This window comes from Amycolatopsis sp. NPDC048633, from assembly GCF_040650695.1.
Classification (GTDB): Bacteria; Actinomycetota; Actinomycetes; order Mycobacteriales; family Pseudonocardiaceae; genus Amycolatopsis.
The window spans coordinates 169,545-263,619 of sequence record NZ_JBEZHS010000008.1 but is presented as its reverse complement, the minus strand read 5'-3'; the positions used below and the strand labels follow the sequence as shown (position 1 = coordinate 263,619).

At 71.2% G+C, this 94,075-nt stretch carries 99 protein-coding genes and 1 pseudogene (1 of these 100 running past the window's edge); 50 read left to right on the top strand and 50 right to left on the bottom strand.

The window, feature by feature from the left end; translation table 11 throughout:
- Nucleotides 1–117 precede the first annotated feature (117 nt).
- On the bottom strand, nt 118–1,035 hold the full coding sequence (locus AB0C38_RS18210) for a PfkB family carbohydrate kinase (RefSeq protein WP_360674131.1): 918 nt from the start codon (nt 1,033–1,035) through the stop codon (nt 118–120).
- A gap of 218 nt (nt 1,036–1,253) precedes the next feature.
- Between AB0C38_RS18210 and AB0C38_RS18205 the strand changes: the two genes are divergently transcribed.
- Together AB0C38_RS18205 and AB0C38_RS18200 are read left to right on the top strand one after the other, a co-directional pair.
- The gene (locus AB0C38_RS18205) at nt 1,254–2,024 is read left to right on the top strand and encodes an ANTAR domain-containing protein (protein WP_360674128.1); all 771 of its coding nucleotides are present in this window, start codon (nt 1,254–1,256) and stop codon (nt 2,022–2,024) included.
- Between the two features lie 97 nt (nt 2,025–2,121).
- A complete protein-coding gene (locus AB0C38_RS18200) occupies nt 2,122–2,517 on the top strand; it encodes an STAS domain-containing protein (protein WP_360674125.1) in 396 nt (131 codons plus the stop codon).
- 11 nt (nt 2,518–2,528) lie between these two features.
- Here the strand turns inward: AB0C38_RS18200 and AB0C38_RS18195 are convergent, their stop codons facing one another.
- Nucleotides 2,529–3,938 (bottom strand): PP2C family protein-serine/threonine phosphatase, encoded by a 1,410-nt coding sequence (locus AB0C38_RS18195; protein WP_360674122.1) that lies wholly within the window; start codon nt 3,936–3,938, stop codon nt 2,529–2,531.
- Nucleotides 3,939–3,945: 7 nt separating this feature from the next.
- Complete coding sequence (locus tag AB0C38_RS18190; RefSeq protein ID WP_360674119.1) at nt 3,946–4,677, bottom strand: GAF and ANTAR domain-containing protein; 732 nt, start codon at nt 4,675–4,677, stop codon at nt 3,946–3,948.
- Between the two features lie 109 nt (nt 4,678–4,786).
- Between AB0C38_RS18190 and AB0C38_RS18185 the strand changes: the two genes are divergently transcribed.
- On the top strand, nt 4,787–5,527 hold the full coding sequence (locus tag AB0C38_RS18185) for a GAF and ANTAR domain-containing protein (protein WP_360674116.1): 741 nt from the start codon (nt 4,787–4,789) through the stop codon (nt 5,525–5,527).
- A gap of 675 nt (nt 5,528–6,202) precedes the next feature.
- Here the strand turns inward: AB0C38_RS18185 and AB0C38_RS18180 are convergent.
- Nucleotides 6,203–6,574: a DUF742 domain-containing protein gene (locus AB0C38_RS18180; RefSeq protein WP_360674113.1), complete on the bottom strand. Its 372-nt coding sequence runs from the start codon at nt 6,572–6,574 to the stop codon at nt 6,203–6,205.
- A gap of 314 nt (nt 6,575–6,888) precedes the next feature.
- Here AB0C38_RS18180 and AB0C38_RS18175 point away from each other — a divergent pair, with 314 nt between their 5' ends.
- Nucleotides 6,889–7,326, top strand: coding sequence for a sugar ABC transporter permease (locus tag AB0C38_RS18175; RefSeq protein ID WP_360674160.1), 438 nt, complete (start codon nt 6,889–6,891; stop codon nt 7,324–7,326).
- A gap of 708 nt (nt 7,327–8,034) precedes the next feature.
- On the opposite strand, the gene AB0C38_RS18170 is transcribed toward AB0C38_RS18175, so the two are convergent.
- The 3 genes from AB0C38_RS18170 to AB0C38_RS18160 all read right to left on the bottom strand — a co-directional run bounded on the left by AB0C38_RS18170 (nt 8,035) and on the right by AB0C38_RS18160 (nt 10,346).
- The gene (locus AB0C38_RS18170; protein ID WP_360674110.1) at nt 8,035–8,214 is read right to left on the bottom strand and encodes a hypothetical protein; all 180 of its coding nucleotides are present in this window, start codon (nt 8,212–8,214) and stop codon (nt 8,035–8,037) included.
- 218 nt (nt 8,215–8,432) lie between these two features.
- The gene (locus tag AB0C38_RS18165; RefSeq protein ID WP_360674107.1) at nt 8,433–9,926 is read right to left on the bottom strand and encodes a DUF4185 domain-containing protein; all 1,494 of its coding nucleotides are present in this window, start codon (nt 9,924–9,926) and stop codon (nt 8,433–8,435) included.
- A 57-nt stretch (nt 9,927–9,983) separates the two neighbouring features.
- Nucleotides 9,984–10,346 carry a hypothetical protein gene (locus AB0C38_RS18160; protein WP_360674105.1) on the bottom strand — a complete coding sequence of 121 codons (363 nt, stop codon included), beginning with the start codon at nt 10,344–10,346 and terminating at the stop codon, nt 9,984–9,986.
- A 431-nt stretch (nt 10,347–10,777) separates the two neighbouring features.
- Here AB0C38_RS18160 and AB0C38_RS18155 point away from each other — a divergent pair, with 431 nt between their 5' ends.
- Together AB0C38_RS18155 and AB0C38_RS18150 are read left to right on the top strand one after the other, a co-directional pair.
- The gene (locus AB0C38_RS18155; RefSeq protein WP_360674102.1) at nt 10,778–13,405 is read left to right on the top strand and encodes a hypothetical protein; all 2,628 of its coding nucleotides are present in this window, start codon (nt 10,778–10,780) and stop codon (nt 13,403–13,405) included.
- 433 nt (nt 13,406–13,838) lie between these two features.
- Entirely contained in the window at nt 13,839–14,309 is a 471-nt protein-coding gene (locus tag AB0C38_RS18150) for a hypothetical protein (RefSeq protein WP_360674100.1), read from the top strand.
- Nucleotides 14,310–14,647: 338 nt separating this feature from the next.
- On the opposite strand, the gene AB0C38_RS18145 is transcribed toward AB0C38_RS18150, so the two are convergent.
- The 4 genes from AB0C38_RS18145 to AB0C38_RS18130 all read right to left on the bottom strand — a co-directional run bounded on the left by AB0C38_RS18145 (nt 14,648) and on the right by AB0C38_RS18130 (nt 20,237).
- Nucleotides 14,648–16,315 carry a helix-turn-helix domain-containing protein gene (locus AB0C38_RS18145; RefSeq protein WP_360674097.1) on the bottom strand — a complete coding sequence of 556 codons (1,668 nt, stop codon included), beginning with the start codon at nt 16,313–16,315 and terminating at the stop codon, nt 14,648–14,650.
- Nucleotides 16,316–17,392: 1,077 nt separating this feature from the next.
- Entirely contained in the window at nt 17,393–18,661 is a 1,269-nt protein-coding gene (locus AB0C38_RS18140) for a pentapeptide repeat-containing protein (RefSeq protein WP_360674094.1), read from the bottom strand.
- 147 nt (nt 18,662–18,808) lie between these two features.
- Nucleotides 18,809–19,138 carry a hypothetical protein gene (locus tag AB0C38_RS18135; RefSeq protein ID WP_360674092.1) on the bottom strand — a complete coding sequence of 110 codons (330 nt, stop codon included), beginning with the start codon at nt 19,136–19,138 and terminating at the stop codon, nt 18,809–18,811.
- A gap of 211 nt (nt 19,139–19,349) precedes the next feature.
- Complete coding sequence (locus AB0C38_RS18130) at nt 19,350–20,237, bottom strand: alpha/beta fold hydrolase (RefSeq protein ID WP_360674089.1); 888 nt, start codon at nt 20,235–20,237, stop codon at nt 19,350–19,352.
- 108 nt (nt 20,238–20,345) lie between these two features.
- Between AB0C38_RS18130 and AB0C38_RS18125 the strand changes: the two genes are divergently transcribed.
- Nucleotides 20,346–20,870, top strand: a complete 525-nt coding sequence (locus tag AB0C38_RS18125; protein ID WP_360674086.1) for a helix-turn-helix domain-containing protein — start codon at nt 20,346–20,348, stop codon at nt 20,868–20,870.
- 172 nt (nt 20,871–21,042) lie between these two features.
- Here the strand turns inward: AB0C38_RS18125 and AB0C38_RS18120 are convergent, their stop codons facing one another.
- Nucleotides 21,043–22,221 (bottom strand): acyl-CoA dehydrogenase family protein, encoded by a 1,179-nt coding sequence (locus AB0C38_RS18120; RefSeq protein WP_360674083.1) that lies wholly within the window; start codon nt 22,219–22,221, stop codon nt 21,043–21,045.
- Between the two features lie 21 nt (nt 22,222–22,242).
- The gene (locus AB0C38_RS18115) at nt 22,243–23,211 is read right to left on the bottom strand and encodes an alpha/beta fold hydrolase (protein ID WP_360674081.1); all 969 of its coding nucleotides are present in this window, start codon (nt 23,209–23,211) and stop codon (nt 22,243–22,245) included.
- Between the two features lie 179 nt (nt 23,212–23,390).
- Between AB0C38_RS18115 and AB0C38_RS18110 the strand changes: the two genes are divergently transcribed.
- Nucleotides 23,391–24,374 carry a helix-turn-helix domain-containing protein gene (locus AB0C38_RS18110; protein ID WP_360674078.1) on the top strand — a complete coding sequence of 328 codons (984 nt, stop codon included), beginning with the start codon at nt 23,391–23,393 and terminating at the stop codon, nt 24,372–24,374.
- A 55-nt stretch (nt 24,375–24,429) separates the two neighbouring features.
- Here AB0C38_RS18110 and AB0C38_RS18105 read toward each other — a convergent pair whose 3' ends face one another.
- Nucleotides 24,430–26,847 (bottom strand): FUSC family protein, encoded by a 2,418-nt coding sequence (locus AB0C38_RS18105; protein ID WP_360674075.1) that lies wholly within the window; start codon nt 26,845–26,847, stop codon nt 24,430–24,432.
- A 113-nt stretch (nt 26,848–26,960) separates the two neighbouring features.
- On the opposite strand from AB0C38_RS18105, the gene AB0C38_RS18100 reads away from it, so the two are divergent.
- The gene (locus tag AB0C38_RS18100) at nt 26,961–27,410 is read left to right on the top strand and encodes a MarR family winged helix-turn-helix transcriptional regulator (RefSeq protein WP_360674072.1); all 450 of its coding nucleotides are present in this window, start codon (nt 26,961–26,963) and stop codon (nt 27,408–27,410) included.
- A gap of 15 nt (nt 27,411–27,425) precedes the next feature.
- Here AB0C38_RS18100 and AB0C38_RS18095 read toward each other — a convergent pair whose 3' ends face one another.
- Nucleotides 27,426–28,208 carry an ABC transporter permease gene (locus AB0C38_RS18095; RefSeq protein WP_360674069.1) on the bottom strand — a complete coding sequence of 261 codons (783 nt, stop codon included), beginning with the start codon at nt 28,206–28,208 and terminating at the stop codon, nt 27,426–27,428.
- On the bottom strand, nt 28,201–29,166 hold the full coding sequence (locus tag AB0C38_RS18090; protein WP_360674066.1) for an ATP-binding cassette domain-containing protein: 966 nt from the start codon (nt 29,164–29,166) through the stop codon (nt 28,201–28,203). The genes AB0C38_RS18095 and AB0C38_RS18090 overlap by 8 nt, the downstream gene beginning before the upstream one ends.
- 102 nt (nt 29,167–29,268) lie before the next feature.
- On the opposite strand from AB0C38_RS18090, the gene AB0C38_RS18085 reads away from it, so the two are divergent.
- On the top strand, nt 29,269–30,027 hold the full coding sequence (locus AB0C38_RS18085) for a TetR/AcrR family transcriptional regulator (RefSeq protein ID WP_360674064.1): 759 nt from the start codon (nt 29,269–29,271) through the stop codon (nt 30,025–30,027).
- Between the two features lie 114 nt (nt 30,028–30,141).
- Here the strand turns inward: AB0C38_RS18085 and AB0C38_RS18080 are convergent, their stop codons facing one another.
- On the bottom strand, nt 30,142–30,363 hold the full coding sequence (locus AB0C38_RS18080) for a hypothetical protein (RefSeq protein WP_360674061.1): 222 nt from the start codon (nt 30,361–30,363) through the stop codon (nt 30,142–30,144).
- Nucleotides 30,364–30,421: 58 nt separating this feature from the next.
- Here AB0C38_RS18080 and ligD (AB0C38_RS18075) point away from each other — a divergent pair, with 58 nt between their 5' ends.
- The 7 genes from ligD (AB0C38_RS18075) to AB0C38_RS18045 all read left to right on the top strand — a co-directional run bounded on the left by ligD (AB0C38_RS18075) (nt 30,422) and on the right by AB0C38_RS18045 (nt 34,389).
- Nucleotides 30,422–31,342 carry a non-homologous end-joining DNA ligase gene (gene ligD / locus AB0C38_RS18075; RefSeq protein WP_360674058.1) on the top strand — a complete coding sequence of 307 codons (921 nt, stop codon included), beginning with the start codon at nt 30,422–30,424 and terminating at the stop codon, nt 31,340–31,342.
- Nucleotides 31,287–31,559: a hypothetical protein gene (locus AB0C38_RS18070; protein WP_360674163.1), complete on the top strand. Its 273-nt coding sequence runs from the start codon at nt 31,287–31,289 to the stop codon at nt 31,557–31,559. The genes ligD (AB0C38_RS18075) and AB0C38_RS18070 overlap by 56 nt, the downstream gene beginning before the upstream one ends.
- 29 nt (nt 31,560–31,588) lie before the next feature.
- Complete coding sequence (locus AB0C38_RS18065) at nt 31,589–31,990, top strand: STAS domain-containing protein (RefSeq protein ID WP_360674055.1); 402 nt, start codon at nt 31,589–31,591, stop codon at nt 31,988–31,990.
- Between the two features lie 56 nt (nt 31,991–32,046).
- Nucleotides 32,047–32,466 carry a DUF6292 family protein gene (locus AB0C38_RS18060; RefSeq protein ID WP_360674052.1) on the top strand — a complete coding sequence of 140 codons (420 nt, stop codon included), beginning with the start codon at nt 32,047–32,049 and terminating at the stop codon, nt 32,464–32,466.
- Between the two features lie 32 nt (nt 32,467–32,498).
- Nucleotides 32,499–33,491, top strand: coding sequence for a non-homologous end-joining DNA ligase (ligD, locus tag AB0C38_RS18055; RefSeq protein ID WP_360674049.1), 993 nt, complete (start codon nt 32,499–32,501; stop codon nt 33,489–33,491).
- Nucleotides 33,488–33,952, top strand: coding sequence for a GNAT family N-acetyltransferase (locus AB0C38_RS18050; RefSeq protein WP_360674047.1), 465 nt, complete (start codon nt 33,488–33,490; stop codon nt 33,950–33,952). The genes ligD (AB0C38_RS18055) and AB0C38_RS18050 overlap by 4 nt, the downstream gene beginning before the upstream one ends.
- A 95-nt stretch (nt 33,953–34,047) precedes the next feature.
- Complete coding sequence (locus AB0C38_RS18045) at nt 34,048–34,389, top strand: DoxX family protein (protein WP_360674045.1); 342 nt, start codon at nt 34,048–34,050, stop codon at nt 34,387–34,389.
- Here the strand turns inward: AB0C38_RS18045 and AB0C38_RS18040 are convergent.
- Nucleotides 34,347–35,201 (bottom strand): alpha/beta fold hydrolase, encoded by an 855-nt coding sequence (locus AB0C38_RS18040; RefSeq protein WP_360674042.1) that lies wholly within the window; start codon nt 35,199–35,201, stop codon nt 34,347–34,349. The two genes, AB0C38_RS18045 and AB0C38_RS18040, sit on opposite strands and share 43 nt — an antisense overlap.
- Before the next feature lie 78 nt (nt 35,202–35,279).
- On the opposite strand from AB0C38_RS18040, the gene AB0C38_RS18035 reads away from it, so the two are divergent.
- The gene (locus AB0C38_RS18035; protein WP_360674039.1) at nt 35,280–35,588 is read left to right on the top strand and encodes a hypothetical protein; all 309 of its coding nucleotides are present in this window, start codon (nt 35,280–35,282) and stop codon (nt 35,586–35,588) included.
- 3 nt (nt 35,589–35,591) lie between these two features.
- Here the strand turns inward: AB0C38_RS18035 and AB0C38_RS18030 are convergent, their stop codons facing one another.
- On the bottom strand, nt 35,592–36,614 hold the full coding sequence (locus AB0C38_RS18030) for an alpha/beta hydrolase-fold protein (RefSeq protein ID WP_360674036.1): 1,023 nt from the start codon (nt 36,612–36,614) through the stop codon (nt 35,592–35,594).
- Nucleotides 36,615–36,748: 134 nt separating this feature from the next.
- On the opposite strand from AB0C38_RS18030, the gene AB0C38_RS18025 reads away from it, so the two are divergent.
- The 3 genes from AB0C38_RS18025 to AB0C38_RS18015 are packed head-to-tail and all read left to right on the top strand — an operon-like array spanning nt 36,749 to nt 38,413.
- The gene (locus tag AB0C38_RS18025; RefSeq protein WP_360674033.1) at nt 36,749–37,429 is read left to right on the top strand and encodes a hypothetical protein; all 681 of its coding nucleotides are present in this window, start codon (nt 36,749–36,751) and stop codon (nt 37,427–37,429) included.
- A complete protein-coding gene (locus AB0C38_RS18020; RefSeq protein WP_360674030.1) occupies nt 37,429–37,974 on the top strand; it encodes a DUF6529 family protein in 546 nt (181 codons plus the stop codon). The genes AB0C38_RS18025 and AB0C38_RS18020 overlap by 1 nt, the downstream gene beginning before the upstream one ends.
- A gap of 13 nt (nt 37,975–37,987) precedes the next feature.
- The gene (locus AB0C38_RS18015) at nt 37,988–38,413 is read left to right on the top strand and encodes a Rieske (2Fe-2S) protein (protein WP_360674027.1); all 426 of its coding nucleotides are present in this window, start codon (nt 37,988–37,990) and stop codon (nt 38,411–38,413) included.
- Here the strand turns inward: AB0C38_RS18015 and AB0C38_RS18010 are convergent.
- Complete coding sequence (locus AB0C38_RS18010; protein WP_360674024.1) at nt 38,410–39,894, bottom strand: hypothetical protein; 1,485 nt, start codon at nt 39,892–39,894, stop codon at nt 38,410–38,412. The genes AB0C38_RS18015 and AB0C38_RS18010 overlap by 4 nt on opposite strands.
- Nucleotides 39,895–40,081: 187 nt before the next feature.
- On the opposite strand from AB0C38_RS18010, the gene AB0C38_RS18005 reads away from it, so the two are divergent.
- A complete protein-coding gene (locus tag AB0C38_RS18005; RefSeq protein WP_360674022.1) occupies nt 40,082–40,999 on the top strand; it encodes a DUF3800 domain-containing protein in 918 nt (305 codons plus the stop codon).
- Here the strand turns inward: AB0C38_RS18005 and AB0C38_RS18000 are convergent.
- Nucleotides 40,989–42,416, bottom strand: a complete 1,428-nt coding sequence (locus tag AB0C38_RS18000) for a serine/threonine-protein kinase (RefSeq protein WP_360674019.1) — start codon at nt 42,414–42,416, stop codon at nt 40,989–40,991. The genes AB0C38_RS18005 and AB0C38_RS18000 overlap by 11 nt on opposite strands.
- Before the next feature lie 68 nt (nt 42,417–42,484).
- Nucleotides 42,485–42,934: a CAP domain-containing protein gene (locus AB0C38_RS17995; protein WP_360674016.1), complete on the bottom strand. Its 450-nt coding sequence runs from the start codon at nt 42,932–42,934 to the stop codon at nt 42,485–42,487.
- 219 nt (nt 42,935–43,153) lie between these two features.
- On the opposite strand from AB0C38_RS17995, the gene AB0C38_RS17990 reads away from it, so the two are divergent.
- Nucleotides 43,154–44,059: an NAD-dependent protein deacetylase gene (locus AB0C38_RS17990; protein WP_360674013.1), complete on the top strand. Its 906-nt coding sequence runs from the start codon at nt 43,154–43,156 to the stop codon at nt 44,057–44,059.
- Here the strand turns inward: AB0C38_RS17990 and AB0C38_RS17985 are convergent.
- From AB0C38_RS17985 to AB0C38_RS17975, 3 genes are all read right to left on the bottom strand, one after another.
- Nucleotides 44,031–44,597, bottom strand: coding sequence for a TIGR03086 family metal-binding protein (locus tag AB0C38_RS17985; RefSeq protein WP_360674011.1), 567 nt, complete (start codon nt 44,595–44,597; stop codon nt 44,031–44,033). The genes AB0C38_RS17990 and AB0C38_RS17985 overlap by 29 nt on opposite strands.
- Before the next feature lie 161 nt (nt 44,598–44,758).
- Nucleotides 44,759–45,214, bottom strand: a complete 456-nt coding sequence (locus AB0C38_RS17980) for a group II truncated hemoglobin (protein ID WP_360674009.1) — start codon at nt 45,212–45,214, stop codon at nt 44,759–44,761.
- 40 nt (nt 45,215–45,254) lie between these two features.
- The gene (locus tag AB0C38_RS17975; RefSeq protein ID WP_360674006.1) at nt 45,255–46,187 is read right to left on the bottom strand and encodes an NAD(P)/FAD-dependent oxidoreductase; all 933 of its coding nucleotides are present in this window, start codon (nt 46,185–46,187) and stop codon (nt 45,255–45,257) included.
- Nucleotides 46,188–46,264: 77 nt separating this feature from the next.
- Between AB0C38_RS17975 and AB0C38_RS17970 the strand changes: the two genes are divergently transcribed.
- The gene (locus tag AB0C38_RS17970) at nt 46,265–46,852 is read left to right on the top strand and encodes an XRE family transcriptional regulator (RefSeq protein WP_360674003.1); all 588 of its coding nucleotides are present in this window, start codon (nt 46,265–46,267) and stop codon (nt 46,850–46,852) included.
- A 30-nt stretch (nt 46,853–46,882) separates the two neighbouring features.
- Here the strand turns inward: AB0C38_RS17970 and AB0C38_RS17965 are convergent, their stop codons facing one another.
- A complete protein-coding gene (locus AB0C38_RS17965; RefSeq protein ID WP_360674000.1) occupies nt 46,883–47,512 on the bottom strand; it encodes an LUD domain-containing protein in 630 nt (209 codons plus the stop codon).
- Between the two features lie 120 nt (nt 47,513–47,632).
- Between AB0C38_RS17965 and sigJ the strand changes: the two genes are divergently transcribed.
- The gene (gene sigJ / locus AB0C38_RS17960; protein WP_360673997.1) at nt 47,633–48,493 is read left to right on the top strand and encodes an RNA polymerase sigma factor SigJ; all 861 of its coding nucleotides are present in this window, start codon (nt 47,633–47,635) and stop codon (nt 48,491–48,493) included.
- A gap of 5 nt (nt 48,494–48,498) precedes the next feature.
- Here the strand turns inward: sigJ and AB0C38_RS17955 are convergent, their stop codons facing one another.
- Complete coding sequence (locus AB0C38_RS17955) at nt 48,499–48,993, bottom strand: N-acetyltransferase family protein (protein WP_360673994.1); 495 nt, start codon at nt 48,991–48,993, stop codon at nt 48,499–48,501.
- Nucleotides 48,994–49,011: 18 nt separating this feature from the next.
- Here AB0C38_RS17955 and AB0C38_RS17950 point away from each other — a divergent pair, with 18 nt between their 5' ends.
- Both AB0C38_RS17950 and tuf read left to right on the top strand, forming a co-directional pair.
- Nucleotides 49,012–49,584 (top strand): XRE family transcriptional regulator, encoded by a 573-nt coding sequence (locus AB0C38_RS17950; RefSeq protein ID WP_360673991.1) that lies wholly within the window; start codon nt 49,012–49,014, stop codon nt 49,582–49,584.
- A 243-nt stretch (nt 49,585–49,827) separates the two neighbouring features.
- Nucleotides 49,828–51,015, top strand: coding sequence for an elongation factor Tu (tuf, locus tag AB0C38_RS17945; protein WP_360673988.1), 1,188 nt, complete (start codon nt 49,828–49,830; stop codon nt 51,013–51,015).
- 110 nt (nt 51,016–51,125) lie between these two features.
- Here the strand turns inward: tuf and AB0C38_RS17940 are convergent, their stop codons facing one another.
- Nucleotides 51,126–51,341, bottom strand: a complete 216-nt coding sequence (locus AB0C38_RS17940) for a hypothetical protein (protein ID WP_360673985.1) — start codon at nt 51,339–51,341, stop codon at nt 51,126–51,128.
- 141 nt (nt 51,342–51,482) lie between these two features.
- On the opposite strand from AB0C38_RS17940, the gene AB0C38_RS17935 reads away from it, so the two are divergent.
- Both AB0C38_RS17935 and dmpG read left to right on the top strand, forming a co-directional pair.
- Entirely contained in the window at nt 51,483–52,382 is a 900-nt protein-coding gene (locus AB0C38_RS17935) for an acetaldehyde dehydrogenase (acetylating) (RefSeq protein WP_360673983.1), read from the top strand.
- Nucleotides 52,379–53,434, top strand: coding sequence for a 4-hydroxy-2-oxovalerate aldolase (gene dmpG / locus AB0C38_RS17930; RefSeq protein WP_360673980.1), 1,056 nt, complete (start codon nt 52,379–52,381; stop codon nt 53,432–53,434). Before AB0C38_RS17935 ends, dmpG begins: the two co-directional genes overlap by 4 nt.
- Here the strand turns inward: dmpG and pip are convergent.
- Nucleotides 53,431–54,357, bottom strand: a complete 927-nt coding sequence (gene pip, locus AB0C38_RS17925; protein WP_360673977.1) for a prolyl aminopeptidase — start codon at nt 54,355–54,357, stop codon at nt 53,431–53,433. The two genes, dmpG and pip, sit on opposite strands and share 4 nt — an antisense overlap.
- 123 nt (nt 54,358–54,480) lie before the next feature.
- On the opposite strand from pip, the gene AB0C38_RS17920 reads away from it, so the two are divergent.
- Nucleotides 54,481–55,500: a hypothetical protein gene (locus AB0C38_RS17920; protein ID WP_360673974.1), complete on the top strand. Its 1,020-nt coding sequence runs from the start codon at nt 54,481–54,483 to the stop codon at nt 55,498–55,500.
- 43 nt (nt 55,501–55,543) lie between these two features.
- Here the strand turns inward: AB0C38_RS17920 and AB0C38_RS17915 are convergent, their stop codons facing one another.
- On the bottom strand, nt 55,544–57,061 hold the full coding sequence (locus AB0C38_RS17915; RefSeq protein ID WP_360673971.1) for an FAD-dependent monooxygenase: 1,518 nt from the start codon (nt 57,059–57,061) through the stop codon (nt 55,544–55,546).
- Nucleotides 57,062–57,126: 65 nt separating this feature from the next.
- Between AB0C38_RS17915 and AB0C38_RS17910 the strand changes: the two genes are divergently transcribed.
- Nucleotides 57,127–57,759: a TetR family transcriptional regulator gene (locus AB0C38_RS17910; RefSeq protein ID WP_360673968.1), complete on the top strand. Its 633-nt coding sequence runs from the start codon at nt 57,127–57,129 to the stop codon at nt 57,757–57,759.
- Between the two features lie 26 nt (nt 57,760–57,785).
- On the opposite strand, the gene AB0C38_RS17905 is transcribed toward AB0C38_RS17910, so the two are convergent.
- On the bottom strand, nt 57,786–58,715 hold the full coding sequence (locus tag AB0C38_RS17905; RefSeq protein ID WP_360673965.1) for a DMT family transporter: 930 nt from the start codon (nt 58,713–58,715) through the stop codon (nt 57,786–57,788).
- 1,048 nt (nt 58,716–59,763) lie between these two features.
- A complete protein-coding gene (locus AB0C38_RS17900) occupies nt 59,764–60,438 on the bottom strand; it encodes a hypothetical protein (protein WP_360673962.1) in 675 nt (224 codons plus the stop codon).
- A gap of 539 nt (nt 60,439–60,977) precedes the next feature.
- Here AB0C38_RS17900 and AB0C38_RS17895 point away from each other — a divergent pair.
- On the top strand, nt 60,978–61,685 hold the full coding sequence (locus AB0C38_RS17895; RefSeq protein WP_360673960.1) for a hypothetical protein: 708 nt from the start codon (nt 60,978–60,980) through the stop codon (nt 61,683–61,685).
- 1,020 nt (nt 61,686–62,705) lie between these two features.
- On the opposite strand, the pseudogene AB0C38_RS17890 reads toward AB0C38_RS17895, so the two are convergent.
- Nucleotides 62,706–63,588: pseudogene (locus AB0C38_RS17890) on the bottom strand (LysR family transcriptional regulator ArgP).
- A gap of 66 nt (nt 63,589–63,654) precedes the next feature.
- Here AB0C38_RS17890 and AB0C38_RS17885 point away from each other — a divergent pair.
- Entirely contained in the window at nt 63,655–64,257 is a 603-nt protein-coding gene (locus tag AB0C38_RS17885; protein ID WP_360673957.1) for a LysE family transporter, read from the top strand.
- 1 nt (nt 64,258) lies between these two features.
- Here the strand turns inward: AB0C38_RS17885 and AB0C38_RS17880 are convergent, their stop codons facing one another.
- The 7 genes from AB0C38_RS17880 to AB0C38_RS17850 form a co-directional block, all read right to left on the bottom strand.
- Nucleotides 64,259–64,747, bottom strand: coding sequence for a methylated-DNA--[protein]-cysteine S-methyltransferase (locus AB0C38_RS17880; protein ID WP_360673954.1), 489 nt, complete (start codon nt 64,745–64,747; stop codon nt 64,259–64,261).
- Nucleotides 64,747–65,124, bottom strand: coding sequence for a hypothetical protein (locus AB0C38_RS17875; protein WP_360673951.1), 378 nt, complete (start codon nt 65,122–65,124; stop codon nt 64,747–64,749). Before AB0C38_RS17875 ends, AB0C38_RS17880 begins: the two co-directional genes overlap by 1 nt.
- Nucleotides 65,121–65,834 (bottom strand): 2OG-Fe(II) oxygenase, encoded by a 714-nt coding sequence (locus tag AB0C38_RS17870; RefSeq protein ID WP_360673948.1) that lies wholly within the window; start codon nt 65,832–65,834, stop codon nt 65,121–65,123. The genes AB0C38_RS17875 and AB0C38_RS17870 overlap by 4 nt, the downstream gene beginning before the upstream one ends.
- 110 nt (nt 65,835–65,944) lie before the next feature.
- Complete coding sequence (locus AB0C38_RS17865) at nt 65,945–66,538, bottom strand: methylated-DNA--[protein]-cysteine S-methyltransferase (RefSeq protein WP_360673945.1); 594 nt, start codon at nt 66,536–66,538, stop codon at nt 65,945–65,947.
- Nucleotides 66,535–67,011, bottom strand: a complete 477-nt coding sequence (locus AB0C38_RS17860; protein WP_360673942.1) for a sigma-70 family RNA polymerase sigma factor — start codon at nt 67,009–67,011, stop codon at nt 66,535–66,537. The genes AB0C38_RS17865 and AB0C38_RS17860 overlap by 4 nt, the downstream gene beginning before the upstream one ends.
- Before the next feature lie 44 nt (nt 67,012–67,055).
- Nucleotides 67,056–67,820, bottom strand: coding sequence for a putative protein N(5)-glutamine methyltransferase (locus tag AB0C38_RS17855; RefSeq protein ID WP_360673939.1), 765 nt, complete (start codon nt 67,818–67,820; stop codon nt 67,056–67,058).
- Nucleotides 67,821–67,832: 12 nt separating this feature from the next.
- A complete protein-coding gene (locus AB0C38_RS17850) occupies nt 67,833–68,339 on the bottom strand; it encodes a L,D-transpeptidase (protein ID WP_360673936.1) in 507 nt (168 codons plus the stop codon).
- A gap of 138 nt (nt 68,340–68,477) precedes the next feature.
- On the opposite strand from AB0C38_RS17850, the gene AB0C38_RS17845 reads away from it, so the two are divergent.
- The 4 genes from AB0C38_RS17845 to AB0C38_RS17830 are packed head-to-tail and all read left to right on the top strand — an operon-like array spanning nt 68,478 to nt 70,897.
- A complete protein-coding gene (locus tag AB0C38_RS17845; RefSeq protein ID WP_360673933.1) occupies nt 68,478–69,197 on the top strand; it encodes a transglycosylase SLT domain-containing protein in 720 nt (239 codons plus the stop codon).
- A gap of 1 nt (nt 69,198) precedes the next feature.
- A complete protein-coding gene (locus tag AB0C38_RS17840) occupies nt 69,199–70,227 on the top strand; it encodes a CHAP domain-containing protein (protein WP_360673930.1) in 1,029 nt (342 codons plus the stop codon).
- Entirely contained in the window at nt 70,224–70,487 is a 264-nt protein-coding gene (locus AB0C38_RS17835) for a YbaB/EbfC family DNA-binding protein (RefSeq protein WP_360673927.1), read from the top strand. The genes AB0C38_RS17840 and AB0C38_RS17835 overlap by 4 nt, the downstream gene beginning before the upstream one ends.
- An 8-nt stretch (nt 70,488–70,495) precedes the next feature.
- Nucleotides 70,496–70,897, top strand: a complete 402-nt coding sequence (locus tag AB0C38_RS17830; RefSeq protein WP_360673924.1) for a hypothetical protein — start codon at nt 70,496–70,498, stop codon at nt 70,895–70,897.
- 20 nt (nt 70,898–70,917) lie between these two features.
- Here the strand turns inward: AB0C38_RS17830 and AB0C38_RS17825 are convergent, their stop codons facing one another.
- Nucleotides 70,918–71,691, bottom strand: coding sequence for an ESX secretion-associated protein EspG (locus AB0C38_RS17825; RefSeq protein WP_360673921.1), 774 nt, complete (start codon nt 71,689–71,691; stop codon nt 70,918–70,920).
- A 48-nt stretch (nt 71,692–71,739) separates the two neighbouring features.
- On the opposite strand from AB0C38_RS17825, the gene AB0C38_RS17820 reads away from it, so the two are divergent.
- On the top strand, nt 71,740–72,519 hold the full coding sequence (locus tag AB0C38_RS17820) for a helix-turn-helix transcriptional regulator (protein WP_360673918.1): 780 nt from the start codon (nt 71,740–71,742) through the stop codon (nt 72,517–72,519).
- On the opposite strand, the gene AB0C38_RS17815 is transcribed toward AB0C38_RS17820, so the two are convergent.
- Genes AB0C38_RS17815 through AB0C38_RS17795 form a run of 5 tightly spaced genes read right to left on the bottom strand, consistent with a single transcriptional unit; the run spans nt 72,431 to nt 75,604 of the window.
- Nucleotides 72,431–73,027 carry a hypothetical protein gene (locus AB0C38_RS17815; protein ID WP_360673915.1) on the bottom strand — a complete coding sequence of 199 codons (597 nt, stop codon included), beginning with the start codon at nt 73,025–73,027 and terminating at the stop codon, nt 72,431–72,433. The genes AB0C38_RS17820 and AB0C38_RS17815 overlap by 89 nt on opposite strands.
- Nucleotides 73,024–73,716: a hypothetical protein gene (locus tag AB0C38_RS17810; RefSeq protein WP_360673913.1), complete on the bottom strand. Its 693-nt coding sequence runs from the start codon at nt 73,714–73,716 to the stop codon at nt 73,024–73,026. The genes AB0C38_RS17815 and AB0C38_RS17810 overlap by 4 nt, the downstream gene beginning before the upstream one ends.
- A complete protein-coding gene (locus tag AB0C38_RS17805) occupies nt 73,709–74,002 on the bottom strand; it encodes a type VII secretion target (protein WP_360673910.1) in 294 nt (97 codons plus the stop codon). The genes AB0C38_RS17810 and AB0C38_RS17805 overlap by 8 nt, the downstream gene beginning before the upstream one ends.
- Nucleotides 73,999–75,144, bottom strand: a complete 1,146-nt coding sequence (locus tag AB0C38_RS17800; protein ID WP_360673907.1) for a PPE domain-containing protein — start codon at nt 75,142–75,144, stop codon at nt 73,999–74,001. The genes AB0C38_RS17805 and AB0C38_RS17800 overlap by 4 nt, the downstream gene beginning before the upstream one ends.
- Complete coding sequence (locus AB0C38_RS17795) at nt 75,137–75,604, bottom strand: hypothetical protein (protein WP_360673904.1); 468 nt, start codon at nt 75,602–75,604, stop codon at nt 75,137–75,139. The genes AB0C38_RS17800 and AB0C38_RS17795 overlap by 8 nt, the downstream gene beginning before the upstream one ends.
- 125 nt (nt 75,605–75,729) lie before the next feature.
- Between AB0C38_RS17795 and AB0C38_RS17790 the strand changes: the two genes are divergently transcribed.
- The gene (locus AB0C38_RS17790; RefSeq protein WP_360673901.1) at nt 75,730–76,290 is read left to right on the top strand and encodes a copper resistance CopC family protein; all 561 of its coding nucleotides are present in this window, start codon (nt 75,730–75,732) and stop codon (nt 76,288–76,290) included.
- A 1-nt stretch (nt 76,291) separates the two neighbouring features.
- Here AB0C38_RS17790 and AB0C38_RS17785 read toward each other — a convergent pair whose 3' ends face one another.
- A complete protein-coding gene (locus AB0C38_RS17785; RefSeq protein ID WP_360673899.1) occupies nt 76,292–77,668 on the bottom strand; it encodes an APC family permease in 1,377 nt (458 codons plus the stop codon).
- 171 nt (nt 77,669–77,839) lie between these two features.
- Here AB0C38_RS17785 and AB0C38_RS17780 point away from each other — a divergent pair, with 171 nt between their 5' ends.
- The 5 genes from AB0C38_RS17780 to AB0C38_RS17760 all read left to right on the top strand — a co-directional run bounded on the left by AB0C38_RS17780 (nt 77,840) and on the right by AB0C38_RS17760 (nt 82,371).
- The gene (locus AB0C38_RS17780) at nt 77,840–78,334 is read left to right on the top strand and encodes an Lrp/AsnC family transcriptional regulator (protein WP_360673896.1); all 495 of its coding nucleotides are present in this window, start codon (nt 77,840–77,842) and stop codon (nt 78,332–78,334) included.
- Nucleotides 78,335–78,451: 117 nt separating this feature from the next.
- The gene (locus tag AB0C38_RS17775; RefSeq protein ID WP_360673893.1) at nt 78,452–79,843 is read left to right on the top strand and encodes an aspartate aminotransferase family protein; all 1,392 of its coding nucleotides are present in this window, start codon (nt 78,452–78,454) and stop codon (nt 79,841–79,843) included.
- A gap of 250 nt (nt 79,844–80,093) precedes the next feature.
- Entirely contained in the window at nt 80,094–81,302 is a 1,209-nt protein-coding gene (locus tag AB0C38_RS17770) for a cytochrome P450 (protein WP_360673890.1), read from the top strand.
- Between the two features lie 29 nt (nt 81,303–81,331).
- Nucleotides 81,332–81,721: a hypothetical protein gene (locus tag AB0C38_RS17765; protein WP_360673887.1), complete on the top strand. Its 390-nt coding sequence runs from the start codon at nt 81,332–81,334 to the stop codon at nt 81,719–81,721.
- Nucleotides 81,722–81,723: 2 nt separating this feature from the next.
- Nucleotides 81,724–82,371, top strand: coding sequence for a response regulator transcription factor (locus AB0C38_RS17760; RefSeq protein ID WP_360673885.1), 648 nt, complete (start codon nt 81,724–81,726; stop codon nt 82,369–82,371).
- Nucleotides 82,372–82,564: 193 nt separating this feature from the next.
- Here AB0C38_RS17760 and AB0C38_RS17755 read toward each other — a convergent pair whose 3' ends face one another.
- The 3 genes from AB0C38_RS17755 to AB0C38_RS17745 all read right to left on the bottom strand — a co-directional run bounded on the left by AB0C38_RS17755 (nt 82,565) and on the right by AB0C38_RS17745 (nt 86,692).
- Complete coding sequence (locus AB0C38_RS17755) at nt 82,565–83,710, bottom strand: S8 family serine peptidase (protein ID WP_360673882.1); 1,146 nt, start codon at nt 83,708–83,710, stop codon at nt 82,565–82,567.
- 14 nt (nt 83,711–83,724) lie between these two features.
- Entirely contained in the window at nt 83,725–85,854 is a 2,130-nt protein-coding gene (locus AB0C38_RS17750; RefSeq protein ID WP_360673879.1) for a hypothetical protein, read from the bottom strand.
- Between the two features lie 112 nt (nt 85,855–85,966).
- A complete protein-coding gene (locus AB0C38_RS17745) occupies nt 85,967–86,692 on the bottom strand; it encodes a FadR/GntR family transcriptional regulator (protein ID WP_360673876.1) in 726 nt (241 codons plus the stop codon).
- A gap of 142 nt (nt 86,693–86,834) precedes the next feature.
- Here AB0C38_RS17745 and AB0C38_RS17740 point away from each other — a divergent pair, with 142 nt between their 5' ends.
- The 6 genes in view from AB0C38_RS17740 to AB0C38_RS17715 are tightly spaced (at most 15 nt apart) and all read left to right on the top strand, a layout consistent with a single transcriptional unit that may run on beyond the window.
- On the top strand, nt 86,835–88,433 hold the full coding sequence (locus AB0C38_RS17740) for an ABC transporter substrate-binding protein (RefSeq protein ID WP_360673873.1): 1,599 nt from the start codon (nt 86,835–86,837) through the stop codon (nt 88,431–88,433).
- A gap of 15 nt (nt 88,434–88,448) precedes the next feature.
- A complete protein-coding gene (locus AB0C38_RS17735) occupies nt 88,449–89,408 on the top strand; it encodes an ABC transporter permease (protein WP_360673870.1) in 960 nt (319 codons plus the stop codon).
- Nucleotides 89,405–91,309: a dipeptide/oligopeptide/nickel ABC transporter permease/ATP-binding protein gene (locus AB0C38_RS17730; RefSeq protein ID WP_360673867.1), complete on the top strand. Its 1,905-nt coding sequence runs from the start codon at nt 89,405–89,407 to the stop codon at nt 91,307–91,309. Before AB0C38_RS17735 ends, AB0C38_RS17730 begins: the two co-directional genes overlap by 4 nt.
- The gene (locus AB0C38_RS17725) at nt 91,306–92,265 is read left to right on the top strand and encodes an ABC transporter ATP-binding protein (protein WP_360673864.1); all 960 of its coding nucleotides are present in this window, start codon (nt 91,306–91,308) and stop codon (nt 92,263–92,265) included. The genes AB0C38_RS17730 and AB0C38_RS17725 overlap by 4 nt, the downstream gene beginning before the upstream one ends.
- Nucleotides 92,265–93,188, top strand: coding sequence for a dihydrodipicolinate synthase family protein (locus AB0C38_RS17720; RefSeq protein WP_360673861.1), 924 nt, complete (start codon nt 92,265–92,267; stop codon nt 93,186–93,188). Before AB0C38_RS17725 ends, AB0C38_RS17720 begins: the two co-directional genes overlap by 1 nt.
- Nucleotides 93,188–94,075: the 5' portion of a beta-galactosidase gene (locus AB0C38_RS17715; protein WP_360673858.1), read on the top strand. Its footprint extends 1,071 nt past the window's final position; the window shows 888 of its 1,959 coding nt (coding positions 1–888); the start codon lies at nt 93,188–93,190; its stop codon lies off the right edge, out of view. Before AB0C38_RS17720 ends, AB0C38_RS17715 begins: the two co-directional genes overlap by 1 nt.

The window sequence follows — 94,075 nt, the reverse complement described above, 5'->3', positions numbered from 1 at the left end:
ACGATGATAACCTCCAAAAAATAAAAATAATCTTTTTTATTATGAGGTTGGCTATCGATTTCACATGTGGGGGCCGCGGAGGTCCCGAATGAGTCATTCGCGACCTCCGCGGCCCCGTCAGGCGTGGACGGCCTCGAGTGCCCGGGGCTGGAGCCGGTCGAGGTCGGCACGCGACAGGTGCGGCCGCCCGCCCGCGTGCTCGGTCGTGGCCGCGGCTGCCGCGACCGCCAGGCACGCCGCCGTCTCCAGCGGACGACGGCGGGTCAGCGCCGCGGTCAGGGCCGCCACCAGCGCGTCCCCGGCCCCGGTGGGGTCGACGACCTCGGTTTCGACGTGCGGCACGAACCACGACTCCGCCCGGCCGGCGAACAGGTTCCCCTGCCCGGCCACCTCGAGCACGACCACCGATGGCCCGCGCCGCCGCAGGTCCGCCGCGGCGCGGGCCGCGCTCGCGACGTCGTCCACCGGCTGCCCGGTGAGCAGCTCGGCCTCGCGGTCGCCGGCGCGCACGACGTCGGCGAGCGCGAGGAGCTCCGTGGCGAAAGTGCCGTCTCCGGGGACGCCGTCGAGGACGACCCGCGTGCCCGCGGTGTGCGCGAGCCGGGCCGCCAGCAACGCCGCCGGGGCGGGCTGCTGCAGCTGGACGATCAGGGATCCGGCCGCCGAGATCGGGGCGGCCGCGGCGAAGACGTCCGTCTCGGTCACCAGCGTCGCGTCCGGGACGTGCTCGAGGTAACGGCGGCGGCCCCGGTCGTCGACCACGTCGACGATGAGCGCCGTCTCGGTGTCCGGCCGGCGGACCACGTGCGTGGTGCCGATCCGGTCGGCCCGGGCGCGGGCGCGCAGCGCGTCACCGGCGGCGTCCTGCCCGACGACGCCGACCAGCGACACCGCCACGCCGAGCTGGCTCAGCGCAACGGCCTGGTGGGCGCCCTTCCCGCCGAGCAGCTCCGGCCGCTGGGTCACCGACGCTTCGGGGACCTCGACCACCAGGTCGCGGGCGATCTGCCCGACCACCACGACTTCGCTGAACATCACCGGTACCGCCGGTCCATGGGGCCTCCTCGGTCGACGAAGATCGGCTACCCCGGCCCGGACCAGGCCCAAACCGCTCGATCGGGTCGTGCGGGCTCGTGACCGGGTGATCCGCCGTTGCGCCGGACGGACGCGCCGGTTCGTCCGGCGTCCGGATGTGGATCACCGCGACATCGGGTAAATCAATAGGACGAAGACCCGGTGGAAGAGAGGTTCGGGTGACCGAGACACTGATGAACGCGGCGGACCGGTGGAGACCGCTGACGGAGTTGCTGCAGGCACTGCTGGAGCGGATCACCGGCGAGCTGCCGGGATGCCTCGGCGCGGGCCTCACGATCGGCTACGGCGGCCGGCCGTCGCGCGTGCTGGCCGCCGCGGGCGTCGCCGCCGACCTGCTGCCGGCCCAGCTGGCGCACGGGGGCCCGGTCCCCGTCGCGGCCGGCACCGGTGAGCCGGTGACGACGGACGACCTCTTCGCCGACGAACGCTGGCCCGGGCTCACCCGCGAGGCCGTGTTCGCGGGCCACCCGCGGCTCGCCGGGGTCCGCGGCGCGGCCGCCCTGCCCGGCTTCTGGGACGACAGCAGCGCGTTCGTGCTGTCCGCGATGTTCGACCGGCCGCCCGGCGCCGAGATCGTCGCGATCCTGCGCCGGTACGAGAAGCTCACCGAGATGACCCTGGTCGTCGCCGAGACCGCCACCACCGGCGACCCGGACCAGACGCTGGACCTGCTGGCCTCCCGCGCCGCCATCGAGCAGGCGAAAGGCGCGGTCATGGCGGTCCGGCGGTGTTCCCCGGACGAGGCCTGGCAGACGCTGCGCCGCGCCAGCCAGGAGTTCAACGTGAAGGTCCGCGAGCTGGCCGTCGCGCTGGTCGAGCACCTCGGGGGCCGGCACGCGCCCGAGGCCGGTGGCGTGCCGGAGATCCGGCCCGGCGCCCCGGCCCGGCACGCGGCCGAGCGGCTCTGGTCGGCGTTCACCGCGGAATAGGGCGTTTCCGTTCCGGCGGTTTGGGTATCAAGACCCCGACCTTGATCACCCCGCTGCGACGCCGGCCCCGCGCCGGCGCGGAAGGCCTGCCGAACCCGTGTCCCCTGTCACCCCGGTTCCCACCCGGTCCGCGCCGCTCACGGCGCGCCGGACGGAGTACCGCCCCGGCCTGCTGGTGCTGACCTTCGCCGGCGAGATCGACACCCTGACCCTGCCGATCCTGAAGCACGAGCTGGCGGCGTCCCCACCGGGCACGACGGTGGTGGACCTGACCCAGGTGGCGTTCCTCGGCCTGGCCGGCGCCCGCGTCCTGGCGGCGGCCGCGGAGCTCGCGGCTGCCGACGGCGGGCGGTTCGGGGTGGTGGCGAACAGCCGGACCCTGGCGCGGCTGTTCCGGATCACGGGACTGGCCGCGGTGGTCCCGATGTTCGCTTCGCTCTCGGACGCGCTGCGGGAGCTGTTGTCGGCGGGGATGCAGAACGCGGCCTGCTGAGCACGCCGTGCTCAGTGCGGTGCCCAGCGGGCGACGAGGACGCCGGCGTCCGACCGCAGCTCGCCCGTCCCGTGGCCGACGACGGCACGGGTCAGCAGCCGCGCGGTCTCCGGCGGCAGCGTCCCGTCCGCGAGGTAGCCGGCCACCCGCTCCCGCCCGAACGGCGTCCCGGACCGGTCGGCCGTCTCGGCCAGGCCGTGCGAGTACAGCGCGAGCACGTCACCGGGCCGCAGCCGCACCTCCTCGGCGTGGGGCGGCCGCTCGTCGGTGCGGAACGGCGTCGCGGCGGGACCGGGATCCGGCAGTGCCCGGCCGTCGCGGACGATCAGCGGTGCCGGGTGCCCGGCGGCCAGCCAGCGCAGCGCGCCGGTCCGCAGGTCCAGCTCCGCGAGCACCCCGGAGACGACCGTCGCCGAGCCCGCCAGCTCGCGGCCGACGGCGGTGTACTGCTCCCCGAGCGAAGCCCCGTCGCGTCGCGCCGCCCGGTAGGCCGAGAGGGCGTTGACCACCGCGTAGCTCGCCCCGTCCGTGCGCGGGCCCGCGTCGAACATCGCCAGCCGCGCCCGTCGTTCCGAGAGCGCGTAGTCGAACACCACCCCGCACAGGTCGTACGCCGGCTGGACGCTCGCGCCGACGACCACGCTGCCGGTCGCGCCGGTCAGCGGCGGCAGGCTCTGCCACAGCAGTTCGGCGGGGGAGGCGCGGTGCTGCCGGCGCCGCCGCACGTCGAGACCGTCGCCGTACCGGGTCGTGACCGTTACGAGGTGGCCGAGCAGGGTCGCCAGCCAGTGGCACTGCTCCCGCAGCGCCGGGTCGTCCGGGTCGGCGCCGTCGGTCGGCACGATCTCCAGCACCCCGAGCCGCTCGACGCCGTCGAGCAGCACCGTCCACAGGGTGGGGTCGGGCCCGTCCCGCGTCACGGCGGTCCCCGCGCGGCGGAAGACGTCCCCGGCGACGCTCGTCTCGATGTCCAGCTCCCCGGCGGCCTCCGCGCGCAGCGGCACGAGCGTCCGCTGGTCGTAGTCGGCGAGGTAGATGCCGATCCGGAGGTCGAGCGCGCGGCCGGCTTCGGCGACGACGGCGGGCAGCCGCTCGGGCGGCGCGCGGTGAGCGCCTTCGAGCAGGTCGACGAGCGCCTTCAGCGGGCCGTGCAGCGGCTTCCCGTCGCGGGCCGAATGGCTGTAGGGCGCGCGGGGCGGGCCAGCCAGCTCGTCGAGCCGCTCGTTGACGGCGTGGGCCGTCATGTCGCGGTCGACCCGGGGCAGGGTGGTCAGCCCGTTGAGGTAGGCGTCCAGCTCCAGCAGGCTCTGGCTGCCGCCGAGCGCGAAGTAGCGCATCCACAGCTGTTCCGGCGTCAGCCGGCTCCGCGCGAAGCAGGCGGCGAGCAGCCGCTGCTGTTCCTTCTCGGGCAAGAAGCGCATCGGCGGCTCACTCTCCCCGTCGCGCGGGGGCGAGCAGGTCCGCGGCGGCCTCGGCCGGGCTGTGGGCGCCGGCGCGTGCCAGCGCCAGCAGGCGGTCGAAGGCGGCGTCCTCGTCGAAGCCGTCGCGGCCCATCAGGAACCCCTTCGCCATGGTGACCGCGTCACGGTCGCGGAGGGTGTTCTTGAACCGCTCGCTGAAGCGGCTCGCCCGCTCGTACGCGCGGGCGTTGGCGACGAGGACCGCGGCCCGGCCGGCGAACGTCGCGAGCGTCTCCTCGTCGGAGCGGCTGAAGGCGCGGGACTCCGTCGCGTAGATCTTGATGGCGCCCAGGCAGCCGTCTTCGGTGACGAGCGGCGTGGTCAGCACCGAGCGCAGTCCCGCGTCGCCGGCCGCGGCGCACCACCGCGGCCAGCGCCGCTCGGCGGTGACGTCGTCGATCCGCATCGGCGCGCACTCCGCGAGCGCGCTCAGGCAGGGGCCTTCGCCCAGCTGGTACTGCAAGGTATCGGCGTCGCGCACCTGCGGGCCGGACGCGCTCGTCGTGGCGGGCCGGCCCTCGTCGTCGACGAGCGTCACCCCGGCACCCGCCGCGGAGGCGATCGTCGTCGCGGCGAGCGAGACGATCAGCTCGAGCACCGAATCGACGGTCTCCCGCGAGAGCAGCAGGCCCGACATCCGCGCCGCGACCCCCGCCAGCTCACCGTCCAGCGGTAGCTCAGCCGCCTCGTCCGTCGCCATGGCCGCTGATTACCAAGCGGAGGCCGCCGTCAAACCTGCCCTGACCCGGGGACATGGGTCCGCGTGAAGTGGGTACCCGGACACTCGCGTCCCAGCGGGAGGAGTGGACATGGAACTGCCGGAGGCCACCGCGACGGCTTCACCGTTGCTCGACGACGTCACCGGGGCGCTCGAGGCCCTGACCGCCGTCCTGCGGCAGGAGGATGATTTCCGGATCCTGCTGCGGCACGTGTGCCTGCAGGTGCGCCACGCGGTCCCGGGAGTGGACGAGGCATCGATCACGCTGGTGAGCGGCGACGAGCCGCACACGGCGTCCGCGACCGCCGCCATCGTGGGCGAGCTCGACCACGACCAGTACGTCCTCGGCGACGGCCCGTGCCTGGAGTCGGTCCGCAGCGGCAAGATCGTCCGCACGTCGGTGTCCGACGCGCTGGAGCGCTGGCCGTCGTTCGCGAGCGGCGCCCGGGAAGCGGGTTTCGGGAGCTTCCTCGCCGCGCCGCTGGTGGCGGACGAGGAGTACTCCGGCGCGATCAACTGCTACGGGCGCCAGGACGACGGTTTCGAGGAGATCGAAGCCCAGCTGCTCGAGCTGTACACGGCCGCGGTGGAAGCGGTGTTCCGCATGTACCACCGCTACGCACAGGCCCGCGAGACGGCCGAGCACCTGCGGACGGCGCTGACGTCGCGCGCGGTCATCGACCAGGCCAAGGGCATGCTGATGGCGATCCGCCGGGTGGACGCCGACGGCGCGTTCGCCCTCCTCGTCGAGCAGTCCCAGCGGGAGAACGTGAAACTGCGCGAAGTCGCGGAACAATTCGTCGCGCGGGTGGTGTCCAGTGGCGTGGTGTGAATTCGATTGACGCCGGTGCGGGGCTGGTGCACGATGAATGCACATCACTTCGACGGGAGCAAAGTCATGGCGAGCACGGGGGAAGGCGTCACGTGGTTTTCCTGCGCGTGGCTCGCCTGCCTGCTTTGTGGTGCCGGCTCCTCGCCGTGACGGGAAACCGTCAGGTCACGGAGCCGCCCCTCGGGAAACCGAACCGGGCGGCTTTTTTCTTTGTATTCCTTATCGGCGCGCTGAGGCAGCGGAACTACCATTCAAATCCACCTGGCCCACGTTGGAAGGGTTTTCGGGGTGGTGGCTGACGGTCAACAGGTGGTTAACCGTGATCGTCACCTCGTCTCCCAGCCCGTGGACTGGACAGTCAGCTGGGTGGCCTCGAAGAGTTCACGGAGGAGTGGCAGCGGGGCGGACGCGAGGTTCACGGCGAGGTAGGGCAGGACCTCCAGCAGGCCCAGATCGGACTCGGTCGGGATGGCGGGCTGGTCAGCCCCAGCTTCGTCGAGGTGGGTGATCGCCGCGAGTCAGATCTTCTTCTGGCGCTCGAGCTCGTTGTAGCTCTCGCGCAGCCCTTGCGTGAACGGGTTGTCAGGATCTCCCTGGCGTGCCTGCCGCAGGATCGACTTCTGCTGCTGATCGGCGTTCGCGATCGCCTTCTCCTGGCGTTGCGGCGAGAGTTGGTCAGGTCATCGCGTGAAGCCCACGAAGGACCCGCTCCATGAAGTCGATGCTGGGACGATCGCCTGGGGTCAGCTGCGTGTCCTGGACTGCCACCAGACCACGGTCGGCGAGGTCGGACACCAGGACCCGTGCGACGCCCAGGGGAATTCGTCGATACGCGGCGATTTCCGCGACCGATTGCGACGAGCGGCACAGGAGGCAGATTGCGGCCTCTTCCCGGGAGCAGCCGTGCTCCGGAGCACGGCCTCGCTCGGTTGCCGCAATGAGCGTTTCGACGGGGAGCGTGCGCGTCGGCCGCGTACGTCCATGGGTGCGGAAGTACGGGCGGACAAGGTCTGCCGTGCCCGGGTCGAGCCCTAACGCCGGCTCCACTTCGGCTCCTCACTGCATTGACGACTGTCGAAATTATTTGTCGGTCGACCATCGTCGGCAATCGTCCGAACGGGTAAAGAGCTGGTAACAGTCGGTGGCTTCGTCGTCTGCTCGCGACATCCAGGAAGCTGCACCATTTGGTCGACGCGCCGCAGCATTGTCGCCGTCAGCTTGGCTGCTGGCGGTGTTCACCCCAAGGCTTTGCGAACCGGTCCAAGTCACGCCGAGCTCGGTAGCCGCGGCGACGCCGAGGTCCGGCATACCCGCGATCGCCGCCCGCGAGCAGTGTCCGGCCCAGCCGCTGGTCAGCACGGCTGGGGGACCCGGACATCGCGCTGTGGTCGGTCGTGGGCGTGATCGTGTGGCAGTTCGCCGGCTACTCGATGGTGATCTTCCTGGCCGGGCTGCAGTCGATTCCGCGCGAGATCCACGAGGCGGCCGCGATCGACGGGGCCGGGGCGGTCCGGCGGTTCTGGTCGGTGACGCGGCCGTTGCTCGCGCCGGCGTTCACGATCAACCTGATGCTCTCGATCATCGGCGGGATCAAGCTGTTCGACCAGGTGTATGCGCTCACCGGCGGCGGTCCTGGTCACGCGACTGACACGCTGTCGACGTTGATCTACAAGGACGCCTTCACGCTGGGGGAGTTCGGGTACAGCATCGCGCTGGCGGTGGTGTTGACGATCATCGTGTCGGTGGCCTCGACGGGGCAGTACCTCGGGTTGTCGCGGGCCGAGAAGGCCGTGTCGTGAACCGCTATCGCGGCCGGACGTTGACGCTGGAACTGGTGATGATCGCCGTCGGGCTGGTCTTCGCGTTCCCGGTCTACGTGCTGGTGAACCTGGCCATCCGGCAGCCTCGCAGCGGCGGCGGGGTGCTGCTGCACGTCCCCCGCTTGACCCGGCTTCAGCGGTCTCGGCGTGGAGTTCGTCGCTGCCCGTGCCCTCGCCGGGAGACGCTTGGTGGCGTCGTTCGACGCGAGGCGTGCGGCGCGGTCATTGCGGGGGAGTTCGCGGAAGGTCCTGGGGCGGCGGCAGTCTCGGGGGAGGAAAGCTGTCGCCGGTCCCAGGCCCGCGGCGGGTGCCGCAATGCCGATGTCGACCAGGCGATCCCGGCTGTTACGACGTCGACGCCCCGCCGAGGGCGCCCGGGAACGCGTGCCGTGCCGGGATTTCGTCGCTGAGGGCGTCTTCGACGGCAAGGCAGGCGGTGCGCCGGTCTCGCCCCCTACGCGAGCCCGGCGCACCGTATGCCCTGGTGGAGTCCGCGCACACCGGTGAACCCGCACCTCAGCGTTCCGTGACGAGGTTGCAGATCATGAACACCCGACCGGGGGATGTTCGACAACCTCGCGAGATGTCGGCCCGCGCCACTCTTTGCCGACTTTCTGCAGGTAGACCGGGGTAACGCGTCAGTGACGGAGCACCAGGGATGCTGGTCAGCGCACCGCAGTGGGGATGTCAGGTCGGGTCGGGTGCGTAGAACTTGGTGGTGGCCTCGACCGCGGCCGCGACGTGCTCCGGTTCGCCACCGGCGGCCAGGTGGGCCTGGCCCCAGGCCGCAGCGCTGCGCCGGATGAACTCGCGCTCTTCGGGCGACTTCTGGACCGCCTCGTGGTCGGTGGTCTCGCCACCGGCCAACAGCCGGGCTCGTGCTGGACGGTGGTGTCGAGGTGCCCATTCGGAGAGGCGGCCACGTCGCGCCGGTGGCTGTGCCACCGCCGGTGCGCACGCGTGCCCTGCTCGATGGCCTCGGCAACCAGGGCAGGGTATGGATCACTGGGTACCAACCGTGGCTGGCGTCGGCCCTGGGGCGGTTGGTCGCGGCTGAGTTCGTCGCCACGACCTCCCCGCGTCCGCTACTGGTCGAGGTTCTCGAGGGTGACGTCGTCGATCCTCGCCCAGGTGGCCTGGTTGCCCGCCGCCCACACTCCTGCGTAGATGTCGGCCTCGGCGACCGATGAGGTGAACTCGACGCTGACGCGCTGGTACGCGGGCAGTCGGCTGAACTTCTGCTCGACGCGGAACGTGCCGTTCCGAACGCCGAAGTAGCCATCCGATGTCGTGGCCGAGCTCTGTATCCAACCGCTGAGCCGGTACCGGGCGCCCGGCCGGAGGACCACGTGCTGGGCGAGTTCGTTCCAGCCCGAGGTGTTGTGGACCCAGCCGTTGTTCTTGCCTGAGCGGGCGTTGCCGAGTCCGCGGTCGACGCCGGCATTGCCGGCACCGCGCCACGGCCCGAGCGCTGGGTCTTCGAAGTCGCCGTCCTGCGCGATGTTCGTGCTCGGTGGGAGCCCGGTCAGGGGAAACCGCAGCAGCTTGACGTGGTAGGGGTCCCACTCCGACATCGCGAAGTAGAGTTCGGACTCGCTCGACGGATGGAGGTAGGACCCGTAGAGCCCGGGGTGGTCGGCTCCTCGGGCGACGACGGTCCCTCCGCTCCACGGGCCAGTCGGTCCCGGCGCGGTGCGCAGCACAATGGCCGAGCGGCTCTCGTCGAGGTGCAGAGCCACCCAGGCGCCGAGAAAAGTGTTGTATTGGACGGAAAGTTCGCCGACTTGCCCGGCCATGACCGGGATCGCCTCGTCTGCCGTGCCGGTCCGCCAGCCGGAGGCGGTCCAGTATTCGTAGTCGTCGATGGTAAGGAGTGACGTTTCCGCAACGCGTGCCAGGTAGCCGTCACCCAGGCGGCCGTTGGGTGTGCCGAAGAGGTACACGAACCCGTCGCGGTGAGCGAACGCGCCCAGCTGGAACCGAGCGCTGCCGCCGGTGTTCGGCCATCGCGTCACCGCGTCCTTGGCCCAGGTGACGCCCCCGTCGTCGGAATAGGCGAGACCTGCGTAGTTCGTCGTCCAGCGGCCACCGGTCGCCCAGCTGCGCACCGACATGTAGTGCAGGTAGTCGCGGCCACCCACGCTGATGCCCGCGGTGGGGATCACCGTCACTTCGGAAACCGTGGGATCGCGACCGAGCAGCTGTTTGGCGTGTCCGGGACGGTCGGTGACCATACTGTCGATGCCGAGACCGTCGGTGAGTTCGGTGTCGGTGGAGTGGGCGAGTGTGGTGAACCGCCAGTCCGCGGAGTCCGGTCCCGCGCCGTGCCCGCCCCAGCCTTCTCCGTACGTGTCGCCGAACGCTATCGCGGTCCGGCCGCGGCTGTCCCGCCACATCACTCCGAGGTCGGTGCCGTGCACGCCGAAACGTTCTCCGGTGTGGTTGAAATCGTTGCCGCCTTGTCCGGCGACAAGGGAAACGGTAGTCGCAACCGGGATAGGCTGACTCGACTCCGCATTGGGCCCGCCGGAGAAGAGAATAATGGTGGCCGGCAACAAATTCTTCCACGACAGATTCATGGTTCCTCCCGAGCGGGTGGTCCCGCGAGATGCGGGACCACCCTGGTTCCCGTCCGGTCAGGCCACCCACACGCAGGGGAAGCCCATGTCGATGAAGTTGCCGCTCTGCTCCTTCCAGCCGTGCGCGCACAGCCACGTGGAGCCGACCCCGTTCGCGGAGATGGAGGGGTCCTGCTTCGAGGGGCTGTTACGGAAGGAAATGCCCGGGCCCCAGAGGTCGACGTGCCCGTAGTAGCCGAAGCCGGTTGCGCTGGCGTAGTAGCCGTTCTTGTCGCCGTCGTAGCCGACACAGACCTGCCGGTCGCAGGCGGTCGCTTCGAGGACGGGTGCCTGCGCCTGGGCCGGTGCGCCGGCGAGGAGGGTGGGCACCGCCGCCGCGGCGGCGAGCGTTGCTGCTTGCAGAGTCCTGCGGAGTCTCATTTCGATGTTCCTTTCCTGAGCGATCCGTCACTTTGCCGGGCATCCAGGTGTGGGTAGTGCTCGGAAGCCGCTTTCCCGGTCTACTGCGATCGGGTTGTTCACCGTCGGAAGACGGACCATGAACATCAAACGGTGTACAACGGTCCCTACGTCGCCAGGGCACTTAGGGGAGTGGAATGCCGCGTCGGGAAAGTCCTTTGGCTGGTGGGAACAGCAGCTTGCGGCGCTTCGCGGGAGACCTGAGGCTGTTGCGGGAGAAGGCGGGCCAGCCCACTTATCGGACTCTCGCTGCCAGCGCGCATTGTTCTGCCGCCGCATTGTCGGAAGCTGCGAGCGGCCGGAAGTTGCCGAGCCTGCAGATCACACTCGCCTACGTGCGTGGCTGTGAGGGGGACGTGGCGGAGTGGGAGCAGCGATGGCACGAGCTTGCCGTGGCACTGGCCGTGTCACCGGTCCAGGACGACATCGAAGCGCCGTACTCGGGATTGGCCACGTTCCAAGAGAAGGACGCCGCGCGGTTCTTCGGTCGCGAGCAGCTGGTGCGCGACATCGAAGCGAAGTTGCGCAGCCGGCGGTTCCTCGGGGTGTTCGGCGCCTCCGGCGCGGGCAAGTCCTCGGTTCTGCGTGCCGGGCTGCTGCCACGTCTTGAGCACGCGCTCGTCTTCACGCCGGGCGGGGAACCCGTGGAAGAGCTGGCCGTCCAGCTCGCCGCCATGCTCGACCGTCCGGTCGGTTCGTTGCGTGAGGAGTTGATGGCCGACGCGCGCGCCCTGTACCGAACCGTCCGGCGCCCGGGCGAGGAGGACCCCGAACTGGTCATCGTTGTCGACCAGTTCGAGGAGCTCTTCACACATTGTCAAGACGAGGCGGAACGCACCCGGTTCCTCGACCTGCTCGTCACCGCCGCGGAGGCGCCGAGCAGCAGATGCCGTGTTCTCATCGGCGTCCGAGCTGACTTCTACGTCCACTGCGCCAGACATGCCCGGCTCGTCGAGGCGCTGCGAGAAGCGCAGATCACCGTCGGGCCGATGAGCGCGGCCGAGTTGCGCAGCGCGATCGTGCAGCCTGCGTTGCGCGTCGGCTGCGCCGTCGAGGGCTCGTTGCTCGCCACCTTGATCGCCGAGGCCGACGGAGATGTCGGGGCGTTGCCGCTGCTGTCCCATGTGCTGCTTGAGACCTGGAAGCGAAGACGAGGCACCACACTGACGATCGCCGGGTACCAGGTGGCGGGTGGGATCACCGGTGCCCTTGCCCGTACGGCCGACGCCGTATATGGCAACTTCGATGACGAACAGCGTCGAACGGTCAGGCCGCTCCTGGCGAGGTTGACGACGGCGGGCGTCGGCTCGCTCGACGTGAAGCGCCGGGTCCCCGTCACGGAACTCGACTTGACGCCAGTCGGCCGGTTCGTCGTCGATCAGCTGATCGAGGCCCGTCTGCTCACCCGCGACCGCGACACGCTCGAACTGACCCACGAAGCGCTCATCCAGGGCTGGCCCCGGCTTCGCGACTGGCTTGCCGATGACCGGGAAGGTCTGCGCATCCACCGCAGGATCATCGATGCGGCGCGGATCTGGGACTCGCTCGAGCGGGACCCAGGTGCGCTTTATCGTGGGGCTTCACTCGAAGCAGGCCGTGAGTGGGCGGGCCGGCCGGGTAGCGCGGTGAACGCGCTCGAACGAGAGTTCCTCGAAGCGAGTGAGGCGGCAGCGGGCCGGGAGCTGGCCATGGCACAAAAGCATGCGTTGCGCGCACGGCAGCTCACCGCGGTGTTGTGCGTGCTGCTCCTCTTCGCGGCGACGGCGATCATTCTCGTCCTGCGTGCGGAGGCGGCCACGTCAGAGCAACGAAACAACGCCCTGTCGGAAGTCGCTGCCGGGAAGGCAGCGGGTCTCCGCGCGGTTGATCCTGCACTCGCTGCGCAGCTGAGTGTCGCCGCGTTCCGGTTCGCTCCTTCGGACGAGGCGAAGAACGCGCTTTTGAACAGTGTGCCGGTTCCGACCGGCGGCCGTCTCACCGGCCACCGGGGCCACGTCAACGCGGTCGCGCTGTCGCCGGACTCACGCCTCGGCGCCACAGCAAGCCATGACGGCACGGTCATGCTCTGGGACACCGCCAGACGGCCGCGAGCCACCGTCTTGGCCACCCTCGACGGCCACAACGACAGTGTCAACCACGTCGCCTTCAGCCCGGACAGCCGGCTGCTGGCCACAGCCGGGTGGGACGGCGCGGCGCGATTGTGGGCCGTCGGAGACCCGCGCCGAGTCGTCCAGGTGACTGTCCTGCGTACGCACCGTGACGACGTCAATTTCGCCGGCTTCAGTGCTGACGGAACATTGCTAGTCACGACAAGCACCGACGGCACCGCGAAATTGTGGAATGTCACGAGGCCTGAAGCACCGATCGAGTTGACTACTCTGGCGGCCGGACACGGTGGCGTCGTGTCCGCCGCGTTCACGAATGACCAGCGGCTCTTGGCGACAGCCAACTGGGATGGCACGACGGCCCTGTGGGATGTAACCGACCCGCGGCGGCCGGGTCCTCCGAAATTCCTGTACGGGCACAGGGGTCCGGTGGTGTGGGTGGCGTTCGGGCCGAACGGCCGACTCCTCGCCTCCGGGAGCCAGGATCGCACCGCACGCCTCTGGGACGTGGGCAGTCCGCTGGCGGTGCGCGAACGAGCTGTGCTGACCGGACACGACGGGACGGTGCGCTCGGTGGCCTTCAGTTCGGACGGCACCGTCGCTACAGCGAGCGAAGACCAGACAGTCCGGTTGTGGCGCGTTGACGGTGCCGTCCCCGCGACGTTCGCCGTCCTGCGCGGGCATTCCGCGCCGGTGGTGGCGGCTACGTTTTCGCGGGACGGCCGGCTCCTGATGACCGGGAGCGACGACGACTCGGCGCTGCTCTGGAGCATCCCGGCGGTGCCGATCGAGCGGATCAGCCCGGACGAGGCTGCCGCACTGGTGTGCGAAAGGGGTGCCTCCGATCTCACGCCGGATGCGTGGAACCGCTTCTTTTCGGGAGTGCCTTATCAGCCGCCGTGCGACCATCGGTGACCAGCTGAGCTGCCCGACCTCCGTCGAGCGGAATCCATGACCGCCGTGATGGCTGAGATCGGTCCGTGCGCACCGGAGGCCGTTACTGGCCGGCGTCTATCCCATGCTGCGTTGAAATCCGATCGTCTCGTGGACTGCCCGGCCTGCGCCAAGCAGAAGCTTCTCGAAGCGAAGACCTCCGGCGACACCGAAGCGAGCACAGCGGGCTAGCCACAGAACCCGATGCCGTCGGCGCGGGCGCTCGATGGCTCCCGACACGAGAGCCGTCCCAACACGCCGCGTCGCGCCTGGCCAGCGGCACACAAACGTCCCAAGCGTCCCGTACCGTCTCGACCCTATTGCCACTCGCTTGCACCTGCCCGCACGGTTGTCGACGTCACACCTACACCACAGAGGGGACGTCATGAGTCGACTCGGAATCAGACTGCGACGAATGTCGGCGATCGCGTTCGGCGTCGCCGCCGTCGCGACGACAGTGATCGCACCGGCCGCGGCTGCCGATCGACCCGCCGTTGCCGCGGCAGCGATCACACCGCCTGCGGCGACAGCCGGCCAACCCACCGTTCAAGCATGCTGCTCGTACATCGCCAACCAGAGCAGCCTCCCGGTCGCCGTTTACAAGCACTGGACGTGCGACCACGGCACCACGGGCACCGCCGCTACCGGATGCGCGAACCCCGCTGGTACCTCGCGCTGGTTGTCGGAGGGCAGCAACACCCCGGTCTATGAGGACTGGGACGTGCTACGCATCGACGCGGGCTGGTGCTACCGGGTCAGGTTGACCGTCCCCTTCAACACATGGACGGTGACCTACAACCGGATCGGCCTGGGTCACACCTACGTCAAGGTCGAGGACTGGGGCACGGCCACCGTCCTCGCCCAGGCCACCGGAGGTTGCCCGTAGCTCCTCCGGCCACGACTCCAACGACAACCCGGACACGAACGACGGTGACGACCCCTGGAAGGCTCCCCGGGGTCGTCACCCCTTCCGACTGTCGGCGCGCAGTGCGTAGCCCGTCGGTGAACGAGTGGACCTTGACGGGCACGGACGCCGGGCAGACGTTCGTGCAGCCGGTGCCGAAGGTGGCCAGGTCGTTGACCATTGGGTTCTTGGCGGGGATGCTGCGCCGCATGGTGACGCACTCTGAGTCATACTGCTGTTCCTGAGAAATATGACCGTCGTCGCGCTGACGCTCGTCCGGTGGATCAGCCTCGTTCGTCGGGTGCTCCAGACTTCCGACGTCAGCGAGGCGATCTCGGATTCGAGGCGATGAGAACGGGTTCCTCGGTGATCGTGAGGGTGTCACCGGCTTGGACGGTCTTCACCGTCCCGTCGAGGTACCACACCTCGTACATGTGGGGGTGTGCCGAGACCGCTGCCGTTCCCCTGTCAGTCCATCGGATCGTCGCATCGTACGTTCGACCCGCGTCGGTCACCGAATAGACGCACTCGAAGACATTGCCCGGCAGGTTCACGCCGATACCCTTGCCGCACGAACGGATGCTGGCGCTGTGCAGCCACCGCTGCAGTTGCTCCACGGCGAGCGCGGCCCTCGTCGGCACACCGCCGACCGGTTGCAGCACAATGGGGATCTTCGTGCCGCCCCAGTTGTAGAAGTAAAGACGCTCGAGGTTGACCTTCCGCGCGAACATCCCGACGAGGAAGAAGCGTACCGCGTAGTTGCCGGCGGTCACCTCGTCGAGCTGTGCCTGGGTCGCGATCGAATAGTCGGTGCCGGTGCTCCACAACCTCGGGTGGACTCCGGCGTCGTGCATCAACCTGTCGATCGCCGAAGTGAGGTTGAGCATGACCTCAGGAGGGTCGGACGCGTTCGGGCGGAACAGTTTGATGCCTGCCACATCGCAGAAGTCGTATCCGTGGAGCTCGATGAAACGGCGGAGGAACGACAGCCCCTCCTCTGTCTGCAACCGGCCCATGCCGGGGCACACCACTGTGGCCGACGGGTCGGTGGCGCGGATGATCTGGCTCGCCCTGCGCGTCATCTCGACCAGGGTCTCGATGCTGCCCGTGTAGAACCGGCGGTCGTTGGCCAGCACCCACAGCTCGTACGCCTCGATCCGTCCCCGATAGCGCTCGACCACCGCCCGGACGAACAGGTCCCAGTCCGCGAGGTCGGACGGAGGCGCCGAAGTGCCGTCGGGATAGGGGCCTGCCTGGCCACTCGGACTGGCCCACCTCGGCGTGCTGCCGAAGACGAACAGCGGCGGCAGTCCCGCTTTCTCCGCGCCGCCGACCAGGCGGTCCAGCGTCGTCCAGTCGAACTCCCCGCGCTGCCGCTGCGTTTCCGACCATCGCGTCCCGCCGTCCCAGAAACGGACGGCGCCAACGCGGAACGCGGGCATGGACCCGGTGGCACTGTTGATCGTGACCCCGAACAGTTCGCTCTTCACACGGACGGGCGGCAAGTTCCACGCCGGCCCTTCGATCGACTGGTTCGCAGGGCTGCCGTCGGCGAACCGTGAGTCTCCGGTTGTGCTCTCGACCAGAACGGCGGCCGGAAACACGACGATCACCGCGGCCACCAACGCCCAGGCCGGTCTCCGCCTGGCCCGGATGTGCCTCACGGGCAGTGGCCGCACCGCAGCTGGCGCAGGAGAAGGACCGCTCTCCTCGGCATCTGCCTGGGGCGTCGTCGCCCGCACCCACAGGCCGTGCAGGACGGCCATGTCGTGACGGCTCGCACCACACGCCAGCGCGATGCGCTCCACAGTGCCGAACTCCCGCGGCACGCTCGTTCCTCTGCAGTAGCGGTGCACCGCGGACTTGCTCAAGTGAACCTTGCGCCCGATCCGGTCATAGCTGAGGCCACTGACCGTCTTGAGCTGTTCCAGCCGATCCCCGAGTTCCTGCGCGTGCCGATCGCCGTTCTGGTCCCCATCTCCGGCCATTGTTCAATGTTGTCCGAAGCAATCTATCTCGTCCAGCGCCCAATCGATGACCTGTGACGGCGTTCTCGCGGTCCCAGAGACCGGTGTGCCCGCTGTTCAGAGGGTGAGCTTTCGTCCCAGCTTGCTGATCACACGTTGCTGTCTAGCCGCCCGCGGTCAGAGCCAGAGCCCGGGCGAGACGTGGACGTTGGCCATAGCGGTCTCGTCCTTGAGGTTGAGGAACGTGATCCCGCTTGGCGGTCGCAGGCCGTTGCCGGTGGGTGACTGTGCCACCGACAGACCCAGACCCGGGTGCCGTCTTCGACTTTGGCGAGGGCTGCGATGGTGATCGCGCCGCGCTGGTCGAGCAGTTGCCGCAGGTACTGCACGGGGTGGTGTCGGGGGAGATGCTGGTGGCCCACAGGTCGGCGGCGGTGACTTCGAATCGGGTCATGTCGGGCAAGGCTGAGGCGTCCAGGCCAGGGTAGGTGGACGCTGCGGCGGGTGGCCTCGATGCCTTGTCGCCGCTCGCCGCCGAAGCTGCTGAACGCGTCGGCGTTGGTGAGAGCCTTGGCTGCGGAACGCCTCAGCTGGACGCGGCCGGTGAGCTCACCGATCCCGGTGTAGGCCTGTGCCTACCCGTCAGTGGTGAAATTGCGGCGATATGTCGAGGATCGTGAATGGCCTGCTTGGCGTCAATCGGCCGCGTGGCCCGTTCCGAAGCAGGGGCAGGCCTTCGGTCATCGCAAGCGCCAGCAGAAGAACGCGAGCATGGATGCCCGTCGCCGCTCCGCTCGCCCATCTACGCAAGCCCGCCTCAATCACTGCAAACGACGCGGCTATCCACTCACACAATTGCCGTTGCGGTACTAGTGCTTCGTCAAGCAACGTTGGGTAGGTAATTGGGGGCGTCGCCTTGGTGTCGTAAATGTCGACACCTGGGTAGTCCCTTCCCGCTGCGACGCACTACGACGCGCCGACACTCGGCGAGTGCTCACCCGATCAGAACTGAACACCTCGTACCACCGCAAGCCGCGAAACCACGCTGCGAAGCTGGCGTTCTGACGGGGAGTGCAGAGGGGCCGGTCGCCAGTCATGTCAGCCGTCAACGCCGGGCTTGTCGTCTCCCAGTTGTAGACCCGTGAGTCCTGCGTTCATAGTCGCGTGCTCGAAGGAGGGACGGCGTGCGAAGGTCGCCTCGAACTGGGCGGCGGCGCTGAAGGTAGCACCGTCGAACCAGGCGTCGCCGGTGAAAACCGCGCCGCCGAAATAGGCGTCACCGGTGAAGGTCGCGCCGTGGAACCGGGCGTCGCCAGTGAAGGTCGAGGAGCTGAACCAGGCGCCGCAGGTGAAGATCGCGCCCTGGAATCGGGCGTTGCCGATGAAGGTCGCGCCGCGGAATATGGCGTCGCCGGTGATGGCCGCCTCGCGGAACAAGGCACCGGCAGTGAAGGTCGCGCCGTCGAACAAGGCGGTGGTGAAGGTCGCGCGCTGGAACCGCGCGTCGCCGCTGAAGGTCGCACCGACGAACCAGGCGCCGCTGAAGGTCGCCTCGCCGAACAAGGCGTCACCGGTAAAAGTGGCGCCGACAAATCGCCCGTTGCTCACCCGGCCTGCCCGGAGGTCGAAGTTGATCAATTGGGCGTTGCTGAGGTCGAGGTCGATGCCGTCCCAGAACTCGCCACGGTCGGCCGGTCGAAGGTGGTCGGTGAGGATGCGCTGAGCAGCGAGGCGAACTTCCCTTTCCTGTACGCGGCTCTGGTGGTCGGTGCGCTGTGTGCCCGGATCGGTGTCCAGCGGGAGTGTCTCGTCGGGTGGGGTGTAGGGCATGCGCAGGTAGGCGCACAAGACGTTGACGATGCTCTGGCGCTGCCCCAGGTTGTTGTGCGCGAGCCGTTCCAGCGCATACAGTCCGGCCAGCCGGACGGGGGCTTGGTCGGAGCCGAGCTGGTCGGCGGCTTTGATGTAGAGCTCGGTGACGTTCTTTTCGGCAGCGTCCAGCTCGTTGTGCCACTGCCGCCGCACGGCCAGCAGTAGCGCGAAGATGCCGGTGGTGCCGGCGCCGATGCCGAGCCCGGTTTTGATCGCGTCGGCCTTGGCCGCGCCGGGGTCCTTCGCCGCGGCGGCCTCGCCGTAGAGCCAGCTGGTCGCAGCCCAGGCCACGACGATCACCACCACGGCCGCGCCAGTAACGACCCACCAGCTCATCCGCGCTGCCGGTGGCCGCGGCGCCTGCTCGTTCCGCAACAGCCACATCCCGACCGCCACGCACACTGCCGCAGCACCGAACAACACCAGCGGCACCGCGTGCGGCCGCGCCCACCGCCCCAGCCCCGGCCAGTCCACCCATCCGAACAAGACCGTCATCCCGGCCAGCCCTATAGCCACGCCAAGCGCCAGCACCCCGACTGCGCGCCGCCGCGACCCCGGATCGATCGTCGACCTCGTCATGACCCTTCATTCGCCGAATAGTGACCCGGCGCTGCACCCGGCCAAATTCCTTGCGCAATCGGCTCACAGATGGTCCGGTGCGGTAGTCTGACTGGCCGCCGGGTCGAGACCGAAACGTTCTCCTGTATGCCGTCGCGCCTCCCGCACATACTCCTCCGTCGCGGCGAACATCGCCGCGATCTCCCCTGCGGACCGGCCCTGCGACGACGCCAGCACGATCCCGGACCGCCGCAGCCGATCCCTGGTGAGGCGGTACCAGCCGGTCGCTGCGCGACGATACGTCCCGACACCTGCCTCGACTGTGGTGAGGGAGAGGGCATCGTCGACGGTCCATCCGAGCGTGTCGAGGCGTAGGCCGCGGCGACGGCCGAGCTGGACGAGCGTCAATGTCACGGAAAGCTGCAGCTCAGGCCGGCGGGCTGAGTGGTAGCTGCTCGCACCTCGGTGGGGGTACGAGAAAGCTGTCATTCACCACCTCGACGGATCCGCGAGTGCACGCGAGCGCGTGGATCGACCTCCCCCTGAATCCGCCGATCGCGACGAGCAATGCTGCGATATCGGCGTTATTTGCTCGGTCCGCGAGCCCAGGGGGTGCGCCGCGGGGTCAGCGAATCCGGGTGGCCAGCCAGCGGGCGATGGTGTCGAGCAGTTCGTCGTCCACCGGGTCGCGGAGCAGCCGGCGGTAGGAAAACACGGACGCCGGGCCGTCGGTGCGGCGGAGGATGTGGGTCAGGCCGGGAGTCTGGTGCGTTTCGGCCCCGCCCGGCACCAGCTGCGCGATCACGTCGAGGTCGCCCGGGTCGACCTGGACGTCTTCGGCGCCGGTGATGGCCAGGACCGGAACCGGGATGCGGGCCAGGTCCGGGCGGGGGTCGTAGGTCAGTTGCTCGCGCCACCACCGGGCGTTGATCCGCATGCCGCCGATGCGCGCGGTGTCAGTGGTCGTGGCGGCCAGCCGGGTCACCTGCCGGGCGGCGAAGGGTCGCAAGATGGGTAGCAGGGGGCGGATGGGCCGGGGCAGGGTGTCGGCCAACCGGGTGCCTTGCCAGCGCAGGGCCTGTTCACCGGAGCGGGCGTAGCCGGCGAGGAAGACCGCGGCGGCGGGTCGGGCGTGGGCGGCCAGCCACATCGCGTGTACCGCGCCTTCACTGTGCCCGAGGACGCCGACGGCGGACGGGCGGATCTCCGGATGGCCGCGCAGAGCGTGCAGAGCGGCCTCGGCGTCGGCCCGGTTGTCCAGGAACCCCACGGCGTGCCAGTCGCCGGGGGTGGCACCCACGCCGCGGCGGTCGTAGCGAAACGAGGCGATGCCGCGCCCGGCCAGGGTGGCGGCGAGCGGGCGGCCGAGGTCCATGCGCACCCGGCCGGCGTTGGAGTCGCGGTCGACCTTTCCGGAGCCGGGCAGGCAGAGCACGGCCGGGTGCGGGCCGGGGTCGGCGGGCAGGGTGAGCGTGCCCGCGAGCGCGACGCCGTCGGCGGCCGGGACCGTCAACCGGAGTTCTCGCACATCGTCTGTTCCCGTGCTGGTTCGGGGATCCATCACGCCCACCTCCATTGATATCAGTTTTGATATTAGTATCAGAGATGGGATAATGTGTCCATGGCGTCTCTCGACTTGCTGCTGCACCCCGTTCGGCTGCGCATCCTGCGAACGTTGCTGGACGGTCACCCGGCTACGACGGCGCAGTTGCGCGAACGGCTGCCGGACATCGCGCACGCGACCATGTACCGGCACGTCGCGGCACTCGCGGCCGCAGGCGTGCTCGAGGTGCTCGACGAGAAACGCGTCCGGGGCACCGTCGAACGCACCTACCGGCTGTCGTGGCACCACGCGGGGATCGATCCGGCCGACCGCGCCGCCATGACCACCGACGACCACCGCAAAACGTTCACCGCGTTCGTCGGCGGCCTGCTGGCCGACTTCGACCAGTACCTGGCCCGCGAGCCAGCCGATCCCACCGCTGACGGCGTGACCTACCAGCAAGCCGCGCTATGGCTGACCGATGCCGAGATGGCCGAGCTCCTGGCCGCGGTGCGCACGGCCGTCACCGCTCGGCTGGGCCAGGAACCCGGCCGGGACCGCACCCGCCGGATGATCAGCCTGGTGTCCATGCCGGCGGAATGACTCCGCGCCCCGGATCGCCGGCCGTCGCGGTGTCACGTCACATGCCCGGCTCATGGAACGAACCGGATCCCCCAACCGGGTCCATCTGGTCCTGCTCGCCATCAAGCACCAGATCGCTCCGTAACTCTGGAAATCAAGGGGAGATGCCAGAGCGCGTGAGCCAGATCGGGCGTCACCGGGCCTCCTGGAGGTCGAGGAACACCCAGCGTGCACCGGGTGCCAAGCCGCTGAGCAGCTTGCCGCAGTTCTGCAGCACCACCGGGCCGGAGGTGACGTGCTGTGTGCCGGCGTGCAGGTCGCGGAAGAAGCGCTGCAGGGCGCCGTGGCGCAGCGCCGCCGTCCCCGCCCACTTGTAGACCGTCTGGCCCACCTCGTGCACCGACCACGTGGTGTTGTTGAGCATCAGGCGGGTCAGCGTTTCCTGCTCGGTGTCCAGTAGGAGACCGCGGTCCAGGGTGGCTTCGTTGTCCGCCCAGACCTCCGCCGCCCACGCTCGCGCTGCGCGCAGCTTCGCTTCGGCCTGGGCGTACTCGGCGGAGAACTGCTGCGTGTCCACCGTCGCGTTCGGACTGCCGGTCTTCTTGGCCGCCAACGCCTTCAGCTCGTCGAGCATCCGGCGGCCGACCCCGAGCGCCCACCCGGTGTGGCAGATGCCGGCCATGTTCACCAGCCCCATGCGGTAGATCGCGCCGCCGTGCCGGGTTTCGGTGGTCGCGATGCCGTACACGTGGCTTTCCGGCACGAACAGGTCTTCGCACACGTAGTCGTGGCTGCTGGTCGCCCGCAGGCCCATGACGTCCCAGTTGTCGATCACGGTCGCCTGGTCCTTGGGCAGCGTGAAGACCAGCGCCTCGCCGGTCTCCGCGCAGAGCGCGGCCGTGTGGATGTGGGTCGCCATCGAGATCCCGGACGCGAAGTGCCAGTGCCCGCTGATGCGGTAGCCGCCGTCCACGCGCACGGCGGTGCCGAGCTTGGTGCCCTGACCGGCGATGAGCGCGTACTCGCCGTTGCCGACGTCCGGGTACAGGTCGGCGGCGGCCTCCGGGCCGAGGTAGGCGGCCGTCGTGCCGGTGACCATCTGCACGGCCATGAAGGCCCAGCCCACCGAAGCGTCCGCATAGGACAGTTTGGCGATCGTGTCGACCACCTGGCGTGGCGAGAACTCGTAGCCCCCCAGTTCCCGGGGGATGCCGACCTTGAACACGCCGGTCCCGTGCAGTGCCTTGGCGGCCTCGTCGGGCACGCGGCCGAGTACCTCGCCCTCTTCGGCGCTCGCCGCGAGCACCGGCGTGATCGCGTCGAGCCGCGCCATGAGCGCGTCGAATTCGTCGCTGACGTGCAGGTGGTTCATGGTGTCCGTCCTCCGCGGTGTTCAGCGAGTGGTGGCCAGGATCCAGTCGATGACTGGCTGCACGGTCTCGTCCGAGTTCGCCTCGAAGATCAGTCCGTGCCCGTTGCCGGTGATGCCGAAGTCCGGCAGGTGCAGCTGCCGGACGCGGGCCCCGGCACCTGCCAGGAACTCCACGACCTGCGGGGCGAACGCGGCGAACGCCGACGCCCCGCCCGTCACCACCGCGACCGGCTTGCCCGCCAGGGCCGGGATGCGCCGCCCGGGGACCTCGGACGGGTCGCCGGCCGGCGGGTCGTAGGTGATCTCCGCGCTGGTGAGACCCCACGTCAACGCACCGAGTCCGGGGAACCGCGCGAAGGCGGGACCCATCGGCTCGATCGCGGCGATGGCGACGACCTTCTCCGGCCGCGCGTCCGCGGTCAGCCAGCCGACCGGGCCGCCCGCCGAGTGGGTCACCAGGACGGCCTCGCCCACGATGTCGAGCAGCCTGCCCAGCCGGTCCGCGTCGAGGCGTTGCGACTCGGCCAGGTCGGCCGGGAGTGGACCCATCGGGCAGAGGAGCTGATCCAGGTGCTCCGGCCCGTAGGTCCACTGGGTCTGCGCGTCGCGCACCTCGTCGGGCAGGAAGAGCGCCTGCGCGGCCTCGTACGGGAACGGCGCACCCATCGGCCCGACGACGTCCGGGTGGTACGGCGAGCGTCCGTGCCCGCAGCGGTCGACGACGTAGACCGCGAAGCCCGCTTCGACGAATCGGGTCGCCCACCCCGGCCTGCCGTCGGGGGTGCCGGTCCAGTCGGTGCCCTGCCCGCCACCGCCGTGCACGAGGACGAGCGGCACGGGACGAGCTTCTCCCGGCGGCGCTTCCCACTGCACGAACAACGGTGCCCGTTGCGCGGTCCCGTACTCCGTGCGCACCCGTTCGCCGGGCACCCAGAACTGGCCGCGCCGGACGGTGATCTCGTACCCGCCGGCGACGTGCGGTGCTGGCATGTGGTCCGTCCTCAGCTGTCGATCGGTTCCAGCCGACCTGCGATGTCCGCCGAGGCGAACTGTAGGAACGCCGCCGGCCGGTGTGTGGCGCGAGAGCGCACGACGATGTCGAACCAGCGCACCCGTGGCCCGCGGCGCGCCGGCTGGGTACCGTGGCCTGAACGACCGTGGAGATGACGATGACGTCATTCACAGCGCTGACGGAGCAGTACACCGGGGTGGCGCCGCGTCCGATCTCGTTCACGTCCTGGGCGGACGCCGTCCGGCGCAGTGTGCTGAGCTTCGAGTTCGACTGCGACCGGCCGGACCGGTTCACCGGCCGGGTCCGGGACCGGCACCTGCACGGGGTCAGCTTCGTCGACATGGCCTCCGGACGGCACGCCGCCCACCGCGACCACCGCACGATCCGCGCCGCCGACGCCGGGTTCTACGTGCTCACGCTGCAACTCGCCGGCGAGATGCGGATCGCGCAGGACGGCCGCGTCGCCGCGCTCACGCCCGGTCTGTTCGCGCTCTACGACTCGGGCAAGCCGGCCACGCTGACCGTCGGCGACGGCTACCGCTCCACCTGCATCCGGTTCCCCAAGACCGCGATCACACCCCGGCCGGACGATCCGCTGGCCGAGATCACGGCGAGGCCGTTCGCCTGCGGGCCGGGCCTCACCGACACCGTGTGGAGCACGGTTCTGAGCGTCAACCGCAATCTCGAGTCGCTCGGCGTGCACGGGCCCACCGCCGTGCGGTCCCTGCTGACCCTGGTCGGCACGATGCTGCGCGGCGAGCTCGGGCAGCACGTCCCCGCGCCGTCCCGCAACGACGATCTCCTCGAGCGGATCCTCGACCACATCGACGCCAACCTGGCCGACGCCGATCTCGGTCCCGGCCCGATCGCGGCCGCGCACTTCCTCTCGCCGCGGGCCCTGCACATCCTCTTCGAGCGGACCGGCAGCACGGTGTCCCGCCGCATCCGCGAGCGGCGCGTCGAACGCTGCCGGCTCGACCTGGCCGACCCCGCGCTCACGCAGGTCCCGGCGTCCGCCATCGGCGCGCGCTGGGGATTTTCCGGTGCCTCCCATTTCGGGCAGGTCTTCAAACGGGAAACCGGCCTGACACCCGCGGAGTTCCGCCGGCGGACGCTCGCCGGGCCGGTCGAACCCGGGTGAGCAGTGCCGGGAAGCCCAATGTCCATTGTGGACTTCGAGCGGCCTCGAAACAGCTTCAGCGGAGCCGGACGTCCCGGCGGTGGCAGTGGCGCCGGGCCGGCGGGGTCTGGGTGCGGACCGTCGTCAGCCAGATGTCCTGCACCACCGGTTGTCCGCGGCAGATCGGCACCGTCGAGGCGGCCGGGGCGTGCCGGGCCGCTGCCGTGATCAGGACGTACGAGCCCGCTCGCGGGGCCGCCAAGGTGAAGCCGCCGTCGGTCGCCGACGTCGCCCGGGCGGTTTGCCGGCCGAGCGCGTCGACCAGGGTCAGGGTCGCTCCGGGGACGGGTGCCCCGGCCGGGCCGTGGACGCGGCCGCTGATCTCCGTGACCCACGGCGCCGCGGGTTCGGCGAGCGGGTCCGGTTCGTCGCCGGTGGCGAACTCGTGCAGCAGCCTGCGCAGGTGGATCAGTTCGACCAGGACGGGCTCGTCGGTGGGGGAGCAGTGCTGCGTGAGGGCGGCTTCCGCGAGACCCAGCAACGCGGTCAGGTCCGAGCCGCCTTCGGCGACCGCCGTCGCGACGGCGGCCAGCGCCCGGGCGGGCCCGGCCAGGGAACGATCGTTCGTGCGGTCGCGGCGCAGGACGGCGATCAGCCGGTGGGTGTGCTGCGCCAGCGACGCGGCCAGCGTCAGGCGGTGGCGGGTGGTGCGGGACCCGCCGCCCCAGGGCACGGCGGCCACGAGCGGCGCGGCCACGAGCCGGAGCTGGCGGAGGTCGTTGTCCAGCACCCGGACCCGGGCGTCCGGATCCGCGACGCCGGCGTGGCCTTCGAGCCGGTCCGCCAGGGCGTCCAGCAGTTCGCCCAGGGTGCGCGCGAGGGCGCGTTCGGTGGTGCGGACGGTGTCCCGGGTGCTCAGCGGCGTCAGCACCAGGCCGACCCCGACGCCGATCGCCGCGCCGATCGCCGTCTCCTCCAGCCGCAGGACGAGCAGGCCGGGGGAGAACTCGTTGAGTGCGCTGTAGAGCTGGCTCACCATGATCGTGACGAAGAAGATCATGTAGGCGTACGAAAGCCGCTGCAGGTAGAAACCGCAGAACATGCTCCCGACGATCACCGCGAGCACCGCCGCCGGGTGTCCGGCCGTCAGGTGGGCGAGCCCGATCCCGGCGCCGAGCCCGGCCAGCGTGCCCAGCACGCGGTTGACCGACTTGAGGAACACCTCCGACCGGGTCGCCGTGCCGGTGAACGCGACGAACGCGGCGATCACCGCCCAGTAGTAGCGCTGCTCGGACAGCAGCCGGCCGAGCACGATCGCGAGCCCGCCCGCCACGGCCACCTGCACGGCTTGGCGGGTGGTGAAGTCGAGGCGCCGCAACGGGTTCCAAGCGCGGCCCCGCGGCTCGACGTCGCCGGCCGCGGCGGCGGAGCCGGGCAGCGCGCCCATCGCGATCGTCACCGCGGGCTCGAACTCGCCGGTGTCGGCGAGGCCGTCACGGTCCGCGCGGCGCACGACGTCGAGGTAGTCGGTGACGGCTGCGGCCACCAGCCTGATCGGGGCGGTGCCCGCCCGCGCCAGGAGCGTCTCGGCCGCTTGCCCGGCGGCAGCGTAGTTGTTGCGCGCGAACAGGTCGAGCACCCGCGCCGCACGGATCGCGAGGTCCGGCTCGAGGTCCGGCTGCGCGCAGGCGGTGACGAGCAGGTCGATCGCGAGCTGCGCGTCCATCGTCGTGCGCCGGATCGACGCGGCCGAGACGGCGCCCGGGAGCACCGGGACCTCGGCCGACCACGCCTCGATCATCAGGGCGGACTCGGCGAGCCGGGCCTGCGCCGCGTGGATCCGCCGGGTGAGCTGCTCGCCGGGGCCGTCTTCCAGGAGGTCGGCGCAGAGCCGGACGACCGCGCGGGCCCGGGCGCCGAACGCGCGGCGCGTGCGCGCGAGCGTGCGGGCGGGGTTGCCGCGCAGCACCGTCAGCGACAGCAGCAGCACCCACGCGCTCGCGATGACGACGGCCAGGAGCATGGCGGGCAGCCCGTCGAGCGTCGCGTGCAGGAACGCGGCGAAGAAGTAGCCCATCCAGACCATGAAGCCGTAGAAGAAGAACGGGACGCCGAAGCGCCGGACGAACACGGCGGCGAACATCACGACGACGAACACGGCGAGCATGAGGTCGGTGTGCGGCGCGACCGCGATGCCCACGGTCATCCCGAGCCCCATCGCCACCGGGAACAGCGCGGCGGTGCGCACCTTCGGCCACACCCCGGTGCCGCTCAGGGCCATCGACCCCATCATCGCGGTGATGGCGGCGAGCAGGACGGCGACCAGGGTGGCCTGCGGCGCGGCCCCGGTCAGCGTCGCGAAGACGTACTCGACGGCCAGTCCGGTCGTCATGGCGACGGCGGCCGAGACCGCGCTCCATAGCCGGGACAGCCCCGGGTCCGAGCTGATCGCCTTGTCCCTGATCCGGTGCACCGCCGCCGACGCGCGTCCCATCCGAGTGACTTCTCCTACCCCCGGTTGCCGATATCGGTATCATGCCGATAATTACCGGTATGATACCGATATGCCTCGCGGCCGGGCAATCGGCCGGACGGTAGGTTCAGGAGATGGACGCGCTCGACCTCATCGAGGCCCACACCGCGGTCATGGTGCGCAACTTCGAGCTGCTCAGCCGCCGCACCGACATCTACGACGAGCTCGACCGCGCGGGCTACCTGCTGCTGCGCACGCTGGAGGCGACGGGCCCGGCCGACATCACCACGCTGGCGGCGACGCTCGGCCTGGACCCGTCCACGGCGGGCCGGCAGGTGTCGGCGATGACGGCGGCCGGCTTGGTCGAGCGGGCCCCGGCACCGGAGGACAAGCGCCGGAGCATCGTCGTGGCGACGGACGAGGGCCGCAAGCGCGCCCGCCGCGTCCACGACCGCCGCCGGGACAACCTGGCCGCTATGTTCGGCGGCGTGCCGGAGGACGACCTGCGGGTGATCGGGGAGTCGTTCGCCCGCTACAACCAGGCGGTCGCCCGCCACTACGACGTGAGCCTTCTGCCGGACTGAGCGGCCGGCTCCGGGTCACGCCGTCCGGCGCTTGAACAAGCGGCCCGTCGCCGCGACCGAGATCGCGAGGATGCCCGTACACCAAGCGAGCGCGACCCACGCGCTGTCGCCGACCGGGGTGCCGAGCAGGAATCCGCGCAGCGCCTCGATCAGCGGGGTGAACGGCTGGTTGTCCGCGAACCCGTGGATCCACGCCGGCATCGTGTCCACCGGCACGAACGCGCTGCTCGGGTACGGCAGGAACATCACGAAGAACGTGAACCCGCCCGCCGCCTCCGGGGTCTTCGCCAGCAGCCCGACCGCCGCGGACGCCCACGACAGCGCCACGATCGCCACCAGCAGCAGGCCGGCGGCCGCCAGCCAGTCCACGAAGGACGCCGACGGCCGGAAGCCGATCAGGAACGCCACCCCGAGCACCAACAGCGTCGACACCAGGTTGCGGGCCGTGCTCGCCACGACGTGCCCGCCGAGCACGGCCGCGCCCCGCACGTCCATCGACCGGAACCGGTCCATGATCCCGTTGGTCATGTCATGGGTGACGACCACCGCGGTGAGCGAGGCGCCGAACGACGCGCACAGCATGATCACGCCGGGCACCACGTAGGTCACGTACGCGGTGCCGGTCTGGATCGCGCCGCCGAACAGGTAGACGAACAGCAGCATCAGCATGATCGGCAGGGCGAGGGAGGTGATCAGCGCGTCGCCGTTGCGGATCGTCAACGTGGTCGCGCGGCGGACCATCACGCCGAGGTCGCCGAGCGGCGCGGCGGGACGGGGCGCGGTGAGGGTGTCAGACACCGGCTCGCTCCTTGTCGGGGGTGGCGGTCGCGTGCCCGGTCAGCGCCAGGAACACGTCGTCGAGGGTCGCGGAGTGCACGGCGAACCGCGTCACCGCGGTCCGGGCCGGGTCGAGCGTGTCGAGCAGGGCACGGACGTGCCCCGCGGTGCCGTCCGTGGCGACCGACAGCGAAAGCCGTTCACGGTCGGGCAGCAGCGCCCGGTCGCGGAGGCCGGCGGCGAGCGCGTCGAACGCGGCCCGGTCGGTGAGCGTCAGGTCGAGCCGGTGGCCCGACACCTGCTGCTTGAGCTGCGTCGCGGTGCCCTCCGCGACGATCCGGCCGCCGTCGACGAGCGCGATCCGGTCGGCGAGCTTGTCGGCCTCCTCCAGGTACTGCGTCGTGAGGAAGATCGTCACGCCGGAGCGGGCGAGGTCGGTGATCACGGTCCACATCGCCGCGCGGCTGCGCGGGTCGAGGCCGGTGGTCGGCTCGTCGAGGAAGATCACCGCCGGGCGCACGATCAGGCTCGCGGCCAGGTCGAGGCGCCTGCGCATCCCGCCGGAGTAGGTGCTGATGCGGCGCGCGCCCGCCTCGCGGAGGTCGAACTGCTCCAGCAGTTCGGCCGCGCGGCGGGTGGCCGCGCGCCGGGAAAGGCGGCACAGCCTGCCCATCATCAGCAGGTTCTCCGCGCCGGTCTGCACCTCGTCGAGCGCGGTGTCCTGGCCGGTGAGGCTGATGCTGCGGCGCACCAGCCCGCGATCGCGCTCGACGTCGTGGCCCGCGACCCGGGCCGAGCCGGCGTCGGGGCTGGTCAGGGTGGTCAGGATGCGCACGGTGGTGGTCTTGCCGGCGCCGTTTGGGCCGAGCAGCGAGAACACGCTGCCCGGTGGCACGTGCAGGCTGATGCCGTTGAGGACCGGCACCGAGCCGTAGGACTTCGTGAGGCCGGTAGCCTCGATCGCTGGTTCGCCGGGCATGGTTCCCCCTGGGAGTTCGCGGACTTACTGCGTACGTGATAAACGCTACTGCGTAGGACTTAAACAGTGAATCAGGGATTTCCCTGAGACGAGGTCAGGGTGATGAGCGGCGACGACACGGAGACCGGGCTTCCGGCCAGTTTCGAGCTGGCCTGGGGCGTGCGCGACCGGCCGACCAAGGGGCCCAAGCGCGGGCTGTCGCTCGAGCAGATCATCGAGGCGGCCATCGACGTCGCCAACGCCGAGGGCATCGGCGGGGTGTCCATGGGCCGGGTCGCGCGGGAGCTCGGCGCCTCGGCGATGTCGCTCTACCGCTACCTCGCCTCGAAGGAGGAGCTGCTCGCGCTCATGATCGACGGCGCGTTCGGCCAGCTCGACGTCGCCGAGGACGGCGAGGGCAGCTGGCGGGTGCGGCTCGAGCGCTGGGCCGAGTTCGAGCTCTCCGCCTACCGCCGGTTCCCGTGGGTGCTGCGCATCCCGGTCACCGGCGCGCCGATCATGCCCCACCAGCTGCGGTTCCTGGAGCGGGGACTGCGGACGCTCGGCGGCACCGGGCTCGCGGAGCAGGACAAGCTGTCGGCCGTCCTGCTCGTCACGAGCTTCACTCGCAGCTTCGCCATGCTCAGCGGCGACATCACGGCGGCGTTCGAGTCGGACGACCCGACGACGGCGCGCGTCATGCCGCGGTACGGCGAGTTGATCAGGAAGCTGACCACCCGAGCGGAGTACCCCGCACTGCACGCGGTGATCGACGCGGGCACGTTCGACGACGAGGAGTTCGACGGCCTCGAACACGACTTCCGCTTCGGGCTCGAGCGGGTCCTCGACGGCATCGAGGCCCTCATCAACCGTCGCGCGTGACCGGCTTGCCCTCGTGCGGTTCTTTGCCTGCGCGCTGCGCCGGGGTCCGCCGAACGCGGCGAGGCTGAGGAAGGCGGCGCCCTCGAGCCGGGCGTTGGCCCTCCCCGCGTGCAGCTACTTCCGGCGCCCGAGGGCCTTGGCGCGGTCGTGGGCCCAGCCGGTGAGCACGATCCCGAGCGCCGTCACGACCAGATAGGCGATCAGCGTCCCGGTGAACCCCGCTCCCAGCCACCCCAGCAGGCCGACGTTCGCGTGGTCGATCAGCAGCCGGATCGCGCCCTGGGCGCCCAGCACCGTCAGGACCGCTCCCAGGATCTGCAGCGCGTCGAACTTCACGGGTCCCCCTCAGTTGTTGGTACGAATGTATCATAACCATGGGTGATACCGTGACGGCGTGGCGGGGAGCCGGATCACGGTGCGGGTCGGGGAGCGGCAGCTCACGCTCTCGAACCTCGAAAAGGTGCTCTACCCGCGGCACGGCTTCACCAAGGGCGAGGTGCTCGACTACTACACGCGGATCGCGCCGCTGCTGCTGCCGCACATCCGCGACCGCGCCATGACCTTCGTGCGGTTCCCCGACGGCGTCGCCGGCGGCTCGTTCTTCGAGAAGGACGTCTCCCGCCACGCGCCCGACTGGGTCCGCACCGCCCGCCTCGCCGTCGGCGGCCGGGGCAAGGATCCCGAGATCATCGCGTACCCGCTGATCAACGACCTGCCCGAGCTCGTCTGGGCGGCCAACCTCGCCGCGCTCGAGCTGCACGTCCACCAGTGGACCGTCGAGGACGGCGACGAGCGGAGCACGCCGGACCGGCTCGTGTTCGACCTCGACCCCGGTCCCGGTGCGACGGTCGTCGACTGCTGCCGCGTCGCCGAGCGCCTGCACGACGTGCTCACCGCCGACGGGCTCACCCCGGTCGCGAAGACCAGTGGCTCCAAGGGCATGCAGCTCTACGCCGGCGTCGTGACGACGGACGGCGGTGAGACGTCGCAGTACGCGAAGGCGCTCGCCGAGCGGCTCGCCGCCGAGACGCCCGACCTCGTCGTCGCGCGGATGACCAAGACGCTGCGGCCGGGCAAGGTCTTCATCGACTGGAGCCAGAACAACCCGTTCAAGACGACGGTGGCGCCGTACTCCCTGCGCGGGCGCGACGAGCCGACGGTCTCGACCCCGGTCACGTGGGACGAGGTGCGCGCCTGCCGGCACGTCTCGCACCTGCGGTTCACCGCCGAAGAGGTCCTCGAGCGCGTCGACGACGTCGGTGACCTCTTCGCCGAACTGGGCCGCACGCGCGTCCCGATTCCTGCGTTCGGCTGAATTTCGGAATTCGCAATTCGGCGCGGAAATCGCACCGGTTCCGGAGGTCGCGGCCGTCGCGCCGGGTGAAATGGCGGAATACCGGCCCGACCTGGCGATTTCGATCGTCTCCTGTGGACTGTTGCACGTGCAGACGGCCGTGTCGGTGCACGGCCCGCCGGGCGGGCGGATTCCGTTGTGCACCAAGCTGGACGAACTGGGTACGGTCTACGCGTAAACCACCATCTTGAGCCGCCGGAGCCGGTCATGAGGATCCAGAAACCGCCGCGGCTTTCGCGAGCCTTCGGCCGTTCTTCGCCGGGTGCGTTGTGCGAACCGTTCTCGGTCCGGACGACGTTTCCCGGTAGGGGCACGCTCGTCGCGGTGGTGGGCGACATTGATCTGGCGACCGTCGCCATTCTTGTCGAATGTGTGGAAACCGCCTTGCGGGACGGTGGCCCGCTCGTCGTCGACCTCGGCGGGGTGACGTTCTGCTCCGGCGTCGGACTCCGGGCCCTGCGGCGGTTGCAGCGGCGCGCCGACGAGACGGCCGTCCCGATCGCGTGGGTGGTGGGCACGCCGGCGATGTGGCGGTTGCTGCGGGGGACCGGCGTCGCCGGCTTCTCCTGCTACCGGGATCGGGCCGACGCGCTGGCGGCGCTCGGCTGATCCGCTTCGACCGGCCGGGCAGGGCGCGCGGCCGGGTCCGGGAAGAAGGGAAACAGGTGTCCGTCCTGATCGACACCGATCTCGAGTTCTGGTTCCAGCGCGGCCTGCGCGCCTACCTCGGCGAGGTGGCCGGGGCGCTCGGCTTCGGCCTCGAGTCCTGCACCGTGGACGTGGACGTCCCGGTGTCGGCCTACGTCGCGGTGGACTGGCGGCTGCGCCGGTACCCCGACCGCGACGTGGCGCTGCTCTGGGACGAGGTGCACGGCTGGGCCGTCGCGGTCGAAGCGGCGTGCGGGGAGGAGATGCTCGTGCTGGCCTACCTGGGCGGAGCCGACATCCTGCCGCCGTCGCGGGTGGTCGTGCGGTTCCTGGCCGCGCTGCGGGCCGGGGACCTGGCGCCGGACGGTCCGGGTTCGCCCGTGCTGCGCCGCGCCGGGAGCCACCAGGAGCTGCTGCCGTTGCTGCCGGCCGGGTGACGCGCCCGCGGTCGTTCCTCCACACTGGAGCGATGGGGACGATGCCGGACGCGGTGGCGCCGATGCTGGCCGTCGACGGGTCCCTCCCGGACGACGACCAGCACGGCTACGAGTGGAAGTGGGACGGCTTCCGGGGCTGCGCGCGGGTCGCCGGCACCGGCGAGGCCCGGATCACCAGCCGCAGCGGCAGCGACCACACCCACCGCTACCCCGAGCTGCAGGACGTCTTCGCGCCCGCGCTCGGCGGTCACGCGGCGGTGCTCGACGGCGAGGTCGTCGCGCTGAACGCGGCCGGCCGCCCGGAGTTCGAGCTGATGCAGCGCCGCGCCATGCACGAGCCGACGGCGAAGCTGCGGGCCGAGGTCCCGGTCGTCTACTTCGCCTTCGACCTGCTGCGGATCGGGACGGAGTCGCTGCTGGACCGGCCGTACGAGCAGCGTCGTGCGCTGCTCGCCGAGCTGGTCCGGCCCGCCGACGGCCGGCTCGTCGTGCCGCCCTGGTACACCCGCGCCGACATCGCGCCGGACCAGCTGCTGGCGACGGCGGCCCAGCACGGCATCGAGGGCGTCGTCGCGAAGCGGCTGGACGCGCCGTACCTGCCCGGCGCCCGTTCTCCGTTGTGGACGAAGCGGGCGCTGACCCAGACCCGCGAGGTGGTCGTCGGCGGCTGGCGGACCGGCGCCGGCCGCCGCGCGGGCACGCTCGGCGCGCTGCTGCTCGGCGGGTACGACGACGCCGGCGCGCTGGTGTACCTCGGCGACGTCGGCACCGGGTTCACCGACGACGCGCTCGACCGCCTCCGCGACATCCTCACGCCGCTCGCGCGCCCGGCGTGCCCGTTCGCCACCGAAGTGCCGCGCGACCGCGCCCGCGGCGCGCACTGGGTCGAGCCGGACCTGGTCGGCGAGGTCGTCTACCGCCGCGTGACACCGGATCTGCGGCTGCGCCACACTTCGTGGCGCGGCCTGCGTCCGGACCGGACGCCCGACGAGGTGCGAGTGCCGAAACCGACGGGGGAGCTGTGACCACATCCGTGCACCTGGTGGAGATCACCGATGAGAACCGCGACGCGGTGCGCGCTCTGCGCGTGCACCCGGGTCAGGAACGGTTCGTCGCGTCCGTGGCGAAATCGCTGGAGGACGCCGCGACGACGCCCGAGGGCGAGCCCTGGTACCGGGCCGTCTACGCCGGCGACGAGCCGGTCGGCTTCGTGATGCTCAGCTGGGACGTCCCGCCCGGCCGCCCCGGCGTCCTCGGGCCGTACTTCCTGTGGCGGCTGCTGGTCGACGGGCGGCACCAGGGCCGGGGGATCGGCCGCGCGGTGCTGACGGAGGTCGTCTCGCTGGTGCGGGCCGACGGCGGGACCGAGCTGCTCACGAGCCACCAGCCGGGTGACGACGGCCCGGGCGCCTTCTACCGGAAGTTCGGGTTCACCCCGACCGGGGAGATCGACCACGGCGAGGTCGTGCTGCGGCTCGGTCTGTGATCGCCGTCACGGCCGGTCACATCGGTCCGGTGGGCGGAGTCGTGGGGGTGACGGACCCGGAACCCCGGCGTCCGCGATCCCCTGGAGGAGTCCCGATGTCCACCGCCTACGTGATCGTCACCCTCTTCGCCGCCGCCTTCGTCGCCTTCTCGGCCGTCTCGGTGTTCACCCGCGCGAAGTGGGTCGTCGAGCCGATCACCTCCTACGGCGTGCCGGAGGCGTGGTGGCCGTGGCTGGGCGCGGCGAAAGCCGCCGGAGCGGCCGGCCTGGTCGTCGGGTTGTTCTGGCCGCCGATCGGCATCGCCGCGGCGATCGGGCTGGTGCTGTACTTCCTCGGCGCGGTCGTCACGGTGGCCCGCGCGCGGTCGTACGGGCACCTGGTGTTCCCGGTGATCTACCTGGCGCCTGTGGTCGCGTCGCTGGCGCTGCTGTCCTGACCGGCGAGCCAGGTGAGCGCGCCCGCCGCGTGGTCCAGCACGGAGATGTGACCGTCGCCGGGGGTGAGCCGGAGTTCGGCGCCCGGGATCCGCGCGGCGAGCCACTCGCTGTGCGCGGCGGGGATCATCCGGTCGTCCGCACCGTGCAGGAGCAGCGTCGGCGCGGTGATGGCCGCGGGGTCGCAGCCCCACGGCGCGACGTAGGCGAGGTCGTCGTCGATCAGCCCGGCGGCGCCGAGGGCCGGCTGGACGACGTCGTTGAGCCAGGACCACGACCCGGTGAGGGCGGCGACGTCGGCGGCGGTGAAGACCTCCGGGTCGAACTCGGCGGCGGCTTCGTATTTCTCCTTGGCGGCCCGGCCTTCGGCGGCGGCGCGCAGGGAAGCCGCACTGGTGGCGGCCATCCCGTCGAACCAGCCCTCGGCATCGAAGGGCGCGACGGCGGCGAGACTGGCGACCGCCCGGACGCGGCCGGGCAGCAGCGCCGCCGTGGCGAGGGCGTGGGAGCTGCCGCCGGAGTGCCCCATGACGGCGAAGTCCTCGATCCCGAGCGCGTCGGCGACGGCGGCCACGCACTCGGCGGCGTTCCCGACGGTCCGGTCCGGCAGGTGCGTGGAGCTGCCGTAGCCGGGCCGGTCGTAGGAAACCCACCGGACACCGAGGCTTTCGGCGAGCGGCAGCAGCGGCCCGGGCGGCGCACCGAGGTTGGGCGTGCCGTGGTGCCAGAAGACGGTGAGCCGCGCCGGGCCGCCGGTGTCGTGGACGTGCAGCGTGCGCCCGCCGGGGAGGGCCAGATCCGTCTCCGTGACCATTGCCCGAGCCTAGCCGCTGTAACGAAAAGCCGGTTCCGATCGTCGGAGGACCACGACACCAGCGCGACGGGAGCCGCCATGACAGGGAACTACGCGACTTTGGGCGACGACCGCAACCCGGTCAACGTCTGGTACGACGAGGGAACGCAGTCGATCCACCTGACCTGCAGCGACCCCCGCCTGACCGACGAACACGGGCAGAAGCCGGGCTTCCGCACGGTCTTCAACGCCAACCCCCGCTCGGCGGACTACAGCCCCGCCAACTTCAACCGCCTCGCCCGGTACCTGCGGCAGCAGGGAAAGCCGGCTCCCGACGAGGCGGCCCTGCACCCGCGGAACCTGGCGCAGCGCGGTCAGGTGATCGAGGCGCTCGGCGAGGGCGGCTGAGGTTCACCGGGCCAGGCGTTCCGCCAGCCAGGCCAAGGACAACGGGTACCGGTAGTCGATCGCGGCGTGGCCCGCGTCGAACAGCTCGAAGTGGATCCGGTCCGCCGGCAGCCCCGCCTTGAGCGCCTCCGCCCGGAACGCCTCCGCGCCGACGTCGAGGAAGTACTCGTCGCTCGTGCCCGCGTCGATCCACACCGCCCGCCACGAGCTGACCGCCGCCGCGCGGTCCGGGACCATCCGGACCGGGTCCCAGTCCAGCCAGCGCTGCCACACCTCCGGCCGCAGCACGCCCGTCCCCGGCTCGAACGGCAGCTCCGGGGTTCCGTCCGGACCCGCCGAGAAGCACGCCGAGACCCCGATCAGCTGCAGCAGCGTCGCGTCCTCCGGCCTGCTGAACGCCGGGCGCGCGCGGAAGTCCGCCCACCACGCCTGGATGTCCTGGTCGTAGCCGCGCAGGGCGCGGACCGCCTTGCCGAAGTCCGGGACGTAGCACAGCTCGTAGAGCGAGTCGCCCGCGTGCGTGGCGAGAGCACCGAACAGGTCGGGGCGCAGCATCGGCGTGATCATCGCGCCGAATCCGCCGGACGACTTGCCCGCGATCGCGCGGGACTCGCGGTCCGGGATCGTCCGGTAGCGCGCGTCGACCCACGGCACGATCTCGTCGCAGAGGTAGGAGTGGTAGCGGCCCGTCCCCGGCGAGTCGACGAACTGCGAGCCGCCGTACGCGGTCCACGCGTCGACGTACACCACGACGCAGCCCGGCGCGCCGCCGGCGAACACGGCGTCGGCCGTCTCCACGAATGGCTGCCGGAACGGCGTCCGGTTGGCCCACATCGACAGGTGCCCGGTGTACCCCTGGATGACGTACACGACCGGGTACCGCTCGTCGCTGTCGTCGTAGCCCGGGGGGACGTACACCCACAGCGGCCGTTCGTGCGGGTCGCCGAGCGGGTTGTCCCGCAGCAGCGTGGATTCGACGGTGTGCCGGTCGAGCCGGCCGGCGAGGTCGCCTTCCCAGGGCAGCATGCCGCCAGTCAACCACGACTCAACCGGTTGCACGGCCTAAGCGATACCTCTTTTCCGCGGGTAGCGTTGAGCCGTTTCGCCCCGACCTTCGTGTTATGGGCACGGTGGTGGGTTAGGGGAATGCGGGGAAGACCATGAAACATCCGGGGCCGTTGTTCACATTGCTGGCCGGTGTCGTGCTCGCCGGCGGGATCGGGATCGTCACCCTGGCGACCGGGACGGGCGTCGCGCCGGTCGCCGGGGCCGCCGGCGCGGCGAGCGTCGCGAGTACTTCGGCACCGCCGCCCACGACGTCGGCCGCGCCGAAACCCGAGGCGCCGAAGGCGGATGCGCCCGCACGGGCGGACTACGCGGGGCGGGTCACCGGCGGCGGCGCGTCCGTCGCGGTGTCGGTGCGCGACGGCCACGCGATCGCCTACCTCTGCGACGGCAAGAAGGTCGAAGCCTGGCTTCAAGGCGTGACGGTCGGCGGGAAGCTGGACCTCAAGGGCGCCAAGAACGCCAGTCTCACGGGAAGTTTCGACGCCGCTTCGGTCGCCGGGACGGTGACGGCGGCCGGCAAGACCTGGCAGTTCACCGCGCCCCCGGCGAAGAAGCCCGCGGGGCTGTACCGCGCGGCGCCGAAGGTCAAGGGCAAGGCGGCCAAGGTCGGCTGGATCGTGCAGCCCGACGGCAGCCAGGTCGGCATCCTCACCACGGACGAGGACGCGGCCGCCGCGCCGGCGCTCGACCCGGCAGCCGGCACCGCGACCGTCGACGGCGCGCCCGTGACCGCCGAGCCGATCAGCGGCCTGGCCGGGAACGGTGACTTCTGATGACCACGGCGGGCAATCGCGCCGGGGCCGCGCTCCTCGTGCCGCTCGTCGTCGGCGCCGTCGTCTCGGTGGCGCTCGGCGTCTACGGCAGCCTGCACACGCCGACCGGCGTCGCGGTGAACATCGCGGGCTTCTCCAGCCCGCAGTCGGTGAAGGCGTGGCTCGCGACGGTCGTCGTCCTGCTGGCCATTGTGCAGCTGCTTTCCGCGCTGGCGATGTACGGCAAGCTCGGCCGGACCGCACCGGAGTGGGTCTCACCGGTGCACCGCTGGTCGGGGCGGCTGGCGTTCCTCGTGTCGATCCCGGTGGCGCTGCACTGCCTGTACGCGCTCGGGTTCCAGTCGTTCGACACGCGGGTGCTCCTGCATTCGCTGCTGGGCTGCTTCTTCTACGGCGCGTTCGTCGCGAAGATGTTGCTGCTGCGCAAGGACGGCGCGCCCGGCTGGTCGCTCCCGGTCTTCGGCGGCCTCGTGTTCACCGGGCTGGTCGGGCTCTGGCTGAGCGCGTCGCTCTGGTTCTTCACCCAATCGGGCTTGACCTTCTAGGCGGGGGACGATCATGCGCGACGACGACACGGATCCGGCCGTCACCCGCCGGATCGCGCTCGCGGCGGCGGGCGCCGGGCTGGTGGCGGGCTGCAGCACCTACGGCGGCAACGCGGGGACGTCGTCCGCGGCGGCGCCCCCACCGGCCGCCGGGACGGAGCTGGGCGCGACCGGGGACGTCCCGGTCGGCGGCGGCAAGGTGTTCACGGACAAGCAGGTGGTGGTGACCCAGCCGGCGGCGGGAACGTTCGCGGCCTTCTCGGCGATCTGCACCCACCAGGGCTGCGCGGTCGACGCCGTCGCGGACGGCACCATCAACTGCCCGTGCCACGGCAGCAAGTTCAAGATCGCCGACGGCTCGGTCGCGAACGGCCCGGCGTCGCAGGCGCTGGAGAAGAAGACGGTCACCGTCGCGAACGGCAAGATCACCCTCGCCTAGGTGGTGGCCCTCGTGACGGTCCACCCATCGATTGTCCACAGTGGACTCGACCGGTCCGGTGCGCCGCGCAGGACGGTGCCGTCGGTACAGGCGAACCGGGCGCCCGGAGCCGATTCGTCCGCGACGGCCGCGCACTGCAGGCCGTTGTCCAGCGTGAGCAGGAACGCGTCGGCGGTGCCGCCGGGTTGCGGCGGGGCGGGCAGGGCGCCGGTGTAGGTCAGCAGGACGGCCTTCGCCGCCGGTGCCGGGCAGACGACCCGCGTTTCCGGCACGGCGAAACACGGGTCGTAGGTCGTGGCGCCCGACGTGCAGCGGTAGGCGTCGTGGCGGCCGGACACCGCGGACACCGAGCCGCAGGCCCCGTCCGCCCGGGACGTCGTGGCGCCGGTGCGCGGCCGGTACCCGGTGGTCTGCGTGGACCGCGGCGCGCGGCCGGTGGTGAGGGCGGCTTCGAAGGCGGGATTCGCCGCCGTGAGACCGCTCGTCACCGGCCCGATCCCGGCGTCGAGGAACCGGCGCACGACGTCGCCGCCGTCCAGGTTGCAGGGTCCGAGCGCCGCCCACGCGGCGGCCGGCCGGTCCGCGGCGTCCTGCGCGGCGCAGGTCAGCGTGCCGAGGGACGGCTCGGGCGCGCCGGTCAGCCCGAACAGCGCGGCGAGGTGGTGCGCCGCCTCGGCGAGCGTCGTACCGATGACCGGTCCGGGTTCGGCCTGGCCCGTGAGGGTCGCCGGCAGGCGGGTCAGCGGGACGTCGTAGGTGACGCCGGAGCCGGGCCACAGCAGCGCACGCTGAGACGGCTGGCCGAACAGCTGGACGGGGGACGTGCTCGCCGCCGTGGTCCGGGCGGTGGGTTCGGGCCAGCCGGCCGGCAGCGCGAGCCGGTAGGGCACGCGGGTGTGCGAGGTGAGGGTGACGCTCGCCCGGCCGTTGCCGAGGGTCAGGCAGGTCGAGATGGGCGTGGCGGGGCTGGTCGCGGCGAGCCCGATGGTGACGCCGCCGGCAACGGCCGAGCGCCCGGCGCAGGCCGGCCGCGGCGCCGGTTCCGGCCCGACCTCGCGGCCGAGCGCGGCGAAGTCGAGGAGCCCACCCCAGAACGCGCCGCCCCGGGTCAGCTCCGCGACGATGCTCCGGGCCGAAGCGTCGTAGGCCGCCGGGACGAGTTTGGTGCCGGTGATGACGACGGGCGCGAACCCCGCGGGCGGCGGCGCCGGAACCGGGATCCGCACCCGGGCTCGCCGGCCGTCGTCCAGCTCCAGCTCGGCGCCACCGCCGATCCGCCGCGTCAGGGGCGAGGCGAACCCGGGTTCCGGCGCCGGCCGCAGGGAACCGCCGGGCGCGTCGACTTCGATGCCGGAGACGGTGTCCGTCCCACCCGGACCGGTCGTGAACTGCTGCTGCACCAGGAATCCCGCGGCGCCCAGGAGCAGCAGGACCACGGCCGCGGCCAGCGCGAGCCGGGCCGCCCGGTCGTCGGTGGCCATCGGCGCCTCCCAGAACGCTTGCCCTTCGCGAATCACCGGACCCGCCATGGTCGTCACCGCCGTGGCGCGACCGTGACCGGGGCTTACCCTGGCGCGGCGGCCGGGCCGGCGCAAGTTTCGGCGGCCGGTCCGCGCCGCGGCCGGTAATCGGTCGCCGCCGGCCGGCCGGTCTGGCACCATCGGACCGGTGAGCCCGGTCGAGATCGCCTGCGACGAGTCGGGCTCGGAGGGCGAAAACCTCGTCGGCGGCGAGACGGACGTCTTCGCCCACGCCGGCGTCGGGCTGACCCCCGAGGCCGCGCGAGCCTGCGTGACCGAGATCCGCGCCCGCATCGGCTCGCCCGCCGAGGAGTACAAGGCCAACCACCTGCTGCGCGGCAAGCACCGCCCGGTGCTCGAGTGGCTGCTCGACCCCGCCGGCCCCCTCGCCGGCCGCGGGCACGTGCACCTGACCGACAAGACGTTCTTCGCCGTGCGAGCCGCGGTCACGCTGCTGGCCGAGCACGGCACCGACGCCATGGCACGCACCCTCCACCGCGCCGGCCCCACCGCCTTCGGTCCCGATCGCTGGGCGTACTTCCTCGCCGCGTTCACCAGCGTCCTGCGCCTGAAGCCCCGGCGCGGCGTGACGACGTCGCCGGAGGAGTTCTTCGCCCTGGCCCACGAGCTCGCCGCGGTCCCCGGTGAGGCCGGTGAGATCCTGGGCCGTCTCGAAGGCGGAGCCGGACGCGTGGCCGGCTACCGCGCCCGGCTGGCGAGTGACCCCGGCCTGGTGCCGGTACTGGACCCGCTGGTGCCCGCGGTGATCCACACCGTCCGGCACTTCAGCGCGGACGGCACCCCGGTCGCCCTGGTCCACGACGAACAGCTCGCCCTCACCGGCGAGCGCGTGCTCCAGCTCAAGGTCACGCTCGGGCACCGGCTGGCCGGCGTCCGGTTCGTCGACTCGCGGTCGGACGCCCGCGTGCAGGTCGCCGACTTCCTCGCCGGCGTCGCCCGCCGGATCGCCTCCGACGCGCTGAACGGGCGCGGCGACACCCGGCTGACCACCCTGCTGGAGTCCTTTGTGGACGCCGAGTCCGTCTGGAACGCGCTCAGCAGCTGACGACCTGCGCCGGCGACGTCGTGTTGTCGAGCCGCTTGACGTACGCGCTCCCGCTTCGCCGCGCGCACGCGGACGCGCTGGTGGCGAACGGCCCGTGGAAGACGGCGTACACGTCGGCGCCGTTCACCTGCTGCCGCAGCGAGCCGCAGCCGGTGGTCGGCGTGTGCAGGTACCGGGCGCCGGGGTTCGCGTTGAGGAACTGCTGAACCTCCGTGCGGTAGCGGGCCGGGGTGATGGCGGAGCCGAGCACGACGACGTACGAGCCGTCGCACGCCGGCGTGGTCATGGCGGTCGCCAGGCCGAGGTCGGCGCTGCTGGCCACGCTGGTGGCGACGGACGTCCGCACGCTGACCTGCGTGGTCGTGACCGGCGGCGCGGTCACCGGCGGCGCCGGCGCGGAAGAGGACTTCGCGGTCGGGGTCGGCTGGGCCTGCGACGAGGGCTTCAAGACCGTGAACCACCCGATGACGGCCACGAGCGCGAGCAGCGCCACGCCGGCGACCAGCCACGGCGCCTTCGAAGCCCGCCGCCGCACCTCCGTCGCGGCCGGCGTCATCCGGGTGGCCTGCCGGGTCGGGGGAGCGGTGGCGGGCACCGGGCTCGTGCCGCCGAGGGCGGCCCGGGCGGCGTCCGCCAGCTCGGTGACGCTGCCGAAGCGCTCCGCGGGGTCCTTCGCCATGCCTCGCGCGATCACGGCGTCGAACGCCGCGGGCAGCCCGGGCCGCAGCGTGCTCGGGCGCGGGGGCGGATGGTGCAGGTGCGCGCCGATCAGCGACGCGGCCGTCGTCGCCGCGAACGGCTTGCTCCCCGTCAGGCACTGGTGCAGCACGCACGCGAGCGAATAGACGTCGACGCGGTGGTCGGCCGGCGCGTCGGCGAAGCGCTCGGGCGCCATGTAGTCGAGCGTCCCGACGGCGCCGCCGGTGGCCGTGAGCCCGGTGCTCGGCCCGGCCGCGCGGGCGATGCCGAAGTCCACGAGGTAGGCGAACCCGGTCGCGCCGACCAGCACGTTCGACGGCTTGACGTCCCGGTGCACCAGGCCTTCGGCGTGCGCGGCGGCCAGCGCCTGGGCGACCTGCCCGACGACGTCGACCGCCTCGGCCGGGGCCAGCGCCCCGCCCGCGGCCAGCCGGGTGCCGAGGTCGTCGCCGTCGACCAGGCGCATGTCGAGGTAGAGGCGCCCGTCGATCTCGCCGTAGGCGTGGATCGGGATCACGTGCGGTTCCCGCAGCCGCGCCACCGCGTGGGCCTCCCGCCGGAACCGCTCCTGGAAGTCGCGGTCGGCCGCGAAGTCCGGCGCGAGCAGCTTGAGCGCCACGACGCGGTCGTGGCGGGTGTCGTAGGCGCGCATGACCTCGCCCATGCCGCCGCGGGCGATCAGCGACTCGACACGGTACGGCCCGAACTGCCAGCTCACGCGCATCCCTCCACCAGGCGTCCCGGACCTCGGGAAGTCTCGCCCGCGCGCAGGGACGTTACAGGGCGCTACCCCCGTGGCGTGCCGAAGTCCTGCGTCCAGTACGCCTTGCGCGCCGAGTCGACGGTGTAGCCGACGCCGAGCTCGGTCAGCCGGCAGTCGAGGATGTTCGCCTTGTGCACCGGGCTGTGCATCCACGAGTCGACGACCGCCTCGGGCGTGCGCTGCCCGGCGGCGATGTTCTCCGCCCAGCGCTGCCACCGGTACCCGGCGGCGGAGATCCGGGCCGCGGGGTCCTCGCCGCCCCGCCCGGTGTGGCTGAAGTACCGGTAGCGCGCCATCTCGCCGGTGTGCGCGTCGGCCGCGTCGGCGAGCCGCGGGTTTCCGGCGAGCGGCCCGCAGCCGTTCTTGACGCGCTGCACGTTGGTGAGCTGCAGGACCTGCGTGGGATAGGACCCCGCGGCGGGGGCGGGGGCCGGCGCGAGCAGCGTCAGCACGGCGGCGATTTCGAGCAACATCACGACCTCCTCGAGGGTTTTCTCCGACACTGGGGGAATAGCGCGGTCGGCCGGGTGATGAAACGGACCCGGGCGGAGGAAACCGCTGGTACGGAGGGTGCGGGCGGAGTGGTCGATTCACCGGGAATTGCGCGTCCGGCACCGGAAGAGGGGATTTCCGGGAATGGCCGGGAACGCGCTGTCGCGGCACGTGCAGGCTCATGTGCGTACCCTGATCTGGTGCGGACCCGCCCCACCCTGACCTGGACGTCCCCGGACGCGCCGCTGCCCCGGACCTCGAGCCTCGACGAGCTGGCCGGCGTCGTCGCGCGCGGGCGGGTCGCCGTGCTCAGCGGGGCCGGGCTGTCCACCGAGTCCGGGATCCCCGACTACCGCGGCGAGACCGGCAGCCTGCGCCGGCACACGCCGATGACCTACGACGAGTTCGTCACCAGCGCCGGCGGCCGGCAGCGCTACTGGGCGCGCAGCCACCTCGGCTGGCGCACCATCGCCCGCGCCGACCCCAACGACGGCCACCGCGCGGTCGCCGCCCTGCGCGACGGCGGCTACTTCGGCGGCGTCATCACGCAGAACGTCGACGGCCTGCACCAGGCGGCCGGCACCGCGGACGCCGTCGAGCTGCACGGCAGCCTGGACCGCGTGCTCTGCCTGGACTGCCGCCGCACCAGCCCGCGCGCCGAGCTGGACCGGCGGCTGCGGGCGGCGAACCCGGACTTCGAGGGCACGGCCACCCGGATCAACCCGGACGGCGACGTCGACCTGCCCGAGGACGTCGTGCGCCGGTTCACCCTGGTGCCGTGCGCGGAGTGCGATGGCGTGCTCAAGCCGGACGTGGTGTTCTTCGGCGAGAACGTGCCGCGGCCCCGCGTCGAGCAGTGCTACCGGCTGGTCGACGAGGCCGGCGCGCTGCTGGTGCTGGGGTCCTCCCTGACCGTGATGTCCGGGCTCCGCTTCGTCCGCCACGCGGCGGCCGCGGGCAAGCCGGTGGTGATCGTCAACCACGGCGAGACCCGTGGCGATCGCTACGCCTCGGTGCGCGTCGACCTGCCCCTGGGGCGCGCGCTGACCGAGCTGGCCGGCCGCCTGGGCTGTGACCTCAGCGAGGATCGCGGCCGAAGCGCGTGAGCAGCCGGTCCTGCCGGGACGCGCTCGGGGCGGCCGGCGGCGGCTCGGCGAAGACCCGCGAGTTCAGCGCCAGTCCCGCGAAGATGTCGTCGTAGTCTTCGTCGATCCACGCGACGAGCGCGGGATCGAGGGTGTCGTCGGCGCCGAGAGCGCGGGCGAGGTCCCAGGTGTGCACGGTGCTGTCCGTCGTGCGCACGGCCAGGGCCCGCCGTCCCGTGAGCTTGCCGAGCGGGTAGTCGACGAGCCGGTCCAGCGCGCCTTCCTCGCTGAACGCCGCCGCACAGTCCCGGACCGACTCGGTGAACGCCGTGACCGGGTCGTCCCCGAGCGCGTCTTCCTCGCGGGCGGCCAGGAACTCCTCACGAGTGGCGCCGTGGAGGAGCGCGATGTAGTTGAGGTTGCCGCGAGTCATGTGGTTCACCAGCGCCCGCACGTCCCACTCGGTGCACGGGGTCGGTGCGGCCCAGCTGCCGGGTGGCACCGCGCGGAGGTGGCGCTCGAAACCTTTGCTCGCGAGCAGGAAACGGTCGAGGAACATGGCGTCCACTGTGGCCCGGCCGCGAACGCGGTGCAGGCGGGTTTCGGACGCCGTGGGCGAGCCGGCCCGGGCGGGTTGGGGGGAAACGCGCCCGGACCGGCTCTTGCGACGGACCTCCACAGCCGGTCGTTGTTCACAAGACGCGGCGGGCGCCCCGGGCGTTACACCGGCTGCAACCCGGTCCACGACCAGCGCGGCATCGGGAGCGCGGCGGGCACCTCGCCGGGCGGGCCGGGGTAGGTGAGGACCTCGGCGACCGCCCACTCCATGTAGGACCGCAGCGCGGCGCGGAACTCCGGATCGGCGGGCAGGCCGGCGTCGTCCGCGGCCCGCACGAAGCACTCGACGAACCGGCGGCCGAGGTCGCTCATGTCGCCGTTGCCGGCGTGCATCCGCAGCATCGCCGAGTGGTCGCTGCACTCCGCGGAGAACCGCGGCGGCCCGCCCATGACCTCGGCCCAGTAGCGGGCCAGCCGGTCGACGTGCTGCGGGTGCTGCCCCGGGTGCGAGAACGGGTGGTTCAGCTCGGGGTCGGCCAGGCAGCGCTCGTGGTGGGCGGCGGCCAGCGCGAGGAACGCGGGGTCGCCGCCGGCGAATTCGTACAGCGTTTGACGCACCCGCCGAGCCTGGCACGCCCGGCCGCCGAACGCCAGGACGTCAGCGCGCCGCCGCGGCCGCGCGTTCGGCTTCGGGGGTGAAGCCGCCGAACGCGTCGACCGCCCGCCGGACGTCCTCGGTCACGAGGTCGTGGTTCAGCGCGCCGCCGGCCGCCGCGCCCTGGGCCGCGGCGACGATGACGGTCGCCCGCGCGTCGGCGACGTTCCCGGCCGCCCACACGCCCGGCACGTTCGTCTTGCCCATCGTGTCCGTCTCTTCGTAGCCGAGCCCGCGGATGAGCTCGTCGTGCGGCACGGTCACCGTGCGGATGAACAGCGCCACCCGCGGCACGAACCGCGCGCCGACCTCGAGCCCGGTCAGGCGGCCGTCTTCGCGCCGCAGGGCCGTGACGGTCCCGTCGACGATCTCGATGCCCCGCGCGCCGAGCCGTTCACGGTCCTCTTCGGACAGTGGCGTGGTGTGGGCGAAGTACACGACGTCCGGCGACCACTGGCGCACCAGCAGCGCGTGCTCGACGCTCGCGGGCTCGGTGCCGAGCACGCCGAGCGGCTGGTCGCGCACCTCGTAGCCGTGGCAGTACGGACAGGTCACCGCGTCGGTGCCCCAGCTTTCGCGCAGGCCGGGGATGTCCGGCAGGTCGTCGTGGACGCCGGTCGCGACCAGGACGCGCCGGGCGGTCAGCTCCCGGCCGCTCGCGAGCCGGGCGGTGAAGCCGGGTTCGAGCCCGCTCACCTGGTCTTCGAGGATCTCGACGCCGTAGCCGGCGAGCTCCTCACGGCCGATCTTGAGCAGTTCCGACGGCGGCAGGCCGTCGCGGGAGAGGAAGCCGTGCATGTGCTCGGCGGGGGCGTTGCGAGGCGAGCCGCCGTCGACGACCACGACGCGCCGCCGCGCGCGGCCCAGCATCAGGGCGGCGCTCAGGCCCGCGGCGCCGCCTCCCACCACCAGGACGTCATAGCTGTTTTCGGTCATGCCGCCACCATGACCCCGGCTTCGCGGATTCGACAACAAATGTTGCCGTTTTCGGGACAAGAGCGTTTCCTGGGAGCATGACGGACGCCATCACCCACGCCCTGGCCGAGGTCGGCCCCCGGCTCAAGCGGGTCCGCACCCAGCGGCGGGTCACGCTGGCCGACCTCTCGACCGCGACGGGCATCTCGAAGAGCACGCTGTCCCGCCTGGAGTCCGGCCAGCGCAAGCCGAGCCTCGAGCTGCTGCTGCCGATCGCCCAGGCCCACCAGGTACCCCTCGACGAGCTGGTGGGCGCGCCGGAGGTCGGCGACCCGCGCGTCCGCCTGACGGCACGCCGCATCCCCCGCCACAACGGCGCGACGATGACGGTCCTGCCGCTGACCCGCCAGCCCGGCGCGCCCCAGGCGTTCAAGATGATCCTGGAGCCGGAGACGGGCGAGCCCGATCCCCAGGTCCACGAGGGGTACGAGTGGTTGTACGTCCTGTCGGGCCGGCTGCGGCTCATCCTGGCCGACCGCGACATGACGCTGGGCCCGGGCGAGGCGGCGGAGTTCGACACGAGACTGCCCCACTGGTTCGGCGCGGTCGACGGCCGGCCGGCGGAGATCCTCAGCCTGTTCGGGAAACAGGGGGAGCGGCTCCACCTGCGGGCGAAGTCCCGGTAGCGCCCGGCCCGAACGTCCACGCCACGTCCGCTAGAAGCCGATCGCTTCCCGCAGCAACAGCACGGTCGCCCGCCCGGGGCGGGGTTCTCCGTTCAGCACCAGGACGCGGTTGACCGCGCTGGGCCACCCGTGGACCTCCAGCGTCCGCACGCTCTCCAGCGGCAGGCAGTGCTCGTCGATGCGGCGCAGCGCGGTCTCCAGGTCGGGCACCACCTTCTGCGCCCCGACCACCCAGATCGCGCGGCCCGCGCCGCCCGAATAGGCAGGCAGCTGGCTCCCGCTGCCCGACGCCGCCACGAGAGACCCGGTTTCGGTCACCGCCGCGACGCTGCCGACGACGACGTCGGGGCTCGCGAGCAGCCGCCGGATCTCGTCGGCGCCCGTCGCGCGGTCGATCGCCAGCACCAGCGGCTTGACCGCCTGGTACCGCTCGCCGGCGTTGATGTCCTCGTCGATGCCCGACAGTCGCAGGGTCTCGCTGGCCCCGGTCAACACGGTGGCTCCTTCGGGGATCAGCTGCTCGATGCGGATTCGCGCGGCCGCGACGTCGTCGAGGATCTCCACGGCGAACCCGTGGGCGGTCAGCGCCGCGGCCGCCCGTTCCAGGCGCTCGGCGGGCGCCGGGTCGGTGAAGGGGGTGACCGGCAACTGGGTGGTCATGGTGGCTCCTAGCGTGGCTGGGTCGGTTCTCCGGGTACGACAACGCAGCCACCCGGAATGTGAGGCCTCACATTCCGGGACGCTGTCTTTGTCGTAAGGGGTGACGACGAAGGGAGCACCATGGACGCGCTCATGAGCGAGCGGCGGCGGCTGATCAACCTCGCGTACCGGCTCCTGGGCTCCCTGGCCGAGGCCGAGGACGCCGTCCAGGAGGCCTACGCCCGCTGGTTCGCGCTGTCCCGGCCGCGGCAGGAGGCCATCGAGTCCCCGGGCGCCTGGCTGACGACGGTCACCGGCCGCATCTGCCTCACCCTGCTCGGGTCGGCGCGGGCCCGCCGCGAGACCTACGTGGGCGAATGGATCCCCGAGCCGGTGCCCGAGAGCCCGGCCGGCGACCCGGCCGACCGGGTCACGCTGGACGAGTCGGTCAGCATGGCCTTCCTGGTCGTGCTCGAGTCGATGACCCCGGCCGAGCGCGTCGCGTTCATCCTGCACGACGTCTTCTGCCACTCCTTCGCCGAAGTCGCCGAGATCGTCGGACGCACGCCGGCGGCGTGCCGCCAGCTGGCTTCCTCGGCCCGGCGCCGGGTTCGCGCGTCGCAAGGCCTCGCGACCCCGACGGCCCGGCAGGCGGGGATCGTCCGGGACTTCAAGCAGGCGTGGGAGGCGAAGGACATCGACGCCCTGATCGGCCTGCTCGATCCCGGCGCCACCGCGACCGCCGACGGCGGCGGCCTGGCCATCGCCTTCCCGCACCCCATCGAAGGCGGCGAGCGGATCGCGCACGCGTGGATCGACCTGGCCGGCCGGAAGCCCGCCACGATGGCGTTCGTGGAGCGCACGGTCAACGGGCGGCCCGGCTTGGTCGCCCGGCAGGACGGCGTCGTCGTGACGGTGTTCGCGTTCGACGTCGCGGGCGACCGGATCCAGCACATCTGGGTCGTCCGCAACCCCGAGAAACTGCGGAGCTGGACGGGATAGCCGGGTCAGCCGAGTTCGCGCTGCATCAGGAGGGTGTCGAGCCACCGGCCGTGCTTGAACCCGACGCGCCGCAGCACGCCGGCCTCGGTGAACCCGGCCGCGCGGTGCAGGTTCCGCGACGCGGGGCTGCCGGAGTCGACGACGACGGCGATCGCCTGCCGGGCGCCCGCCTTCGCGCACTGATCGAGCAGTTCGTCCAGCAGGCGCCGGCCGTGGCCGCGGCCGGTGGCGCCGGGCGCGAGGTAGATGGTCGTCTCGACGGTGTGCCGGTAGGCGGGTTTCGGCCGCCACGGCGTGGCGAGTGCGTAGCCGCCGACTTCGGTGCCGGCCAGGACGAGGAACGGCAGGTCGCTCCCGCGGATCTTCGCGCGCCACTGGTCCGGGGGCGGCGGGGTGGTCTCGAAGGTGACGACCGAATCGGTGACGTACGGCGCGAAGACGGCCGCGATGCCGTCGGCGTCGGCCTCGGTCGCCGACCGGATTTCCGCTATAGTGGACACAGTCGCTATTATAGAGGAATGATCGATCCGGTGAGCCTGGGCCGCCGCCTGCACGCGGTGCGGACCGGCCGTGGCCTGGCGTTGAGTGCGCTGGCCCGGGAAGCCGGGGTGAGCGTGAGCATGCTGTCGGCCATCGAGCGCGGGGAGAAGACCCCGACGGTCGTCGTGCTGTCCCGCATCGCCGACGGCCTCGGGTGGTCGCTGTCGCGCCTGCTGGCCGACCTGGAGGCGGACCGGGTGATCGTCCGCCGCGTGGCCGAGCAGGACCACGTCGCCGAGCCGGGTGGCTGGCACCGCACGGTGCTGACGCCGGTCGTGCCGGGCGTCAACTTCGAGTGGATCCGCACGACCCTGCCCGCCGGCTGCGACGCGGGAACGTTTCCGGCCTACGCACCGGGTTCCCACGAGTTCGTCGCGGTCGAGTCGGGCACGCTGTGGCTGGGTGTCGGTTCGGCCGAGCACGTCCTGGCGGCGGGGGATTCGGTCTACTTTCCCGCCGACGTAACGCATTCCTACGCGAACCGCGGCGACGAGCCGTGCGCGTACCACGTCGCCGCGTTGGTGATGCGCCCGCGTTCCGCGCGGACGTAGGAAAAACCGGGTGACACGGCGACCGTCGTCGTGACACTCTTCGCGCCATGTTCCCCGTGTCCGATAGCGCGACGCTCGCAGGCTTGTCCCTGCCGAGCGCCGTTTCGGCACGGCTGCTGGTTGTTCGCAGCGGCGCTCGAAGCTGACCCTTCCCCGATTCCCCCGTCCGGTAGCGGAACCGCCGGGGGAGGGTCGACGCGCTCGCCCGGTTTCGCGTTTTCGCTTCCAGTACAAGGAATTCCCATGAGCAAGCAGCAGTACGTGCGCACCAAGCCGCACCTCAACATCGGTACGATGGGCCACGTCGACCACGGCAAGACCACCCTCACCGCGGCCATCACCAAGGTGCTGGCCGAGCGCGACGGCAGCAACCGCTACGTCGCCTTCGACCGCATCGACCGCGCGCCGGAGGAGATCGAGCGCGGCATCACGATCACCATCGCGCACGTCGAGTACGAGACGCCGACCCGGCACTACGCGCACGTCGACATGCCGGGCCACGCCGACTACGTCAAGAACATGATCACCGGCGCGGCCCAGCTGGACGGTGCGGTGCTCGTGGTTTCGGCGCTGGACGGCGCGATGCCGCAGACGCGCGAGCACGTCGTGCTGGCGCGCCGGATCGGCGTCGAGCACCTCGTGGTGGCCCTCAACAAGGCGGACCTCGCCGACGACGAGGACCTGCTCGACCTGGTCGAGCTCGAGGTCCGCGAGCTGCTGACCCGCTACGGGTTCGACGGTGACGCCGTGCCGGTCGTCCGCGTGTCGGGGCTGCGCGCGCTCGACGGCGACCCGCTGTGGACGCAGCGGATCCTCGACCTCCTCGAGGCCGTCGACGAGCACGTGCCGATCCCGCCGCGGCGGCTCGACCTGCCGTTCCTCCTGCCGATCGAGAACGTCCTGACCATCACCGGCCGCGGCACCGTCGTGACCGGCGCGGTCGAGCAGGGCACCCTCGCGGTCGGCGACGCGGTCGAGGTGGTCGGGCTCGGCCCGGCCGTCACGAGCGTGGCCACCGGGCTCGAGACGTTCGGCAAGCCGATGGAGCGCGCCGAGGCGGGCGACAACACCGCGGTGCTGCTGCGCGGGGTCAAGCGCGGCGAGGTCCGGCGCGGGCAGGTCGTCTGCCTGCCGGGCAGCGTCCGGCCGCACACGCGGTTCCGCGCGGAGGTCCACGTGCTGTCGGCGGCCGAGGGCGGCAGGCGGACGCCGTTCGCGGCGAACTACCGGCCGCAGTTCCACTTCCGCACGAGCGACGTCGTCGGGGTGGTCACCCCGGCCGACGGCGTCACGGTGGTCCGGCCGGGTGAGGCGGCTTCGCTGACGGTGGAGCTCGGCCAGGCGGTCGCGATGAGCCCCGGTCTCGGGTTCGCGATGCGCGAAGGCCGGCTGACGGTGGCCGCGGGCACGGTCCGCGAGGTGCTGGACTGAAGAGCGCGGCCCCTGCTTCGGCAGGGGCCGCGCTCGACTCATCCGATCATTTGCTCCCGGCTGATCTCGCGCATTCCCGATCCGCCGTCGGAATACCGCGTAGTGGTATCTCAGCGGCCGCGAAGTCCCGGCCGAGCCAAGCCGACCGCGGCGAGGATCATCAACGCCACCGCCGCCACTCCCGCGACCACCGACGCCGCCGGGGCAACCAGGTCCGTCCTCGTCAACGTGAGGATGCTCGACAACAGCAGCACCGCCCCCACTCCCAGGTTCAGCCAGCACAGCGGAGCCGTGCTCGGAACGAAATGCCAACGCCGCTCGGCCATCGGACCTCCTCCGTCAAGATCTCTCCCCGGATCTGCCCCGATCGGGTGTCGATCAAACCGGTGGGGCGTGAATAACCGACGTTCCACTGGTCGGAACACGATACTGTCCCGCCCGGCCGGCGTGGTGCGACCGTCTGAGCCATGGCTCCCGTGAAGGCGGCGATCGTCGGCCCCGGCAACATCGGCACCGATCTGCTGGCGAAGCTGCGACGCAGTGAAGTTCTCGAAGTCGGTTACGTGGTCGGCGTGGTCGAGTCCGACGGTCTCGAGCGCGCCCGCGCGCAGGGGATCGCGGCGTCCGCCGAGGGCGTCGACTGGCTGCTGCGCCAGGATCCCTTGCCGGACATCGTGTTCGAGGCGACGTCGGCCAAGGCGCACGCGGCCAACGCCCCGCGCTACGAGGAGGCCGGCATCCAGGCGATCGACCTGACCCCGGCGCACCTCGGCCCGATGGTGTGCCCGCCGGTGAACCTCGGCGCGCACCTCGACGCGCCGAACGTCTCGATGATCACCTGCGGCGGACAGGCCACGATCCCCATGGTGCACGCGGTTTCCCGCGTGACGCCGGTGCCGTACGCGGAGATCGTCGCCTCGGTGGCCTCGCGCGGCGCGGGCCCGGGGACGCGGGCCAACATCGACGAGTTCACGCGGACGACGTCGCAGGCGGTCGCCGAGATCGGCGGCGCCGGGCGCGGCAAGGCGATCATCATCCTCAACCCGGTCGAGCCGCCGATGATCATGCGCGACACCGTGTTCTGCGCGATCGGGCTCGACGCCGACCGCGACGCGATCACCGCGTCGATCCACGAGATGGTCGACGAGGTCCGCAAGTACGTTCCCGGCTATTCGCTGCGCGCGGACCCGCAGTTCGACGACGCGCGCGAGGAGTGGGACGGCAACGCGCGGGTCGGGATCTTCCTGGAAGTCCGCGGCAACGGCGACTACCTGCCGGAGTACGCCGGCAACCTCGACATCATGACCGCCGCGGCCGCCCGCGTCGGCGAGCTGATGGCGCGCGCGAAGCAGGAGGTGCCCGCATGAGTGAGCTTGCGAACGAATCAAGGGACACCGGTCGCCCGGAGCTCAAGCACGACGTCCGGATCGTCGACACGACGCTGCGCGACGGCAGCCACGCGATGGCCCACCGCTTCACCGAACAGCAGGTGCGCGACACGGTGCGCGCGCTCGACCGCGCCGGCGTCGAGGTGATCGAGGTGACCCACGGCGACGGCCTCGGCGGTTCGTCGTTCACCTACGGCTTTTCCGCCGTCGACGAGCTCAAGCTCATTGCCGCCGCCCGCGAAGAGGCGAAGCAGGCGAAGATCGCTGTGCTGCTCGTGCCGGGCATCGGCACCGCGGAGGACCTCCAGCGCGCCTTCGACGCGGGCGCGGAGATGGTGCGGGTGGCGACGCACTGCACCGAGGCCGACGTCTCGCCGCAGCACTTCGGCTTGGCGCGCGAACTGGGCATGGAGACGGCCGGGTTCCTGATGATGGCGCACCGCACGCCGCCGGAGGACCTGGCGAAGCAGGCGCGGATCATGGTCGACGCCGGCTGCCAGGCGGCGTACGTGACGGACTCGGCCGGCGCGCTGCTGATGCACGAAGCGCGCCAACGGTTCGAAGCGCTGGTCGCCGAAGTCGGGGACACCGCGTGGGTCGGCTACCACGGCCACCAGAACCTTTCGCTCGGCGTCGCGAACTCCGTCTTGGCGTACGAAGCCGGGGTCCGCTACATCGACGGGTCGCTCTGCGCGCTCGGCGCGGGCGCCGGCAACTCGCCGACGGAAGTCCTCGCGGCGGTGTTCGACCGTATGGACATCGACACCGGTCTCGACGTCGGCGCCCTGCTCGACGGCGCGGAGGAGGTCGTCCGCCCGTACCTGAACCGCTGGCCGAAGATGGACCGCAACGCGATCGTGCAGGGCTGGGCCGGGGTGTACTCGAGCTTCCTGCTGCACGCGGAGCGCGCGGCGGAGCGCTACGGCGTGCCGGCGCAGGCGATCCTGCGCCGCTGCGGCGAGCTCGCGCTGGTCGGCGGCCAGGAGGACATGATCATCGACGTCGCGGTGACGCTGGCCGCGGAGGGTTAGTCCGCGAACCGGTCGAGCGCTTCCTGTTTCCAAGCCCGTTTGACGGCACTGGCCCGGTGCCCGGCGTGATCGTCGATCAGCAGCTCCGCACCGGGCCAGGCCTCGGCCAGCTCCCACGCGGTCGTCACCGGGCAGCTGAGGTCGAGCCGGCCGTGGATCAGCACGCCCGGGATGCCGGCGAGCCGTCCGGCATCCCGGATCACGGCGCCTTCTTCCAGCCAGCCGGCGTTCGCGTAGTAGTGCGTCGTGAGGCGGACGAACGCGAGCGTGGCTTCGTCCACCGGTTCGTCGCGGACCGGGGGAGCGCCGGGCTCGAGGGACAGCACGACGTCCTCCCACCGGCGCCACGCGGCCGCCGCCCGGTCGCGGACCACCGGGTCGGGGTCGGCCAGCAGCCGCGCGTACGCGGCGACGTCGTCGTCGGCGCCCAAGCTGAACCGCGCCCATTCCTCGGGGAAGAACCGCCCGACGCCGCGGTAGAGCCAGTCGATCTCCGACCGGCGCGTGGTGCTGATCGCGCTGACGACGAGTTCCGTCACCCGTTCGGGGAAACGTTCGGCGTACACCAGGGCCAGGGTCGTCCCCCACGAGCCGCCGGTCACCAGCCAGCGGTCGATGCCGAGGTGCTCGCGCAACCGTTCGAGATCGGCGACGAGGTGCTCGGTCGTGTTGTCCCGCAACGACGTCATGGCGTGCGGCACGCTGCGCCCGCAGCCGCGCTGGTCGAGGAGCACGACCCGGTAGCGGGCGGGGTCGAACGCCCGCCGCATGCCCGGCGCGCTGCCCTGGCCGGGCCCGCCGTGCAGGACGACCGCGGGTTTTCCGTCGGGGTTGCCCGAGATCTCCCAATAGATCCGGTGCCCGTCGCCGACGTCGAGCAGGCCTTGGTCGTAGGGCTCGGTCATCGGGTACATCTCGGGCATCGCGCGTGTCCACCTTCGGTCAATGTCCGCAACAGACCGGTCCGGCCGCGCCGGAAGCCCGCCAGACTCGGTTCCGGCCGGTGATCATGCCGGACCGGACCCACTTCTTCCGAGGGGATTTCGATGAAACGCAGGATCTTCGCCGCGGCCGTGGCCTGCGCGGCCACGTTCGCGGGGCTGCTCGGCACCGCCGGAGCGGCGCAGGCGGCGACGTCGGTGACGTTCACCCCACGCACGGTGACCTCGCCGCACGACCACCAGTACGTCGCGGCGCTGGGCTCGGTGCAGCTGGCCATGACGGCGGGCCAGACCGCGTACGTCTACTCGACGCTGCGGGCGAACAAGGCGTCGAACACGACGCTGATCGACAACGAGGTCCGCTGTTCGAGCACGAGCGGCTGGACGAAGAACGAGGTGCTCGGGCAGAACGTCCTGATCGCGAGCGCCACCAGCGCCCCGGCCTCGCTGCGGGACATCAGCGTGACGACGCGGTTCCTGGTCCACCCGGGCGCGGCGGGCACCGTCACGTGCACGACGTACCTGCGGAGCGCGAACCTCGGGCTGGGCAACTCGACCGTGAGCCTGGTCGGCGGCGAGCTGAAGTTCGCGGACACCAGCGTCGCGAACACGACCGCCGGCACGCCGCCGCAGGCCGACGACGGTGACACGCCTCCCGGCCGCGTCATCGGCCTCAGCTCGGCGGCCCCGACGGTCCGCGAGCCGGCCTCGGCCGTCATCGAGATGGCGCCGGTGACCGGGCTCAGCGTGTTCGGCGACATGGAGCTGATGGCGTGCTACCCCGAGCCGAAGGACGGCTGCCCGGTGAACAGCATGACCGCCCGGGTGACGCTGTTCGTCAACCAGTGGAAGGCCGACGGCACGGTGTGCAAGACGGACTCGTCCGCGAGCGTGACGGCGGTCGTCCGGCGCGACGTGCACCACCTGGTGGTCCCGCTGAACACGCGGTTCGCGGCGGCGACGGGCAACGGCTGCGTGCCGAAGTTCACCTTCTACGTGAAGACGGACTGGCTGAGCGGATCGACGGGCGCGGTACAGATGGCGGCGAGCAGCCTGCCTGACGCGGTGGGCTCGGCCTCGACGCACAACGACGCGATGAGTCACGCCTTCGCGGTCGCCTACTGAGGTTCGTGGGGCGCGCCGGCTGCCCGGCGCGCCCCTTCCTGCGTCAGGCGGGTTCGCCGAACCACCGGCGCAGCGCGGCTTCCAGGCCGGTCGTCGCGCCGTCCTCACGGGCCCAGGCGATGTGCCCGTCCGGCCGGATCAGCACGCCGGTCAGCGCCGGTTCGCTGTCGCACTTGGCGGTCAGCGTGGTCACGCGGCCCGCCCAGCCACGCGCGGTTTCGCGCAGTTCGGCGTTCTCGGCGAGGTCGAGCAGGAGCGCTTTGCCGTCCTGGAGGTGCTCGCCGAGCCGGGTGCCGTCGGCGAACGCGAAGTCGGGCGCGCCGCGGCCGGTGAGTTCGTGCTCGCCCTCGATCGGGTACCGGTGCAGGACGCCGGAGAGCTTCTTGGCCAGGTACGTCGCGCCGTCGTCGGTGAGCAGCAGGTCGGTGACGACCTGGCGCAGCGCCTTGGTCCGCACATCGCTGCGCATCAGCGCGACCTGCGCCCGGGTCCACTCGAGGACCCACGCGCCGATCGGGTGCCGTTCGGTCGTGTAGGTGTCGAGCAGGCCGTCGGGCGCCCAGCCGTGGATCGTCGCGGCGAGCTTCCAGCCGAGGTTGACGGCGTCGCCGATGCCGAGGTTGAGGCCCTGCCCCCCGAAGGGGGAGTGGACGTGCGCGGCGTCGCCCGCGAGGAGCACGCGGCCCTTGCGGTAGGTGGTCGCCTGCCGCGCGTTGTCGGTGAAGCGCGTCGCGCTGTGGACCTTGGTCACCCGGACGTCCGCACCGGACACGCGCCGGAAGCTGTCTTCGAGCTCCTGCGCGGTGACCGGGGCGTCCCGGTCCTCGGGCGGGCCGTCGAACTCGACGGTGAGGATCCGGCCGGGCATCGGCCCGTGGACGTAGAGGCCGCCGTTGCCGTGCTGCCAGCCGCCGGGCAGCGTGTCGGTGCCGGTGAGCTCGGTGAGCGCCTGCCGTCCGGTGACGGCGGGATCGGTCCCGGGAAAGTCGAACCCGGCGTGCTTCCGCACGAAGCTGCGGCCGCCGTCGGCCCCGACGAGCCAGCCGGCGCTCAGTTCGGTCTGGTCGTCGAGCCGCACGATCACACCGTCGTCATCGGCGTCGAACCCGGTCACCTCGACGCCCCGCCGGATCTCGACGCCCAGTTCGGCGGCGCGTTCGGCGAGCACGGCCTCGACGGCCTGTTGCGCGATCAGGACGACGTTCGCCGCGGGCCCGACGTCCCGGAAGGCAGGATCGCCGAAGTCGACACCGTGGGAGGCGACCATGATCCCGGCGAAGTGCCCGACGGGGATCGCCGGCTTGGGCCCACCCCCGCCCCTTGATTTCAGAAACTCCTGAATCTTCTCGAAGTTCTGCCGCACGACGGCGTCCACCGCGGGCAGCAGGCCACGGCGGTAGAAGGCCTCGGCGGTCGTCAGGTTGACCGAGCCGGCCTTGATCGTCACATCCGGTTCAGCCAGTCGTTCGACGACGAGCACGTCCACGTTCTCGAGCCGGAGTTCGCAGGCCAGCATCAATCCGACCGGTCCGCCCCCGGAGATCACCACATCCCAGTTCATGACTCCGATGATGCCGCGAAACTTGTACCGAGTCAAACTTTGGGCTCGGTCTATACTCTCGTCCCATGGCGGACCCCGGACTGCGCGAGCGGAAGAAGCGAGCCACGCGCCAGCTGATTTCCAACGTCGCCTCAGGCCTGTTCATCCAGCGAGGCTTCGAGGAGGTGACGGTGGCGGAGATAGCCGAAGCGGCGGGCGTCTCGAAGATGACGGTGTTCAACTACTTCCCGCGCAAGGAGGACCTCTTCCTGGACCGTCACGCGGACCGGCTGGCCGAGCTGGTCTCGGTGCTGCGGTCCCGTCCGGCTGGGGTGTCGGCTTGCGCTGCTCTGCGTGCGCATCAGCACTCGCTGCTGGCGGCCGGCCATCCGCTGTCCGGGGCGATCGCGGGTGGGCCGGGGTTCTGGTGGGTGCTGACTTCGAGTCCGGCGCTGATGGCTCGGTGGTACGAGCAGGAGCGGGAGATCGCGGAGGCGTTCGCCGAGGTGTTCGTCGCGGAGACGGGGGAGGCGTTCCGGTCCCGGATGGTGGCGGGGTTGCTGACCACGGCGATCACGACGGTCTTTTCGTACGCCATGGGGCGGATCTTGGCCGGGGATGATGTCGAGGTGGTTCGGCGGGAGCAGGTCGGGGTGATCGACCAGGCTTTCGACCTGGCCGAGCACGGGGTGGGGGAATTCCCGGGCAAACCGAGCTGAATCGACCGGCTGTCGGCGACCCGGGGTCACCCTGCGCGAACGAGCTCCGGCGCTGGTCGCTCGTTCGAATCCGGGACCGGGCGCGGCTGTACGTTCTCGCCGTGATGCTCGGTGAACCGGGCCAGTGCCAGTACGCCACCGATGGCGAGCAGCGCGCAGAGCAGCCCGGACACGGCGACCCATCCGCTGATCGAGCTCGCTTCGCCGAGCAGCCCGACCCCGATCGCCACGGCGACGATCGGGTCCACCACGGTGATACACGCCATCACCGTGTGTGGTGGTGCGCTGGCGTATGCCTGCTGCACCAGCCAGGCGCCGAGGAGCAGTGCGAGCACGATGGCGATCACGGAAACGATCAGCGTGGAGAGCGGACCGCCGTGCTGAGCCTGCTGCAGTACAGCCCTGGTCAGTACCGACACCAGCCCGTAGGCCGTGGCCGCGGCGGTGGCGAACGCAAGGCCGCGTGCCCGTCCCCTGGTCATCATGGCGAGCAGCGACATGCCGACCACGCCGGCAGCGACGAGTTTGGCGGCTTGGAGGCCGGCAGAACCGATCACTTCGGTCGGCGTGGTGTTGTTCGCCGCGATCGCCACGAAACCGGCCACACCTGCCGCGATCGCGCCGATCGCCAGCCAGCTGCGTCCGGTGAGCTTCGGCCCGCCGGCCCTGGCCGCGAACAGCGCGGTCGCCCCGACCGCGAGCACCCCGACCGGCTGCACCACGATGACCGGCGCGAGCCCGAGCGCCACTGCGTGCAGCGTCCCGCCGACGATCATCACGAGCAGTCCGAGCAGCCAGCCTGACTGGCACAGTAACCGGCCGAACGAACGAAAGCGGAGCGTCGGCCCATCGTCGGCATCCCGCATCGTGGTGTGCACGGCCCGGTGCTGCATGTGCGCGGCCAGCGCGGCGAACACGGCGCCTGCCATGGCAAACGCGATCCCGATGAAGTTCATCCGGAACCCTCCGATACGCGCCGCAACGGAGGCACTGGCATGCCACTGTCCCTGGGGCGAGGTTGAAAGTCGGTCATCTGGGCCAAGTCTGTCCGGCTGTAGCGCCGAACACGATGTGGGTGGCACCTCAACCGGTCCTGGAGGCGACCCCACCGTGCGGGGTGGAGTTTTCCCTACCAGGAGGCGCTCGGAGCAGGCAGGGCGAGGTTCGTGATTCCCTTTGCTGGTCAGGTAGTTTTCGTCACCATGGGTGCTGGGGCGGTTACCCGCGTCGGTCGCGTTCGGGCTTGTCGTGGTAAGTGGACAAGTCCGGCATCGCTCTGGACATGAGTTTGCTCGCCGAGTCCGGGCACAGTGACTTCGAGATCGTGCCCACCGGGTGTGTCCGAGGACGATCTCGCTCACTATCTACACGGCTTCGGTTGCTGATGTGAGCCATCGGGCTTGTGCCTGTGTCAGGTCAGGACTCCGGTACTGTCTGATGCCAGTCGAACCGGTGTCCGGGTAGTGGTGGCGCTCAGTCGGAACTCAGACTCTTCCTCGTGTCAGCACGGCGCTATAGCACCTTGGGTACCTACAGGACACCAGCCTGGGTGTTCTCGCAACCATTTCTGTCGAGCTGATTCAACGCTGCTCTGCGTCAAACCACGCGCAGCGTTGACACAGCCGCCAGTCTGGCACTTGATGTTCGTGCCTGGCTCGTAGCACTGGTTCTCGTCTTTCAGGCAGGCTGCTCTGCTGTGCTTTTTCCGGGTGGTCTTTGGCTTGGATGTTGTGGTCTCCGCCGTGGCTGTTGGCGCAGGCGTGGTCTGGACCGAGCTGGGAGCAGGGGTTGTCGATGGCTTTGAAACCGTCGTTGCGACTCTTGTGGTCGAAACCACTAACGGAGCAGGTTGGTTTGCGGCAGGAGAGGCGCAGGCTGTCAACATGGCCAGCAGGAAGGCCGAGGAGATCAGCAGCGAAGTGCGCAGCATGTATTCCTCCCCGAATGAAGCTCCCGGGCTGTCTCGTCAGATACGTAGTCGTGAAATTCTTGTAGGGCGTTACGCTACGGTTTGGGTAGCCACACTGCGATCTCGGCGAGCGCGTCAAGCACATCGCTGCCGACGTGTCCTGCCGCGCTCTCTGTTTCGGCGATGACCATGGTGGCGCCGTCGCGGCGAGCTTCGTAGTTGTGGCCGGTGAAGTGGACATCGGTGAGGTCGAGCAACGCTCCGGCGAGCGGAGTGATGTCGCCGCTTCCGTGGACTGTCTCGACTCGTTCGAAGGCGTCCGCGTGACTACGGCTCGTGAAGCCGATCCAGGCCACGGAGATGACTGCTGAATTTCCTGCAGTGTCGCTAACTGCGAGTAGTATCCGGTCCAGCGACTTGCACGGCGTGTGGAGGAAGAAGTCGCGTACTCGGCCAGTGGACGCCGCGACGCATTTCAGATCTCGCTTCACGACTTTCTTCAGAGTACGCATGCCCATGCGATTCCACGCTTCGTCGGCTTTGCCGTTGCGCGCGGACTTTTTGCTCTCGTTCTTGCGCTGGTCGAGATTTCTTCCGTTCACTGAGCCTTCGGTGATGCCGGATTCCGCCGCTGTCCCGCCGGCGCCAAGTGCGCCGGTGGTTCCGCCGGCCAGCGCAAGGGCGACGGCGCCAGCGGCGACGAGTCGTCCTGCGCCTTTGCCAGGACCAGGATCTGACCCACCACCTGAACCGCCGATTCGCCGTCCCACAGACCACCCTTTCCAGGACCTTGCCATCACTACCGGCGAGGAGGCTACGGGCGGGCACGTTTCGTCGCTGCCGCCGAATGGGCGATCTGCCGGTTTCAGCGCCTCGCCGAGTCGTCCTGACCTCGATCACTTGCGTGGTGTTGTCCGCAGGTCGGTCGCGGTCGGAAATGGCTGCTGCCCTGGTCGGACTGGTCTGTCCGGGTGAACGTCGGGGCGTATGACATCACAGGTCAGCACCTGGCTTGATCCCGGGTTTGACATGGGGAAGGAGCCCAGAATGAGTGGGGCGACCGGTTCAAGGCTCGCCGAGGCTGTGGCAGTGTGCCGCCGTGGGTTCGCTGCGTGGTTCCGGTAGCGCGGCCAGTGGGTTGCGGCTTGCCTTTTACGGGCTGCTCTCGACGTGTGAGCTCCAGGATCCGAAGATGTCGCGTGCGCGGCAGCGTGAGTCGCGTTTACCCAGGTAGGATCGTTCCGATGCGGTTGTAGCCGGGCCAGATCGACGTTGTGCGGCCGACCGAGCGCGGAGCACGACGTGACCGTTGCCGCTGATCTGGAGCGTTACCGGCGAAGGGCTTGAGTACCTGATTGGGGGCGTGGATGCAGCGATGAACGGATCACATGTTGCGACCGTCTTGGATGCGATCAATCGTCGTGATGCATTGCTGATCATCGGTTGTTCCAAGGCCAAGACGACGGGCGGGCAGGCCCTGACGCCTGAAGCCAAGACAATCTGGCCAGGGCCGATGCTTCGCGCGCGGGCTGACGTGCTGGCTAGGTCCAAAGTCGAAGGCCGATATCAACTTCCTGCTTGGCGTCGCTACAGCGGACACTTCTACCGCAACGTCGGTGATGCGTTGGGCGAGGCCATCAGCAACGGGCGGACGCTGATTCTCAGCGGTGGCTATGGAGTTGTCCGGGGTGACGAGCCGATTGCATACTACGACCGGAAACTCAAGCTCCGCGACTGGCCGCCGGGCCTGCTCGAACGGACGCTTGTCGACGAAACGCTCCGAGTCGGCGCGACGAAGGTGATTGGATTTGTGTCTGCCAGCGGAGACTACGCGAAGCTGCTGCGCAAGACCTCCTGGGGCACGGCAGGCATCAATGCCACGTTGGTCACGATCGACTGGCACACGGGCGGAGCACAGATCGAGGTGCCGCGACGGCTGGCGCAGGCATTCAGCGCGTGGTGGAATCGCACGCCAGCGGACTACCCCGCGGGGATGATCGCGGAGCCACTGAGATGAGTAGCGGCCGGCACCTCCACCATTCCGAGTTCTACGCCTTGCTCGACATGCTCGCCAATCGGCTCGGCGGCACCCGTCATCTGAGCACCTGCACCGGGCGGGACATTTGGCCAAGCCACGGCGTCTACTTCTTCTTCGAACCCGGCGAACTACGCATTGACGGCAAACCGCGCGTGGTACGAGTCGGTACTCACGGCCTCCGCAGCACCAGCCGGACCACGTTGTGGAAACGTCTCGCCAAACTCGCGGCTCACGCGTCGGCGGGGGGAACCATCGCGGGTCAATCTTCCGTCGGCACGTCGGGAGCGCTTTGATCAACCGCGACCGCATGCCCGCCAGCTCCCTAGCGGCATGGGTCAGTCCAACCCCCGGTCCGAGTGGTCGGCAGCCGAGGCGGACATCGAACAGAGGGTCAGCAACCACATCGGCCGGATGCCCTTCTTATGGCTGGCTGTGCCCAACAGTACTGACGGCACCAGTCAGCGCGGATACATCGAGCGAAACAGCATCGGCTTGCTCTCAAACCAGCCCGGTTCCCAGGATCCCCCAGTGCAACCTGGCTTGGACACCACGCAGCGAGCTTGAAAGTCCGCGGATCCGGACTGTGGAACGTCAACCATGTCGCAGAGGACTACAAGCCAGAGTTCCTCACCCTGATGCGGAGCCTAATAGAACGCATAGCCATCTCCGCGTAACGTCGCACGTTTGTCCACGTAAGCGCGACACTGCTGGGCCGGCTGGCACGGCGACCAAGGAAGGCTCGCGCTGTACTGCCCGGCGTCGTCAAGCTCAGAGCCGCCAAACAGCCTCGCGTGGTTAGTGTGCACGACCGAAGGGGACGTCGACCCCCACGCGCCTGACCAGGGATTCTGCTGAAAGCAAACTCGACTGCCGCACAAAGCTGCTGGTCAGAGACCTGACTATTTGTCCGAGGGGGACTTGAACCCCCACGCCCGTTGAGGGTGCCGAGCAAGCGGTCGTTCCCGATAGGGCACCCTTGCCGTCTGAAGGGTTTGTGGCTTAGCGGAGTGCGGTCCTTGCGCCCTCGGCTACTGCCGTTGCTACGGCCGCCAGGGCTGGGGAATCCAGTTTCCACTGCTGCCAATGCAGCGGTACGTCCAGTGGCCGATCTGCGGCGAGATCCACCAGGGTGTCGCCTCGGGAGGCTGCTTGGATCTCTGGGACCATGCCCCAGCCTAGGCCGGCGGCTACCGCGTCCACGAATGACTCTGATGACGGGATGTGGTGGCGGACCATTGAGAAAGTTCGTCGGCGGGTTAGGGACCGTAAGAAGCGGTCCTGGAGGTCGTCCTTGCGGTCGAACATGATTACTGGGGCTGTGGGGAGTGATGACGCGAGGGGTGGGGCCAGCCAGCGGGTGATGAACTCGGGGGAGGCCATTGCTCGGTAGCGCATGCGGCCCAGGCGGACTGATGTGCAGCCCTGGACTGGGTTGGGGTGATGCCGTTACCGCTGCCATTACCAGGCCTTCGCGGAGGAGCGTTGCCGTGTGGTCTTGGTCTTCGCGGTGGAGGTCGAAGGCGATGGGGAGGGATGAGGGGAGGCGGGATAGGGAGGGGAGGAACCAGGTTGCCAGGGAGTCCGCGTTCACCGCGATCGTGAGTGTGCGCGTTGAGGAGTCCAAGCCCAGTTCGGACAGGGCGTCCTGTTCCAGTTGGGCCAGGGAACGCGCGAAACGGGCCAGGACCTGGCCGGATGGGGTCAGGGTGATCGGTTTGGTGCGGAGGAGCAAGACTCGGCCCGTGCGCTGCTCCAGGGCCTTGATGCGCTGGCTCACCGCTGAGGGCGTCACGTGCAGGACCGCCGCCGCTGCGTCGAAGCTTTGCTCGTCCACTACGGCCAGGAGGGTTCTGACCTGGTCGAGCGGGAGATCTGACATCACGGACGCTAATGTTACGTAAGAATCTTTAGCTGGAGTAATCCACTGGGACGGCCGTACCGTGGCAGCGTGCTTCCGCTGCTCCTCGCCGGCTTCGGGACCGGCCTCTCCCTCATCGTCGCCATCGGCTCACAGAACGCCTTCCTCCTGCAGCAAGGGCTGCGTGGCGGTGTCGTGACCCCGTTGGTCGTCATCTGTGCCGTGTCCGATCTCGTCCTCATCGGGCTCGGCGTCAGTGGGATCGGGGCCGTGCTCGAGCAATGGCCGACCGCGATCGGGGTGATCGCTGTCGGGGGTGGGGTCTTGCTGCTTGGGTACGGCGCGTTGGCCGCTCGGCGGGTGTTTCGGCCCTCCGTCATGACCGTCGGCGACGAACGGACGCCGCTGCGGAAGGCCGTGCTGGCCTGTGTTGCCTTCACCTGGCTCAACCCGCACGTCTACCTCGACACCGTCCTGCTGCTCGGCTCGGTCGCCGTCGCTCACGGGGATGGGCGGTGGCTCTTCGGGCTTGGTGCCGGGATCGCCAGTGCCGTGTGGTTCAGTGCGCTTGGCTTTGGTGCGAAGAAGCTCGCGGGCGTGTTTGCGAGGCCGGTCGCGTGGCGTGTTCTGGATGTCGTCATCGCCGTGACCATGACCGGGCTTGGCGCCGCGATGCTTCTCAGCCGCGTGTGACTCACCAGAGCTGGCCGCGCTCCGATGCAGGTGGGCGCTCCAGTTCCAGCAGGAACTGCTTGCGCTTCAGCCCGCCCGCGTAGCCCGTCAGCTTGCCGTTCTTGCCGACGACGCGGTGGCACGCCACCAGGATGCTCAGCGGGTTTCGCCCGACGGCCGCTCCGACCTCCTGTGGCAGCCCGCCTACCGCATTCGCCAGGTCGCCGTATGTTGCCGTCGCGCCGTACGGGATCGTTGCCAGCTCCGTCCACACCGCGCGGTCGGAGGCGGGACCGTCGGCCCGCATCGGCACGTCGAACTCCCTGCGCTGGCCGGCGAAGTACTCCTTCAACTGGCGAACGGCCTCGGGGAACGCCGCGTCGTCGCGGGGGCCGAACGTGGTGCGGTCCGGGCGGGTCCAGTGGTGCGGGAAATACAGGCCGGTCACGACGTCGCCGTCGCCGACCAGGGTGAGCTCGCCGATCGGGGAATCCACCAGCGTGTGCTTCATCAGTCCTCCCAAGTAGTGCCGTCTGCCCGTGCGCCTCGTACGCCGGGTTGTCGGACTTCCGCCAGCGCCGCCGTGACGACCGTCCGATGGGGACTCCACGACGTTGACATCTGCAGCCTTCGCGTCATGCCGGCCCAGCCGGCCGGGGTGGCGCTGACCACCCAGATGTCCGGGTCCGGCGCCGCGAACCGCTGGGCCTGGCGCAGCCAGGACGCCGCCGTTTCCGGCCAGGTCACCGTCGCCAGGACCAGGTCGCCCCAGGCGTCGGCGATCCGCTCGCCGTCGGCTCGCGAAGCCGGGTCGGCTGCGGTGCCGATCACGATGTGCCGGGCGCCGCCGATCAGCTTCACGAGCGCCTCGAGTTCGGCGTCGGTCATGCCGCGTCGTGGAAGACCAGGCCCAGGGTGTGCCTCCGGCCTGACCGGACCGCCGAGACGCCGTGGCGCACCGGCGATGCCGACCAGCCGCGGGCCGAGCGGACCGGGCGGTCGCGGGTCGTGAATACCAGGCCGTGGCCCTGGGGGATGAGCGTCGCCGTGCCGCGCGACTGGGCTCGCGGGCGCTGCTCGACCAGCAGGAACTCGCCGCCGGTGTGGTCGGTGCCCGGGTCGTTGAGGTTGATCACGACCTGCAGCGGAAACACCTTGTCGCCGTAGAGGTCGCGGTGCAGGGCGTTCCAACCGCCCGTCTCGTAGCGCAGGAGGATCGGTGTCGGCCGCTTCTGGCCGGCTTCGTGGCAGATCTTCAGCCACTCGTCCAAAGTGGACGGCCATTCCGGCTCGCGGCCGAGCCGGGCGTACCAATCCTGGGCGATCGGCAGCAGCCGCGGGTAGAGCGCCTGCCTCAGCCGCTCCACCGGCTCGGGGAACGGTGCGGCGAAGTAGTGGTAGTCGCCGTTGTCGCCGAAGCGGTGGCGGCGCAGGTTGACCGTCGCGCGGAAGTGTTCCGGTTCGTCCCACAGCGCGACGAGCTTCGCGCATTCGGCCGGGGTGAGCAGCTGCGGCAGGAGTGCGCAGCCGTAGTCATCGACCTCGGCGGCCACCGCGCCCCAGTCGGCCGCGGCGACGCGGTTCTCGTAAGTGCTCATATCGGGTAGACGCTCCGGCGGGGCGAAACGTGAGATCGGCCGGGCGGGAAATTTCAGGCCCGAGGTGAGCAGGGCGTCGACCTGCTCACCTCGACCGGTGGACCGGAAGCTCAGGCCGCTTCCATCGTCAGCAACACCCGCTTGGCGTCCTCGCCGCCCGCGTACTGGCCGTACGAGCCGTCCGAGCGGACCACCCGGTGGCACGGGACCACCACCGGCAGCGGGTTCAGCGCACACGCCGTGCCTACCGCTCGGACCGCCTTCGGGCTGCCCGCGGCCGTCGCGACCTGCGAGTAGCTCTCCGTGTGGCCGTACTCGATCTCCGGCAGGTGCTCCAGTACCGACAGGCGGAACCCGCGGGCCAGGCGGAAGTCCAGGGGGACGTCGAACGACCGGCGGCCGCCCGTGAAGTACTCGTCCAGCTGGCGGGTCACCGCGTCCAGGCGAGCCGGGGCCCGGAGGATCCGGGGGCTGATGGTCGAGGCGAGGCCGGCCAGTACCGCGTCGTGGTCCTGGCGGTCGAACGCCACCTTGACCAGGCCCTGCCGGGTCGCCGCCAGCAGCAGGGAGCCGACCGGGGTGTCCAGGGTGCGGTAGGCGACGTCCAGCAGGCCCTCGCGCTCAGCGGCGGCCGTCAGCCGCTCGTGCAGGCGGTCCGGCAGGACTTCGTAGGCCACCGGAAGCGACGGGATGATGTCGATCATGAGTGCGCTCCTTCCAAGGGGTAGGTGGCCCGCAGGGTCTTGACGCCGTCCGCGGCCGCCCGGCGGGCGGCGTCCGCGCTGCCCCCCGTGATCTCCGCGATTTCGCGGTAGGGCAGCCCGGCCAGGTAGTGGTAGGCGACGGCGGCGCGCTGCTTGTCCGGCAGCTTCGCGAGCGCCTCCCACAGGTCGCCGTCCGGCTCGTCGGTGCGGCCGGGCCGGTCCGGGATCTCGCCGACCGGCAGCGGGCGGCGCGCCTGCGCGCGGGTGACGTCGATGGCCTTGCGGTGCGCGATCGTGACGAGCCACGCCTGGACGTTCGCCTCGGCGGGCAGCTCGGGATACGCCTTCAGCGCCGCCAGGAAGGTCTCCGACCAGGCGTCTTCGGCGTCTGTCGGGCCGAGCACGGCCCGGCAGACCCGGAGGACCATCGGCCCGTGCTCGGCCACGATCTGCTCGAACGGTTTCACGATCACACCCGGTAGACGTCCGCCGACGCCGGAACGTGAGATCGAGTTTGTCACGGGATCGCGGTCCCGGTGACGACGGTGGCGCCGAGCTCCTCGGAACTGTGCACCCGCGCACGCAACCCGGCTGCGGCGAAGACCTCCGAAACGACCGGCGCCTGCCGCTCGCTCGATTCGACCAGCAGCGTCCCGCCCGGCGCGAGCCACCGCGACGCGCCCGCGGCGACGCGGCGGGCGAGGTCGAGGCCGTCCGTACCGCCGTCGAGGGCGACCCGGGGCTCGTGCAGCCGGGCTTCCGGCGGCATGGTCGCGACGGCGTCCGAAGGGACGTACGGCACGTTCGCCATCAGGACGTCGACGCGGCCGCGAAGCGACGCGGGCAGTACCTCGTAGAGGTCGCCCTCGTAAACCGCAGCTTCGGGGAGGTTCAGCCGGGCACAGGAGACGGCCGCGGGCTCGACGTCGGCCGCGTGCAGCTCACGCGGGCGCAGCGCGGCGGTGAACGCGGCGCCCAGCGCGCCCGAGCCGCAGCACAGGTCGAGCACCACGGGGCCGGGCGGCGCGAGCGAGACGGCGACGTCGACCAGGAACTCGGTGCGGTGGCGCGGCACGAACACCCCGGGCCGCACGGTGATCCGCAGGCCGTGGAACTCCGCCCAGCCGAGCAGGTGCTCCAACGGCAGCCCGGCGACACGGCGTTCCACCAGCGAGCCGAGTTCCTCGGACGTCGCCGCGGCGGCGATCAGCAGGTCCGCCTCGTCCTCGGCGAACACGCAGCCCGCGGCGCGCAGGCGCGAGACGACAGTCGAAGTGTCCACGAGGGAGCGAGGCTACCGGACCTCCACCGCGTCCCCGACGTTCAGGCCGTCGAAGAAGGCCGCCGAATCGGCGTCGGTGAGGTGGACGCAGCCGTGCGACGGCGCGTCGAGCGGCCCGGCGTGGAAGGCGATGCCGCCGGCGGCGAAGAACACCGAGTTGGGCATGTCCGTGCCGTACACGCTGCTGGTGTGCTCGCGGTCCTTCCAGGCGACGCGGAACGACCCGGCCGGCGTTGCCTGGTCCGGCGGTCCGAAGCCGGCCGGGACCGGGCCGCGCACGACCTTGCCGTCCCGCAGCAGCCAGGCCAGGCGTTGCGCCAGGCTCACGCACGCGCCGGTCGTGACGGCGCACGGCGGAGCCGGCGGCGGGGTCGTCGTGGTGGTCGGCGGAGCCGGCGTGGACGTCCGGACGAGGGGCGCCGGTTCGGCGATCGGGCTCGGCGTCGTCGTGCGCGGTGCCGCGCACGACGCCGTGACCAGCGTCAACCCCAGCAGGGTCACCACCCCGGTTGTGCGCATCCGTCTTCCCCTCGCCGAAGGTCCTCCCGTCATCAGTACGAGTGAACGGCCCCGGAGGTTGAGCCGGATGTGCACCCGGGTTGTCCCTGCGTGCACCGCGGCTACCGCCGGGAGTACCCGGGCGGTCAAGGTCGAACCATGACGAAGCTGAGCGCCGAGCAGATCGCCCGGCACGCCTACGAGGCCGGGTTCCGCGGCCAGGGCCTGACCACCGCGGTCGCCGTCGCGCTGGCCGAGTCCGGCGGGCGGACGACCGCGCACAACGCCACCCCGCCGGACGATTCCTACGGTCTGTGGCAGATCAACATGCTGGGCGCGCTCGGTCCCGAGCGGCGTCACCAGTACCACCTGAAGTCGAACGACCAGCTGTTCGACCCGGAGACGAACGCCCGGGTCGCGAACAGCATTTCGAGCGACGGGCACGACTTCACCCCCTGGTCGACGTACACGAACGGCGCCTACAAGGACCACCTGACGGCCGCCCGGAAGGCCGCCCAGGACGTCACCAAGCACCACGGGAAGCCCTCCGGGACCAGCAGCGCGAGCGGCAGCCCGCTCCGGGTGGACGACGCGGTGCTGCACTCCTACGTGGGCCGGACCCGGCACGTCGCCGACGCGCTGGGCAGCGCGACCGGGCAGCTGCGCGACGTCCGGGAGATCGGCCACGAGAGCTTCGGCAAGATCGGCAAGGAGTCGGGCTTCGCCGACGCGCTCGCCGGCTTCGGGCTGGCCCTGCAGCGGCAGGTCAAGGGCGTCGGCACCCACGCCGACGGGCTGGCCACCGCCGCGCAGAAGGCCGCCAAGACCTACCGCGACCACGAGACGGCGACCGCTGCCGCGTTGAACGGAATGGACTGACATGGACACCGCCGCGCTCGCGCACTCCTTCGCGAAGGACCTCGTCGCGCACCGCAACAAGCTCGCGGGGAAGGCCGAAGACGCCGTCCGCGCCGAGTACGCCCTGCACCAGGTGGCCGGCGCGCTGGACGCCCAGCACGACGCCTACCACAAGGAAAGCACCACCGTGCTCGAACACTGGCACGGCCACGGTGCCGACGGCTTCCGCCACACCAGCGCGAAGCTGACGAAGGAGCTTCGGATCACGGGCGCGGCCGGGGCGGCGGCGGAGAAGGTCGTCGCGCACGTGGCGTCCACAGTGGACTCCGGGCACACCGCCGTGCGGCGGCTGGTCGACGAGTACACGGCCAAGGCGAAACAGGCCCTCGACGCGGGCGTCGCCGCCGGGACGCAGGCCGCACTGATGCGCGCGGTCGGGCACGCCGCCGACCTGGCGCCGCAGTACACGCGGCAGTCTGCATCGACGCTTCGGCACGTCGACGCGGAACTCAAGGCGGCAGCGAAGAAACTGCACGACCTGCAGAAGGACCTGACCCACGACGGCGTCATGGACAAGACCGCGCACCCGAAGGCGACGCACCCGAAGACGACGCATCCGAGCAAGGCTTCGGGGCGGGGCAAGGACATCGTCCACGCCGCGCGCACGCAGCTGGGCGTCCGCGAGAGTCCGCCGGGCAGCAACCGGAACCCGTACGGGCCGACCGCGGCGTGGTGCTCGTCGTTCGCGACGGCGATGTGGCGCAAGGCCGGCGTGAAGATCCCGGTGCTGCCCTTCAGCGGCGACGTCTTCCACTGGGGCGAACGCAACGGCCACGCCTACGGCAAGCACTCGCTCCACGAGGCGAAGCCGGGTGACGTGCTGATCTTCGGCACCGGCCCGCAGAACACGTCGACGAGCACGCACATCGGCATCGTCGAGAAGGTCGAGGGAAACCAGGTCACGATGATCGAGGGCAACTCCGGCGACGCCGTCCGCCGGAACACGCACACGCTCTCGGCGGCCACGTTCTACGGAGGGGTCCACCCGTGATCACCGGAAAAGCCGCCGACCGCACGGTCGCCGTGGAGGTCGCGCCCGGTGGGGCGCTGCGGGAGCTGACGCTGGAGGCGTCGGCGCTGAGGCTGGAGCCGGCCGAGCTGGCGAGCCGGATCCTGGTGCTGGCCGCGGCCGCCTCGGCGCGGGCCACGGCTTCGCTGTGGCACACCCTGGACGGGGTGGACGCGCTCGGCCTGCCCTCGGCCGATGAGGCCGCGGAAGAGACCACCCCGGACAGCTGGCGGGCACAGTGAATCGCGACATGACGGCGCTGGAGCTGGCCGACGACGCCTTCGCGGCCCCGGAGCCGGGGTACGGCGCGCGGCTGGCGGCGATTCGCGCCCCCGCCGAGGCCGACGGGGTTTCCGTGGTCGTCGATCTGCACGGGGCGCTCGTGGACCTGCGGTTCGACCGGTGGGCGCTGAACCGGTCGCCGCGGGAGCTGGCGGGGTTGATCCGGCGGCTGGCTTCGGAAGCGGGCGCGGATGCCCTGCGGCAGGGACGCGAGCTGCTGGGGACCTTGCTGCCGGAGGAGATCCAGGAAGGCCCGAAGATCCGGCCGCGTCCCGCGAGCGAGCCGCACGGCGTGGCGGGCGGACCGAAGATCCGGCCGCGGCCGGATCCCGAATCCGACGAGTTCCTGCCCGCGACCTGGGCGACCTGACAAGCCGCGGCAGGCTCGGGTCAGCGGGCTTCCTCGACCAGCCGTGCCAGGCGGTCGGCCAGCCACGCACCATCGGCGGGCGTGATCATCACCCACGGCTCGCGGGCCACGTCCTCCGGTGTCACCGCGTACCGCCCGGCCGCCGTGTCGAACCAGGCCAGGACCGGGGTGCGGCCCGTCGGACCGGTCGCCGCCAGCTGGCCCGCCGCGTACTGCTCCGCCGTCACCAGCGTCGCCAGCGGACGCACCGCGCGGCCGGTGATCCCGGCCGCGCCCAACGCCCGCTCGAACGCGTCGTACCCGCTGCGCGCGTACGCGTCCATCGCCGCCGAGTACGTCGCGCGGGGGAGCCGGACCTGGTCGCCCGGGCCCGCCTCGAGGTCGCCCAGCATCCGGGCCACCGCCGGGACCAGGTCGGCCGGGCGCAGCGGTTCCAGCACCAGGTCACGCTCGTCCAGCACGGCGAGCACCCCGGCCGCGTCCCGCACCGCGGCGAGCAGCCGCCACGGTGCTTCGCCCAGCACCAGCGCGTCGACGCTCAGCGTCGGCGCACCCAGCAGCACGACCAGGTCCGCCAGCGCCGGGTCGACGTCGTCGCCGTCCGTGAGACCCGCGTCGGTGAGGCCGGCGAAGACGCGCACGCCCAGGTCGTCGCGCTCGGCGTGCGTCGCGCCGTGCGCCGGCACGTCGAACGGGTACGGCGGTGGCCCGCCCGGCCCCAGGTCCTCCCAGAGGAGATCGAACTCCAGATGCGACAGGATCACTCCCGCCGCCGTCGCGGTGCGCCGCGCCATGCTCCCCCTTCCCGTGGTGCGCGGCCGCCATCAGGCACGATGGTGCCGATGGCCGAGCCGCAGGACGTCCCCGCGAGCGGGTACCTCGTCGTCCGCGCTTCCGGCGCGGCGGCCGCGCGTGCCGCGATCGTCGGCGGCAGCGCGGACCCCGAGGGCATCCAGCTGCTGCTGCGCTGCCCGGTCCCGCGGGCGGTCGCCGAGTCTGGCGCGAAGCTGACGTACGCCGACGCGACGCTGCACCTCATGCCGTCCGGCGTCGTGCTGCTGACCGTCGCGGCGGCGAAGCTGTCGATCTCGTTCGCGGAGCTGCGGCCGCTGATGTTCCGGCCGGTCGAGGTCGACGCGCCGTTGCGGTCGCTGTTCGCCGGGGCGGTGGCGCACGTCCTGGCGGCCGGCCCGCGGCTCGACCCGCACGGGCTGGCCCACCACCTGCTGGGCCTGGCCGAACTGGTGCTGCGCAGCGCGTTGCGCGTCGAACTCGATCGGGTGGACGCTTTGGCGGCGCGGAGGCGCGAAGCGCTCGAGTACATGCGCGCGCACCTCGGCGAGCAGTCGCTCGGCGCGGACAAGATCGCCGAAGCGCTGTACATCTCGCGCCGGCGGCTGTACCAGCTCTTCGACGACGGCCAGGGCGTCTCGGAACGGCTGAAGGGCCTGCGGGTCGAGCGCGCGAAGGCGTTGCTGGCGGACCCGGCGAAGGCGGCGCGGGGGATCGCGGAGATCGCGCGGGACTGCGGGTTCACCAGCGCCCCGCACTTCTCGCGGACGTTCCGCCGCGCGACGGGCCGGACCCCGCGCGAGTTCCGGGAGCAGGCGCTGCGGGGGTGAGGTCGACGCCGGCGACGAGCGTCCCGGCCAGCCCGGCGACCTCCAGCCACCCGCGGCCGCCGGGGGAGTGGAGCGTGAACACCGCCGCGCGCGGCCGGTCCGGGTCGAGGACGACGGCCTGCAGCTGCGCGCCGGACAGGCCGATCCGCTCGACGATCACCACCGCGTAGCCGCGGCCGGTCCGCGCGTGGCTGACCTCGCGGATGCCCGGGGTGGTGTCGGCGACGAAGTGGCCGAGGTCCGCGGCTTCCTCGATGGTGCCGTCCACCGGGACGACGCCGGCGATGAGCAGCGCGGGGTCCGCGTCGCGGTGTTCGACCAGGGCGAGCAGCCCGGCCCGCTGCCGGTGGGCGATCTCCGCGCTCTGGACGGCGGCCGCCTCCAGGCCGAGGTCCCGGGCGGCGTCGGGGCCGCGCAGGCGGGCCATCAGCGCGTGCAGCTCGGCGCTGGTGCGCTCGACCGAGTCCAGGCTCACCGGGGTGATCCCCGGAACGGCGGGCAGTTTCACCGGCCACCCAGGGCCGCGGCGAACGCGCCGACCGCGCCCGGTGGCGGGGTCACCGGCACGACGGGGGTCTTCGCGACGGTGACGCCCAGCTCGCGTCCGACGGTCGAGAAAGTCTCCAGATGTGTTGTCACGCCACGGAAGTCGGGTGCGCTCGGCAGGGGCGCGCCGTCACCGAGGGCCCGCAGCCGGTCAGCGACGCGGGCTGCTTCGGTCGTGTGGACGCGTTCCAGCTCGCGGGCTTCGGCGAGGACGCGGTCGAGGTCGTCCTGCCGGGCGGTGAGGCGGGTGCGGGCGGCGGTGAGGTTCGGCTGCGTGGCGGGGGAGAACTGCGCTTCGGTTTCGGCTTGCTCGACGTCGTCCTGAGCGGTGGTGACGGCTTGGCGGGCGGCGGTCGCCTGGCGGTCGAGGTCTTCGGCGCGGCGGTGGTGGGCGAGGAGGGTGCCGGCCCAGTCGTCGAGGATCGCGGCGGCCGCGCGCAGGGCTTCGGGGACGGCGGCGAGGCCGGCCGCGGCTCGTGCGGCGCGGTCCGCGAGTGCTCGGGCGGATCGGCCGGCCCACTCGGGGATTTCGCCGGGGGAAGGGGCTTCGCCGAGCTGTGCGGCCGCGGCGGTGTAGTGGCGCGCCGCTTCGGAGACGGCGTCGGGCCGGCCGGGGACCGGGTCGAAGCCGAGGCCGCGGAACTCAGCCATCGGCCCGGCCCAGCTCGTCGGCCGCCGCCGCGTCGGTCGTCCGGTAGGCCTTCGCGGCCGTCCGGACTCCGGCGGCCGCCGCGGCGAAGTCCGTTTCCACCGCCCGTATCCTGCCCGACCACTCGCCGGTCAGCGCGGCGAGCGCGGCCGACACCGCCAACGGACCCAGTTCCCCGGAAGCCGCCGTCTCGACCTGGGCCGCCGCCGCGGCGTACTCCTCCGCCGTGTCCTCGAGCCGGAGCGCCAGCGCGTCGAGCGCCGCCGGGTCCGCGTGGAAGCCGCTCATTCGCCGAACACCGGGGGGTAGGCCGGGGGCAGGTCGTCGAGCAGGTCGTAGCCGTCCGCGTACTTGTCGCGGTGCTCGGTGTCGTCCTCGCGTCGCGCGCCCTGGCCCGGCGGGTACATGCCGTACCCGGTGCCCGCGCCGCGACCGCCCGCCGCGCCGGGGCCGAAGCCCGAGGCCGCGGCTCCGAAGCGCCCCACGCCGGCCCGTCCGCCTTCGCCGAGCGAGCCCGGACCCGAGGCACCCGCACCGGCCGGACCTGAGCCGACGAAGCCGGCGAAGCCCGGCCCGGACGAAGTCCCCGGCGACCCAGGCACACCGATCACCCCGTCGACGCCACCCGGCACACCGGCGCCGGTGAATGTGGGCGGCAAGGCGGAGGCGGTCGATGTCGAGTCGTCCGGCACCTGAGATGGGCTCTCGGGAACCGGCGGGTCCTGGACGACAGAAGGCGGCACGCGCGGAGCCACGACGTCGGAGCTCGCCGCGCTCACCTGCGGCGCGGTGTCGAACGCCGGGGGCAGGCGGTGCCGGACGTCGTGGCTCGCGCCCTCGTACTGCTCCATCACGCGGACCGCCTCGGCCTTGGCGTCGTCCGCCTGCTTCTTCGTCGGCAGCTTGTCGTCGAGCAGCTCGTCCAGCATGTACGCGCCCTGGGGCCCGTCGAGCCGCTTGACCGCGTACCCCTCCTTGAACCACCGCTCGGCCCAGTAGTGCACCGGTTCCGGCATCTTCCGCCGGGCTTCGCCGATCGCCGAGGTGTACGTGTCGAGGCCGTCGCCGATGTGCCGGGCGTTCTCGCCCGCCGTGCTCGCCCAGCCGGTCAGGCGCTGCACCGAGTCCGCCGCCTGCGCCGCCGACGGCCCGCGCCACGACAGCAGCAGCTTCTGCACCAGCGTGTGCACGTCATCGGTCGCGGTGTCGACGCCCCGGGCGAGCTCGGCCCACCGGTGCGCCTGCTCGCCGAGCCTCGGCGGGTCGGCCGACTGCACCATGTCCCACAGCTCGCGGTGGTCGTAGCTGTCCCAGTTGATCTTGCCGAACGTGCCTTCGCGGTTGTTCACGGCTTTCTCGCGACGCACCCGCCGCGCCTTCGCCTTCTCGCGCGCTGTGGGCTCGTGGTGCGTGGAGTGGAACTCAGGCATCGCGCTCACCCACCCGCAGCGCCGCAGCGGCCTCTTCGTCGTTGCTCCGGTGCGACGACGCGACGACGTCGAGCGCCTGTCGCAGCGAAGCGAGCTCGGCGAGGTACGACTCCAGCGCGGCCTGCACGCCCCCGGCCTCGGCGCCGCCGCGCAGCCCGAACGAGCGGCGCATCCAGTGGGAGACGGGCCCCTTGCCGTCGGCCAGCGGGGTGCCCAGCTCGCGGGCGCTTTCGAGGTAGCCGGACAGCTCCTGGTGACGTGCGTCGAGGGCGTTCTTGGCGGCGTCGATCTCGGCGTAGTCCAGCTCGAGGACGTCGGTGTCGTCGGCGACCAGCGCGGCCGCGCCGGTGCCCTGCGGCTTCTCGACCCCCGAGGCGCCCTCTCTCGGTCGGTCCTTCTCGTGCTGGTGCTCCGCACGCAGCTGCCGCCGCGCGTCGGCCTCGTCGCGCACAGTCGCCATGGAGGTCCTTCCCTTGCCACCCAGGCGTCCATCCTGGCCAATGCGCGGCGCGATGAGAAGAGAACCCCACCCGGGTGCACGGGTGGACACGAAGACTGCACAGGCGGATAGGGCAGGATGTCCGGATGATCCCGCGTCGTGCGTTCGGAGCCGTTCTCGCCGCCCTCACCGGGCTCGTCGTGCTCGCCGGGCCGGCCTCGGCCCACACCGAGCTGGAGTCCAGCTCGCCCGCCGAAGGTGCCTCGCTCGCGGCCGCGCCGACGGAGGTCCGGCTGACCTTCGGCGAGCCCGTGACGCTGCCGCCGGAGGCGGTCAAGGTCACCGGCCGCGACGGCACCGCCTGGCAGGTCGGCACCCCGGTGGCGGCCGGCGCGGTAGTGACCGCGCCGGTGACCCCGGCCGGACCGGCCCAGGCCTACACGCTGACCTGGAAGGTGATCGCGAAGGACGGCGACAACCTCACCGGCACCCTCCACTTCACCCTTGCCGCCGCGGCCTCGAGCCCCGCGGCGACCAGCCCCGCGCCGACGACGTCCGCGCAGCAGCAGGCCCAGGCTCCCACCGCCCCGACCGCGGTGGACACCAGCGGCATCCCCGGCTGGATCTGGATCGTGGTCGCGGTCGTCGGCCTGCTCGCGGTCATCATCGTCGGCCTGCGCCAGCTGAGGGGCCGCGGGAAGGACTGAGCTACTCCTCGCGCGGCACCGTCACCACCCACCGCTCGGGCCGCCGGCGCAGGTAGCCCCACCAGTACAGCGCCGACACCAGCAGCACCCCCGCGGTGATGCCGAGGTCGAGCGCGCTCTGCTCGACCAGGACGTAGGCCAGCGCCGCGACGGCGAGCACCGGCACCACCGGCCAGGCCGGCATGCGCCACACGTGCGGCCTCCGGTGCGCCGCCCGGCGGGCGCCGAGCGCGGCGGTCGCGACGCTCAGGTAGAGCGCGACGACGGCGACCCCGGTGACGCCGCTGAGCGTGTCCACCGGCACGAAGCAGAGGACGGCTTCGGACAACCCGACCACCAGCGTCGCGACCCACGGCGCGCCGAACCGCTCGCTCACGACGCTCATCGCGCGGTTCACCGGCGCCGGCCACGCCCGGTCCCGCGCGGACGCGTAGAGCACGCGCGAGTTCTGGATGACCATGACGATCACCGCGTTCACGATCGCCGCCGCGATGCAGAGGCTGATCGCCGCGCCGACGGCGGAGTTGCTCCAGCCGGTGACGAGCGCGGTGAGGTCGACGCCGGCGAGCGCGGCCGCGTCCGGCACCGCGAGGGTGACCGCGACAACCGGCACCAGGATGACCAGCGCGCTGATCCCGAGCGTCCAGAAGACGGTCCGGGCGACGGTCTTGCGCGGCTCGCGCATCTCTTCGGCGAGGTAGACGGCGGTGCTGAAGCCCTGCACGACGAACAACGCGACCGCGAGCCCGGCGACGACGGCGATCAGCCCGATCCCGCTCGTGCCGAGGCTGGGCTTCAGCAGCACGGCCGGGCTCTGCGCGGTGTGCGTGAAACCCAGCAGGGACACGACGAAGATCGCGACGACCTCGATGACCAGGAAGATCCCGGTGATCCAGGCGTTGGAGCGCAGGTTCAGCAGGCCCATCACGGTCGACGCGAGCATCACGAGCGCGCCCGCCACCGAGGGGTCGACGTCGGCGACGGCGGCGACGTAGTCGGCGACGCCGATCGCGATGATCGGCGGCACGACGAGGATGACGATGAACGACAGCATGAACGTCAGCCAGCCGGCGAACCGGTTCGCCACCGTCGTCACCATCGCGTATTCGCCGCCGGCGCTCGGCACCAGCGTGCCGAGCTCGGAGTAGCAGAAGGCGATGCCGACGCAGAGCAGCACCGCGAGGGCGATGGCGAGCGCGGTGCCGGTGCCGAGGTCGGCGAACAGCGGCGGCACGAGGACGAACAGCGACGACGCCGGCGTCACGCAGCTGAGCGTGAGCAGCGTGCCGCCGCCGACGCCGATGGACCGGGTCAGTGTGCGTGGTGCGGCAGGCGCGGCGGCGGTGCCGGTTTCGGGCGGGGCGGGAGTGCGGGGCATGGGCGTTCCCTCCGGCCGGGGGCAAGGTGCGACGGATGGAACAGCACCGATTCGGTGTTGTCAACGGCCTGAATTCGACTAAATCCGTTGCCTGTCTCCACGCACGCCTTCGGATCCAGTGACCTTCCGTGACGAACTCACCGCGTTTGCCCTGCGTCACCCAAGTCGGGGATGATCCGGGTTGTGAGCAGCCAGGACACCCCGAGCCGGCCCGCGCCGCCGGTTCTCGACGACATCTCGCGGCAGATCATCGCGCAGCTCCAGGAAGACGGCCGCCGCGCGTACGCGACGATCGGCAAGGCGGTCGGCCTGTCGGAGGCCGCCGTCCGGCAGCGGGTGCAGCGGCTGTCCGACTCCGGCGTCATCCAGATCGTCGCCGTCTCGGATCCCTTGCAGGTCGGGCTGTTCCGGCAGGCGATGATCGCGATCACCGTCGAGGGGCCCCTCGAGCCGGTCGGCGACGCACTGGCCGAAATGGACGAAATCGCGTACGTGATCCTCTGCGCCGGGCGCTACGACCTGCTCTGCGAAGCCGTCTGCGCGGACGACGAGGCGCTGCTCCAGCTGATCTCGACGCGGATCCGCGCGTTGCCGGGCGTCCGGCACGCGGAGGCGATGGTCTACCTCAAGCTGCGGAAACAGACGTACCAGTGGGGGTCTCGCTGACCGTGACGACTAAATCCGAAGGTTGTCCTCAGTGGATGAACGTGAATTAGTCGGCCAGATTCGTCTGGACGACTGAATCGCTTGCTTCGATAGGTCGACGCGTGCGATAACCGAGGCATGACCACTACCGCCGACCTCGCCCCCGTCGACGCCGCCGGCCTCGCCCGGAAGGCCCGCAGCAACCTTTGGATGCACTTCACCCGCCACTCCGCCTACGACGAAACCGACGTCCCGGTGATCGTGCGCGGCGAGGGCCCGTACATCTGGGACGCCCGCGGGAAGCGCTACCTGGACGGGCTCGCCGGCCTGTTCGCGGTCCAGGTCGGCCACGGCCGCGAGGAGCTCGCCGAGGCCGCCGCGCGGCAGACGAAGCAGCTCGCGTACTTCCCGCTGTGGGGCCACGCGCACCCGACGGCCATCGAGCTGGCCTCGCGGCTGGCCGACACGGCTCCCGGCGACCTGAACCGCGTGTTCTTCACGGTGAGCGGCGGCGAGTCGGTCGAGACGGCGTGGAAGCTCGCCAAGCAGTACTTCAAGCTCGTCGGCAAGCCCACCAAGCACAAGGTGATCAGCCGCGCGCTGGCCTACCACGGGACGTCTCAGGGGGCGCTGTCGATCACCGGCATCCCGGGTGCGAAAGCCGACTTCGAGCCGCTGGTGCCGAGCACCCTGCGCGTGCCGAACACCAACTTCTACCGCGCGCCGGAGCATGCCGACGACTACGAGGCCTACGGGCGCTGGGCCGCCGACCAGATCGAGCAGGCCATCGAGTTCGAGGGCGCCGACACCGTCGCCGCCGTGTTCCTCGAACCGGTGCAGAACACCGGCGGGTGCTTCGTGCCGCCGCCGGGCTACTTCGCGCGGGTGCGCGAAATCTGCGACAAGCACGACGTCCTGCTGGTGTCCGACGAGGTGATCTGCGCGTTCGGCCGCGTCGGGTACGACTTCGCCGCCAAGCGCTACGGCTACCAGCCGGACATCATCACGACGGCGAAGGGCCTGACGTCCGGGTACGCGCCGCTGGGGGCGGTGCTGGCTTCGGAGCGGTTGATGGAACCGTTCACCCACGGTGCGACGACGTTCATGCACGGCTCGACCTACGGCGGGCACCCGGTTTCGTGCGCGGTCGCGCTGGCGAACCTCGACCTGATCGAGCGGGAAGGGTTGTACGACCACGTGCTCTCGCGGGAGGACGCCTTCCGGTCCACTTTGGACAAGCTGACCGACCTGCCGATCGTCGGGGACGTCCGGGGTGCCGGGTTCTTCTACGGCATCGAGCTGGTGAAGGACAAGGCGACCAAGGAGACGTTCAGCGCCGCGGAATCCGAGCGGGTGCTGCGCGGGTTCCTGTCGGACGCCTTGTTCGAGGCCGGGTTGTACTGCCGGGCCGACGACCGGGCCGAGCCCGTGGTGCAGCTGTCGCCGCCGCTGATCTGTGACCAGCGGGAATTCGACGAGATGGAGCAGATCCTGCGGGACACCCTTACCCAGGCTGGGAAAATGCTGTAGGCGCGCCTCCGGCCCCCGGTTTCCAGGCTAGCCGAGGGCACCGACAGTTTCGGGTGCGCGGCCCTTCGTCATCCACACCGGCCGGGGTGACTCGAGGGAGGCGTTGGCCCGAAAGGGCGGGGAATCGCGCGTTCCCCGCCCTCGCGCGGGTTTCTGGGTACCGTGGACCGCAGGGGGACCGGGGGGAGCGGCCGGTGACCGGCCCGCCCGCGTCCGCGCCGACCGGCCGCGCACCCGGGAGGAGAACCCGATGCCCGCGACCACGGACACCCCGCGCCTGCCGTTCGAGCGGCCGAACGTCCTGGAGATCGCCCCGCTCTTCGAGGTGCTGCGCCGGGAGGGCCCGGTCGTGCCGGTCACCACCCCGACCGGCGATCCCGCCTGGCTGGTCACCGGGTTCGAAGAGGTCCGCGCGGTGTTCACCGACCCGCGCTTCGGCCGTTCGCACCCGGCGCCGGAAACCGCGTCCGCTTTGTCGGAAGCGGCGATCCTCAGCCGGCCGCAGGGCGACCACGAAACCGAGCACGTCGAGCACGCGCGGATGCGGAAGATGCTCGTGCCCGCGTTCTCGGCCAACCGGATCCGGCGGCTCGCCGGCCACGTCCAGGAGCTGGCCGACGGCTGCTTCGCCGCGATGGAACGCGCCCGGCGCGCGGACGAGCCGGTCGACCTGCACGAGCACCTGTCGTTCCCGCTGCCCGTGCTGGTGATCTGCGAGCTGCTCGGCGTCCCGTACGAAGACCGCGACACGTTCCGGGTGCTGTCCGAGCGGATGGGCCGGATGGACATCGGCTCCGGCGCCGAAGCAGCGCTCGACGAGTTCGCGGCGTACACGGCTCGGCTGGCGGCGGCCAAGCGCCGCTCACCGGGCCAGGACGTCGTCTCGGACATGGTGCGCGCACAGGCCGAAGACCCCGCCTTCACCGACGACGACCTCGCGCGGCTGGCCGCCGGCCTGCTGTTCGCCGGCCACGAGACGACGTCCAACCGGATCGACCTCGGCGTCCTGTACCTGCTCACCGACCTCGCGCGACGCGACGCGCTGGCCGCCGACCCCGAGGGCCGGACGCACGGCGTCGTCGAGGAGATCCTGCGGCTGTCCGCGCCGGGCGGGCTCGGGGTGCTGCGGTACGCGCACGACGACGTCTCGCTGGGCGGGGTGACGATCGCCCGGGGCGACGCCGTCGTGCTGTCGCTGGCGGCGGCGAACCGGGACTCGTCGGTGTTCCCCGCCGCCGCGGAATTCGACCCCGGGCGCAAGCCGAACTCGCACGTGGCGTTCGCTTACGGCGGCTGGTTCTGCATCGGCGCGAGTCTCGCCCGCACGGAGCTGCGCGTCGTGTTCGGCTCGCTGTTCCGCCGGTTCCCGGGACTGCGGCTGGCGGTGCCGGTCGAGGAGCTGGAGGTCCGGACGAACCGGGTCACCGGGGGAGTGGACCGCGTGCCGGTCCTCTGGTAGACCTGCGGCGGCCACGACAGGAGGAAAACGTGACCCTGTGGGACAAACTCGGGATGGACGACAAGCTCATCAAGGTGCTGGGCGAGATCCCGCCGGGGCCGGACGCGTCCGAGTTCGGCCCGGCCTACGTCACGATCCACCAGCTGGCCGTCGAGCTGGACCAGCGGTTTCCCGAGGTGCGCAAGCAGCTGGACGTGCCGCTGGGCGGCGGTGCGACCCGGCACGCGGGGCTGGTGGAGCTCCTGGGCAAGGAACTGGTCGAGAAGATCAAGCGCTACGGTGACGTGTACCCGATCGAAGCGGCCCAGCTGTCTTCGGTGCGGTTCCGCGAGCTGCGGCTGCGCGGCCCGGGTGGGCGTGACCTGGTGGGCGCGTCGCGGACCGACCTGCCGCTGATCCGCCTGCGACCCAAGGACTGACGATGCTCCCGCCTCCGCCGGTCCGGGTCCTGGTGGCCGAACGCGACCCGGCGGTGCGGTCCCGCCTGGGCGCCCTGCTGGCCGAGGCCGACGGCATCGAGGTGATCGGCACGGCGGCCGACGCGACGGCGGCCCGGACGACCCTCCGGAGCCGGCTGCCGGACGTGGTGCTGCTGGACCTGCGGCTGGCGCCGCTCGGGCCGGTGTTCCGCCGCCCGGCGGTGGTGGCCCTGGTGACGTTCGACTCCGACGCGGGGATCCTGCGGGCGCTGCGGGACGGGGCTTCGGGGTACCTGCTGCGCTCGGCGCGGCGCAACGAGCTGATCAAGGTGGTCCGGCTGGCGGCGGACGGGCACGTGGTCCTCTCACCCGACGCTTCCCGCCGCCTGGTGTCCGCGGCGACGCGGTTGTCGGGCCCGCGGGACGAGCGGCTGGCCGGGGTGGACCGGTTGTCCGTGCGGGAGCGGGAGGTGCTGGCCGGCATCGGATCCGCGTTGACGAACGCGGAGATCGCGTCGCGGCTCGGGGTGGAGGAGCCGGAGGTGCGAAGCCTGGTGACGCAGGTCGTGCGGAAGCTGGGGTGCGCGCACCGGACCGAGGCGGGGCTGCTGGCGTACGAGCGGGGGCTGTGCCGGCCGGGACATTCGTGAGCCGAGATGTCATGAACGACTCTTTCCTGTCGTCGGATGGCAGGAAAGAGTCGTTCATGACGGTCGAGCCGCCGCCGACCGCGCGTGCCAGGCGCGACCCCCGACCCGGCCTGGCCCCGGTACTCGAGGTGACCTGCCGTGAAGGGCACCCTCAGGGCTTATAGAGCCGTGAGGGTGCCCTTCAGGGCGTTGGTCAGAAGCCCGCCAGGGCGTGGGGGACTCCCAGTCCGGTCGGGGCGTCGTAGCCCGGGCCCGCTACGCACAGGTAGTCGTTGCCGCACTTCTTTCCGGCGCCTGCCGGGTCGTTGTTGCCCGCCGTGATGTCCGTGAACGAGCCTGCCTTCGCGTAAATCGTCGAGGGCTGGGTTGTTCCCGCGTGTCCCGAACGGCCGATCAACCCCGCGATGTACGGGGCCGACGCGCTGGTGCCGTTCGCCGGGAGCCAGCCTCCGGCGTCCGTGTAGTGGATCGCGATGTCCTCGGCCGCCGCCGCGATGTCCGCGACCGTTCGCTTGCCGCAGTGCGTGTCCTTCTGCCACGACGGCTTCGCGATGTACGCCGAGCAGCCGCTGCCGCCGTACTGCCACGCCGACTCCGTCCAGCCCCGGGCCGAGGACGGGTCACGGGCCAGCGTCGTCCCGCCGACCGCGACCGTCGTCGGCAGGACCGCCGGGTAGTTCGCCGCCGTGAAGCCCGCGTCGCCCGAGGAGGCCACCACCGTCACCCCCGGGTGCTGGTAGTGGCTCGCGAACGCCAGCGGGGCGCCGCTTTCCCGGGCGCCGTAGCTGTTCGACACCACCGGAGCGCCCAGGCGCACCGCGGTGTCCTCCGTCTCCGCCAGGTCGGCGAACCCGGGCGTGTTGCCCTCCACGACCAGGATCCGGCACGACGGGCACGCCGCCGACACCATCGAGACGTCCAAAGTGGACTCCAGCGCCCAGCCGAAGTCGGCTTGCGGCAGAGGCGCGGAAAGACCCTGCTGGTTCACTTTGCGGAAGCAGCCGTTCGCCGTCGTGCACGGCGGCAGGCCGTACTGCGCCCGGTAGGCGGCGAGGTCGGCCTCCAGGTTCGGTGCGTCGTAGGCGATCGAGATGCCGACGAGCGTGTCCGGCCCCGCGTCGGACGGCAGCCCGTACGCCGACGCCAGGTCGTCGGCACCCCAGCCGGCGGGGCCGTCGGCGAAAGCCTGTACCGGTGTGTACGTGGTCAGGCAGCGCAGCAGGCCCGGACCCGGGTCCGGGCACGCCGCCCGCGGTACCGGTGCGGCGGACGCGGCCGGGGCGAGAGCCCCCACGGCGAGCACCACGGCGCTCAGCACGCCGATGATCGATCTGTGCACAGTGGACCTTCCCCTCAGGACGGGTAGACGTGGTAGGCGGCGGTGATCGACTCGGTCACGGTTGCCCCGGCCGCGTCGGAAGCCGAGACGCGCAAGGAGACGTCCCCGCCGCGGTAGGCGTCCGTGGTCGCGGTGAAGTCCGCGTGGAAGACGCCGTCGCCCCGAGCGGTGACAGCTGCGTCCTGCCAGGTCGTGCCGTCGGTCGAGTACTGCACCGTCGCGGCGGTCACCGGGGAACCCGCGCTCTGCTGCAGGTGCCCCACCGTGAGGTCGAGGCCCTGGGGACCCGACGGCGTCGAGCCGTCCGGCCGCAGCCCGCCGACCGCGTACCCCAGCGTCAGCATCGGTTCGACCGCACACGCCCGGTCCCGGCCCTCCGCGCCGCGCGCGCAGTACAGGGCCGGCGGGAGCGTGCCGTCGGCGTGCTGGGACTTCCACGTCCATTCGGTGTGGGTGGCCGTGCTCTGGTGGTACATCGGACCGGTGCGGCCCGCGTCGATCGTGAGCCCCAGCGTCGACGGCCCGGCCGCGACCTCCTGCTCCAGCGCCAGTTCGGTCGCTCCCACCGGGTCGCCCTCGGCGATCGTCGCGCCGTCCTGGGTCAGCGTGTAGTGCCCGGTCATCGTGTCCGTCGGCTCGCCGGAGAAGCCGAACCCGGTGTGCCCGGGCTGGTTGTCGCTGAACGGCGTGATCGACAACCGCAGCAGGTCACCGGCGCGCGTCGCGGCCGGGATCTCCGGCGCGCTGCCGTCGGACAGCGGCAGCAGCGCCACGCCGCCCGCCGGGTGCAGCGGGAACTTGTTCCAGTCCTCGGTCACCGAAGTTCCGCCCTGGTAGGCGTGGAACGGCTCGTACTGGCCCCCGGCCCAGGCCGGGAACGGCCCGGGCGGCATGTACTTCGAGAACCCGCCGAACCAGCGCAGATCCGGCGCCGCCGAGACGTACTCGGTCTGCTTCCGGGGCAGTTCGATCGGGTGCGACACCCGGCCGCTGCTGTCCTCGAAGGAGAACATCCCGCTGCGCTGCCGCCGGCCCAGCGTCGCGTACTCGCTGAAATAGGTGGCGTTGACCGCGGCGACGTCCTTCGCCGTGATCACGTACCGCTGCTGCGGAATCGTGCCTGCGCTCGCCTTCTGCAGCACGTATTCGTACGGCGTGCCCGGCCCCGGCGGGGACACGAGCCTGCTGTACGGGTACGTCTGCAGTGCGCCGGTCCGGACCGGCGCGGTCGTGGGGGACACCGCGATGGGCACGCCGGGCCCGGCGTCGAAGTCGACGAGCAGCGCCGGCCCGGTCTTCGCGGCCCGGCGGAACAGGAAACCGGTGTCGTCGAGCAACGCGGGCCGCGGCGTCACCCAGGTCACCTTGCTGGCGGCGCGCGAAGCGTCCACGCGGACGGTCTTGTCCGCCTTCACCGCGAACTCGGGCTGCGCGCTGAACCGCACCTCGGTCGGGTTGCCGTCGGCGTCGGCCGTCCAGAACAGGCCGAGCGCGCTGTAGTTCCCGTCCGGCGCGCTGAACTTCGCCGTGCCGCCCGAGAAGTAGTTCACGTTCTCGGTCGGGTCGAGCAGGTTCCCGTCGTCGGTGTTGTACAGGAACGCGACGCCGGTGTCGGCCGGCTTGCCGCCGATGTCGGCGGCGTCGACCGACACCGTGCGCATCACCGAGCGGGGCTGGGCAGCCCGCCGCGCCGGTGCCCCCGAGAGCGCGAAAGTCTTACCCCCGGCGAAGAGCCCCTGACCCCCGAAGCGGCCCCTCGCGTTGTCCTCCTTGAACTGCTTCGCCAAAGCGGCGCCGAACTCCGCCGGGTCGACCGGGGCCGAAGCACCGGTCAGGAGCGCCTGGACGTCGAACAGGCCCAGGTCCAGCCCTCGCCCCAGGTAGGGAAGCGCGGTGCCGGGAACTTCGTAGTCGCGTTCGCCCAGCCGCAGGTGCACCAGCGCTCGCGCCATGCCCTTCTCCGCGGCCGGCTGGACGTCGTAGGAGGAACGGCCGTCGGGTGTGGTCCGGACGGTGACCCGTTCCCCGGTGGGCAAGGTGGCGGCAGCCGCTGTCGTAGCAGCCACCGCGGTGGGCGGGGCGAGCCCGGCCAGCCCCGCCGAACCGGCGAGCAGGACCGCGAACACCGAAAGTCTTCTTCGCACTGGCACCTCCGTGTGGTGGTTGATCACCACTACCGACGAGCCAGACGCCGGACCCGTTGAGCCCGGTTCTCGATCTTCCGGAAGTTACCTCGAACGGGTCAACCACCGAGAGTCAGGAATGCGCCGCCGGCACCGGCCGCGCGACGCCGAAACCCCCGTACGGACCGGCTTTCGCGCGCTTGCGGACCTCGTCGAAGTGCCGGTGCACGGCTTCGGCCGCGGCGTCGGCGTCGCGCAGCAGGAGCGCGTCGACGATGACCTGGTGGCGTTTGGCGGTGGTCGTCGCGGACGACGCCGGGCCGCCGAGCTCGCTTTCGGCGATCCGGTAGACGTCCCAGAACAGCCCCGTCAGCTCGCGGGCGAGGTCGAACCCGGCCTCGGCGCAGATGAGGTCGTGGAACTCGCGGTCGGCTTCCGCGGCGTCCGGGCCCTTGCGCTTCATCCGCGCGACGCAGGCCTGCAGCTCCTCGACCAGGCCGGGCCGGTGGTCGGTGGCGACGCGGCGGGTCAGCTCGGTCTCGAGCATCTCCCGCACCTCGAGGAGGTCGCGCAGCCGCCCGACGTCGGTGGCGCCGCGCGCGCGGGTGCGGAACAGCAGCCAGGTCTGCAGCGACTCCGACCCGGCGGAGCCGACGAACGTGCCGTAGCCGTGGCGGATCTCGACGATGCCGAGGGCCTGCAGGGCCTTGATCGCCTCGCGGATGGAGTTGCGGCTGACGCCGATGTCCTCCATCAGGCTCAGCTCGGTGGGCATGGGTGCGCCCGGCGGGAGCTCCCGCTCGACGATGAGGTCGATGATGCGCTTGGTGATCTCTTCGCTGCGCTGCGGACGGGCCACTGCTGTCCTCCCCGGATGCGTCGTGAGAGGACATCCTACGTCATACGTCCAGAAGGGTTGACCAGCACGCGAACCCATCCTAGGCTCACGCCGGTCATAGGACGTCCCATGTCCTACCGTTCGAGGCCCGCAGGAGACAGCGATGTCCCAGAGCCCGTCGCTCAGCCGCCGCCAGTTGCTGCGCTACACCACCTTCGCCGGGGCGGCTTTGGCGTTCCCGACCGTACTCGCCGCGTGCGGCGGGCCGGCGTCCACCAACAAGACCGGCAGTACGGCCGGCTCGCTGACCGCCGTGATCGGCTACGGCAACAACCAGACGTGGGACCCGCTGCAGACCGCGTCCGCGTTCTCGATGGCCGCGATCCTGCACTGCTACGAGTCCCTCGTGGAGGGTGACCCGATCACCCGCGCGCCGTTCCCCGGCCTGGCGAAGGCCCTGCCCGCCGACGCGAGCGGCACGAGCCTGAAGTTCGACCTCCGCGACGGCGCGAAGTGGCACGACGGCCAGCCCGTGACCGCCGACGACGTCGTCTTCACCTACGCGCGGGCGCTCGACGACAAGGAAAACGTCCTCATCCACAGCTTCTTCTCCACGTGGCTGAAGGAAGTGCGCAAGACCGGTGACAGCTCGGTCGAGTTCGTCCTCAAATTCCCCTTCCCGTACGCGCTGCAGCGGATCCAGTGCTGCAAGATCGTCCCGAAGCACGTCTACGACGGCAAGTGGGCCGACGCCGCGGCGGGCAAGGTCATCGGCTCCGGCCCCTACAAGGTCGTCGAGCAGGCGCCGCTTTCCCACACCAGCTTCGAGAAGTTCGCCGACTACAACGGCCCGCGCCCGGCCGCCTACGACAAGATGCTGTGGAAGTCCATCGTGGACTCCGCGCCGCGCGTCGCCGCGATCTCCGGGGCGAAGCCGGACGCGCAGATCGTGGAGAACATCCCGGCCGCCAACGCCGACCAGCTCCGCGCGGCGGGCCGGACGGTCGAGTTCGCCGATGGCGGCAACAACCTGTTCCTGCTCTTCAACACCCAGCACGCGCCGTTCGACAACAACCTGGTCCGGCAAGCGCTGCACTACGCGATCGACAAGAAGAAGATGATCGAGATCGGGCTGAAGGGCGCCGGTTCGCCCGGCACGTCGTTCATCAACCCGAAGCTCCCGTCGTCGCAGCCCGCGTCGCAGGACTTCGTCTACAACCCCGACAAGGCGAAGCAGCTGCTCCAGCAGGCCGGCGTGAGCGGGCTCAAGGTCACGCTGTCCACGACGAACACCTCGCTGGTCGCCGACTGCGTCAAGGTGATCAAGGAGGGCTGGGACGCGATCGGCGTCCAGACCACTTTGGACTCCCAGGACACCAAGGCGCTGTTCTCCAAGCTGGACGCCGGCACGGACTTCCAGGTCGTGGCCACGACCAACAACCCGATGCAGTTCGGCAACGACCCCGACCTGCTCATCCGGTACTACTACGACGCCAAGTCGATCCTGACCAGCAAGTACGCCCGCTGGACCGGCGCCGACGCCCAGTCGCTGCTCGCCCTGCAGGACCAGGCCGCGGCGGAGGCCGACGAGGCCAAGCGGACCACGCTGAACAAGCAGCTGCTGGACCGGATCTCCGAGCAGGCCGTCATCTACCCGGTCGTGTTCACCCAGCTCGGCACCGCGTGGGACCCCAAGGCGATCACCGGCGTGCACGCCCAGGGCTACCCCGGCATCTACCTGAACCAGGCCAAGCCGGTCTGAGCGAGGAGAGGACCCGTGGCCGTCGTCGTGCGGATGCTGCTGAGCCGCATCCTCGCCCTGATCCCGCTGCTGCTCGGCGTGATCCTGTTCGTGTTCATCGTGATGCGGTTCGCGCCCACCGACCCGGCGCTCGCCGCGTTCGACGGCGCGAACGCCACCGCCGAGCAGCTCCAGCAGTTCCGGCTGGAGAACGGCCTGCTCGACCCGCTGCCGCTGCAGTACGTCCACTTCGTCTGGCACCTGGTCCAAGGGGACTTCGGGACGAGCGTGATCACCAAGCAGCCGGTCGGCGAGACGATCGCGACCGCGCTGCCGCTGACCGTCCAGCTGACCCTGCTCGGCCTGGTCATCGCGCTGGTGACGTCGCTGGTGCTCGGCGTGACGTCGGCGCTGTTCCGCGACCGCTGGCCGGACAAGGTGATCCGCGTGGTCACCCTGGCCGGGGTCGCGGCACCCGCGTTCTGGGTCGCGCTGCTGCTGGTGCAGTGGCTGGCCGTCGACCGGGGCCTGTTCCCGACGAGCGGCTACGTCAGCCCGGCCGACTCCGTCGGCGGCTGGCTCAACTCGCTGACGCTGCCCGCGGTCGCCCTGGCGCTGCCGGTGGCCGCGCAGCTGACCCGGGTGATCCGGACGTCGATGGTCGAGGAGCTGGACCGCGACTACGTCCGCACGGCGCGCGGCGGCGGCCTGCCGCCGGTGGTCGTCGTCGGGCGCAACGTGCTGCGCAACGCGCTCATCACCCCGCTCACCGTGCTCGGCCTGCGGGTCGGCTACCTGCTCGGCGGCGCGGTCGTGATCGAGACGATGTTCGCGCTGCCGGGAATGGGGCAGAACATGATCCAGGCCGTCAAGGACGGCGACACCGCCAAGGTGCAGGGCTTCGTGATCACGATCGCGATCGGGTTCGTCCTGGTCAACCTGATCGTCGACGTCCTCTACCTGATCGCCAACCCGCGCCTGCGGAGCCACGCGTGAAGCGCCTGCGCGGGTCGTGGCCCGCCCTCGCCGTCCTCGGGGTCCTGGTGCTCGTCGCCGTCGTCGGCACGCTGGTCGCCACGCACAACCCGGACGCGCTGAGCACCGACACCGGCGGCCCGAGCGCCGCGCACTGGTTCGGCACCGACACCTCCGGCCGCGACATCTTCTCCCGGCTCGTCGCCGGCACGCGCTGGTCGCTCGCCATCGGCCTGGGGGCGGTGGCGCTCGCGCTCGTGTCGGGGGCGGTGATCGGGGCGTTCGCCGCGACGTCGCACCGCCGGGTGGACGCGCTCGTCATGCGCGTGCTCGACGTCATCATGGCGTTCCCGGGCATCGCGCTCGCCGCGGTGCTGGTCGCGGTCTTCGGGCACGGCATCGCCGTGCTGATCCTGGCCATCGGGTTCCTCAACATGCCCCCGGTGGCCCGGGTCATCCGCGCGAACGTGCTGGCCCAGTACGGCGAGGACTACGTCGCGGCGGAACGCGTCATCGGGGCCCGCCGGTTCTTCGTGCTGACCCGGCACGTCGCGATCAACTGTGCCGCCCCGGTGCTCGTGTACAGCACGATCACCGTGGCCGACGCGATCGTGTTCGAGGCGTCGCTGTCGTTCATCGGCGCCGGCATCCAGCCGCCGGACCCGTCGTGGGGCTCGGTCCTGGCCGACGGCAAGGACCTGGTCCTGACCGGCGGCTGGTGGGCGACGCTCTTCCCCGGCCTGCTCATCCTGATCACGGTGCTGGCGCTCAACATCCTGTCCGAGCGGATCTCCGACGCCTGGGCCGCGCCTTCGGCCCGCGCGGTCAAGGCGGCCGAGGTCGCGAAGGCCGTCGCCAAGAGGGAAGACGCCGACACCGCGCCCGTCCTGCCGATCGCCGGCCTGCGGGAAGCGGGGGAGCGGCTGGCCCGGGCGGCCCGGTCCCTGGACCAGCGCGAGACGGTGCTCGAAGTCGACCGGCTGGCGATCGCGTTCCCCGGCCGCCACGAAGGCGTCGACGTCGTCGACGGGGTGTCCTTCAGCGTCCGCGCCGGTGAAGTCCTCGGCCTGATCGGCGAGTCCGGCTGCGGCAAGACGCTCACCGCGTTGTCGATCCTCGGCCTCCAGCCGGCGGGTGCCCGGGTCTCGGGCCAGATCCGTTTCGCCCAGCGCGACCTGCTCGCGCTGAGCTCCGGCGACCGCCGCCGGCACCTCGGCCACGACATCGCGATGATCTACCAGGACGCGCTGAGCTCCCTCAACCCGGCGATGACCATCCAGGCCCAGCTCAAGCAGTTCACCCGCCGCGGCGGCACCCGCACCCCGGCCGAGCTGCTCGAGCTGGTCAACCTCGACCCGGGACGCACCCTGCGCGCGTATCCCCACGAGCTGTCCGGCGGCCAGCGCCAGCGCGTGCTGATCGCGATGGCGCTCTCGCGGGACCCGAAGCTGATCGTCGCCGACGAGCCGACCACGGCGCTCGACGTCACGGTCCAGGCCCAGATCATGGCGCTGCTGCTGCGGCTGCAGGAGGAGCTCGGCTTCGCGCTCATCCTCGTCTCGCACGACCTCGCGCTGGTGTCCGAGATCGCCGACCGCGTCGTCGTCATGTACGGCGGCCAGGTCGCCGAGCTGGGCAGCACCGCCGAGGTCGTCGGCTCGCCCCGGCACCACTACACGCGCGGGCTCCTCAGCGCCGTGCTGTCGCTGGAGGCCAGCGATGCCCGGCTCACCCAGATCAAGGGCGTCGTCCCGGCTCCGGCGGAGTTCCCGGCGGGCTGCCGCTTCGCCGACCGCTGCCCGGCCGCCCGCGCCAAGTGCCACGAGGAGACCCCGGTCCGCTTCGGCGAGCCCGTCGCCCACCTCGTCGCCTGCCACTTCCCGGCGGTCGACATCGCTCGTGAGAAGGAGGCGACGGCGTGAACCTCCTGGAGCTCGACGGCGTCCACGTCGTGCACAAGATCCGCGGCCGCGGCCTGTTCGGCCACGACAACGTCTACGCCCTCACCGACGCCCACCTCGTCGTGAACCCCGGCGAGACGATCGGCGTCGTCGGCGAGTCCGGCTGCGGCAAGTCGACCCTGGCGAAGGTGATCGTCGGCCTGCAGCCGCCGACCGCGGGCACGGTCCGCTTCCGCGGGAAGCCCTTGGACGAGGGGTTCGGGCGCGAGGTCGGCCTGGTCTTCCAGGACCCGTCGACCGCGCTCAACCGCCGCCTCGCCGTCGCCAAGATCATCCGCGACCCGCTCGACGTGCACCACGTGGGCACCCCGGCCGAGCGCGACGACCGCGTCCGCGAGCTGATGTCGCTGGTCGGCCTGCCCGCCAGCGCCGCCGACGCGGTGCCGGGCCAGCTCTCCGGCGGCCAGCGCCAGCGCGTCGCCATCGCGCGGGCCCTGGCCCTGCGGCCGGCGCTGCTGGTCGCCGACGAGCCGACGTCCGCCCTCGACGTCTCGGTCCGCGCCCAGATCCTCAACCTGCTGCTCGACCTGCGCGAACAGCTGGAACTGGCGATGGTCTTCGTCTCCCACGACATCCAGACCGTCAAGAAGATGAGCGACCGCATCGTCACGATGTACCTCGGCCGGATCGTCGAAGAAGCCCCGGCGACCGCGTTGCCGGACGAGGCCCGGCACCCGTACACCCGAGCCCTCTTCTCGGCGACGCCCAGCCTGCTCCACCAGGTCGAGCCGATCGTCCTCACCGGACCGGTGCCCTCGGCGACGAACCCGCCGAGCGGCTGTCCGTTCCGCACCCGCTGCCCGGAGGCGACCGACGAGTGCGCGGCCGACCTGCCGCCGCTCGCCGCGGCCGACGGCCCGCCCGGGCACACCTACCGCTGCATCCATCCCGAGATCCCTACCGGAGTGAGCGCCTGATGCCGAAGTTCGCCGGAATCGTCCCGCCGCTGTGCACGCCGTTCAACGACGACTTCAGCGTGGACACCGACTCGCTGCGGCGCCACGTCGAGATCCAGCTCGACGCCGGCGTGCACGGCGTGTTCGTCCTCGGCTCCTCCAGCGAGGTCGCCTTCCTGCCCGACGCCCAGCGCCGGGTCGTCGTCGAGACGACTGTCGACCAGGTCGCCGGTCGCGTCCCGGTCCTCGCCGGCTGTATCGACATGACGACATTGCGGGTCGCCGAGCACATCCGCACGGCCGAGGCCGCCGGGGCCGACGCCGTCGTCGTCACCGCCCCCTACTACACGCGGACCCACGTCGCCGAGATCGACCGGCACTTCCGCCTGCTGCACGAGCGCACGGCGCTGCCGATCGTCGCCTACGACATCCCGGTGGCCGTGCACACGAAGCTCGACGGCGGGATGGTCCTGGACCTGGCCGCCGACGGCGTCCTCGCCGGGCTCAAGGACTCCAGCGGCGACGAAGCCGCGTTCCGTGCGGTGCTGCTCGGCAAGCGCGAACGCGGCCTCGACTCCTTCGCCGTGTTCACCGGGTCCGAGCTGCTCGTCGACGCGGCCCTGGCGATGGGCGCCGACGGCGCGGTGCCGGGCCTCGGCAACGTCGACCCGGTCGGGTACGTGCTCATCCACGACCACTTCAAGTCCGGCAACCTCGCCGCGGCGCGCCGCGAGCAGGAGCGCCTGCTGAAGCTGTTCTCGATCACGTCCGTCGCGCCGCCGAGCCGGATGGGCCGCGGCTCCGCCGGGCTCGGCGCGTTCAAGGCCGCGATGAAGATGCGCGGGTTCATCGACAACGCTGTCATGGCTCCGCCGCAGCTGCCCCTGGACGACGAAGAACTGCTGCGGATCAAGGAGAAGCTCGCCGAAGCCGGTCTGCTCTGATGCTCCGCTACGGCGCCGACTACAACCCGGAGCACTGGCCCGAAGAGGTCCGCCGGGAAGACCTGAAGCTGATGGCCGAAGCCGGCGTCACGATGGTGACCGCGGGGATCTACTCGTGGGCCGGCGTCGAACCGCGGCCGGGTGAGTACGACTTCGGCTGGTTCGACGACGTCATGGCGGGTCTGGCCGGCGCCGGCGTGGAGGTGTGCCTGGCGACGATGACCGCTTCGCCGCCGCCGTGGCTGTCGCACGCGCACCCGGAGATCCTCCCGGTGCGCGCCGACGGCGTCCGGCTTTCCCCGGGCGCCCGGCAGCAGTTCTGCCCGTCGAGCCCGGTCTACCGCTCCCATGCCGCACGGCTCGTCGAACAGCTGGCCACGCGGTACGCGGGGCATCCGGCGCTCGCGATGTGGCACGTCGGCAACGAGTACGGCTGCCACATCCGCGCCTGCTACTGCGACGAGTCCGCGGCGGACTTCCGCCGTTGGCTACGGGACCGTTACGGCACGATCGACGAGCTGAACGCGGCCTGGACGACTACCTTCTGGGCTCAGCGCTACTCCGGGTGGGACGAAATCCTGCCGCCGCGCGTGGCGCCCACGTTCCCGAACCCCGCCCAGCAGCTGGACTTCCACCGGTTCTCCTCCGACGCCTCGCTCGGCTGCTTCCTGACCGAGCAAGCCGTGCTGCGGCGGATCACCCCCGACACGCCGATCACGACCAACTTCGTCGGCCTGGTGCAGAAGGCCCTCGACTGGCACACGTGGACGCCGCACGAGGACGTCGTCAGCCTCGACTCCTACCCCGATCCCCACGACCCGCGCGCCCACGTCGAAGCCGCGTTCGCCTACGACCTCGTGCGGTCCACGAAGGACCAGCCGTGGATG

Coding starts and splice junctions, on each gene's coding strand:
- AB0C38_RS18210 (WP_360674131.1), bottom strand. CDS start 1,035: ATGTTCAGCGAAGTCGTGGTGGTCGGGCAGATCGCCCGCGACCTGGTG.
- AB0C38_RS18195 (WP_360674122.1), bottom strand. CDS start 3,938: ATGCGCTTCTTGCCCGAGAAGGAACAGCAGCGGCTGCTCGCCGCCTGC.
- AB0C38_RS18190 (WP_360674119.1), bottom strand. CDS start 4,677: ATGGCGACGGACGAGGCGGCTGAGCTACCGCTGGACGGTGAGCTGGCG.
- AB0C38_RS18185 (WP_360674116.1), top strand. CDS start 4,787: ATGGAACTGCCGGAGGCCACCGCGACGGCTTCACCGTTGCTCGACGAC.
- AB0C38_RS18165 (WP_360674107.1), bottom strand. CDS start 9,926: ATGAATCTGTCGTGGAAGAATTTGTTGCCGGCCACCATTATTCTCTTC.
- AB0C38_RS18160 (WP_360674105.1), bottom strand. CDS start 10,346: ATGAGACTCCGCAGGACTCTGCAAGCAGCAACGCTCGCCGCCGCGGCG.
- AB0C38_RS18150 (WP_360674100.1), top strand. CDS start 13,839: ATGTCGGCGATCGCGTTCGGCGTCGCCGCCGTCGCGACGACAGTGATC.
- AB0C38_RS18145 (WP_360674097.1), bottom strand. CDS start 16,315: ATGGCCGGAGATGGGGACCAGAACGGCGATCGGCACGCGCAGGAACTC.
- AB0C38_RS18140 (WP_360674094.1), bottom strand. CDS start 18,661: ATGACGGTCTTGTTCGGATGGGTGGACTGGCCGGGGCTGGGGCGGTGG.
- AB0C38_RS18125 (WP_360674086.1), top strand. CDS start 20,346: ATGGCGTCTCTCGACTTGCTGCTGCACCCCGTTCGGCTGCGCATCCTG.
- AB0C38_RS18120 (WP_360674083.1), bottom strand. CDS start 22,221: ATGAACCACCTGCACGTCAGCGACGAATTCGACGCGCTCATGGCGCGG.
- AB0C38_RS18115 (WP_360674081.1), bottom strand. CDS start 23,211: ATGCCAGCACCGCACGTCGCCGGCGGGTACGAGATCACCGTCCGGCGC.
- AB0C38_RS18110 (WP_360674078.1), top strand. CDS start 23,391: ATGACGTCATTCACAGCGCTGACGGAGCAGTACACCGGGGTGGCGCCG.
- AB0C38_RS18105 (WP_360674075.1), bottom strand. CDS start 26,847: ATGGGACGCGCGTCGGCGGCGGTGCACCGGATCAGGGACAAGGCGATC.
- AB0C38_RS18100 (WP_360674072.1), top strand. CDS start 26,961: ATGGACGCGCTCGACCTCATCGAGGCCCACACCGCGGTCATGGTGCGC.
- AB0C38_RS18090 (WP_360674066.1), bottom strand. CDS start 29,166: ATGCCCGGCGAACCAGCGATCGAGGCTACCGGCCTCACGAAGTCCTAC.
- AB0C38_RS18085 (WP_360674064.1), top strand. CDS start 29,269: ATGAGCGGCGACGACACGGAGACCGGGCTTCCGGCCAGTTTCGAGCTG.
- AB0C38_RS18065 (WP_360674055.1), top strand. CDS start 31,589: ATGAGGATCCAGAAACCGCCGCGGCTTTCGCGAGCCTTCGGCCGTTCT.
- ligD (WP_360674049.1), top strand. CDS start 32,499: ATGGGGACGATGCCGGACGCGGTGGCGCCGATGCTGGCCGTCGACGGG.
- AB0C38_RS18045 (WP_360674045.1), top strand. CDS start 34,048: ATGTCCACCGCCTACGTGATCGTCACCCTCTTCGCCGCCGCCTTCGTC.
- AB0C38_RS18040 (WP_360674042.1), bottom strand. CDS start 35,201: ATGGTCACGGAGACGGATCTGGCCCTCCCCGGCGGGCGCACGCTGCAC.
- AB0C38_RS18035 (WP_360674039.1), top strand. CDS start 35,280: ATGACAGGGAACTACGCGACTTTGGGCGACGACCGCAACCCGGTCAAC.
- AB0C38_RS18030 (WP_360674036.1), bottom strand. CDS start 36,614: ATGCTGCCCTGGGAAGGCGACCTCGCCGGCCGGCTCGACCGGCACACC.
- AB0C38_RS18025 (WP_360674033.1), top strand. CDS start 36,749: ATGAAACATCCGGGGCCGTTGTTCACATTGCTGGCCGGTGTCGTGCTC.
- AB0C38_RS18020 (WP_360674030.1), top strand. CDS start 37,429: ATGACCACGGCGGGCAATCGCGCCGGGGCCGCGCTCCTCGTGCCGCTC.
- AB0C38_RS18015 (WP_360674027.1), top strand. CDS start 37,988: ATGCGCGACGACGACACGGATCCGGCCGTCACCCGCCGGATCGCGCTC.
- AB0C38_RS18010 (WP_360674024.1), bottom strand. CDS start 39,894: ATGGCCACCGACGACCGGGCGGCCCGGCTCGCGCTGGCCGCGGCCGTG.
- AB0C38_RS17995 (WP_360674016.1), bottom strand. CDS start 42,934: ATGTTGCTCGAAATCGCCGCCGTGCTGACGCTGCTCGCGCCGGCCCCC.
- AB0C38_RS17985 (WP_360674011.1), bottom strand. CDS start 44,597: ATGTTCCTCGACCGTTTCCTGCTCGCGAGCAAAGGTTTCGAGCGCCAC.
- AB0C38_RS17975 (WP_360674006.1), bottom strand. CDS start 46,187: ATGACCGAAAACAGCTATGACGTCCTGGTGGTGGGAGGCGGCGCCGCG.
- AB0C38_RS17970 (WP_360674003.1), top strand. CDS start 46,265: ATGACGGACGCCATCACCCACGCCCTGGCCGAGGTCGGCCCCCGGCTC.
- AB0C38_RS17965 (WP_360674000.1), bottom strand. CDS start 47,512: ATGACCACCCAGTTGCCGGTCACCCCCTTCACCGACCCGGCGCCCGCC.
- sigJ (WP_360673997.1), top strand. CDS start 47,633: ATGGACGCGCTCATGAGCGAGCGGCGGCGGCTGATCAACCTCGCGTAC.
- AB0C38_RS17950 (WP_360673991.1), top strand. CDS start 49,012: ATGATCGATCCGGTGAGCCTGGGCCGCCGCCTGCACGCGGTGCGGACC.
- tuf (WP_360673988.1), top strand. CDS start 49,828: ATGAGCAAGCAGCAGTACGTGCGCACCAAGCCGCACCTCAACATCGGT.
- AB0C38_RS17940 (WP_360673985.1), bottom strand. CDS start 51,341: ATGGCCGAGCGGCGTTGGCATTTCGTTCCGAGCACGGCTCCGCTGTGC.
- AB0C38_RS17935 (WP_360673983.1), top strand. CDS start 51,483: ATGGCTCCCGTGAAGGCGGCGATCGTCGGCCCCGGCAACATCGGCACC.
- dmpG (WP_360673980.1), top strand. CDS start 52,379: ATGAGTGAGCTTGCGAACGAATCAAGGGACACCGGTCGCCCGGAGCTC.
- pip (WP_360673977.1), bottom strand. CDS start 54,357: ATGCCCGAGATGTACCCGATGACCGAGCCCTACGACCAAGGCCTGCTC.
- AB0C38_RS17920 (WP_360673974.1), top strand. CDS start 54,481: ATGAAACGCAGGATCTTCGCCGCGGCCGTGGCCTGCGCGGCCACGTTC.
- AB0C38_RS17915 (WP_360673971.1), bottom strand. CDS start 57,061: ATGAACTGGGATGTGGTGATCTCCGGGGGCGGACCGGTCGGATTGATG.
- AB0C38_RS17910 (WP_360673968.1), top strand. CDS start 57,127: ATGGCGGACCCCGGACTGCGCGAGCGGAAGAAGCGAGCCACGCGCCAG.
- AB0C38_RS17905 (WP_360673965.1), bottom strand. CDS start 58,715: ATGAACTTCATCGGGATCGCGTTTGCCATGGCAGGCGCCGTGTTCGCC.
- AB0C38_RS17880 (WP_360673954.1), bottom strand. CDS start 64,747: ATGAAGCACACGCTGGTGGATTCCCCGATCGGCGAGCTCACCCTGGTC.
- AB0C38_RS17875 (WP_360673951.1), bottom strand. CDS start 65,124: ATGACCGACGCCGAACTCGAGGCGCTCGTGAAGCTGATCGGCGGCGCC.
- AB0C38_RS17870 (WP_360673948.1), bottom strand. CDS start 65,834: ATGAGCACTTACGAGAACCGCGTCGCCGCGGCCGACTGGGGCGCGGTG.
- AB0C38_RS17865 (WP_360673945.1), bottom strand. CDS start 66,538: ATGATCGACATCATCCCGTCGCTTCCGGTGGCCTACGAAGTCCTGCCG.
- AB0C38_RS17850 (WP_360673936.1), bottom strand. CDS start 68,339: ATGCGCACAACCGGGGTGGTGACCCTGCTGGGGTTGACGCTGGTCACG.
- AB0C38_RS17845 (WP_360673933.1), top strand. CDS start 68,478: ATGACGAAGCTGAGCGCCGAGCAGATCGCCCGGCACGCCTACGAGGCC.
- AB0C38_RS17840 (WP_360673930.1), top strand. CDS start 69,199: ATGGACACCGCCGCGCTCGCGCACTCCTTCGCGAAGGACCTCGTCGCG.
- AB0C38_RS17830 (WP_360673924.1), top strand. CDS start 70,496: ATGACGGCGCTGGAGCTGGCCGACGACGCCTTCGCGGCCCCGGAGCCG.
- AB0C38_RS17825 (WP_360673921.1), bottom strand. CDS start 71,691: ATGGCGCGGCGCACCGCGACGGCGGCGGGAGTGATCCTGTCGCATCTG.
- AB0C38_RS17820 (WP_360673918.1), top strand. CDS start 71,740: ATGGCCGAGCCGCAGGACGTCCCCGCGAGCGGGTACCTCGTCGTCCGC.
- AB0C38_RS17810 (WP_360673913.1), bottom strand. CDS start 73,716: ATGGCTGAGTTCCGCGGCCTCGGCTTCGACCCGGTCCCCGGCCGGCCC.
- AB0C38_RS17805 (WP_360673910.1), bottom strand. CDS start 74,002: ATGAGCGGCTTCCACGCGGACCCGGCGGCGCTCGACGCGCTGGCGCTC.
- AB0C38_RS17800 (WP_360673907.1), bottom strand. CDS start 75,144: ATGCCTGAGTTCCACTCCACGCACCACGAGCCCACAGCGCGCGAGAAG.
- AB0C38_RS17795 (WP_360673904.1), bottom strand. CDS start 75,604: ATGGCGACTGTGCGCGACGAGGCCGACGCGCGGCGGCAGCTGCGTGCG.
- AB0C38_RS17790 (WP_360673901.1), top strand. CDS start 75,730: ATGATCCCGCGTCGTGCGTTCGGAGCCGTTCTCGCCGCCCTCACCGGG.
- AB0C38_RS17785 (WP_360673899.1), bottom strand. CDS start 77,668: ATGCCCCGCACTCCCGCCCCGCCCGAAACCGGCACCGCCGCCGCGCCT.
- AB0C38_RS17780 (WP_360673896.1), top strand. CDS start 77,840: ATGATCCGGGTTGTGAGCAGCCAGGACACCCCGAGCCGGCCCGCGCCG.
- AB0C38_RS17775 (WP_360673893.1), top strand. CDS start 78,452: ATGACCACTACCGCCGACCTCGCCCCCGTCGACGCCGCCGGCCTCGCC.
- AB0C38_RS17770 (WP_360673890.1), top strand. CDS start 80,094: ATGCCCGCGACCACGGACACCCCGCGCCTGCCGTTCGAGCGGCCGAAC.
- AB0C38_RS17760 (WP_360673885.1), top strand. CDS start 81,724: ATGCTCCCGCCTCCGCCGGTCCGGGTCCTGGTGGCCGAACGCGACCCG.
- AB0C38_RS17740 (WP_360673873.1), top strand. CDS start 86,835: ATGTCCCAGAGCCCGTCGCTCAGCCGCCGCCAGTTGCTGCGCTACACC.
- AB0C38_RS17720 (WP_360673861.1), top strand. CDS start 92,265: ATGCCGAAGTTCGCCGGAATCGTCCCGCCGCTGTGCACGCCGTTCAAC.